Here is a 111190-nt window from a genome sequence, read left to right on the forward strand (position 1 = left end):
CTCGATGTCTCGGTGCAGGCACAAATTCTAAACTTGCTCAAGGGGCTGCAGAACGAACTTGGCCTAGCCTATCTGTTTATCACCCACAATCTGGCAGTGGTCGAATATTTTGCCCACGAGGTGGCTGTGATGTATCTGGGACGGATTGTCGAATGCGGCACGGTGGAAGAAGTGATGCAGGCGCCGCGCCATCCCTATACCCGGGCGCTGCTTTCGGCCGTGCCGGTGGTGGACGCCGCAGCGCACCGGGAAATCATCCGCCTGGCAGGGGATTTGCCTTCGCCGGCGAACCCGCCGTCAGGCTGCCATTTTCACCCGCGCTGCCCGCAGGCCATGGATTCATGCCGGCAAAGCTATCCGGCTGTGGCTGTCTTCAGCGCGACGCATAGCGCCAGTTGTCATTTGTATTCTGAAAAGTAGCAAACCGGCTGGACGCCGGCAGATGAATCAGCCCTTGCCGGGCAGCATCAGGGTGACTTTGTCGCCGGGGGTGAGGCCACGCTTGCCGGAAATATTGTTCCAGCGCTGGATATCGTTGGTCGCGACATTAAATTGCTTGGCGATGCTGGCCATGGTGTCGCCGCGGCGCACGGTGTAATAGCGCTGGCTGCGTTTAGCGCTATTCGCCGCGGCTAGTTTCACAGGCTTAGTCTTGTTAGTCGCAGCGAGTTTCACAGGCTTAGCCTTGCCTGTTGCCGCTTGTTTCACAGGTTTGACCTGGACCGTTGCAAGCTTGTGTTTGGCGAGGGTCTCCTGGCGGATGACCAGTTTCTGGCCGTTGCTGAGGCGGTTGGACCTGAGATTGTTCAGGGACTTGATTTGCATCGCAGAGACCTTGTGGCGTTTGGCGATGCTGGCCAGGGTGTCGCCCTTCTTCACGGCATAAATAAGGCGGGATGCGACCCGCAATGGCGAGGCTTCTTCAGATTCGATGGCCTGTGGAGCTTCGTCGAAGACAGGAATTACTGCTTCGTTGTGGCTGAGCGGCACTAGCAGAGTCTGGCCGGCTGACAGTTTGTTGTGTTTGGTGATGCTGTTGATTTCTTTTAGCCGGGCGACGCTGATGCTGAAGCGGCGTGCAACCTTGTCGATTTTTTCGCCGCGTGCCGGCGTATAGGATTGCCAGGAAACCAGTGGCTTGTCATAGTTTTCGAGGTTGCTGGTAAAGGTGTCGGCCTTGCCCACCGGTAGCAGCAGGGTACGCGAACCTTTGAAGTTGATGACGGGCCGGTTATAGGCGGGATTAAGCGAGACAAAATCGTGCAGCGGCATTCCGGCCAGGCGTGCGGCTACGGCGACGTCGATGCGCTGGGTGGTGGTGACGCTGGCGAAATAGGGGCGGTTGGGGATGGAAGCCAGGTCGAGCCCCGCTGCCTCCGGATTCATGACGATCTGTTTGACCGCCATCAGCTTGGGCACGTAATTACGCGTTTCAGGTGGCATGGTCAGGCTGAGATAGTCGGTGGGCAGGCCCATCTTCCGGTTTTTGGCGATGGCGCGTTGCACTGAACCCTCGCCCCAGTTATAGGCGGCGAATGCCAGTTCCCAGCTGCCGAACATGTCATGGAGCTTTTGCAGGTAGTCCAGCGCCGCATCCGTTGCGGCCGTGACATCGCGGCGACCGTCGTACCACCAGTTTTGTTCCAGGCCGAAGTTCTTGCCGGTGGAAGGGATGAACTGCCAGATGCCGGAGGCGTGGCTGGTGGAATAGGCTTTGGGATTGAAGGCGCTTTCTATCATCGGCAGCAGGGCGACCTCGGTCGGCATTCCCCGCTTTTCGACTTCTTCAACGATGTGGTACAGGTAAAGCTGGCTGCGCTCTACCATGCGTCTTACATAGTCGGGACGGTTGGTATACCAGGCAACGTGGTTTTGCACCAGGGGCGAATCCAGTTCCTCCAGGGTGAAGCCATCACGGATACGGTCCCATAAGTCGACGGGTTCTTCCGATGGACCTGCAAGGAGAGGTTTTTTTGATGGGGAGCCGAGAAGTCCGGTGCTGGGCTGAAGCTGCAGAGGTGTCTCTGCTTCAGTCGTTTCGGCCAGTGCTTGTTTGACAGGTTGTTCGGAGGAATCGGTGCCAAGCAAGTCAGCAGCGCTTGCAGTCGGCAGATGCAGCGCGAAAACGCTTGCCAGTGCCAGAATTAAAATGGGGGTAAGGCGCATGCTTGTTGTTGATTGTTCAGCTTAATTGAAACCTGCCGATAGTAGCCAAGAACCCCTTGTTGCGTCAAGGATTATCTTCGCATGCCGCACTCTGGCGACAGTGGGTAATGCATTGAACTAGAATCTGTTTCTCCACTCCCTGACAGCAGTGAAGACCTTGACGGCATCATCTAGTGGGCTGCCGGAAAAATGGCTGGCTGCTTCGATCACGGCGGGGTGTTCGCAGCGCAGGAAAGGGTTGGTGGCTTTTTCCAGAGCCAGGGTGGACGGCAGGGTTGGGCGGCTTCGTTCTCGGGTTTGGAGATCACGCACCTCACGCTCCAGGAGTTGGCGGTTGGCAGGCTCAACCTTTTTGGCAAAGCGGATGTTCTCCAGGGTGTATTCATGGGCGCAATAGACCTGGGTATCGTCGGGCAGGGCGGCAAATTTTTGTAGCGAGGCATGCATCTGCGCAGGGGTGCCTTCGAACAGCTTGCCGCAACCGCAGGTGAACAGCGTGTCGCCACAAAACAGGGAATTTGCGCCATAATAGGCAATGTGGCCGGCGGTATGGCCAGGGACGTCGAGGACGGCGAATTCCACGCCCAGTTCCGGCAATCGCACCGTATCACCTGTGCCGACCGGGTTGGTGATGCCTGGAATATTTTCCTTTCGGGGGCCATAAACCGGCACGGCGGCGTGTCTTAGAAGCGCTTCAATGCCGCCGGTATGGTCGCCGTGGTGGTGTGTGATCAGGATGGCGGCAAGGCGCAGCCCGTGGCGACTGAGGTGGCCCAATACCGGCTCGGCGTCGCCTGGATCCACGACTGCGGCGTAGCGCCCGTCGCAAATCAACCAGATGTAGTTATCCTCGAAAGCAGGAACGGGAATGATCTTCATGATGATATGTTCGAATTAACCCTGTGCGATGTCAATGGATGAATGGATAGCTACTCCGCTCGGGCGCTACCTGATCGAGCGCGAACAGACCTATTTTGATCAGGTGGTGGCGGATATTTTTGGCTTCAATGCGCTGCAAATCGGTTTTGTCCAATCCGATCTGTTGCGTGCGAATCGCATGCAGATGCGGTTCGCTGCCGCGCCGCAATTTTCGGAATACGGGAAAGTGGAGGTTAAATTACTGACCGAGCCGGGTAGCTTGCCGATAGCCAGCCAGAGCATCGATTTGCTGCTGCTGCCCCACGTGTTGGAATTCAGCGCTCACCCCCACCAGCTTTTGCGCGAGGTGGAGCGGGTGCTGAGGCCGGAGGGGCAGGTGATCATCAGTGGCTTCAACCCATTCAGCCTATGGGGGCTGCCCCGGTTCCTGCCCAGTCGCAAGCAGCATTACCCCTGGAATGGGAGTTTTATTTCTCTGCCGCGCATCAAGGATTGGCTGGCCCTGCTGGGCTTTGATGTGGTGGCTGGCCGAATGTGCTGCTATGAGCCGCCGTTGCGCAACGAACAATGGTTGCAGAGATTTAATTTCATGGAAGCCGCGGGTGACCGCTGGTGGGCGCTGGCGGGAGGTGTATATTTTCTGCAGGCGAAAAAGAAGGTGGTCGGCATGCATTTGATCATGCCGAGCTGGAACAGAAGTTCAGCGGCAAAGAATGGGCTCGCCCCGGCACCGCAGAAAATGATCAACAATAAAATATCTGAACAGTGAAAATGGGTGAAAATAAGGAAATTCCAGAGCTGCGGCGCAACATCGTGGAGATCTATACCGATGGTGCCTGCAAGGGCAATCCTGGCGTGGGCGGCTGGGGCGCATGGCTGCGCTATTCCGGGCACGAAAAGGAGCTCTGCGGCGGCGAGAAGCTCACCACCAACAACCGTATGGAGCTGACCGCGGTGATCCGGGCGCTGGAAGCCTTGTCGCGCCCCTGCATCGTCCGGCTGCATACCGACTCGAAGTACGTGCAGAAAGGTATCAGCGAGTGGATTCACGCCTGGAAGCTGCGCGGCTGGCGCACTGCCGACAAGAAGCCGGTGAAGAACGATGATTTGTGGCGGCAGCTCGACGTGCTGGCCGCGCAGCACGAGATCGAGTGGCTGTGGATCAAGGGTCACGCCGGGCACGAAGGCAACGAACGGGCCGACAGGCTGGCTAACCGGGGTGTCGAGGAATTAAGAGGGTAAATCATGCGGCAAGTCATTCTGGATACCGAAACCACTGGTCTGGACGCAAATCTGGGCCATCGCATCATCGAGGTAGCCGCAGTTGAAATGATAAACCGGCGTTTGACAGGTAATCACTTCCATCATTACCTCAACCCGCAGCGCGAGATCGACCCGGGTGCGCAGCAGGTGCACGGCATCAGCTTGGAGTTTCTGCAGGACAAGCCATTTTTTCGCGATATCGCCCAGGATTTTATCGAGTTCATCAGCGGCGCGGAGCTGGTTATCCACAACGCGCCGTTCGATATCGGATTCCTCAATATGGAGCTGAAACTGGTCGGTCTGGAGCCGGTCGGGAAATATAGCCCGGACGTGATCGATACCCTGAAAATGGCCAAGGATCTGCATCCGGGGCAGAAAAACAATCTGGATGCGCTGTGCCGCCGATATTTTGTGGACAATGCCAGCCGCACCCTGCACGGCGCCCTGCTGGATACCGAGCTGCTTGCCGAGGTTTATCTCGCCATGACGCGCGGGCAGAACAGCCTGATGATCGAATCCGCTGACTCTGGAGACAATCATGCCGATCTGGGGTGGGATTTCGTGCCGCATGACCTGATGGTGCTGGCGGCCACACCGGACGAGATGGAGTCGCACCTTGCCTACCTGGACGAGATCGACAAGGCCAGCAAGGGCGCCTGCCTGTGGCGGGCGCTTGAAAGCGGTGCCTGATATCCGCGTCCATGTTCTATCGCTATATTTAAGCAATGTGGATCGCAAGAAAAGGCGGAACAGGGCATGACTGAATCGGATTGGCGGGATCTGGCTTTGCTGACGCTCTTCTGGCTGGGATATTTCGTCCTGCATTCGGTGCTGGCTTCGCTCCGGATTAAACGCTGGGTCGCCTTGCATCATCCGGAACGGATGCCGCTTTATCGTCTGAGCTACAATATTTTTGCGGTCCTCATGCTGCTGCCGATACTCTGGCTGATGGTTTGTAATCCCGGTCCGACGCTATGGGCCTGGCAGGGGATTGGTGCCTGGTTGGCGAACGGACTGGCCCTGGCGGCGCTGTTTGGTTTCATGAAATCGCTGAATTATTACGATACCCAGGAATTCCTCGGCCTGCGCCAGTGGAAATCACACACCCAGCGGGTGGAGGACCAGGAGGGCTTCCATCTTTCGCCATTCCATCGTTATGTGCGTCATCCGTGGTACTCCTTCGGGCTGGTGCTGATCTGGACACGCGACATGAATGCCGCAATGCTGTTGTCCAGCGTGATGATGACGGTTTATTTCATCATCGGTTCGCGGCTGGAAGAAAAGAAGCTGATGGTCTATCACGGCGATGTCTACCGGCGTTACATGGAACGGGTGCCCGGCCTGTTACCCTTGCCCTGGAAGTCGCTCACAGCGCAGGAAGCCGCCGAGCTGTTGAAGGCGGCACAGCAGACACCGGAAAGCCCCTGAATGAAGCCGGCTTACAAGCCGACCTTGCTCGCCTCGATGCCGTGTTTTCCTACTTGTGCCATTACCTTGCTTGAGCTTATGGCATCGGGGTTGTAGGTGACCGTCATCATATGGGGGTGATTTGGGTTGAAGCATGCCGACACGACGCCCTCCATGTGGCCAATTTCATCTTCCAGCTGAGCCCGCTCATTCATGGGAAGCTCAGGGTGCACGTTGATGAGAAAGTCTGCTAGATCCATGATTGCTCTCCTTAATGTCAGGTTGTGGAGGCTGACCAACCCTTGTGGGTTGCAGGCCGTAGACAATCGCTTTCCAATTAATTCAACCTACGCTCGCGGGCAAAAAACCTCAATGAGGTGAATCCAGTAAAAGGAGGTAGGGTTACTCAGCAATAATAAATTTGGCATGATTCTCATGATGCTACTGAATATGTTTCATGGCTTTGTTCAAAGGGTGAACCATCGCCCTCGGCTGCACCCAGAGGTCGAACTCTTCTTCAGTCACATAGCCTAGAGCCAGCGCCGCCTGCTTTAGCGTGCAGCCATCCCGATGCGCCTGCTTGGCGATTTCGGCGGCCTTGTCGTAGCCGATGTGCGGGGTCAGGGCAGTGACTAGCATCAGGGATCGCTCCAGCAACTCCGCAATTCGTTCGCGATTGGCTTCGATGCCGCGCGCGCAATGCTTTTCGAAGCTCGTCATTCCATCTGAGAGCAAGCGCACGCTTTGCAGGAAATTGTGGGCGATGAGCGGCTTGAACACGTTCAACTCGAAATTTCCCGATGCCCCGCCGATGGTGATGGCAACATCGTTGCCGAAGACCTGGCAGCACAGCATGGCGAGCGCTTCGCACTGGGTCGGATTCACCTTGCCCGGCATGATCGAGCTGCCTAGCTCGTTCTCCGGAATGCTGATTTCCCCAAGTCCGGAACGCGGCCCGGAGGCCAGCCAGCGGATGTCGCTGGCAATTTTCATGAGTGCAGCGGCGAGGGTCTTGAGCGCGCCGTGGGCGGCCACCAGCCCATCGTGGGCAGCCAGCGCGGCAAACTTGTTGGGCGCGCTTCTGAAGGTCAGACCGCTGTCTCGCGCCAGCTCCGCCGCGACGCGGTCGCCGAATTCGGCGTGGGTGTTGAGACCGGTGCCCACCGCAGTGCCGCCAACCGCCAGTTCCTGTAGCGGGGGGAGGGCGGCGGTGATGATCCGCTCCGCCTGATCGAGTTGGGCCGCGTAACCTGAAAATTCCTGCCCCAGCGTCAGGGGGACGGCATCCTGCAAATGGGTGCGGCCGATCTTGACGATATCGACGAATACCATGGATCTGTTTTCCAGCGTTGCTCGCAGCATGTCCAACGCCGGCAGCAACTTCTGCTGAATGCCCAGACTGGCAGCCACATGCATTGCAGTGGGGAAAATGTCGTTGGAGGACTGGCCGAGATTCACGTCGTCGTTGGGATGCACCTTCCGGGCATCGCCACGTCCGCCACCAAGCAATTCCGATGCACGATTCGCGAGCACCTCATTCAGGTTCATGTTGGTCTGGGTGCCGGAGCCTGTCTGCCAGACGGACAAGGGAAACTCTTCTGAGTGGCGTCCTGCCAGCACTTCTTCGGCCGCCTGCACGATGGCTGCCGCCTTGTCCGGATTCAACAGGCCCAGGTCGCCGTTGACGAGCGCGCAGGCTCTCTTGACTGCGGCGAGTGCAAGGATGAGTTCATGCGGCATGTGTTCCGAGGAAATATGAAAATGCTCGAGCGAACGTTGTGTCTGTGCGCCCCAAAGCCGTTCGGCCGGGATCTCGATGGCGCCGAACGAGTCGCGCTCGGTTCTGGTCGTGGTCATGAATTTCTCCCCATTGACCCCCCCCTGAATGCTCCGGGCTGGGAATGCAACCTGATATTACTCTGCAAATTCTGGAAGATGGAGCTTATGCAGTGACTCTACCTATTTTTCCCCACTGAGATACAGCAAAAACCGTATATCGTTCCGCGCTAAAATAGGCAAACATTTGCATGTAATCCCCTGAACAAGGAGGTGAAATCATGGCGCACGAAGGCCTGCATGAAAGTGAAGAAAAACTTGCCCCGGCAACGATGGATGCCCACCGCGCCATACTCTCCCTGATGGAGGAGTTCGAGGCTGTAGACTGGTATCACCAGCGTGCCGATGCCTGCACCGATGCGGAATTGCGTGCCATCCTGCTACACAACATGCATGAGGAAATGGAGCATGCGGCCATGATCCTGGAATGGCTGCGCCGTCGTATACCCAGGCTGGACGAAATTCTGGGCATCTATCTGTTCAGTCAGGGCGACATTACCCAGGCGGAAAAAAAAGCGACTGGCAAGGATGCCGGCGAGATATCAGGGAAGGGCGGGGCGGATGCGCCGCGCCTGACTGTGGGCGCCATGAAAGGAGCATGACATGAACACCAATCTTCCTTTTGACGCTGCCATCCTCGCGCTCATGGAGGAGGTGGCCGTAGCCGAGGCACGCAAGACGCTGACAGCGCGCCGATTTTTGCCGGTGGACGGACCTTTCGGGATGGGATATGTGGCTGCCCCGGCGGGCAATGACGACCAGCGCCAGCATGCTCCTCATGGTGCTACCATTATTATCTCGCGCACGATTCCTGTGCCCATGATATTCCGTCATTTCACCGTTGGCCGCCGCCGCATTGCAGCCTATACGGAGGCAGGGCATCCACTAGATCTGAGCTCTCCCTCGCAGGCCGCCATGGAGGTTGCCGCCCGCGAGGAAGAACTGATTTACCAGGGTAATCCGGAGTTCGGTCTGGCCGGGTTGTGCACCGTCGAGAACCGCAACCATCTGGAAGGAGGTGACTGGATGGACGTGGAGCAGGTGCTGCGCGATGTCCTCGCTGCCGTCACCCTGCTGGATGGCTCCCGCTTCCACGGCCCCTATGCGCTCGCTCTGGAGCCGAGACTTTACAATAATCTGTTCCGGCGATATCCGGAGGGATCGGACATGCTGCAGATCGATCACCTGAAAGGATTGTGCACCAACGGCATCTACAAAACCGATATTCCAGGTGCCGTGCTGGTCGCGCCGGAAGCCGGCACCCTGCTCGTTGGGGATGATTTGACCGTGGACTATACCTTCTCCGATTCGGCCCATTTCAACTTCGCTGTCCGGGAGTCCATCGTGCTGCGCATCGATGCACCGAAGGCGATATGCACGATCAGCCCCAAAGCGACAGGCCCGCGCAGCAGGAAATGATCGCGGTCCGGGGCGGGTGCCGGAAGGGGGATTCCATGAAAAAATTTGATTACGTGATTGTCGGTGGCGGCCTGGCGGGTGCATCAGCCATCCAGGGTATCCGGGAGCGCGACACCCAGGGAAGCATACTGCTGGTCGGCGAGGAAACACACCTGCCCTATGACCGCCCGCCGCTGTCCAAGAAACTATGGTTTGGCAAAGCCAGAGTGGAAGACATTTTCATTCACGATCAGCGTTTTTACGACGAGCATGGTGTATCCATGGTGCTGGGGGCCAGAGTTGAGAAGCTCGATGCGCAGGAGAAATCCATCACCGCCGCGAACGGCGAGAGCTATGGCTTCGGCAAGCTGCTCCTGGCAACGGGCACCCAACCTAGGCGGATCGCCATACCTGGCGGAGAACTCGAAGGCATCTGCTACTACCGTACACTCGACGATTACTTGCGGATGAAGAACGAGGCAAAATCCAGGCAGTCCGTACTGATCGTCGGCGGCGGCTTTATTGGTTCGGAACTCGCCGCCGCACTGAACAGCAGTCTGGAAGTCGCCATGATATTTCCCTCTGCTACTCTCTGTCGCCGGGTGTTCCCGGAAAAACTCGGGCTGGCGGTGCAGCAACATTTTCAGGAGCGGGGAATCAGGGTAATTCCTTCGGACTTTCCGACGGCCATCAGCAAAAGTGGAGACAAATTCCGCACCGAAACCGCCAGCGGAAAAAGCCTGGAGTCAGACCTGGTGATCATCGGCATCGGTGTCGATCCTTCCATCGGCCTGGCCAAGGAGGCCGGGCTGGAAGTGGGCAACGGCATCGTGGTCAACGAATATCTTGAGTCTTCCCATCCGGACATCCATGCGGCTGGCGACAATGCTTTTTTCCCCTACCTGGCGCTTGGCCATGATATGCGCATCGAACACTGGGATAACGCCCTGAGCCAGGGAAAGCTGGCCGGGCACAACATGGCCGGCGCCCACGAAGTCTTCAGCTATCAGCCCTATTTCTTTTCCGATCTATTCGAGTTCGGCTACGAGGCCACAGGTGAAGTGGATGCCAGGCTTGAGACCTTTGCCGACTGGCAGAAGGAAAACCATACCGGCGTGATCTACTACCTGCGCGATGAACGCGTGAGAGGAGTGATGATGTGCAATGTGTGGGACAGGCTCGATGTGGCGAGGGAACTGATCCGCAAGAATGAACGCGTAACCCCCGAAAATCTGCGTGGCGTTATCTGCTGATTTGAGCCTGCAAAAGTTAAAGTCACAGAGAACACAGAGATGTTTTTTATCTGTGAACTCTGTGTTTTCTGCGGCTAACTGCTTTTTCCAGGATAAATCATGCCACCTTGCTGAAGACCTCATCGATCCTGATGCCCAGACCCTCGGCCACGCGACTGCCGTAATCCGGGTAGGCCTTGTGGAAATGACCGATCTGGCGCACTTGGATGAAGTGCGGCACCGGTTTTAATGCGCCCACCAGATTGCCGATGAGCTGTGCCTTCTGATTGGCGTTCATCAGCCGGTACAGGTTACCGGCCTGGCTGTAGTCCTCGTTGCCGTCGCGGTGGTTGTAGCGGTCGGCATCGCCGCTGATTTTCAGCGGCGGTTCCTTGATGCGCGGGTCGTCCACCGGCCCGTCGAAGCTGTTGGGCTGGTAGTTGACCGCGCCGCCGAAATTGCCGTCGAAGCGGGTCTGGCCATCGCGATGGTAGGTGTGGGCCGGGCAGCGCGGCTTGTTCACTTCCAACGCGGCATAATTGATACCGATGCGATAGCGGTGTGCGTCGGGGTAGGATAACAGCCGCGCCTGCAGCATCTTGTCCGGCGAAGCGCCCATGCCGGGAGGCATGTTGCCGGGTTCGAACGCAGCCTGTTCCACTTCCGCGAAGTAGTTCTTCGGGTTGCGGTTCAGTTCCATGATGCCCACATCGATCGGCGGGTAATCCTTGTGCGGCCATACCTTGGTGAGGTCGAAGGGGTGAATGGCATAGATCTCCGCATCCTTCTCAGGCATGATCTGTATCTGCACTTTCCATTTTGGAAACTCGCCGCGCTCGATGGCGGCGTGCAGATCGCGCCGGTGGTAATCCAGATCCTCGCCGGCGATCTTTGCCGCCTCTTCATTGGTCAGGGTCTTGATTCCCTGCATGGTCTTGAAGTGCCATTTCACCCAGTAGCGTTCTCCCTGGTCATTCCACAGGCTGTAGGTATGGCTGGAATAGCCGTTCATGTTGCGGTAAGTGGCGGGAATTCCACGGTCGGAAAACAGCGTCGTGACCTGGTGCAGCGATTCCGGCGACAAACTCCAGAAATCCCACTGCATGGTATTGTCACGCAGACCGGTGGCAGGGTCGCGTTTTTGCGAGTGGATAAAATCGGAAAATTTCAGCGGATCGCGCACGAAGAACACCGGCGTGTTGTTGCCTACCATGTCCCAGTTGCCTTCCTCGGTGTAAAATTTCAGCGCGAAGCCGCGCGGGTCGCGCGCCGTGTCTGCCGACCCCATCTCACCGGCGACGGTGGAGAAGCGGGCGAACATCTCGCACTTGTTCCCCACCTTGGAAAACAGCTTGGCGCGGGTGTAACGGGAGATATCGCCGGTTACCGTGAAGGTGCCGTAGGCGCCTGCGCCCTTGGCATGCACCACCCGCTCCGGCACACGCTCGCGGTTGAAATGCGCCATTTTTTCCATCAGCTGATAATCCTGCATCAGCACTGGGCCGCGCGGTCCGGCGGTCTGGGAATTCTGGTTGTCTGCCACCGGCGTCCCGGCGGCGGTGGTCATGTAGGGGCATTTGCTCATTTCGTTCTCCTCGGTAGAAAAACTGCTATCAAACGCATTCAGCGTTAATGAGCTTTTATTAAAGGCCATCCTGCCTTGTCATGCCAATCGTATATTTCTAACGATGCGATAGCTTTTTTGTATCAACCCGACTCATGCATTTTGTTGAACGGCCCGTGCTGTGGATCATTTAATTTTATTAGTCTGGAGAGTTGGGTTTGCTTGATTCATGAAGTGCGCTCAGGATCAGGAAACCTGTCCCCGTATCAGTGCAGTAGTTATTTTCGCCACGTGGTTACCCTGAAAGCGGGCCATTGCCAGTTCGTTGTCGCTGGGCATGCGGCTGCCATCAGGCCCGGCGATGGTGCTGGCGCCATAGGGTGAGCCCCCGCTGATCTCGCTCATGGTCATCTGCCGCTGCTCGCTGTAGGGCAGGCCGACGATGATCATGCCCTGATGCAGCAGCGTGGTATGGAAGCTGAGGATAGTGCTCTCCTGTCCGCCGTGCTGGTGAAGACGCTGCCCACCTTGCCCACCAGGCTTCCATCCAGCCACAGCTTGCCGGTCTGGTCGAGGAAATTGCGCATCTGGGCGGCCATGTTGCCGAAGCGGGTTGGCGTGCCGAAAATGATGGCATCCGCTTCCGCCAGTTGCTGGGGAGCAATGACCGGCACCTGGGAAAAGGCGGACTGTGCTGCCTTGGCGCCGCTGGCGACGAGCTTATCCTCGGGTACCAGTTCAGGCACACGCCACAGGCTGGCTTCGGCGCCATCCACCATGCTTGCGCCTTCGACGATGGCTTTTGCCATAAGATGAATGTGTCCGTACATGCTGTAAAACACAACCTGGATTTTCATGGTGTGGCTCCTTGAAACAGGATTGAGAATTGCCGTCGCGATCGTGATTGTCGAGCCTCATGAAAACCAGCGTAAAAAGGCCGCCGCCGTCAATGCCGTGGCGCTCAGGCCGGCCAGTATGTGCCAGATTCTCCGGCGCAATGCAGCGGTCCAGCTTGCCGCGCGCAGGAGATATAAAGCCGCCAGTGAAAAGCCGGAAGCGGCACAGGCCACTTTGATCGCCAGAGCGGCAATGGCTAAACTGCCAAGATCAGGAAATTTTCCGAAATAGTAAAAGCTGATGGCTCCAAAGGCAGCGCCGCTCGCTATCTGGGCCGCCCACCCCACACACACCAGCCATGCTAGAGAACGATCCAGTTCCGGGCGCGGCGCCAGCCACAGTGAGGCAACGGCACCGCCAACCACGGCAGAGGCGCCGAAGTTGTGCGCTACCTGGGTCAGCGCATAGCCCAGGTTCTGGATGTCCACGGCTATTCCACATTAACATTTACGCATTGCTCCACACCGATCGGAACATGCGCCTTGTTTACCACCTTGATGCAAAGCGTATGCGGCCCTGGCGTCATGGATTGGAGAGGGTGGCTCCCGGCGAGTTTGCGCACGATGGCGGCTTCCCCGTTGTCCACGTAAAGATGAATGTGATCGCCTCGCGGTCCGGGATCGACCTCGTAATCAATCTGTTTTCTGGACGTGGCGCCCAGTTTTTCCCCATCGTGTGGATAGGTGATCTTGGCGTAAGGCTCGCCTGCTGCAACAAACGGGGAAAATAATGCAAAAGACAGGGTTAACACCATACCTGTAAACAGGGTATGAACATTCATGACCAGACTCCTTTCCTTATGTGGCTATTTTGAAAGGTAAGTCTAGGTAAGCAACCCCCAAAACACATTCAGGCAAACCCTGTATTTCGTTACATTCTGGGCTTTACCTGGAGTGAGGGATTTGCTGTAGTGGAACATGTTTAAGGAAGGCTAATGTTTCCTTTGCCGCCTGCCACTCGAGCAGAAAGGTCAGGAATTTCAGTACCCCATATTAGTGATTTTCCTTATTGCATCCAGTTGATAGTGTTGCCATTATGATATTGAGTTGTTGGGATCAGGAAATGGAGGAGGAGTAATATGAAAATATTGACCAACATGCTTTTGTTTTGTTTGGTGTTTATATCCGCTCCCTCCTATGCTGAGATACAAAAATTTGGCGATCTGGATGTCAACTACAATGTCATTACTACGGATACGCTTGCACCCCAGGTAGCAAAGACATATAGCATCGAGCGTAGCAAGAATCGTTTGCTGCTCACTGTCGCGGTTTCCAGGCCGGATGAAAGGGGGGCTTCCCGGGCGGTTACTGCCGATGTTACGGCCTACGCCGTAAATATGATAGCGCAGCATCGGAAAATCGAAATGAGGCGTATCAGCGAGGGCGAAGCTATTTATTATATTGGTGATTTCCCTTTTGCGGCACCGGATTTTCTGCGGTTTACCATCAATATTGCTGAACCAGGATCGGGCAGGCCCCATAAGATTGAATTTCAGCGAAACTTTGAAAAGTTCTGATAAAAGGCTGGCAAAAGTCGGCAGCGCTTAATCTACATGTACGCATTTGCCTCTTCTCCCGGATTGGGCAGGCCGGCGATGTGCCAGGCTGCCTTCATGCTCTGGAACAGATCGGAAATGCAATGGTGGTCGAAATGGTGGACATGGCAGACATGGCTGACGGCAGGCAGCCCGCCTTCGAGATAATGTTTGCGCAGGAAGCGGATGATCTCCCAGTGCTCCTCGCTCAGCTCGCCCACGCCGTTTTCAGCTGCGATCCGCCGGGCCAACTCTTCGTTCCAGTTCTCCGGGAAAGTCAGGAAACCATCCCTGTCAAACAATATTGTTTCCATGTTTTCACTCCTTGTCCGATGTGATTTTCTTTCCTCTGCGAACTTAAAAAAACTCATTTTGACACCATGGAGAACACGGCGCGCACAGAACAAAGCAACGTCGAGTATTTATGACTTAACCCAATGTTCCGGGCAACTATATCTTAATGTGGATGATATGACTTGCAGCAAATTATCCAATTGGTGGGGCACCCACCATGCATAAAGGGCGCCATTTATTTTGCGGCTGAAAACTATGTAGTATCACTTTGTTTATTTCCCACAGCCTGGTCTGAGCTAGGCTGGGCTTGCAGGATCCCTTATTCATTAGGAGGTGCTATGCATGCGAAATCGACAGGACAGCAGATAGAGCAACCGCGGCAACCCGCAGCCAAAATTCTGCCGGTTGCAGAGGAAGATTACACGTTAGGCAGTGAGCAATGCGGCCGTCATATTGAGTGTTTGAAGACGAAGGTTGCATGGTGCACTTCCCAAAGCGAATTGCAGCTTGTGTCGGCCCGGTTGCTGGAGATTCAGGAGAGCGAGCGGAGGCGGATCGCCACCGATTTGCATGACGTGCTCGGCCAGTCGCTAACCATGATCAAGATTTCACTCGAGGAGTCGTTGCTGTTGCTGGACGGGAATGAATCCGAAGTGGCGGCGGAATCGCTACGGCGGTTGATCCCCAAGGTCAAGGATGCGCTCGGGGAGGTGCGCCGCGTTGCCATGGATCTGCGCCCCTCGATCCTCGACGATCTCGGTATTCTTGCCACGCTGTCATGGTTCTTCCGGGAGTTTGGAGCGGTTTGCCAGGACATGGAAGTGGGAAAGGATTTCAGCATTGAGGAAAAAAACGTGCCAGTCCCACTCAAGATCACGATTTTTCGCATTATCCAGGAAGCAACCAGCAATATCGTCAAGCATGCCAATGCCAGCCGCATCCGGGTGAGCCTGAAGGAAGCCGGCGGCGCGCTCCATCTCTCGATCGAGGATGACGGAGTCGGGTTCGATGTTGCGGAGATGGCAAACTACTGCCCCCTCGACAAAGGTATCGGTCTCCTGAGCATGAAAGAGCGTGCAAAACTTTCCGGCGGCCATTATGAGCTGGCGTCAGCGGTCGGGCAGGGAACACGAATCAGTGTGGTATGGCCGCTAGTCATAGCGTTGAGGGCATAATGAACGAAAAGCGACGTATTCTGATTGTTGAAGACCATACTCTGCTAAGGGCCGGTCTTCGGGCTTTACTGATGCAGGACCCGAATATCGAGATTGTCGGTGAAGCGGACAATGGCCGTGATGCTGTCCAGGCGGTTGGATTGTTGGCGCCGCATCTAGTCCTGATGGATCTGTCCATGCCAGGAATGAATGGCATCGAAGCCATTGCGGATATTAAGCGGCGTTATCCGGGAACTCGCGTTTTGGTGCTCACTATCCACAAGACAGATGAATATATCCACGAGAGCTTGCGAGCTGGCGTCGACGGCTATCTCCTCAAGGATGCGACGCATGACGAATTGCTCGTCGCGGTTCGTAGCGTGCTGAACGGCAAGATCTATTTGAGCCCCGACATTTCGTCGAAAGTGGTTAATGGCTACCTGGGCACGGGCAATGCCCCCGGTGGAGTGAGCCCGTGGGATACCCTGACCCATCGTGAACGGGAGGTGTTGAAGCTGGTGGCCGAAGGGCACCCGAACAAGTACATCGCCGAGTTCTTCTGCCTGAGTGTAAAAACAGTCGAGAAGCACCGTTCCAACCTGATGAAGAAGTTGGATTTACACAATGCATCCACGCTGACCGCTTATGCAATAGAGAAGGGATTGCTCTCTTCCTAGCCGGGTTTTGGCTCAGTCATTGCAGGTCGGGTTTCAGCCCGACCTGCAATTCGCAATTCAACATGAATGGCTGCTGGTATTAATCAAGGCATCCGTAGTAGACAGAGCAACCTACATTTCCATTCCAGCTCTCGGGATGGGTGGTATCGATAATGCTCTTGGCCTGAGAAATCTCATCGGCCGTTCCGTGAAAAAACAGGAGCAGCCTGTCGGCTTTTAATTCGGCTTCGTAATCAGGAATGGTTTCCCTGGAAACGCAGCTATATTGCTCCGCCCCAAGTTCATTCAGGCCGCCGACCACCGTTACCTCTTTCAATATTTTGTTTTCATCCTTGCCGACGATGGACAGCTTGCTCATGTCCAGCCCGGCTTTGTGCAATTTCTTGACGGTGGCCTTGGCCAGGGTGTGATTTGCATAGGTGGCAACAAGAGAATTGTTCTCTGACATGGTATGTATCTCCATAATGGTAAACGCCACTGTCTTGCAGGCTCGGATAGACATGGAAGTCGCAAACTACTGGACCTTATGTCAGCTTGCTGGTCATGTCGTCCAGAACCACGCAGGCTTCCTTGCTTGGATCGTGCGGGTCGCGTAGTGCATTGATCTGGCATAGGTATTCGTTGCCGAGGTTGTCGTGCAGATTGATATACGGGCTGGGGCCATATTGATCAAAGGCGCTGGAATCGGCGAAGATGAATTCGAATTCACCGTTTACGTCTATTTCAAGTTTGCCGCCGTGGCTTGCACCGTAATCGAGCCAGCGCGTATTGATGTTGGCACCTGAGATCACGGGCGACATCCGCGATGTTTTCTTGTCGTGCCAGGCAACCATGACTGGCTCGGTGATGTAAGGATCTTTTTCAGCAAAAGAGGCAGCCAGTCCACTGGCCATTTTGTAGTCCAGATCCATGCCTGAATAGTTGATGTGAGCTTCTTTCATTATTCTCTCCTTAGCAGTTAGAAGGCGTCCCAATATGAAGAGGGCCGCTGGTTCAGTGTGGAGTCTGCGAAAAAGTTTCCGTTTTTCGCAGGTGACGTGCCTGAAATGAATTGCCTCTCAGGAAGCTAAATGAATAGTCATTATTCATTTTATAAATATAGCGTATTAGTTGAGTAAATCAATCGGGTAATATCTGTATTTTTGAACAGTAAAACGGAGTGGGTGAATTTAATGTACCGATGATTTTTCCGGGCCGAGTATTTGGAGAAACTCAAAGTCATACGTCTTTACGATGCAGGAAGGCACCGTATATGCTCCCAACAACAATGCCTTTAGGCATACAATTGGCCTCAGTGAAGTAAATTACCAATTAGAAGGAGGAGCGATGCAGCTAGCAATGGTGGGGTTGGGGAAAATGGGCGGCAACATGGTGCGGCGTCTGCGTCGTGGTGGTATCGAAGTGGTCGGCTACGATCGCTCACCGGACGTGGTGGCCACTCTTGCTGCTGAGGAGGGCATGGCCGCTGCTTCTTCCGTCGCGGACGCGGTAACCAAACTTCAGTCGCCGCGCGTGGTCTGGTTGATGTTGCCGAGCGGCGAGCCGACCGAGAATCAAATCCGTGAACTGGTTCCTCTGCTCGCCAAGGGCGATATCGTCATCGATGGCGGAAACTCCAATTACAAAGACAGCCAGCGCCGCGGCGCCTGGCTGGCGGAGCAGGGTATCGGCTTCATGGACGCCGGCACATCGGGTGGCATATGGGGGCTGGAAAACGGCTATTGCCTGATGGTGGGGGCGACCCCAGAGGTCGCGAAGATCATGGAACCGGTGCTCAAGGCCTTGGCTCCCGCTCCTGATCGCGGCTGGGCGCATGTCGGCCCGGTCGGCTCTGGACACTTCACCAAGATGATCCACAACGGCATCGAATACGGCATGATGCAGGCGATGGCCGAAGGGCTGGAACTGCTACGCGGCAAAAATGAATTTGCGCTCGACCTGGCGGAGATCACAGAATTGTGGCGGCACAGTTCGGTGGTACGAAGCTGGCTGCTGGATCTGACCGCGGAGGCATTAAAAGGCGATCAAGCCCTGGACAATGTGGCGCCTTATGTGGCCGACTCGGGCGAAGGGCGCTGGACCGTCGTGGAGGCCGTGGAGCAGGGTGTGGCTGCGCCTGTTCTGACCCTGGCGCTGCAAATGCGCTTCGCCAGCCAGAATGAGACCGGCTATGGCTACCGCCTGCTCTCCATGATGCGGAACGCGTTTGGGGGCCATGCTGTTAAGCAGACCGGGGTCGGAAAATGAAAATCCTTGAACCCTGTACCCTGATGATTTTCGGCGCCGGGGGAAATTTGGCCCGGATCAAGTTGATCCCCGCGCTGTTCCGTCTTGAAACGGCAGGGCGTTTGCCGGAAAAAATGGTGATACTCTCCTCCAGCCTGGAACCGTGGACTCGCGAGCAGTGGCTGGACGAAGTAGTGACCATGCTGAACAACAAATACCCCAAAGGTTACGATGAGCATGCGTTCAAGCGATTCCGCGCGCGGCTGCATTATCATCCCAATCCGCCAGACGATGCGGATGCATATCGAAAGCTGCATAAACTTCTGGACGAGGATTCCACTTTTCCGCCCAATGTGGTGTTCTACATGTCGGTGCGGCCATCGGAATTTCCCGGCATCATCGAGAAGCTGGGTGGAGTCGACCTGCTCAAGGAGAAACATGGCTGGCGTCGCGTCGTCATCGAAAAACCCTTCGGCCATGATCTGTTGAGCGCGCAAACCTTGCAGAGCAGTCTGTACAAGCATTTAGACGAGCCGCAAATTTTTCGCATCGACCATTACCTTGGCAAAGGCACGGTGCAGAATATCATGGTGTTCCGCTTCGCCAATATTTTGCTGGAACCGCTATGGAACCACCATTACATCGACCATGTGCAAATTACCCATTCCGAAACCCTGGGTGTGGAGTGTCGCGCTGATTATTACGAGAGTGCCGGGGCACTGCGCGACATGATCCAGAGTCATCTATTACAGTTGCTTGCTCTGGTGGCAATGGAGCCGCCCGTGAGCATGACCCCCGAGCATTTGCGCGACGAGAAGGTCAAAGTGCTCAAGGCAATTCGCCCGATTACCCAAAACGCGGTGCATGCCCATGCCTTCCGCGGCCAGTATGCAAGTGGCACTATCGATGGCAAGACGGTTCCGGGCTACATGGAAGCGCCTGGCGTGGCGCCAGACAGCGTTACTGAAACTTATGCCGCGCTGAAGCTGTTTGTCGACAACTGGCGCTGGGCCGGGGTGCCATTTTACTTGCGTACGGGTAAGCGCATGGCGGAAAACAGTTCGGCGATCTGTATCCGCTTCAAAAATCCGCCGCAGAATCTGCTGCGACAGGCCCATCACGAACGCTCGCACCCCAACTGGATTTTGCTCGGCATCCAGCCAAACGATTGCCTGAAAATGGAACTGCAGGTCAAGATTCCGGGGCTGGATCTGAATACGCGCACGATTAGCCTGGATGCGACTTACCACAAGGGGGGGGACGAGGATTACGACGCCTATGAGGGACTGCTGCTGGATGTCATGCTGGGCGATCATTCGTTGTTCCTGCGCATCGACGAGGTGGAGTCGGCGTGGCGTGTCGTGGACCCGGTGCTGAAAGTCTGGTCGATGGAGCGCGACTTCATCAATGCCTACCCTGCCGGCAGTTGGGGGCCGCGCGGCACCTACCGCTTGTTCGACCGTGACGACCAGTTCTGGCGGCATTCTCTCGACATCGGTGGCGGAGATTTGCAGGCGTATTAAGGCGTGCCGGAAATGAAAAAAGCCAGCCGGTTAGGCTGGCTTTTTTAATGCTGGCGGAGTGGACGGGACTCGAACCCGCGACCCCCGGCGTGACAGGCCGGTATTCTAACCAACTGAACTACCACTCCAAACTGCTCGATCAAGCACCAATCAAACTTGGCGCAAAATCAAGGGGCCCGGATTTCTCCAGGCCCCTGATTAGACTGGCGTCCCCAACGAGATTCGAACTCGTGTTATCGCCGTGAAAGGGCGGTGTCCTAGGCCTCTAGACGATGGGGACCTAATAAAACTTGGTGGAGGTAAGCGGGATCGAACCGCTGACCTCTTGCATGCCATGCAAGCGCTCTCCCAGCTGAGCTATACCCCCGAAAGGCCGCCACTATACTTGGCGCTGGGGTTGCTTGTCAACAGGATTGTGCGTCTATGCAAAGCTTTTCATGTGCGCTGAAATCCGTTTCAGGGTTTCCTCGCGACCGATCAATTCTAGCACAGCATCGACCGAAGGTGTTTGCGTTTCTCCGGTGACAAGCAGGCGCAGCGGCATCGCCAGCTTGGGAAATTTCAGGCCGTGTTCGGCCACGACCGATTTCATCAGGCTGTTGATAGATGGCTTGTTCCACTCCACCTGCCCCAGTTTTTCCTGGAATTCACGCACTACCGGAATGATTTCCGGCGTGAGGTGCTCGGCCATCAGTTCAGGCGAGGGCGTCAGCGGCCGGTAGAAATACACGGCGGCGTCGGCAAGCTCTTCGACAGTGTTCACCCGCTCCTTGAGCAGATCGATGACCGCTTCCATGCTCGGCCCGGTTTCGGGATCGCAGCAGTCTGTTTCCAGAAACGGCACTACCAGCTTGGACAGGCGTTTGCTGTCGGTCTTCTTGAGGTATTGCTGGTTGAGCCACAGCAGTTTTTCCGGATTGAACTTGGCTGGCGATTTCGAGATTGAATCGAGATCGAACCATTCGACGAACTGGTCGAGATCGAATACTTCCTCATCGCCGTGCGCCCAGCCCAGGCGCGCCAGGTAATTCAGCAGCGCCTCCGGCAGGTAGCCATCTTCCAGGTACTGCATCACGCTGACCGCGCCGTGCCGTTTCGACAGGCGTTCGCCGTCGTGACCCAGGATCATCGGCACATGAGCGTATTGCGGCAGCGGTGCGTTCAGCGCCTTGAGGATGTTGATCTGGCGCGGGGTGTTGTTGAGATGGTCGTCGCCGCGGATGACATGGGTGATGTTCATGTCCCAGTCGTCCACAACCACGCAGAAATTGTAGGTCGGCGTACCATCGCTACGCGCAATGATCAGGTCGTCGAGCTCGCCATTGCTGACCACGACGCGACCCTTGACCATGTCGTCGATGACCACTGCGCCATCGAGCGGATTTTTGAAGCGAATCACGGGCTGAACGCCGGCAGGCGGAGTGGCTATGGAGTCGCGCCAGCGGCGGTCATAGCGCGGCTTCAGGCCGGCCGCCTGTTGCTCCTCGCGCAGCTTGTCCAGCTCTTCCCGGCTGGCGTAGCAATGATAGGCTTTGCCCTCGTCCAGAAGCTGCTGGAGCACTGCCTTGTAGCGCTCCATGCGCTGCATCTGGTAGAACGGGCCTTCGTCGTACCCGAGGCCGAGCCAGGCCATTCCGTCCAGAATGGCCTGCACCGATTCTTCGGTGGAGCGCTCCAGGTCGGTGTCTTCGACACGCAGTATGAAAGTGCCTTTGTGCTTGCGCGCGTAGGCCCAAGAAAACAGGGCGGTGCGGGCGCCGCCGATATGCAGGTAGCCGGTAGGGCTGGGAGCGAAACGAGTACGGACCATATTCTTTTACGGTGGGAGAAAAGCGCCTATTTTACGACAATCGCGGATAAACCGAGTAGAAATTGAGCGGGCTGATTAATTGACGTTTTCCGGACGATATGATCTAATTGCGCCTCTTTTTGGGCGGTTAGCTCAGTGGTAGAGCACTGCCTTCACACGGCAGGGGTCGCAGGTTCGAACCCCGCACCGCCCACCAAATAAATAATGGCTTAGGTTAAACCCTATGTACCGTTAAGCATAACCTGGCCAGATTGCCAATTTATGCTTTATTTCACGTTCGGCCACATTTTGTTTTATCGGTATTTCGGTTTTAACCTAAACAGTTTTGCGTCATTTCAGTGAAAAATGGCAATAAAAAACGGGACACGAAGTCCCGTTTCTGTTTTGATGCTAGCCCGCTGAGCCGTCAGCCGTCTGAGCCTTCCCGAACCTGCTTTATCAGCACGAAAGTATTACGTACGTTGCCCATCTCAGTGCCGGCCAGATGCTCTCTGATATCTCGCGCACTCAGCCCCTCATAGCCTTGGGCCAGACGCTGGCTCAGTACATCCTCCAATATTCTCCGCAATCCGGTTTCCTGAAGTGCCTTCTTCTGCACCTCGTATTGGCGATAACGAGCCGCTATGGCACGAGCCTCCGGGTTGGCACGCAGGTATACGCTTTTGACGTGAATAGGATGCAGCGCAATTCGCATCGCTCATTGACGCGCCAAGGGGCCTACAGAACCTGCGATGACGCAGCCGGAAGCGCGCTCTTCGCTTCCACCAGCGTCCGCGCCCGCAACTGCCCGCAGCCGCCCTCCACATCCTGCCCCGCGGACTGGCGCAACGTGGTGAGGATGCCGCGCCCGTGCAGGCTGCGCGCCATCTCGGTAGCTCGCTCCCAGCTGGGGCGCCGGTAGTCGAAGCCGTCGACACGGTTGTAGGGGATCAGGTTCATCACTGCGTATTTGCCGGCCAGCAGACGTGCAATACCCTCCAACTCTGTATCCGTGTCATTGATCCCTTCGAGCAGGGTCCACTGGTACTGAATGGGGTAGCTGGTGCTGCGGGCGTAGGCCTCACCCAGTTCGACCAGTTGAGTTGGCGTGATGTCCGGTGCCTTGGGGAGCAGACGCTGGCGCAGGGCGGCGTCGGTGGTGTGCAAGGAGATGGCCAGGGCGGGCTTCACCGTGGCCTGTGACAGCCGCTCGAACACGCGCCGGTCACCAACGGTGGAAAAGACCAGGTTTTTGTGACCGATACCGCCTTCCGTGCCGAGCAGGTCGATGGCCTCCAGCACATTGTCCAGGTTGTGGGCCGGTTCCCCCATACCCATGAACACGACCTTCTTCACTGCCCGAAGGCTGCGGGCCAGGACCACCTGAGCGACGATTTCTGCGCTGCCCAGCTGGCGCAGCAGGCCGTTGCGGCCAGTCATGCAGAATACACAGCCCACGGCACAGCCGACCTGGGTGGAGACGCACAGCCCTTCCCGGGGCAGCAGCACGCTTTCCACCGTCTGGCCATCCGCCAGCTCCACCAGCAGCCGGACCGAGCCATCCTCACCGGGGTGCTCGGAATGCAGACGCGCCAACCCCCGCAACTCGGCGGTGAGGCCGGGCATGGCATCACGCAAGGCCAGGGGCAGAAAGTTCTCGGCGCGCTGCCTTTTGGTGTCCAGGGACAGACCCTGAGCCCAGGCTCGCAGCACGCGCCCCTCATGGCAAGGCGCTGCGCCCAGGTCGCGCAGACGTTGTCGGATATCTTGAATACGCATGGATGGGGGCGGATGATAGCACGGGAGGTGCGGATGCCATTGCCTTGCACCCTGTGTGGAACGTCAGGTCATTGCGCTTGGGCCGAATCGTTCGCACAGGCCGTTCACAGTCTCGCGCTCGCCGCGAATGCGTAAGAACGCGCCTTCGCTGTCGGCGCGCTCCTCCCGCACCTCGCAACTCGCGAAAATTTCGCCGCGCAGTTGTTGTGCCGACCAAGGAATGAAAAGCTCGGCCTCAACGAGACCCTGCTGGAAAAACGCGACGATTGCCTCGCGTAGTTTTGCAACGTCGCCAGTGCGGCGTGCGCTCATCACAATGCAATCGGGGTAATGCGCGCGCAGCGCCGCTTCGCGTTCAGCTTGCGCCTCGGCATCGCCGACGTGGTCGATCTTGTTGAAGATGCGGATTCGCGGCACGTCCTTCGCACCGATTTCGTCAAGCACCTTGTCGGTGACCTCGAGCTGCCGTTCGAAGCCGGGATCGCTTGCATCGATGACGTGGAGCAGCAGCGACGCATCAAGTGCTTCCTCGAGCGTGGACTTGAACGAGGCGACGAGCCCGTGCGGCAGGTTCTTGATGAATCCGACCGTGTCGCTGACCAGCACGCGCGGCCTGCTCTCGGGCTGGAGGGCGCGCACGGTGGTGTCGAGCGTGGCGAAGAGTTTGTTTTCGACCAGCACCTCGCTGCCGGTGAGTGCGCGCATCAGGGTGGACTTTCCCGCGTTCGTGTAGCCGACAAGCGCAACGTTGGTGATTCCCTGGCGCTCCTGCCGCCGCGAGCGTTGCGTCTTGCGCTCGACGTCCATCGCGGCGATCTCAAGCTGCAGTTCGGCGATGCGGTCGCGAATCTTGCGTTTGTCCAACTCGGTGTGCGACTCGCCGGCGCCGCGGCCGCCGGTGCCGCTGCGCTGCCGCCCTTGCGGCCCAGCCAGCTTTGCCGCCTCGCGCAGGCGCGGCGCCATGTAGCCGAGGCGGGCGATTTCCACTTGCGCGCGCGCGGCGCGGGAGCTGGCGTGACGGTGGAAGATTTCGAGGATGACCATGGTGCGGTCCATCACCTCGCAGCCGACCTCGATTTCGAGGTTGCGCGCCTGCGAAGGTGAGATTTCGTGATCGACGAAGACGACGTCGATCTTGCCGGCGTTGGGGTCGGCGGCGGCCTGTGGTGTTCTTTCCAGTTCGACGGGCTCGGGTTCGTTGTCCACGAAGGAGCGTATCTCCTGCCGCTTTCCGGCGCCCAGGTAAGCCGTCGTGTCGAAGCTGGAGCGCTTCTGCGTGAAGGTGGCTGTGATCAAGAAACCCAGTGTCTTTGCCAGATCGCGCAACTCAGCCAGCGAGGCCTCGAACTCGACGTCGCTCACGTTCGGCAGTTGTACGGCCGCCACAACGGCGTATTTCGGCTTCTCTTTGGCTTTTTGTTGCATTCGGTGATTGCTTCTCTTGAGTGGGCGAAGCCCAATAGTATAGTCCCTGACTATGCAACAGTCGCCAGTATTGACCATGCTCAGTCCCCACGCCCAAGCCTCAGCCCGTCTCGAGCTCGGCATTCCAGAACGGCCTATCACCGTTTCGGGTCCGACGCGCGACTACGCAATATTCGATAGTGGACGTTCAAATCGAGTAGCTCTTGGTTACATCGAATGACCGTAAAGGCCGAACAAAAGATAATCGTGCCGCTCAGCCTGAACTTCCGCTTCTGGCACGTAAAAGCCTGTCGCGTCAGTCAGCATTGTGCCAGGAACAGCCGTCACATCAACGGCATCTACCTCATAATAATTCCGGTATATCCTATCTGAACCACTAAATATGGTTTATGATTTTTTCATGTACTCTCGTTTAAGTACCTAAGTCCAGTTGTGAATCTATGTCAACGGTAGCAATCGCTTGTCCGTATGACGTGGATTCTATAGTGGATCCCAATCCGTTGATTCGCACCATTTACGTATGCCAGGCAGCGAAAGGCCTGCGGCAGACAATCAATGTAAATAAAGCGATACCCCTAAGAATATATTCATACTATCAAGGACGAACCTGATGAAATCAAAAGCCGCTGTTGCATGGGAAGCGAAAAAGCCCCTGTCGATTGAGATGATCGACGTGGAAGGCCCGAAGGAAGGCGAGGTGTTACTCAAAGTCATCGCATCGGGTGTCTGTCATACGGATGCGTTTACCCTGTCCGGCGATGACCCCGAAGGCGTTTTTCCTGTCGTGCTGGGCCACGAGGGCGGTTGCGAAGTGGTGGAGTGCGGCCCCGGCGTCAAGGATCTGAAACCGGGTGATCATGTGATACCCCTGTACATTCCCGAATGCGGCGAATGTGAATATTGCCATTCCACCAAAACCAACCTCTGCCAATCCATTGCATCCACCGTGTGGACCGGCTACATGCCCGACGGTACGCGACGTTTTTCCATGAATGGGAAGCCCATTTACCACTACATGGGCTGCTCCACTTTTTCTGAATATACCGTGGTGCCTGAAATTGCCTTGGCAAAAATCAATAAAGCGGCGCCACTGGATAAGGTCTGCCTGTTGGGTTGTGGCGTCACCACCGGCATCGGCGCGGTCATCAACACAGCCAAGGTGGAACCCGGTTCAACGGTAGCGGTCTTCGGCTTGGGCGGTATAGGTCTGTCCTGTATTCAGGGTGCCGTGATGGCCAAGGCGAAACGCATCATTGCCGTGGATATCAACCCGGGCAAATGGACTATGGCCAAGGCACTGGGCGCGACGGATTTTGTCAACCCCAAAGAATTGAGCGGCAGTGTTACCGAAGCCGTTGTTGAAATGACCAATGGCGGCGTCGACTATTCCTTCGAGTGTATCGGCAATGTGCACGTGATGCGTGAAGCACTGGAGTGCACACACATGGGCTGGGGTGTCTCCACTATCATCGGGGTCGCCGGTGCCGGTCAGGAAATCTGCACCCGCCCGTTCCAACTGGTCACAGGCCGTACCTGGAAGGGTAGCGCGTTCGGTGGCGTCAAGGGACGGACGGAGCTGCCCGGCTACGTGGACCGTTACATGAGCGGCGAAATCGAGCTGGACAAGATGGTCACCCACACCATGCCGCTTGAAGATATCAACTGGGCATTTGATTTGATGCACAGCGGGGAAAGCATTCGCTCCGTGATCATCTTCTAGGACGTTTGAATCATGAAAAAAATCGAAAGTGTCAAAGAATTCGGTGGATGGCTGAACCGCTATGAGCATCAGTCCACAAGCTGTCATTGCACCATGACGTTTTCCGTTTATCTGCCGCCACAGGCAGAAACGGAAAAGGTCCCCGCCGTCTATTGGCTGTCGGGCCTGACCTGCACCGATGACAATTTCCGCACCAAGGCCGGCGCGCAACGTTATGCCGCCGAACTTGGGCTGGCGTTGATAATGCCTGACACCAGTCCCCGCGGCGATGACGTGGCCGACGATCCGAATCGCTACGATCTGGGCAAGGGCGCCGGCTTTTATGTCAATGCCACTCAGGCGCCCTGGTCAACGCATTACCAGATGTATGACTACGTCGCTGCAGAGCTGCCGGCATTGATCGAGGCTCATTTACCAGTGCTGCCCGGCATCAAATCAATCAGCGGTCATTCCATGGGTGGCCACGGCGCATTGATCTGCGCATTGAAGGAAAAAGGCGCCTACCGTTCCGTTTCTGCCTTTTCACCCATCTGTCATCCAGTGAAATGTCCATGGGGTGAGGGGTGTTTCGGCGCTTATCTGGGTGATGATAAAGAACAGTGGAAGGCCTACGATGCAACCGAGCTGATCATGGCCGGGCACAGTGCCATACCGGTATTAATCGATCAGGGCACCAATGATGAGTTCCTGGCCGAACAACTGTTCCCACAGGATCTGCAAGCGGCCTATGAAGAACAGGGCGGGTCCGTCACGTTGCGCATGCAGGAAGGCTATGATCACAGCTACCATTTCATTGCCACATTCATTGGCGAACACTTGGCCTATCATGCCAAAGCCCTACGGGGATAAATCCTCTGCTACATGGGCGAAAGAGCAGCCCACGCAGGCATTAACAGCCACAGCCAGTTCAGGGGCTGATCTGGTGCTGATGCGCCGGATGGACGAGCTGCATCTCGAACCTCCATTTGCCCGCGGACGAATGCTGCGGCGGAAAAGACACCAGATCAGGCGCAAGCGTGTCAGCACGCTGATGACGCGATGGGTACGAAGCCCTGTACCGCAAGCCCAACGCTAGCAGGCGCCATCCAGCGCCCCCGGTCTATCCTTACCTACTGCGCAACATGGCCATTGATCGTCCGAATAAGGCATGGGCAGCCGACACCACTAAGCGAACCGACATCATGACATTGAGGCCAGCGGCTTTCGGGAAATGTGATCCGAGGTGCCGATCGCGTTATATACACACGCGCCTTTCCGGATAAGCGGCTTTCCAGACTTCGATACGATTTGGAACTTACGCTGTATCGCTGGGGTGGCTGGCTGCCTTTTATTAAGCTAAGCACCAGTGACAACTAACAACCCAGTCAATCGGACGCGCGAGAGAGCTCCGTGCTTTTTTAGAGACCGGTCTGCGCGCGCCGGTTACTGGGAACGTTGGGCGTCAGGGGCTTCCGCATGAACAAATACCGCTGGATCGGGCCTTTCCAAATGAAGCAGCTCCTTGGCGACGTTGTAGCCAAGGCACTTCCGTGGCCTCCAGAAAACGGGAGCGCTTATGTCGTAACCCGGAGGGAATGGAGTGGGTGCGCAAGCAGGCCTGAGTTGGCTAACCATCCTCAAGAAGCGAGACAACTATCGCAATGCTTTCCACGGATTTGATCCGCATAAGGTGGCTAGCTATTCCGCGGCGGATGTTCAGCGCCTGCTGGCAGATCCCGGCATCGTGCGGAATCGCCTGAAGATTGAATCGACCATTAGAAATGCACGAGGCGTCCTCGCAATCAGAGAAGAGTTCGATTCCTTCGACTCTTTCATTTGGCGTTATGTCGACCATCACCCCAGGCAGAATGCGTGGCGATTGCTGGTCGAGGTGCCTGCCAGAACCGCACTATCTGACACGATAAGCAAAGACCTGAAGAAGCGGGGATTTAACTTCGTTGGATCTACTATTTGTTATGCCTTTATTCAGGCTGTAGGGATGGTGAATGACCACGTCGTTGGCTGTTTTCGCCATGATGAAGTGCAGAAGATCGCCTAACAAGACGCTCCAGCCGACGCCAGAAAGCGGCGCGACGGAGCTTTACCGTTGACATTGTAGAAAACTCTTTATAGCCTTCTTTCTCTGAAGGACCGTTGTTCGCTATATTTCAGACTGTCATTTACGGTAACTTGTCCGACCGCTATTGGCACATTTCAGCCAAAAGTCTTTATTTGATTTTCCGCTAGAAACTCCCACGCAAATGAAAATGCCTATAGGCAAAAATGGCTTACAGAAATGTAAGCTGGTATCATCCTTCACCTTCTGCATGGCAACGCAGGGGGTAGCGGCGGGTTGGGCAAAATGCTCAGAAAATCTTGAGGCAGCCCCTTCGGTATGGAAACCATAACTTGTCTGAACGTGAATTGGTTGTCTCCAACGCCTTGCTTTTAATGAATAATATTTTTGGCCACTATTTGCTTTATTTTGTTCTGTTCGGCCCGCTTATGCTTTATTCGGGACGACGGCTACGGTCTAGTACATAGAAAAGGCGGCCCGGTTAGGCTTAATTTGTTGGCGCGAAATGCTTAACGGCACATCCTCCTCGGATTCCCTGTCCGGCCGATGCTAAATTTCTCTTTACGAGGCATTGTGAAAAAATTTCCCCGTACTTTATTGCTTATTCTTAGTGGCTGTATGGCTATGGCCGGCCTGATTTCCTTGCCGGCGGATGCTTCGTCGCTGGATAGCCTCAAAACCTTTCTTTCCGAAGTCAAATCTGCCAAGGCCCATTTCAAGCAAATTGTCCTGGATAAAAAAATGACCACGGTTCAGGAAACCAGCGGCACCATGCTGTTTTCCCGCCCCGGCAAGTTTCGTTGGGTTTATGAAAAACCCTATGAGCAGCTGATAGTCGGTGATGGCGCCAAGCTGTGGATGTACGACGTCGATCTCAAGCAGGTTACGGTGAAGCAGATGGATAGTGCGCTAGGCTCAAGCCCTGCGGCGCTGCTGGCGGGTAACAACGAGATCGAGAAACATTTCGACCTGAAAGACATGGGCAAGCGTGGCACCATGGAATGGCTGGAAGCGACGCCGAAGGACAAGGAGAGTACGTTCGAGAGCATGCGTATGGGTTTTTCCGAAAAAGGGCTCGAGGTGATGGAATTGCGCGACCATTTCGGCCAGACCACGATGATTCGCTTTTCTGGCCTGGAGCGCAATCCGAAGCTTGCGCCCGAGGTGTTCAAATTCGTGCCGCCCAAGGGCGTGGACGTGATCGGTGACTGATTTGTTTTCTGCTGCCCCGTCCGGCGTCCCCCTGGCCGAGCGGTTGCGCCCCCAGACTTTGGACGAGGTGATCGGCCAGTCTCACTTGCTTGGCCCCGGCAAACCATTGCGTTTGGCTTTCGAGTCGAAGAAACTCCATTCCATGATCCTGTGGGGTCCGCCTGGCGTGGGTAAGACCACCATCGCCCGTCTTACGGCCCAGGCCTTTGATGCCGATTTTATCGCCCTGTCGGCGGTGCTTTCCGGGGTGAAGGATATCCGCGAGGCGATCGACCGGGCGCAGCTCAATCTGCAGCAATACGGTCGTCACACCATCCTGTTCGTGGATGAGGTGCACCGCTTCAACAAGGCGCAGCAGGATGCCTTCCTGCCTTTTGTCGAGCAGGGACTGGTGACCTTCATCGGCGCCACCACCGAAAACCCCTCATTCGAAGTGAACAGCGCGCTGCTGTCGCGCGCGCAGGTCTACGTGTTGCAGTCATTGACCGAGCAGGAGCTGGGGCTGCTGTTCGACCGGGCGACGGGTATCGCCTTGCAAGGCCTGACCTTTGACGATGCGGCTAAATCGCTGCTAATCGGCTATGCGGACGGCGATGCGCGACGCCTGCTGAACTTGCTGGAGCAGATGAAAACGGCGGCAGAAACCAGCCATGTCGAGCTGATTGATGAGACGTTGGTCAGAAACGCCTTGGCCCGGAGTGGCAGGCGTTTCGACAAGGGCGGCGAAGAATTTTACGATCAGATTTCCGCCCTGCATAAATCGGTGCGCGGTTCCAACCCCGATGCCGCGCTGTACTGGCTGGTACGCATGCTGGATGGGGGCGCCGACCCGCTTTACCTCGGTCGCCGCATCATCCGCATGGCGACCGAGGACATCGGCCTGGCCGACCCCAGAGCGCTCAGGCTGGCGCTGGATGCGGTGGAAACTTACGAGCGGCTGGGCAGTCCGGAGGGTGAGCTGACTTTGGCGCAGGCCGTGCTGTATCTGGCCTGTGCGCCCAAGAGTAACGCCGCCTACGTGGCGTATAATAATGCCCGCGCCTTCGTGAAAAACGACAAAAGTCGCGGGGTGCCGTTGCATTTGCGCAATGCGCCGACCAAGTTGATGAAGGAACTGGGCTACGGACACGCTTACCGTTACGCCCACGACGAGCCGGAAGCGTATGCGGCGGGAGAGGATTATTTCCCGGAAGAGATGCCGCGAGTCGAGTTCTACCAGCCCACGCCGCGTGGACTGGAAGGCAAGATCGGCGAACGGCTAGCGCATTTGCGGGAACTGGACGAGAAAACAAAGAACAGGAAATAACAGGGAGTTTTTATGCTGGACATACAATTGCTACGTAACGATCTGGATGGAGTGACGAAAAGTTTGGCGACACGAGGTTTCGTGTTCGATGCAGCCACTTTCCAGACGCTTGAGATGGAACGCAAGACGATCCAGACTCGCACCCAGGAGTTGCAGGCGAAGCGCAATGCCACTTCCAAGCAGATTGGCCAAGCCAAATCCAAGGGCGAGGATGTCAGCGCCATCATGGCGGAAGTAGCCAATCTGGGCGACGAGCTGAAGGCTGCCGAATTGAATCTGGAAGACATCCAGGCGCGGATGAATGAGATTCTTCTCACTATCCCCAATTTGCCCCACGAAACCACGCCTACCGGCAAATCCGAGAGTGACAATGTGGAAGTGCGCAGGGTGGGCACGCTGCGCAGTTTCGATTTCGATGTTAGGGATCACGTGGATGTGGGCGAGGGGCTGAACCAGCTTGATTTTGGTACGGCTGCAAAAATCAGCGGAGCACGTTTCTCGGTAATGCGTGGCCAGCTTGCGCGGATGCATCGAGCACTGGCTCAGTTCATGCTTGATGTGCATACCCAGGAGCACGGCTATACTGAGGTTTACGTTCCTTATCTGGTAAATGCCGATTCCATGCGCGGTACCGGACAGTTGCCGAAATTCGAGGCCGATCTGTTCGCGGTGCAAAAAAACGAAAACGAAAAGCTGTATCTCATTCCCACCGCCGAAGTACCTGTGACCAATATGGTGCGCGACGAGATCGTGGCGCTGGAAAGCCTGCCGCTGAAGTTCGTCGCCCATACCCCGTGCTTTCGCTCCGAGGCTGGCTCCTACGGCCGAGATACGCGCGGCATGATCCGCCAGCACCAGTTCGACAAGGTGGAGCTGGTGCAGATCGCTCATCCCTCAAAATCTTACGAGGTGCTGGAAGAACTGACCGGCCAGGCTGAAGCCATCCTGAAAAGACTGGAACTGCCCTACCGGGTGATGGCGCTGTGCAGTGGGGACATCGGTTTTTCCGCCGCCAAGACCTACGACCTGGAAGTGTGGCTGCCGGCGCAGAACGCTTACCGGGAAATCTCTTCTTGCAGCAATTTTGAGGCTTTCCAGGCGAGGCGCATGCAGGCGCGCTACCGCAATGAAAAAGGCAAGCCAGAGCTGGTGCATACCATCAATGGCTCAGGCCTGGCGGTTGGTCGGACGCTAGTGGCGATCCTTGAAAATTATCAGCGCGCCGATGGCGGAGTAGATATCCCCGCTGCGCTGCAGCCGTATATGGGTGGGCAGAAGGTCATTGAGGTTGTGAGCTGATCATTTCAGTGAAGGCTAACGTTTGCGCAGCCAACGTTATGCCGTAGCTAAAACTACCAGAACGCTGACGGCAGCGTTACCGTTCCTTCTGCGTTGCGTCCTTATCTAGGTAGGCTGGAGAATTTGCAAGCCTGAGCCCCTCCTTTGTATCAGTTAGTGCGGGATAGGGGGATTTGTAGGCTGGTTCGAATTTCATCATGATGTTGTAATAGTTGCGGATGTTTTCCACCAAAATCACTGTTTCTCCACCACGCGCATAGCCGTGCTTGAGGGCAGTGTAGTAAGCGGTCTTGCTCAATAGCGGCAGGGCTTTTTTCAGGTCGGACCATGAGTCCGGGTTCAGCTTCAACTTCTGTGCCAGAACCCGTGCGTCTTCCAGGTGACCCATCCCCGTGTTGTAGGCGGCCAGGGCTATCCATGTCTTATCGGGCTCGGGAATGCGCTCCGGCAGAGCTTCTTTCAGGGTGAGAAGGTAATTGGCGCCCGCCGGAACGTTTTCCTTCGGATTGAGCCGGTCGTTGACTCCTAGGTGGTCGGCCGTGTCCGCGGTCAGCATCATCAGGCCGCGAACGCCAGTCGGCGAGGTGGCCAGGGGATCCCAGTGGGATTCCTGGTAGCCCAGGGCGGCAATCAGCCGCCAATCGATTTCGGTGATTTCCTGCGCTTGCTGGAACAGTTTCCGGTAGCTTGGCAGGGTAGCATTCATTTTTTCCAGAAAGGTGACCACGTCAATGCGGTTCAGTCGCGCGATGTGGCCATAGTAGCGATCGAGCAGGCGCCTCAGCGTGCCATCTTTCTGGATCCGGTCGAAAAATTGCTGGGCCTTGCCGTACAGGTAGGGATCGACGTCTTTCGGAAATGCCCAGGCCAATTGCTCCGGTTCGCCCAGGTTGAAGGCAACGCCAAGATTAGGAAAGAAATTCTGTGTCATGGAAACGAAATGGGAATCGGCGATGGAATAGTCCACCTCGCCATTAGCCACTTTCTCCAGCAATTCTTCGATTTCAGTGGTGGTGATTTCGTGCCACGCCAGCTTGGGAGTTTTTTTCTTGGCTTGCTTGAGTCTTTCCACATAGCTGCTGCCGGCGATGACCTCGATTCTTTTCCCGATCAGATCCCCAATACCATCGGGCTTCAAGGTGAAACTGTTGTAAACGATTTGCTGCTGAACAGTTTGATAGGCAGGGCCAAAGCGGATGATTTTTTCGCGTTCCGGAGTGATGGTCAGTCCTGCGGCAACTAGATGTACTTGTTTTTTGGTCAGTATGGGGATGATTTTGCTGAATTCGGTGGCGACGACGAAACGGACATCGACGCCGAGTTCTTGGGCGAATAGCTTGACCAGGTCGTATTCCAGCCCGGCATAATTGCCTTGTGCATCCTCATAATAGGTGGTGGGGCTGTTGCGGGTCAGGACCACCAATTCGTGGTTTTCCTGCACCGGCGGGATGGGAGCCTCTGGAATGCTGCACGACCCCATTCCCAGCACAAGGATGAGCGGAATAAACAGGCGCATGGCAAAAGTTTGACCTTCTTTGGCGACTTTGTCCATGTTTCAGGTTCAACTATCCTCCCTGAACTGGTAGAATGCACACCTCGCGGAGAGGTGGCAGAGTGGTCGAATGTACCTGACTCGAAATCAGGCGTAGGTTCAAACCTACCGTGGGTTCGAATCCCACCCTCTCCGCCATCTTACATCTCCCTTCTCTTTGCCCATTTGGGCGCCGCCGAACTTTGATTTGGTATGTATATTAGACTGTATCAAAATTCTTATATGCATATAAATAAATGTGAACAAACTGAATGCATAATGTCTGTAAAATCAGTATTGATAGTCACATTAATCGGCACCCTGAGTAAGCTGGGGCTCACTGGCTTAGCGAGAAAATAATCATGCAACAATCAGTCAGTCATACAGAAAATTCAAAGGACTGTGTCGAGGTCAAGAATACGACCTGCTACATGTGCGCCTGCCGCTGTGGCATTCGTGTCACGGTGAAGAACGGCGAAGTGCGATACATCGAGGGCAACCCCGAGCACCCCTTAAACCAGGGCGTGATCTGCGCCAAAGGTTCTTCCGGCATCATGAAGCAGTACTCTCCTGCACGCTTGACCCAACCGTTGCGCCGTAAGCCAGGCTCCGAGAGGGGGGCAGGTGAGTTTGAGCCAATTTCCTGGGAGGAGGCGTTTACCCTGATGGCGGATCGACTTGCCAAGATACGCTCTACCGATCCGAAAAAATTTGCGCTCTTCACCGGTCGAGACCAGATGCAGGCACTGACCGGGCTGTTCGCCAAGCAGTTTGGCACGCCCAATTACGCTGCTCACGGCGGCTTCTGCTCGGTGAACATGGCCGCCGGCATGATCTACACCATCGGCGGCTCGTTCTGGGAATTTGGCGGGCCCGATCTGGATCGTGCCAAGCTGTTCGTGATGATAGGCACCGCCGAAGATCATCACTCCAACCCGATGAAGATCGCGTTGTCCAAGTTCAAGCGCAACGGCGGCCGCTTCGTTTCGATCAATCCGGTGCGCACGGGCTATTCCGCTATCGCCGATGAGTGGGTGCCGATCCGCCCTGGCACGGATGGCGCTCTGCTGTTGGCGCTGATCCACGAAATCATCCGACTCGGACTGTATGACCGGGATTTCCTGGTGCAGTACTCGAACTCCGCCGAACTGGTGAACCTCGACGAAAAGAGCAGCGAGTTTGGCATGTTCGTGCGCACTGAGGTGCCTGAGGAGGAAGGTTGCTTCGACCCGCAGAACAAGCTGTGGTGGGATCGTGTTTCCAACAAGCCTGTGGTTACCCACAGCGAGGGCGCCGATCCCTTCCTCCGCGGCGAATTCAAACTCAAGGATGGTACACCGGTGAAGCCTTCCTTCCAGCTCCTGCAGGAGCGGGTCGAGGACTATACGCCGGAATGGGCGGAAGGGATTACCGGCATTTCGGCCGAGACCATCCGTCGCCTCGCCCACGAGATGGGCGTCACCGCGCGCGACCAGAAGATCGAACTGCCGATCGCCTGGACCGATACCTGGGGCAAGGAGCATGAAACCGTTACCGGCAATCCGGTTGCCTTCCATGCTATGCGCGGCTTGGCAGCCCATTCAAATGGTTTTCATACCATTCGCGCGATGTCCATTTTGATGAGTCTGCTCGGCACTATAGACCGCCCGGGCGGCTTCCGTCACAAGGCGCCGTTTCCGCGTCCGATTCCCCCCTGCGCCAAGACGCCTAAGGGTCCGGAAGGGGTGCAGCCGAATACGCCGCTGGGCGGCATGGCACTGGGTTGGCCTGCCGAGCCGGATGATCTGTTCGTTGACGAAAATGGCGAGCCGGTGCGGCTCGACAAGGCGTTTTCCTGGGAATACCCGCTCGCTGTCCACGGCCTGATGCATAACGCCATTACCAACGCCTGGCGTGGCGATCCCTATTCGATCGACACCATGCTGATTTTCATGGCGAACATGGCGTGGAATTCGTCGATGAACACGGTGCAGGTGCGTGACATGCTGAAGGACAAGCGCGAGGACGGCGAGTACAAGATCCCCTTCCTGATCGTGTGCGACGCCTTCCAGTCTGAAATGACCGCCTTTGCCGACTTGGTGTTGCCGGATACGACTTATCTCGAACGCCATGATGTGATGTCCATGCTCGACCGGCCGATTTCAGAATTCGACGGCCCGGTGGATTCGGTGCGCATTCCGGTGGTGCCGCCTACAGGCGAGTGCAAGCCGTTCCAGGAGGTGCTGATCGAGCTGGGTTCGCGCCTCAAGCTGCCGGTGTTCGTTAATCCGGACGGCTCGCGCAAGTACCGCGATTACCCCGATTTCATCACCAACTATGAAACCGAGCCGGGTTCTGGCATCGGATTCCTCGCCGGTTGGCGCGGCAAGGGCGGGGAAAAATTCATGCGTGGCGAGCCCAATCCGCGCCAGTGGGAGATGTACGCCAAGAATAACTGCGTCTATCAATACCACCTGCCTCGTTCCTACCAGTACATGCGCAACTGGAATCAGGGCTATCTGGAATGGGCTCAGCGCCACCGGCTGACGCGCTATGCCGAGCCGATCAATATCCATATCTATTCCGAAGTGCTGCAGAAGTTCCGTCTCGCCGCTCAAGGCAAGACTGATGGCCGCCAGCCTCCCGAGCGCCTGAGGAAGCGCATCGAGACTTATTTTGACCCGCTGCCGTTCTACTATGAACCGCTGGAGGTACAACTCAGCGACAACGCCAAGTATCCGCTCAATGCGGTGACTCAGCGCCCGATGGCGATGTATCACTCGTGGGATTCGCAGAATGCTTGGCTGCGTCAGATCCATGCCCATAACTACCTGTTCGTGAATCCGGTGACCGCACAGACCCAGGGTATCGCCGACGGCGACTGGATCTGGGTCGAATCAATGCATGGCAAGGTGCGCTGCATGTGCCGTTACACCGAGGCGCTCGAACCGGGTACGGTGTGGACCTGGAATGCCATCGGCAAGGCCAAGGGAGCGTGGAACCTGGCGCTGGAAGCGAATGAATCGGAAAAGGGTTTCCTGCTGAACCACCTGATTTCAGAAGAGTTGCCGGCCAATCGTGATGGCGACCACCTTTCCAACTCCGACCCGGTCACCGGGCAGGCGGCGTGGTACGACGTCAAGGTGAAAATCTACAAGGCGGCCGAGGGCGAGCCTGAACAGACCTCCCCGCAATTCGAGCCAGTGCCTGCTGCGCCCGGCACCAACAAGGTTCGGCGTGCCTGGCAGGCATTTTTTGCTGGAAAAGGAGAGTGGAAATGACCCAGCTTGCCCTGGTCATCGACCTCAATGTCTGTGTCGGCTGCCATGCATGCGTTACCAGTTGCAAGGAATGGAATACCTCCGGCTCGGCGGGTGCCATGTCGGACGACCGTCCCTACGGCGCTGACCCGACCGGCACCTTCTTCAACCGGGTGCAGACTTTCGAGGTCGGCAGTTTCCCCAATACCGAGACGGTGCATTTCCCCAAATCCTGCCTGCATTGCGAGGAGCCGCCTTGTGTGCCGGTGTGCCCGACGGGCGCTTCGTACAAGCGCAAGGAGGACGGGATCGTGCTGGTGGACTACGACAAGTGCATCGGTTGCAAGTATTGCTCCTGGGCCTGCCCCTACGGCGTGCGCGAAATCGACGAGCACCAGAAGGTGATGAAGAAGTGCACCCTGTGCGTCGACCGGATTTACGACCAGTCCTTGCCTGAAGCGGAGCGCAAGCCGGCGTGCGTGCTGGCCTGCCCGACCAGTGCACGCCTGTTCGGCGACGTGCATGATTCGGAGTCGGTGGTTTCGGTGGCGATCCGGGAAAGCGGCGGTTATGCGTTGATGCCGGAGTGGGGCACCAAACCGGCCAACCATTACCTGCCAAGGCGCAAGACTCAGATCAGGATACATGCGGATGAACTGATGCGCGCCGACAACCCGCTCAAGAAAGAGCGTCTGCTACCGCAACCGGACAAGAGCGAGCCGTCTCTGGACGACGTCACTTCTTGGTAATATTGGAGTTAGTATGCATCCCGCGTTTTCAGTGATTTTCCTCACCACCCTGATTGGTGCCGGCCAGGGGTTGTTCCTGGCTCTTTACACCGGCCAGGTCTATGCCTTTTTCCATTTGTTGCCGCAGGCCGATGGCCGTTTTTATGCGATAGGTAGCCTGATCGCGTTGCTGCTCCTGATCGGTGGACTGGTGGCCTCCTTCTTCCATCTCGGCCATCCCGAGCGTGCTTGGCGCTCGGCAGCGAAATGGCGCACGTCCTGGCTGTCGCGTGAGGTGATCGTGCTGCCGGCCTTCATGGGCGTGGTTTTCCTCTTTGGCGTGGCGCATAGTTTAGGCTGGCATGCTGCACTCGTCACTTTCGGTACGCTGACCCTGGATGCGACGATGGTACTCGGTGTGCTCGGCACGGTGTTGTGCTTCGCGCTGTTCATTTGCACGGCGATGATTTATGCCTGTCTGAAATTTCTGCAGGAATGGCACAGCCCGCTGACGGTCGTGAATTACCTGCTTCTCGGCAGTGCTTCAGGCTTTACTCTGGCGACGGCTTATTCGGCTTACGCTGCACCCGATCTGGTGGGTTTCTATGGTGAATGGGCGATGGTGATTACCCTGCTTGCGCTGGTGACACGCGCTGCATCACTAGTGCGTAATGCACGCCTGAAGCCGAAATCCACACTGCAGACGGCTATTGGTGTACGCCACGGTCAGATTGTGCAGAAATCTCAGGGTTTCATGGGAGGGTCATTCAACACCCGCGAGTTCTTCCATGGCAAGGGTGCAGGCCTGCTGCGCTCGGTTAAGTGGGTTTTCCTGGCACTGGTATTCGTGCTTCCGATGCTGCTATTGGCCGGCGGGCTTTCCTTTTCTTATGGTGGATTGCTGTCCGCTGCGGTTTTGGTGCAATATATTGGCCTGCTCGCCGAGCGCTGGTTTTTCTTCGCCCAGGCCAACCATCCGCAGAACCTGTATTACCAGACTATTTCCTGATTCTTGCCGGTACTAAGGAGAAATCATGAGCCGCGTTTGCTGGACCTTACTTATCCTGATTTTTTCTAATGCGGCATATGCCCAGACACAAATTCCCGAGCCCAAGGTCGTGAAGATTAACGAGCGGGTATACGCCTTACTCGGCCCGATGGGTTTGCCGAGCCAGCACAACCAGGGTTACATGGTGAACAGCACTGTGATTGTTGGTGACCAGGGCGTGATTCTGGTGGATAGCGGCGGCACGGACGAGGTCGGCCAACACTTGGCGAAAGCGATTGCCAAAATCACGCCCAAGCCGGTTACCCATATCATTAATACCCATCACCACGGCGATCATGTGCTCGGCAACATCGCCTTCAAGGGCGCAGAAATCCTCAGTTCTGAACAGTGCAGGGCGCTGGTTTCGAAAACCGGCGAGGAATGGGTGCAGATCATGGAAAGCCTGGTTGGCCGGAAGTTTCCCGGCACACGCCCGGTACCGGCTATGGTTACCTTCCAGGAAGATAGCACCAGTGATCGCAACCTTCAAGGCGTGAAAATGCGGTTGTGGGTGCCGCGTGGTTCACATACGCCGGGCGACATGATGGTTTATCTGCCAGACGATAAGGTGCTGATCGGCGGAGATATTCTGGTTAATACCACAACGCCGGTGATGCGCGACGGTCATATTCGCAATTGGATAGCGGCTCTTGCCAAGGCACAGGATTTCAAAGCCGCCACCATCGTGCCAGGCCATGGACCATTGATGACCATGGCAGACGTGGTCAAATTGCACAAGCTCCTGGCCGGTTTCTATGCCGGCGTGGAGGCCGGGTACAAGAAAGGCCTAAGCGATAGCGAAATTCGTAATACGCTAGATCTTTCAGAATGGAAAAAACTCAAGGAATATGAAGTTAACATGGGCGCGAATATCAGCCGCGCTTACCTTGAGGTAGAGGTGGCTAATTTCTAGGGGCGGCTGTTCGCAGCCCCACTATGCGCGGAGAATCCGGAGTTCAGGGGTGGGTCGAGGTTGGGGCGGCAGGAGCGGGATCATCATAATCCTCGAACTTCTCCCGTGGCGGATTGCCGTCATAGACTAAACCACGCCGCCGCTGCAGATAGGCATCTCGCAGGAAAACATAACGGTCGAGAGCTGCTTCGTCCAGAATTTCCTCCGTGTCAAGCAGGCGCGCACGGGTATCCACGGAGTGGATGGCAATTGCCGAATTGCGCTCGGGAATCGGTGAGTGCTGCACCACCGGGTCGAAATGGGCATCTACTGCTGTTCCAACGGCGTCTCGCAGGGTGCTGGGGCCAAGGAGTGGCAGCACCAGATAGGGCCCGTTGCCGACGCCCCAATATCCCAGTGTTTGTCCGAAGTCTTCGTTATGTTTGGCCAGGTCCATCGGAGTAGCGACGTCGATAAGGCCGGCAATACCGACCGTAGTGTTCCAGATCAGACGACTGAAATCAGTGGCGGCACGTTCGAGTTTGAATTGGAGCAGGTCGTTGAGCAGCACCAGTACGTCATCCAGATTGGAAAAGAAATTGCCCACGGCGGTGCGCACCGGTTCAGGCATGGTTTCCTTATACCCTGTGGCAACCGGTTTGAGCACCGCTTTGTCCACCACATCATTGAATTTGTAGATGCCGCGGTTGAGCGGTTCCAGAGGATCGCGCGGGTCACCGTTAGTGGCGCAGCCGAGGAGGGCAAGGCTTAATAGCATCACGGTCGGGAGCTTGAGAAAGTTTGCACGCATTATTACAGTATCCGATGTTATTTTCAGTAACTCATTGTATCAATGATTTACTAGTGTAGGAACTATCCGGGTCATGAAGCGTGCAAGATATGCTGTGCTTGGATGAGTGTCACAGATCTAGCGATGCTTACTTGGGGCTCCTGCCCACTGATCAGGGGGTGCCTGTTCCGTGATTTTTAAGAGCAGCATCAAATCTCCCATAATATCCAGATCGAAGCCCTTACGGTTGCCACGATTGTCGATGATCAGTTCACTGAGGTATGAGAAGCACTCCGGATAGCCCCAAACCAGGGTGAGTTTATTTGCAATATGGGGAAAATCAGCTTCTATGGAGGATAGGCTGGGGTTTGTTTCCGGCAGGGTAGGTATGATTCTGGCAGTTTCTCTCGCCAATCCCGCATTGAGTCGAGGCAGGGGGGCTTTGCTGTTGCCGGGACCGCTGCTATCGATGATCCTTCCCGCCAGCATATCAATGCGGCTTTCCGGTTCGATAGCTATTTCCTGGGGGGTTTCCGGGGTTAATAGCATACGTGCCTCCGTTTTGAATGTTGTTGTTATTTGAAACTTTATTTTAGGGGTGGCCAGTGTTGCCAATATACCCTTTTGGTATGGGTTGAGTCTGGTTGCTGTCAGCTTGGTTTCCGGCCGCACATTTCACGGCTTAACGCTAGTCACCGATTTTTATGGAATCTGCCCATATGTCAGGGTGTTCACGTTCTGTAATATCCAGCAGTAGCATCAGTTCACTCATGACATCCAGGCTGAAGCCCTGGCGGTTGCTGCGATTATTGATCATCAGCTTGTTGAGGTAGTCCTCGCATTCCGGGTTGCCCCAAACCAGAGTAAGATTCTCCGCGATATTAGGAAAGACTGTTTCGAGAGCGGATTCGATGTGGATGATTTCAGGTTGGCTGGGTTTGGTGTCGGCCGCCATTTTTATTTCCACATCCACCTTCGCTAAACCCGCATTGAGTTGAGGGAAGGCTGTCTCGCCATTGCCGGATAGTAAGGTTGAAAGGGTTGGGGTATGCGGGTTGACGGCGGGCTCACTGCTGCCAATGACCATTCTTTCCAGCCTGGCAATGCGGCTTTCCAGCTCGGAGATTTTTTCCAGAGTGTTCTCTAGGGTTGGTAGCATGAGTCTTCACGTTGAATATTGTTGATTTGTTATAACTTTGATGGAGAAATGATAGTGTTGTCAATATATTCCTTTGGAATGGCAGTGAATATGATTGATGCTCATAATATGAGCACGTCATGATCACTCAAAATATCCTGATCACAGGCTGTTCCAGCGGAATTGGACGCTGCGTTGCCGCAGGACTGGCAAAGCGCGGTTACCGTGTCTTTGCCTCGGCCCGCAAGGCGGAGGACGTTCGGTCGCTTGAGGCTGACGGCCTGGAAAGCGTGCAGCTTGATCTGGCAGATTCCGTTTCCATTCATCGTGCGATGGATGAGGTTCTGGCGCGCAGTGGCGGGCAACTTGATGCCCTGTTCAACAATGGCGCTTACGGCCAGCCTGGAGCGGTGGAGGACCTGCGGCGTGAGGTATTGCGCGAACAGTTCGAGGCCAACCTGTTCGGCACGGTTGAGTTGACCAATCTGGTGATACCGGTGATGCGCGCCCAGGGCCACGGACGCATTATTATGAACAGCTCGGTGCTGGGGTTAGTTGCTTTGCCTTACCGGGGCGCCTACATCGCCAGCAAATACGCGCTGGAAGGAATCGCAGATACGCTGCGGCTGGAGCTTCGCGGCAGCGGCATCCATGTTTCCCTGGTTGAACCGGGACCGATCGAGAGTCGTTTTCGGGCGAATTCATTTGAGGTCTACAAGCGCAATATCGATGTGGAACACAGTGTCCACCGCGAGAAGTACCTGGCCATGGAACGCCGTCTGGTCAAGCAGGGTGCAGCCGTGCCGTTTACGCTTCCGCCCGGGGCGGTGCTGGACAAGGTTATTCATGCTTTGGAGAGCAGTCATCCAAAAATTCGCTACCACGTGACCGTTCCTACCCACCTGTTCGCCACACTAAAGCGGATTTTGCCTGATGGCTGGATGGATAAGCTGCTTGCCGCGGTGGGAGGGAATGGCAGTAAATAGCCAGGAATGATTCGATTGGATGGTTTTCCTTGTGGTTCGCAGACTTGAAATCCTGTTTGTTCTCCCCCATCTAGAATCTGGATTTTTCGCTTATCGTGACTACTGAATTGAATTATCGAAAGGAATGAATATGGCAGGATTGGATAGTAAAACGCCGATGCCAACGGAAATCAAGCTTCACCAGAAATCGCGCATGCTGGAGATTGCGTTTTCCGATGGGCAGCGTTTTGAGCTGCCTTGCGAATTCCTGAGGGTTTATTCGCCTTCTGCCGAGGTGCGCGGCCACGGCCCGGGGCAGGAAGTATTGCAGGTGGGCAAGAAGAATGTAGAAATTACCGATGTTCAGCCGGTGGGCAGTTATGCCGTACAGCTGGTTTTTTCGGATGGCCATGATAGCGGCCTGTACTCATGGGATTACCTGCATGACTTGGGCGTCCGCCAGGAAGCGCTTTGGAAGCAATATCTGGATCGCATGAACGAGGCGGGTGCCCGCCGCGAATCGGCTGCCCTATGAGCTTTTAAACTTGTTGCGGGGAAGTTTGATTTTCCCGCAACTTTACTTGTTAAATTCCCAGGGTTTCCACCCAGGCCAAGGCGGAAAGGTGGGCCTGGTTGATCTTGTCCGGCTCCAGTTGCAGGGAAAACGCCAGTTTTTCAATGTGGTCGGTATCCCCTTCCTCGCAGGCTACTGCCAGATCCAGGAAAGGGCCGTAGAGGCCTTGCCGGGTCAGCAGTGCATCGGAAATCGTTTCCGGCAGAGAGAGCTTGTCCAGCACCTCTTCCATGGGCATTTCCAGCATGGCATCGAGCAGAGAGAACACTCCAACGATAAACAGGTTGTCGCGATCGGCTGCTTCCAGCATATCCTTGCCCAATAGCTCAGTCAGGCGGCCGCGGGTGACGGCTGTTTTCATCAGGGCAGGAGAGGTGCTGCCTTCCCCTGCAGTGACAAGCAGCAGGGTCAGCCAGCGGTACAGTTGCTGATAACCGAGAATCGCCAGTGCATGGCGCAATGACTGGATTTCGCAGGACAGGCCAAAGCCGACAGAATTGATGTAGCGCAACAGCTTGAAAGAAAGGGCTACGTCGCGCTTGAATGAAGATTCAATATCCTTGATTTCCGCATTGTTGCGCACCTTGTTGAGCAGTTCAAGTACGACGGCGTAGGCGGGATGGATAACCTTGGCGCTTAGCGTTTCCGGGTGGGCGAAATAATAGCCCTGGTAATAGGCGAAACCCAATTTTTTGCAATTATTGTGTTCGCTTTTGGTTTCGACCTTTTCCGCAATCAGCTGGGCTGGGTGCTTTTCCAAGGCACGAACATGGGCCTCCAGTTGGCCTTTGGAATTCAGCTTCTGGACATCCAGTTTGATGAAGTTCGCGATTGCCAGCAGCGGGGCGCTTTCCGGCGTCAGCTCAAAGTCATCCAGGGCCAGGCGGTATCCCAGTGTACGGAGTTCGTGGCAGCGCGCCAGCAATTCTGGAGTCGCATGAGTGGTTTCCAGAACTTCCAGCACTGCCCGGTTGACCGGTAGCAGTTCGAGGAAATCGCTCATCAGCATGGAGGTGGAGGCATTGACGAAGGCCAGTTTGTCGCCCAGCAGCCATTCCGCCCCCATGTTGCTGAGGATGTTGGCTAGCACCTTGGAAGTGGCCAGATGGTCATCAGTGAAGCTGGCATGGGTGGCTTCCGCGCTACGGCGGAACAGAAGTTCATACCCAACGATCTTTTGTTGGTTGTCAACGATAGGCTGGCGGGCGAGATAGACGTGATCTTGCATTGGAATTCTAGCCCTTACGCGGAAAACATCGATGCATGAGTGACCTCGGTGCTCATTTCCAGCAGCTCCTCGATATCCAGCACCAGCACCACCAAGCCATCACCGGACAGGGTGGCGCCTGCGATGCCCTTGGGTTTGATGTCATGCAGCGGCTTGATGACCACGTCATCCCTGCCGATGAAGCCGTCAATAGCCAGGATAAAGTTGGTGGCGGTGGCCTGCATCAGGACACCGAAGGATGGCATGCCTTCCTGCGGCCAGCCGATCAGGCTGGCCAGGGACCGCACTGGTAAGACCTCGTCGCGCACCACCATGGTTGCTCGGCCTGAAACACGCTGGATTTCTTCGGGGCGGATCGGGATGATTTCACGTACCATGGAAAGTGGTACGGCAAAAGGCTGTTCACCCAGGCGTACCACCAGTACAGGGAGAATGGCCAGGGTCAGCGGCAGGGAGATGGTAATGGTTGTGCCGTGGCCGACGACTGAATTGATGTCAATCCGACCGTTCAGTTTCTGGATGTTGGTGCGCACGACGTCCATCCCGACACCCCGTCCAGAAACGTCTGAAATCTCGTCCTTGGTCGAAAAGCCGGGCAGGAAGATCAGGTGAAGAGACTGTCTGTCATCCAGTGTGTTTGCTGCTTCAGCATCGATCAGCCCTTTTTCGATAGCCTTGCGGCGTATAGTATCGGGCCGCATGCCTTTGCCGTCATCGGCGATCTCGATAACGATGTGATCGCCTGATTGCATGGCGGAAAGCTTCACCAGGCTCTTGGTTGGCTTGCCTGCGGCGACGCGTTCTTGCGTGCTTTCCACACCATGGTCCACCGCGTTGCGCACCAGATGGACGATAGGATCGTTAAGATCCTCGATCATGGTTTTGTCGATTTCGGTTTCTTCACCCACGATCAGCAGTTCGACGTCTTTCCCCAGTTGCCGGGCAAGGTCGCGCGCCAAGCGTGGATATTTCTGGAACAGCCTGCCAATCGGTTGCATCCGAGTTTTCATTACTGCGTTTTGCAGGTCGCCCACCAAAAGGTCCAGGTGGCTGACGGCTTCGTCCAGTGCCTTGAGGGTATCTCCATCGGTCTTTCCCTGGAGGATATTCGCGCGCAGGCAGGTAAGACGGTTTTTGGTGAGACCAATTTCGCCGGAAAGGTTGAGCACCATGTCCAGCCGCGATGTGTCTACGCGGATGGTGGTTTCTTTGGCGGCAGGCTGCTGGGCAGATGGCGCCTTGGCGCGGGGCGCAAGGTTGACCTGGGCTGCGGCATGGATAACCGGTGCAATTTCCATGGGGAGGGTGACTTCATGGGGTGCGGTTATGCTTTCTGCTGGCGTGCCGGTGACAGTGTGGTATAAAGCCTGCCAATCCGGACCGCCGGATTCCTGGATGGCGGCCTGGTCTGCGTTGGCTGGCTCGGCTGTTGTGGCAAGAGCCGCCAGCACCACCTTTTCGCCAGCCAGAACGCAGTCCAGTGCTTTCAGAAGAACGGCCTCCGCCGCATCCGGTAGCTGCGACTGGGCGAGCGAGCCGAACATGGTGCGTACCACGCCGGTTGCGTTCATGATGACATCCATGATCTCGGCGGTCAGGGTCAGTTCGCCGGTGCGCAACTTGTCGAACAGGTTTTCGGTGCGGTGGCACAGCTCGACCAGATCGTTGACGTTGAGGAAGCCGGCGCCACCCTTAATCGTGTGGAAGCCGCGGAAAATATCGTTTAGCAACGCCTTGTCACTGGGGCGTTTTTCCAGTTCGACTAATTTGTTGTCTACATCAGACAGCAGCTCGCCCGCTTCTGTCAGAAAATCCTGTAGTAACTCTTCCATTCCGGCGAAGTGGCTCATGGTTTCTCCAGGCTACTGAGTTTAATTGCGTATTGGATTAAAAGCCCAGGCTTTCGAGCAGATCGTCGACCTGGACTTGGCTGGTCACCACGTCAGCTCTGCCTTTTGCATTGATTACCGGCCCGTTCAGCAAGCCGGCATCCATTTCGGTTTTCTTCTCGGCAGGTGTCGTCGCCAGCAGCAATTGCAGCATGTCCCGTTCCATTTGATGGGCCATATCGATGACCTTTTTGATTACCTGGCCGGTCAGGTCCTGAAAATCCTGCGCCATCATGATTTCCATGAGTTGGGCATTGGTTGCCTTGGTCTGGCTGGGGACTTCTTTCAGGTAGCTGCGGGTTTCTTCCGCCAGTTGTTTGAACTCTTCCAGGCTGAGCTGATTATCGAACAGGCGCTGCCATTTGGAGCTGAGTCCTATCGCACCCGCTTCGAGTTTTTCCTGAATGGGCTGTGCGACTTCGGTGGCGGTTAGTGCACGTTCCGCCGCTTGTTGCGTCATGGTCGCAATATAGGCGAGGCGTTCGCGCGTGTCGGGTATGGCATCTACTGTTTCCGCCAGTTTTTTGTCATACCCCAGTTCACGTAGCGTATCGTGCAGCTTGCGCGTCAAGTGGCCGATTTGCGAGAACAGGCTCTCGTCGTCGGGCTCTGTTGCCAGTTCCGTTGCTGAGTTAGAGGTGTACTGTTTTGTTTCGGATGCGGCTGGTTGTGTGCTGCCAGCCATGACAATGCTATCGAACAGGGCTTCCAGATCGTCGGAATCCCCGCTGCCTGAAGTAACGTTACTCACCGAGCGTCTCCTTAATCATTTACCCATTTTCTCAAAAATTTTATTTAGCTTCTCTTCCAGTACGGCAGCCGTAAAAGGTTTGACGACATAGCCGCTGGCGCCGGCTTGAGCCGCCGCGATGATATTTTCCTTCTTGGCTTCGGCGGTCACCATTAATACTGGCAAGTGCTTCAGCGTGTCATCTGCACGGATAGCCTGGAGTAGTTCGATACCGGTCATGTTGGGCATGTTCCAGTCACTGACCACGAAATCGAAATTGCCGCCGCGCAGCTTGGCGAGTGCGGCTACACCATCTTCGGCTTCGTCAGCGTTGGTGAATTCCAGCTCTTTCAGTAGATTGCGTATGATCCTTCTCATTGTCGAAAAATCATCGACGATCAGGAATTTCATGTTCTTATCGGCCATGGACTACTCCGCGGGGTGTATGTTTTGTGCTCATCTCGCCATTGTACGATGTCATGGTGAAGTTTAGGGCTTTAGCCTGAATTGGTTGTGCTTCATCGGACTGTCTATCTGAGTAACAGGGGACGTAAAGTGTCGGCCAGAACGGCCGGGTCGAACTTGGCGACATAGGCATCTACGCCGACACGTTTGCCCATGTCTCGGTTGGCTTCCGACGAAAGGGAGGAGTGCATGACAACCGGGATGCCTTCGAATCGCCGGTCGGATTTAATGTTTTTCGTCAGGACATAACCATCCATTTCCGGCATTTCCGCATCTACGAGTATGACCTTGATCTGGTCATACACTGTGGAGCCATCATGCTGGGAACGGGCGGCCATATTCTGCAGCCTTTCCCATGCCTCAAGGCCGTTGGTGGCCTGCTGGTATTTAACTCCCAGTTTGTCCAGCACCATGACGATTTCCTTGCGCGCGATTGCGGAGTCATCTGCAAAGAATATCGCTGGTTCTGTGTCTGTTTCGACCGGGGCGAGGTCGGGCACGGGTTCGATTCCAATCGCGTTGGCCAGAATCTGTTCAACGTCGAGAATTGAAACCAGTTTGCCATCTGGCAGTTCAGTGATCGCGGTGATCAGGCCATCGTTGCCGGCCAGCATGGTTTGAGGGGGTTTGACCTTGTCCCAATCGACGCGAATGATGCGGTCGACATCATGCACCAGGAAGCCCTGAGTATGGCGGCTGAATTCTGTGACGATCATGGTGCGCCCGGTGTCTTCCGGTACTTCGTCCAGATGGATGATCTTGGCCAGCGCGATGACCGGGATGATATTGCCGCGCAGGGAGATCACGCCCTCGACGCCATCTGGCATATTGGGGGATTTTGTGACTTTGGGAGTCTGGCAGACCTCACGTACCTTGAATACGTTGATGCCGAAAATTTCTCCGCTGCCCAATGAGAAGAGCAGGATTTCCATCTTGTTGGAGCCGGCCAGTTTGGTTCTGCCGTCCACCGAATCTAGGAGTGGGTTGTTCTTTTCCATACTATTCCCCATTTATTTAAGAGGTGCACTTAACAACTGGGTGAGCGTGGCCGCCAGCTTATGTGGTTCAAATTTCGGAACATAGTCGTCCACGCCGACCGACCGGCCAAGTTGCTGGTTGGCGTCACTGCTCAAGGAGGAATGCATGATGACCGGAATGCCGGCAAAGCGAGAGTCGCTCTTGACGTGTTTAGTGAGTACGTAACCGTCCATTTCCGGCATTTCCACGTCGGTGAGAATCAGCTGGATGAAACTGGTGACCGGTACATGAGCTGCATCAGCCTGAGTGGCGATTTTTTGCAGTTCTTCCCAAGCCTGTTTGCCGTTGTTGGCGCTGATGTATCGGATGTTCATGGCATCCAGGGTGCGCGAGATCTGGTTGCGGGCGACGGATGAGTCGTCCGCAAAAAAGATGGTGCGGTTTTCCACTTCAATGGGTCTGATGTTGTTGAACAGGTATTCGTCATCGTAACGGCTGGTTTCAGAAAGTACTTTTTCCACGTCCATCATCATGACCAGACGGCTGTCCGCCAGTTCGGTGACTGCGGTGACCAGCCCCCCCATCTGCGCGGTGAGCATGTCGGGTGGGACGCGCATGGCCGACCAGTCGAGGCGCAGGATGGTATCTACCGCTTCTACCAGAAAACCCTGAGTGTGGCCGTTGTACTCGGTGACAATCATGATTTCTGGTTTTTGGTCGGTTTCTACCCCGGTGTATTTGACCAGGTCGACAACCGGTACCAAGACGCCGCGCAGGCTGACCATGCCTTCAACCGAGGGCGGCATGTCCGGGGCGTGGGTGATCGCCGGCACGCGCATGACTTCTCGCACCTTAAAAACATTGACGCCAAATGTTTCCTTGCGGCCGGTGCGGCTGTCCGTGCCTAGGGTGAACAGTAGTATCTCCAGCTTGTTGGTTCCGGCCAGCTTGGTGCGGGCGTCAATATTTTTTAAGAGTTGTGACATGTTGTTGCTCTCCGTGAAAAGTCCTGACCCCGAACCTCGGTCGGGCCTCCAGGCAGGATATTTTTCAGTATCATACCTCAATATTGTTAAGTGACATTCTGTAAATCGGCCGGACAGTCGCTGTTTTCAGCGCGTAATTTAAATGGGCTTACGATTATTGATACAAATTTGTCGTCCTATCATCTCCGGCCATTGGGTGCTGAGCCGGGCAGCAAGACGAGATTTTCCGGTGCTAGGTAAATGATCTCGGGAGCTGCTCCAAAGTATAACCGTTCAACAATGACTGGATCAATTACGGTATGATTTCCGCATGAACCTGCCATGGAGCTTAATGCATTGTCGAATACCCCCAAGCAGGTAGACCCGAAGGAGCTGGAGCAGGCATTTTCGTTGTTCAACGAGGCTTCTGCGCAGCTTACCGGCGCTTACCAGGAATTGCAGCAGCAGGTGGAGCGCCTGACCGGTGAGCTCGCAGTCGCCAATGTGGAATTGCGACGGCAGTTGCTGGAAAAGGAGGCGCTGTCGCAGCGTCTGTCCCATCTGCTTTACGCCATGCCGGCAGGCGTAATTGTGCTGGATCAGCAGGGTACTATTATCGAGCTGAACCCAGCCGCCCTGGAACTGCTGGGGGAATCTCTTGTAGGACATGCCTGGGAGGGGGTCGCGGCGCGCGTGCTGGCACAGACCGTGGTGCCGCACGAATGGGATCTGGCACCGGTCAGCGGGGCTGTGCCGCGTCGGATCAGTATGTCCAGCAGTCCTCTGGACGCCGCCGGCGGGCAAGTGCTGCTGATCCATGACATGACTGAAGCCTACGCCATGCAGCGCGAGCTGCAGCGGCATCAGAGGCTGTCCGCGATGGGGGAGATGGCGGCAGGGTTGGCGCATCAGTTGCGCACACCGCTTGCTACCGCTCTGCTCTACGCCTCTCACTTGAAAAAGATTGATTTGCCTGAAAACGAGCGGGTCCGCTTTGCAGATAAAGTGCTGGCGCGTCTTCGTCACCTTGAGCACCTGATCCAGGACATGCTGTCGTTCGTGAAAGGGGAGGGCGGGGGGCAGGATGTGGTTCAGGTGTCTTCCGTGCTGTTTGATCTGCAGCAGGTCATGGAGCCGCAAATGATCGAGCGTGGTCTGAATTTCAGGATTGAGGATGATAGCCAGGGCGCCGCCGTGCTGGGTAGTCGAAAGGCTTTGACTGGTGCCTTGCTTAACCTGCTGGAGAATGCCATGCAGGCTTGCCCGGAAGGCGGGCAGGTCAGCCTGAGGGGTGTAGCGGGGGATGATGGGCAGGTGTCGATTATTGTAACCGATAATGGCAGGGGCATTGACGCGGCAACCCAGGAGCGCCTGTTTGAACCATTCTATACGACCCGCGCTGATGGAACGGGTCTGGGGCTGGCGATTGTGCGGGGTGTGGCCGAGGCGCATCGGGGAGCTATTCATGTCAAGTCGTCGCCAGGTTGCGGCAGCGAATTCATTCTGCGGCTACCCAAGCTATAATCCAGAAAATTTTATATCGCGAAACCATGAAAACATTGCCTATCCTGATCGTTGAGGATGACCGGGACCTGCGTGAAGCCTTGTGCGACACGCTGGGTTTGGCCGGCTACGAAACGCTGGACGCCTCCGATGGGCTGGCGGCGCTTGCGGTGCTGGGAAAGCGAAGGGTCGGCCTGGTCGTGACGGATGTGCAGATGCACCCCATGGATGGCCATACTCTTTTGCGCGAAATCAAGTCAGCCTACCCTTATGTCCCGGTGCTGCTGATGACTGCCTATGGCTTGATCGATAAGGCGGTGGAAGCGATGCGCGCAGGGGCGTGCACTTACCTGACCAAGCCATTCGAGCCGGACAGTCTGTTGGCGGAGGTGGCGCGCTATATGCTTTCTGCGCAACCGGCGAACGGCTCGGAAATGGTGGCTGAGGATCCTCGCATGGTCGAGTTGCTGGGGTTGGCGCGGAAGGTTGCCGCTACCAGTGCGACGATTCTGGTCACAGGCGAGTCAGGTTGCGGCAAGGAGGTGATGGCGCGCTTCATCCACCGTCACAGCCCTCGTGCCGACAAGCCCTTCGTGGCCATAAACTGTGCGGCGATTCCGGAAAATCTGCTCGAATCCACTTTATTCGGTTACGAAAAGGGCGCTTTCACCGGTGCCGCCCAGTCCCATGCGGGCAAGTTCGAGCAGGCGCAGGGCGGCACCCTGTTGCTGGATGAGGTATCCGAAATGCCGATGCTGCTCCAAGCCAAGCTGTTGCGGGTGCTGCAGGAGCGCGAGGTAGAGCGTGTCGGCGGGCATAAGGCGATTCCACTCGATATCAGGATCATTGCCACCTCCAACCGCGACATGGGCGAGGTGGTGGCTCGCGGCAACTTCCGCGAGGATTTGTATTATCGCCTCAACGTATTTCCCCTGGAATTGCCGCCATTGCGAGAGCATCCGCTGGATATCGTGCCATTGGCTCGACATCTTATTGGCCGCTTGGGCGGCGCGCTGGGCCGACCCGGAATCGGCTTGTCTGCTGCAACTGCCGAGCAATTGACGCGATATGCCTGGCCGGGTAACATCAGGGAGCTTGAAAACGTCATACAGCGTGCCATGATTTTGTCTCCGGGCGATATGCTGGAAACAGAGTATTTGCTTCTGCCCAAATCCGAACTGGCTGCGCCGCAACCAGGAAAAGCGGTTGCTGCAGGCGGAGCGGTGGATATGAAAACGCTGGAGCGGACGCATATTCTGGAAACCTTGGCTTCAGTCAGCGGTTCGCGCAAGCGTGCTGCCGAAAAGCTGGGCATGAGCGAGCGCACATTGCGTTACAAGCTGCAGCAGTACCGCGAAGAAAATGAAGAAAATGGTCAATGACAACAAAATTGGGCATGAAATGTGCTTTATTTTTATTCTGCGACGAGCAATAAATGGTCGTCGTAATGGATAAGCAGCTATAATTCGAGCTGGAGGCCTGAAAGCGATGAATACTACACAGGGAATTGACCAGTTACTTGGCCAGCTGCGTGCTGCCTCGTCTCTGGCTGCCGGCCAGGAGCCTGCTTCGGCATCGACAGAAGGACCGGATTTTGCGGCGCTGCTCAAGGCTTCGCTGGAACAGGTGAATGCTACACAGCAGGATACTGCCAATCTGGCTAAAGCATTCGAACTGGGCGATCCCAATGCGAATCTCCAGGAGGTGATGGTTTCTCTGCAGAAAGCCAATATTTCCTTTCAAACCATGGTGCAGGTGCGTAACAAGCTGGTGTCGGCCTACCACGAAGTCATGAGCATGCAAGTTTGATAGGGATGCAAAGCGCTGCACTAGTCATTACTGTATTCCCTCGTTCGGGGGCAAAGATCAAGCGCTCGCAAGTTCGGAGTCAAGGCGTAAAATAATATGGCTGTCGCACCACAGCAATCACTTTTCGCCCGTCTAAGAGAATTCAACCGTTTATCCGGCGGCCAAAAAATTGGGCTGATGCTGGCGCTGGCCGCTGCCATCGCGCTGGTTTCCGGTGCCTGGATGTGGTCGCAAACGCCGGACTACCGCGTCCTCTACAGCAACCTTTCCGACCGGGATGGGGGGGCCATCATCAATTCCCTGCAGCAGATGAACGTACCCTACAAGATGGCGGAGGGGGGTGGCGCCATCCTGGTTGCTTCCAGTCAGGTTTACGACGTGCGTCTGCGCCTGGCATCACAGGGTCTTCCCAAAGGTAGTGTGGTCGGCTTCGAGCTGATGGAAAACCAAAAGCTGGGTACCAGTCAGTTTCTCGAACAGGTGAATTACCAACGTGCTCTGGAAGGGGAATTGACCCGTTCCATCCAGTCTCTTTCTGCCGTGCAGGGCGCGCGCGTGCATCTCGCTATTCCGCGCCCTTCCGTGTTTACCCGCGAGCAGAAAAATCCCAGCGCTTCCGTGCTTGTTGGCCTCCTTCCCGGGCGTTCGCTGGACAAGGCCCAGGTTAATGGCATTGTTCATCTGATTTCAAGCAGTGTGCCGGATTTGCCGGTCAAGAATGTGACTGTGCTTGATCAGAACGGCAACCTGTTGAGCTCTGCGGCTGAGGGTAAGGAGAGCGCGGGCCTCGACCCGAGTCAACTGGAGTTTTTACGTCAGGTTGAACAAAGTTTTATTAAACGTATCGAAAGTATTCTTAGCCCGATTACCGGCATGGAAAATGTGCGGGCACAGGTTGCTGCGGAGCTGGATTTCTCCCAGACCGAGCAGACTGCTGAAACCTTCAGGCCCAATCCTGTACCTGCCGAGGCGGCAATTCGCAGTCAACAAAGCAATGAAAACACCGCTGGATCAGGACAGGTTGCGGGCGGCGTGCCTGGTGCCCTGTCCAACCAGCCTCCCGGCACGGCTGCTGCACCTCTTACGGCGCCTGCAGCCACGGCTGTGGCTGCGGCGCCTGCCCAGCCTTCAGGTGGTGGTGGACATAAGGAGTCGACCGTAAATTACGAGCTGGACAAGACCATCAAGCATGTCAAGTCGCCAGTAGGGAGCATCAAGCGCCTGTCTGTGGCTGTCGTGGTGAATAACAAGAAATCCACGGGCAAAGATGGGAAGATTAGCGCCAAGCCTTTGACTAGCGCAGAAATGACGCAGATCAGCAATCTCGTCAAGGAGGCCATGGGTTACAGACAGGACCGTGGGGACACGCTCAATGTGGTGAATGCTTCATTCAGCAGCGAGATGACGGAGGAAATTCCGGCTGCACCAATCTGGAAAGATCCGTCAACAATTTCTCTGGTCAAGGATATCGCCAAGAATCTGCTAATTGCCGGCATCGTGTTCTTCCTGGTATTCAAGGTGCTGCGCCCCCTGCTGAAGGAACTCTCGACTCCGCCTCCGCCAGTGGTTCATAAGGAAGAGGCCGAAGGATTTGCGATTGCTCCAACCCTGGGGTATGAGGAGCGCTTGCGGTCAGTCAAGGACCTGGCGCGTCAGGAGCCGAAAGTGGTGGCTACTGTAGTCAAGGATTGGATAGGCGGCAATGAGTGAAGATGGGGTCGTGAAAAGCGCCATTTTGTTGATGGCCTTGGGTGAGGAGGAGGCTGCTGAGGTATTTAAACATCTCAGCCCCAAGGAGGTGCAGAAACTCGGGACTGCCATGGCAGCCCTGGATAGCGTCAACCGCGTCCAAGTGGAGCGGGTGATGCATGACTTCATGTTCCAGGCGGGAGAAAAGGCCGGCTTGGCTGATTCCGATGAATATATTCGCAGTGTGCTGACCAAGGCGCTAGGCTCGGATAAAGCGGCCAACCTGATTGAACGTATCTTGCACGGCGACGATTCTAGTGGCATAGAAGGCCTGAAGTGGATGGATGCTGCTTCCGTGGCTGAGTTGATCAAGAATGAGCACCCTCAGATTATTGCCACCATCCTGGTTCATCTTGAGCGGGATCAGGCCAGTGAGATACTGAGTCTTTTTACCGAGCGCCTGCGCAATGATGTGGTGCTGCGTATTGCCACGCTGGACGGAATTCAGCCTTCTGCGCTGAAGGAATTGAACGATGTGCTGACCAAGTTGCTGTCAGGTGCCAGCAATCTCAAGAAAAGCGTGATGGGCGGTGTTAGGGCAGCAGCAGAAATTTTGAACTACGTCGGCACCGCTAATGAAACCTCGATCATAGCCAGTGTGCGCGATTACGATCCCGAGCTGGCGCAGAAAATCCAGGATGAGATGTTCGTCTTCGAGAACTTGCTCGATATCGACGATCGCTCTATCCAGTTGCTGTTGCGAGAGGTGCAGTCCGAATCCCTGATTATCGCGCTCAAGGGCACGAGCGAGGAGCTGCGCGAAAAAATATTCAAGAACATGTCGCAGCGGGCTGCTGAAATGTTGCGCGATGATCTCGAGGCCAAGGGTCCGGTGCGAATCAGTGAAGTGGAGGCGGAGCAGAAGGAAATTCTCAAGATCGTGCGCAAGCTGGCCGACGAAGGTCAGATTGTGATCGGTGGTGCAGGAGAGGAAAGCTTTGTCTAGCAATATCATTCCCAAGGAGCAATTGAGTGCTTATCAGCGCTGGGAGCTGAATTCACTGGATGGGTCGGCAAGAACAACTGTGCCTTTGCCGACGGCCGAAGAGGTCGAGAATACCCATCAGCAGGCTTATCAGGAAGGATTCGCCGCCGGTTACAAAGAGGGTAAGGACAAGGTCAATGAAGAGCTGGCGCGGCTGAATCAGCTGATGTCGGCGCTGGGTGGGGCTCTGAACCAGTTTGATGAAACATTGACACAGAACTTGCTTTCCCTGGCGCTGGATGTCGCCAAGCAAATGTTGCGTGAAGCTTTACGGGTGCGACCGGAGCTGGTTCTGCCGGTGATTCGCGAGGCGGTGAACAGCCTGCCTCAGGCCAGCCAGCATCCGCACCTTAAATTGCATCCGGAAGACGCGGCCCTGGTGCGATCGCTGATGGCGGACGAACTGAATCACTTTCATTGGAAGCTGATTGAAGACAGCCGCGTGGAGCGGGGCGGGTGCCGTGTGGAAACGACGAACAGCGAGATTGACGCAACCATGGAAAATCGCTGGAAAAGAATACTCGTCGCCCTTGGCAGAGAAGGTGCATGGCTTGAATAGTCCCGTTGGGACGTATGGGTCGTCCGGGCGGAAATTATGACATCTCCCTCTGAGCGCTGGAATGGTTTCCTGCAGGAATGCAGTGAGACCGTATCCGCCGTCAGCCCTTGGCTCTTGACTGGTCGTCTGACTAGGGTTGCCGGGCTGGTGATGGAAGCGGTAGGACTGAGGCTTGCGGTAGGCGGTAGCTGTACCGTTCATCTGCCTGAAGGGCATGATGTGGATGCCGAAGTGGTCGGTTTCTCCGGTGAAAAATTGTTTCTCATGCCCTCCACCGATGTGTACGGACTGGTGCCGGGGGCACGGGTGACACCGGTGGATACCCCGGTGCAACGTGTCTCCAGGCAGGGTGGATCGCCTCACACACGGCGTCGTTCCGAAGACCGTGTGCGCCAGGTTCAGGTGGGCAACGAGTTACTGGGGCGCATTCTTGACGGTGCCGGACGCCCGCTGGATCTTCTTGGGCCGCTGAATCTGGCTCACCGGGTGCCGCTGCACAGTCGTCCCTGCAATCCCCTTAGTCGAGCCCCTATACGGCAAGTTCTGGATGTTGGCGTGCGTGCTATCAATGCCTTGCTGACTGTCGGCCGTGGGCAGCGCATGGGTCTTTTTGCCGGTAGCGGTATCGGCAAGAGTATTTTGCTCGGCATGATGGCGCGCTTTACCAGCGCAGATGTGATCGTGGTCGGCCTGATCGGCGAGCGCGGTCGCGAGGTAAAGGAATTCATCGAAAACATCCTGGGTCCCGCCGGGTTGGCGCGTTCTGTAGTGGTAGCCGCGCCGGCTGACACGCCGCCATTGTTGCGGCTGCACGGTGCGGCTTATGCTACGTCCATCGCCGAGTATTTTCGCGATCAGGGCAAGCATGTCCTGTTGATCATGGATTCGCTAACACGCTTTGCCATGGCTCAACGCGAAATTGCCTTGGCCATCGGTGAGCCGCCAGCTACCAAAGGTTACCCACCCTCGGTATTCGCCAAGCTGCCACAACTGGTCGAGCGTGCCGGCAACGGCCAGGCAGGCGGCGGGTCCATTACCGCGTTTTATACCGTACTGGTGGAGGGGGATGACCAGCAGGATCCAATCGCGGACAGTGCACGCGCCATTCTTGACGGTCACGTCGTATTGTCCCGCAGCCTTTCCGATCAAGGGCATTATCCTGCTATCGATATCGAAGCTTCTGTCAGTCGGGCAATTACCGAACTGCTTGCACCGGAAGATTTGGCCCGGGTGCGCCGGTTCAAACTGCTTTATTCCCGTTTTCAGCGCAGCCGGGACCTGATCAGCGTGGGTGCCTATGTCAAGGGCAGTGACCCATTGCTGGACGAAGCAATGGCGCTTTATCCGCAGTTGGAAGCTTTTCTACAGCAGGATATGCATCAGAGCGAGAACTATACGGACAGCCGCAACCAGTTGACCGCAATGTTCAATTCCTAAGCTTGAATAGATATGCCGAGGCGATTTCCTCTCCAGTCCCTTCTTGATCTTGCCCAGAATCATACGGATGCTGCTGCGCGCGATCTGCATACGCTTAAGGTAAAGTGGCAGGAGGCAGAGGAAAAGTTCCGGCAGTTGGCCGCTTATCGTGAAGATTACCGGGCAAAGTTGTTGCAGACCACCAAGCTGGGCATGCAGGTGAGCTCGCTCAGGGACTTTCAACTTTTTTTAGGCAAAATCGAAGTCGCCATTCGCCAGCAGGCAGAAGAAGTGGCGCGCTGCAAAAAACGCTGGGAAGATGGGCGTCATGAATGGCAGGCGAAGCAGCGCAAACTCAAGGCGTTCGATACGTTGTCGCAACGTCATCTGAGCAGTGAGCGGAAGCGTGAGGACAAGCTCGAACAGCGAGAGCAGGACGAGCTTTCGGGCAATAAATTCAAGCAGGAAGAGTCAACTGACCCCCCCGACACCTGATGGTGGTATGCGTCTTGCTTTATATTCGGCTGAACCTAAAGCGATTGCGAAAGGATGGCCGATGCCACAATTACCTATTACTCCTGCTGTATCTCCACAAACCAGTTCTGGCACCAGTCAGACGTCAGCCGCCGCCACTGCCACTGCCACGGAAGGTGGGGATGGACTGGGGGGCTCGCCGGGAATTAATTTCGGGGCGGTTCTCACCAAACAGTTGAAGGGGATTGCTTCACTGCTTGAGCAAAAAGAGGATACGGGGCTTTCCTTGGTCGCGGCTAACGAAACCGCGGAGTCTGTTGTGAATGCAGGGGTGGCGGTGCTTCCCGTTGATTTGTCTGTCTTGACTGCTTCAATGCTTGTACCGGTAACTCCCGCTCGTACAGGGATTGGGGCCGGAAGTCCCGTCGAAGCTGGCGTGGAAAAGCCGTTGATACAGTTGCCCAAGGCTGGCGAAATCCGGTTGGCGGCAGGAATTGCCGCCAACGGCAAAAACTTGCCGCAAGCGATGTCCCCGGAGCCGCGGTTTGCCGACAAGTTGGCGGCCTTGGTGGAGGTACCGGCAGGCAATGTGGGTGGGGAGCTTCATTCGTCTTACTTATCCACTGCGGCGAATCCTGCCATGACGGCCGTTGCTTTCCATAATCCGGAGCCCTTACCAGCTTTGCCGGTCGCGCCTAGGGTCGGTTCAGCCGAATGGGGTGGTGCGGTCGGCGAGAAAGTTGTGTGGATGGCGAACCAGAGTCATCAAGTTGCTGAACTTCATCTTAATCCACCCAATCTCGGGCCGCTCGAGGTACGTTTAACGATCAGCAACGACCAGGCTAGTGCCTTGTTCGTTTCTCAACATTCTGCTGTGCGTGAGGCAATCGAGACGGCATTGCCACGGTTGCGTGAAATGCTGGCTGACAACGGTATTATGCTAGGCAATGTGACGGTTGGCTCGGAATCTTTCAGCCAGCAGCAAGCGTTTGATCAGGGTAATGGCAAAGAGGGAAATCGCGGCGGACTGGGAGCGGAGGATGTTATGGCCCGGATGGGTGCGCCGGTGCGGCCTGCTGGACTGGCACGCGATGGCATGGTTGATATTTTTGCCTGAAATCAATACGCGACCATTCGATTAAAATAAAGCAGCTATCTCAATGGGATAGCTGCTTTCTGTTTTTTCTGGCGATAAAATAGTGGAAAGCAACTGGTTTTGGCTTGCGGTAGTCCTTGCATTATATTTGAGTTGATATTATAAAGAACATAAAATATCATCTGAAACTGGTTGTTTTTAATATTGTTTAGCCGTCTTTTTTGGAATTAACTGGAATGGGCGACTGAAGTGGCAGGGCAAGCAGGGCAAAGGGACACTAGGCATGGCAAGGGACAAGGCGAAAAAAGAAGAGGTCGTGGCGGATGAGCCACCTAAGAAGAAGGGGAAGTTGTTCCCGATTCTCGGTATCCTGTTGGTGCTGGGCGGTGCGGGAGGTGGCGCGGCTTGGTACTTCACCCAGTCAGATGCTAAGCCAGCCGAGCATAAGGAAGAAAAACAACAGCCGCCGGTTTTTGTGACGCTAGAGACCTTTACCGTTAATTTGCAGGCAGATGGGGGTGGTGAACACTATCTCCAGGTCGGGATTGATTTGAAAGTAACTGATCCTGTTGTGGTTGAACTGGTCAAGCTGCACATGCCGGAAGTTCGCAATGGCGTGCTGTTGCTGCTTTCGAGCAAGAGTGCCGAGCAAATCGCCAGCTTGGAGGGCAAGCAGAAGCTTAGTGCTGAAATTCAGGAGCAGGTAAATAAACCACTCAATGCCAAGATTAGTGGCAAGGGCGTGACAGGTGTGTTTTTCACATCCTTTGTCATTCAGTAATGAGGGTGTTAGGTAGTAGTAATTCCTAAAGGGCGCACGTGGCAGACGACATACTGTCTCAGGACGAAGTTGATGCCTTACTCAAGGGTGTAACCGGGGAGGAGGATGCTGTTGTCGCCGAAGAGGGCGGGGGGGATGTTCGCCCCTACAATCTGGCCAAGCAGGAGCGAATCGTCCGGGGTCGCATGCCCACCCTGGAGATTATCAATGAGCGTTTTGCCCGATTGTTCCGAATCGCGCTGTTCAATTTTATGCGCCGCACCGCTGAAATTTCCGTTAGCCCGGTGCGCGTTCTCAAATACAGCGAATTTGTTCGCAACCTGGTTGTGCCGACCAACCTGAACATGGTGCACATCAAGCCGCTACGCGGCACGTCGCTATTCATTTTTGATCCGAATCTGGTGTTTCTGGTAGTGGACAACCTGTTCGGCGGTGACGGGCGCTTTCATATGCGCGTGGAAGGCCGTGATTTCACGCCGACAGAGCAGCGCATCATTCAACGCATGCTGGAAGTGGTTTTTTCCGAATACAAGAAAGCCTGGGAATCTGTCTACCAAGTCGACTTCGAATATATTCGTTCAGAAATGAACACCCAGTTTGCCAATATCGCCACGCCCAGCGAAGTGGTGGTGGTTACCACGTTCAACATCGAGTTGGGATCCGGCGGTGGCGATTTTCACATCTGCATGCCCTATGCTATGATCGAGCCGATTCGCGATATTCTGTATAGCAGCATGCAGGGCGAGCGCATGGAGGTGGACCATCGCTGGGCAAAACTGATGACGAAACAGATGCAGTCAGCAGAGGTGGATCTGGTCGCGAACTTGGGCGAGGCCCCGGTTAATCTTGGACAAATTCTGAACATGAAAGTGGGGGATGTGATTTCCCTGGATATTCCCGAAGCAATTGTCGCTGAAGTAGATGGCGTGCCAATACTGGAATGCAATTATGGCGTTCTCAACGGTCAGTACGCGCTCAAGGTGAACAAAATCATTGCAGGCGCAGATGACGAATCCGGCCGCGGAGGCCAACATGGCTGACGAAAACGTTGGAGATTCAGCCGGTACGGACGATTGGGCGGCTGCGATGGCCGAGCAGGCGACCGTGGATGCAGCGGCCGGCACTCCCGCTGAAGATGATTGGGGTGCGGCACTAGCCGAGCAGGCCTCCTCTGCAACGCAGGATGCCGCAGCGATGTTTGCCGGAAGCAGTCCACCTGCGGCGAAGGCCCAGTTTGATCAGCTTTCCCCATCCGGCATTCCTGCTGGAGCGCCCAACAACATCGACATGATTTTGGATATCCCGGTCAACCTAACGGTCGAATTGGGACGCACCAAGCTGGCAATTCGCAGCCTGTTGCAACTGGCCCAGGGATCAGTGGTGGAGTTGGATGGTCTGGCGGGCGAACCGATGGACGTGCTGGTCAACGGTTGCCTGATTGCCCAGGGTGAGGTGGTGGTGGTGAACGACAAGTTCGGGATTCGCCTGACTGATATTATTTCTCCCTCCGAACGCATACGTAGACTGCATAAATGAGTCCGATGAAAGAGGCAGTGGCGCGTTTCTCCGTTGGGCTTACTCTGTTTTTTCTGTCTTTCGCTGTCCTTGCAGCACCGGCAGCTATTCCAGCACCGATTGTTTCCCCGGTTTCATTAGGTGGTATGTTGCAGGTCCTGTTAGGTCTCGGGCTGGTGCTGGCGGCAGTAGCCGGCTCGGCCTGGCTACTTAGACGTTTTTCCCCTGGACAGATCGGTGCAGGTGGAGCCATTAGGGTGATCGGAGGCGTTGCACTGGGTCCCAAGGAGCGTCTAGTGCTGGTGGAGATCGGCGAAACCTGGCTGGTGCTGGGGGTTGCGCCGGGGCAGGTGAACTCCCTGCATACACTGGCTAAACCGCAAGGTGGGACACAGGCATCCGAGGTGCCGTCTGGAGGAGGAGAGCACGGCTTTTCAACATGGCTCAAACAGGCAATGCAGGGGCGCAAACTTGGGTAATGGAACAAGGCTGCTTCTGCTTGGAGCCAAATCATTGTTTGCTGCAGTGCTGTTGGTGCTGGGCGTACTGGTGCCATTAACGGCCATGGCGGCTGATCCGGGTTTGCCAGCCTTCACCAGCGCGCCAGGACCAGGTGGTGCCCAGACGTATACCCTCAGCATTCAGGCGCTGCTGATGATGACAGCGCTGACATTCCTGCCAGCGGTGTTGCTGATGATGACGGCGTTTACCCGTATCATCATCGTGCTATCGTTGCTGCGCCAGGCAATCGGCACGCTGCAGGCTCCTCCCAACCAGATTCTGATCGGCCTTTCCCTGTTTTTGACTTTCTTTGTTATGGCGCCGGTGTTCGATAAGATTTATGCAGAGGCTTATCAACCTTATTCGGAACAAAAAATCGATTTTAACCAGGCGCTGGAAAAGGGTACTGCCCCTTTGAAAGCCTTTATGTTGCGGCAAACGCGCCAGGATGATCTGGCGCTGTTCGTCAAACTTTCCAACAGTGCCCCCTTGCCTGGCCCGGAAGCGGTGCCGATGAAAATACTGGTTCCGGCCTATGTCATCAGCGAGCTAAAAACCGCATTCCAGATCGGTTTCGTGGTGTTTATTCCATTTCTGATCATTGATATGGTGGTGGCCAGCGTGCTGATGTCGATGGGTATGATGATGCTGTCACCGGTCGTGATCTCATTGCCATTCAAACTGATGCTGTTCGTGCTGGTGGACGGCTGGAATCTGCTCATCGGTTCCCTGGTACAGAGCTTCTACACATGACGCCGGAAAGCGTGATCACGATTGGTCAGCAGGCGGTGGAAATCACCCTGCTGGTGTCGGCACCGCTACTTCTCTCCGCGCTGGCCGTCGGCTTGGTAGTGAGCATCTTTCAGGCCGCCACCCAGATCAATGAAATGACCCTGTCGTTCATCCCCAAGCTGCTGGTGATGTTTGTCATGCTGGTAGTGGCGGGGCCATGGATGTTGACTCTGTTGATGGATTATACCCGCCGCCTGTTTATCAGTATTCCAGGTTTGGTGGGTTAGCTCTACCGCGATGATTAGCGTTACCTCAGCCCAGTTAAGCGCCTGGCTGGGTGCATTCATCTGGCCTTTTTCCCGTATTATTGCCTTGGTTAGTAGCGCGCCTATTCTAGGCAATCCCAGCGTACCTGTGCGATTGAAAGTTGGGCTGTCCGTTGTCCTTACTCTGGTTCTGGCGCCTGTTCTCGGTAGCATGCCAGCGGTGGAACCGGGTTCTGCGATCGGTCTCCTGATTTTGGCGCAACAAATCGTGATTGGCGTGGCGATTGGAACCACCATGCGCATCATCTTCACCGCAGTGGAAATGGCCGGAAATATTGCCGGTATGCAGATGGGTCTAGGTTTCGCCACTTTTTTCGATCCGCAAAATGCTGCCCAATCTCCCGTGGTGGCACAGCTTCTCGGGTTGCTCGCAACATTGTTCTTTCTGGCGTTGAATGGTCATTTGTATATGATCGAGCTATTGGCGCAAAGCTTCAATGCGTTACCGGTATCACCACAACCTTTTTCCGCGGCCGGTTGGCGCGCTCTGGCGGGCTGGGGCGGCGAGATATTTCTTGCCGGGTTGCTGCTTTCCATGCCGATCATGGCAGCCTTGTTGATCACCAACCTTGCGCTGGGCATCATGACTCGTGCCGCGCCTCAGCTCAATGTGTTCTCGGTCGGGTTTCCGATCACGCTGGCAGCTGGATTTGTCGTGCTTGCCATTGCTTTGCCATATTTCGCACCATTGCTTGACCGCATGCTGCATGACGCGCTGCAGATGGCGATGCAAGTCTTGCGTCTGGCTAATCCCGCAACACCTGGATGAATCCTGATCAACTTTTTGTTTCTGCGCCTTCCGAATGGGTGGTACGGTGCGCACCACTTATTCGTAGTGGAGGTCGGGTATTGGATGTTGCTTGCGGAACTGGCAGGCACACTCGCTTTCTGATTCAGGCAGGATTCAAGGTCGAAGCGGTGGATCGTGATGTCTCTGCATTGGCCTTTTTGCCGGGTGTTGTGGCGCGCCAGGCTGACCTTGAAGGCGAACCATGGCCATATTCTGCAGGGGAGTTAGATGGCATTGTAGTAACCAACTATTTGTATCGCCCCTTGTTTTTGCATCTGTTCGAAGCGCTTGCGGTGGGAGGGGTTCTGATTTATGAAACTTTTTCCGAAGGCAATCAACGGTTAGGCAGGCCGCGTAACACGGACTATCTCCTCAAGTCAGGCGAATTGCTTGAACAAGTCAAAGCTCGGCTGGAAGTCAACGATTATGAGGAGTTGTGCGTTTTAGGAAATAACCGTGCCGTGGTGCAGCGGATTTGTGCGGTAAAGGCCGCCAGATAATTTTTCATTTACACCTTTATTTATTCTTGAAATACCCGATATAACAATTACAGATGTCAGGAATCAAATAGGCGGGAAAACGGAGGTGGGTCATGTTAGTGATTATGGATATGTGCTCTGTCAAAGCAGAGAGCGACTATACTTCAGAGGTGATGTGTGCCGGCTGGAACCCTGAAATTGCGTTGTTGCAAGGCAGGGCGGCGGAACTTGCCGCACAACTGATCCATTATCAGTCTCAGCATGCGGGCGGTATGCCGGCGGATGTGACGGCTATGGATGTAAAGACCTTTCTGGAACGGATGTACTCTTCCCAGAGATAGTTTGCGGCCGTTGAGTCCTTTAAAATTGGCGAGAACCGCGGGTGCGGTTCTCGCCTTTATCATTTTTGGGAGTCCTCGATGAGTGATGGGCCCTTCATTTCCGATATCTCTTTCCGCATCTGGGATATTCGCTATCGTTACCGCGAGTCGGGCAAGATCATCGACCTGACAGTTGAAGATACCTGGCGTCGTGTTGCCCGCGCGCTTGCCGGGGTTGAGCAGCAGGATAAGGAAATCTGGGAGCGGCGGTTCTACCGGGTTCTGGAGGGATTCAGCTTTCTGCCAGGTGGGCGGATTCTCGCCGGAGCAGGCACCTCTCACCGGGTCACGCTGTTCAACTGTTTCGTCATGGGCGAAGTCGAGGATGCGCTCGACGGCATTTTCGAGGCGCTCAAGGAAGGCGCGCTGACCATGCAGCAGGGAGGTGGGGTCGGCTATGATTTTTCTACCCTGCGGCCGAGCGGCGAGCCAGCCCGTAGTGTCGGAGTAACCGCTTCCGGGCCGGTCTCGTTCATGCGCATCTGGGATAGCATGTGCGCCACCATTCTTTCCACCGGTGCGCGTCGTGGTGCGATGATGGCAACGCTGCGCTGCGACCACCCGGATATCGAGATTTTCATTGCGGCCAAGCGCGATCCCGGTGCGCTTCGGCACTTCAATTTGTCGGTGCTGGTAACAGACGATTTCATGCGCGCAGTTCGGAAGAATGCCGACTGGCCGCTGGTGTTTCCGCTCTCCGCGAGTGAATCAACCGGGGAGGTGGTGGAACGGGCGTGGTCAGGCAGCAACACGCCGCGCCGTTGCAAAGTGTTGCGTCGTGTCGGAGCACGGGTGCTGTGGGACAAGATCATGCAGGCAACCTATGATTACGCCGAGCCCGGTGTGATATTTATTGATCGTGTCAACCGCATGAACAACCTGTGGTACTGCGAACAGATCAGCGCCACCAACCCCTGCGGCGAAATCCCCCTGCCGCACTATGGTGCCTGCAATCTGGGCGCGATCAACCTGACGCAATTCGTTCGGCGTCCATTTATGGCTGATGGTGATCTGGATCTGGAAGGAATCGCTGCTACTGTGGCAACGGCCGTGCGTCTGCTTGACAATGTGTACGACGTTTCCCATTTCCCGCTGCAAAAGCAGGCGAACACCGCGCGCGCATCGCGGCGGGTCGGGATCGGCCTTACCGGTTTGGCCGATGCCCTGGTGATGCTTGGGATACGCTATGGCAGTCCGGAATCTTTTATGCTGGGCGAGACGGTGATGCAGGCGATCTGCCACAGTGCGTACCGGACATCGATAGAACTGGCGCGCGAAAAAGGGGCGTTTCCGGCATTTCAGGCCGATCAATACCTGGCAGGCGAATTTATTCGCTCCCTGCCCGAGGATATCGTGCAGGGAATCAGGCGTCACGGCCTGCGTAACAGCCATCTGACCGCTATCGCACCGACAGGAACCATCAGCTTGTTGGCGAACAATGTTTCCAGCGGACTCGAACCGATTTTTGATTGGGAATACACGCGGCGCCTCCGCGAGGCCGATGGCGGCTTTAGCGAGGTGCGAGTGGACGACTATGCCTGCCGACTGTTTCACTTGCAACATGGAGAGGATGCTTCGCTACCTGCAGCCTTCGTTCGTGCCGGTGAAATTGCGCCGGAGGCGCATATCCTTATGCAGGCGGCGCTTCAGGCTCATGTCGACAACGCCATTTCGAAAACCATCAATGTGCCGGCTGAATTCGACTTCGATTCATTTCGCTCGATTTATGAAAAAGCCTATGACATGGGCCTGAAGGGCTGTACCGTTTTTCGTCCCAACCCGGTCACCGGGCAGGTTCTGCTTGCCAATGGCGGTGCTGTCGAGAAGCAGTGCTGCTCGATTGAGCGCGAAGCGGATTGAGCATTTCGCGTAACCTGATATTCGGGTAAACTACAGACTTTTGTGGAAAAATTTCATGCTTAAAGGCAGTCTGGTCGCGATCGTTACGCCGATGTACGATGATGGCAGTCTGGATCTGGATCGTTTGCGTGCGCTGGTGGATTTCCACTTGGCAGAAGGGACCGACGGCATCGTCGTCGTTGGCACCACGGGCGAATCCCCGACGGTGAATTTCGATGAGCATTGCCTGCTGATCCGCACCGTGGTGGATCAGGTGGCTGGGCGCATTCCGGTGATTGCCGGAACCGGCGCCAATTCAACCAGCGAAGCGATCGAGCTGACGACATGTGCCAAGGTGGCCGGTGCGGACTACTGTTTGTTGGTTACGCCGTACTATAACAAGCCCACTCAGGAAGGATTGTACCGTCACTTCAAGGCGATTGCTGAGGCGGTGGACATTCCGCAGATCCTTTATAACGTGCCAGGCCGCACCGCGTGCGACTTGCTGAACGACACGGTGTTGCGGTTGGCGCAGATTCCCAATATTGTTGGCATCAAGGATGCAACCGGCAATATCGAGCGCGGCAGCGACCTGTTGATGCGCGCACCGCAGGATTTCGCCATATACAGCGGTGACGATGGCAGTGGCTTGGCATTGATGCTGCTCGGCGGCCATGGCGTAATCTCAGTGACCAGCAACGTGGCGCCCCGTTTGATGCATGAAATGTGCGAGGCGGCATTCAGGGGTGATCTGGCTACGGCGCGCGCCATCAATAACAAATTGTTAGGCTTGCATCAGAAGCTGTTTGTTGAAGCCAATCCGATTCCGGTTAAATGGGTGGTGGCGCAGATGGGATTGATTGGCGAGGGCATTCGCCTGCCGTTGACCCCACTCTCTGCTGTTCATCACGAAGTTTTGAAGCAGACCATGCGCCAAGCCGGCGTGCTGCAATAAATTATTTAAGGTGTCTATGAATAACAGATTCTTGTCTTCATTTGTGGTGATAGCAGTGGTCGCGCTAATGGCGGGTTGCAGCTCGACGTCCTTGCTGGAAAGTAAAAAAATTGATTACAAGTCGGCAGGCAAGCTTCCACCGCTGGAAATTCCTCCCGACCTGACTTCACCGACAGCGGATAACCGTTTTGCCGTGCCCGATGTCAGCCCGCAAGGCAGTGCCACCTTCTCGGTATACAACCAGGAAAGGGCGGGCCATCCACAGACTGCGACGACGACATCCAACCTGCTTCCATCTCAGGACAAGGTCAGGGTAGAACGTGCAGGCTCGCAGCGCTGGCTGGTGGTGAATGCTACACCTGAGCAGATATGGCCAGTGGTCAAGGAGTTCTGGCAGGAAAATGGTTTCCTCATAAAACTGGAAGTGCCTGAATCCGGTGTGATGGAAACTGACTGGGCTGAAAACCGCGCCAAGATTCCTCAGGATGCGATTCGCAGCGTTTTGAGTAAAGTCGTGGATGGACTTTATTCCACCGCCGAACGCGATAAATTTCGCACCCGACTGGAACGCGGAGCAGAGCAAGGTTCTACTGAAATCTATATCAGCCATCGTGGCATGTATGAAGTGATCGAAGGTGGCGATGGCGGTAACCGGACCGTGTGGCAGCCGCGCTCAGCCGACCCGGAGCTCGAGGCCGACATGTTGCGCCGCTTGATGGTGCGCTTCGGAGTCGATGAGGTGCGTTCCCAGTCCATGATGGTGGCGGAGGGCAAGCGCGAGCGAGCCAAGGTAACGCGCAATCAGGAAGGTGCCGGTAGCCTAACGCTATACGATACGTTTGATCGCGCCTGGCGTCGCGTCGGATTGGCTCTTGACCGTGTCGGCTTTACCGTAGTTGACCGCGACCGCTCCAAGGGGCTGTATTTCGTTCGCTATGTCGACCCCGATATCGATGGCAAGAAGGAAGAAAAAGGTTTCATGTCCAAGCTGGCCTTCTGGAAGGGCGATGGCAAAAACCAGGATAAGCTGGAGCAGTACCGTATTCAGGTTATCGCCACGAGCGAGGGTAGTGCGGTCAATATTTTGAATAAGGACGGTACGCTCGAAAACTCCGAGACTGCGGCCAGAATTCTAAACTTGTTGTTAGAACAGTTGAAATAATACGGCAGGGCGCGTCAATGCGTTTCGCTTCTCTGGGTAGTGGCAGCCGGGGCAATGCACTGGTGGTCGAGGTCAAGCAAACCCGCTTGCTTCTCGACTGCGGTTTCGGCATCCGTGAAACGGTTGCCCGGCTGTCGCGCCTCGACTTACAGCCGGAAGACCTGACCGGTCTCCTCATCACTCACGAACATACCGATCATATCGGCGGTGCAGTCAGATTCGCGCGCCGGTATGAGTTGCCGGTATGGCTGACTCACGGCACTTTCACAAACCATACCCTTGCGCAAACATTACCCGATATTCGTCTGATTGATGGCCATAGCGCGTTTCAGGTAGAAGAAATCGAGGTGCAGCCTTTCCCCGTTCCCCATGACGCTCGCGAGCCGGTGCAGTATGCCTTTAGCAGCGGTAGCAAAAGATTGGGCGTGCTGACCGATACTGGCGGATCCACGCCACATATCGAAGCCATTTTGAGTGGCTGTGATGCGCTGGTGCTGGAATGCAATCATGATACTGATATGCTGCGCGAAGGGTTATATCCGCCCATGCTTAAGCAGCGGGTTGCGGGCCGTTTCGGCCATCTGGATAACGGCATGGCGGCCAGGTTGCTGGCGAGCCTGGACAGCAGCAAGTTGCAGCACCTGATTGCGGCGCATCTTAGCGAAAAGAACAATACACCGGAGCTTGCCCGCGCCGCGCTGAGCGGTGTATTAAATTGTGAGCCGGAATGGATCGGGGTGGCCGATCAACTGGATGGGTTTGGTTGGCGCCAGATTCTTTAGCGGCAGAAGCACAAGAAAAAAGCCGGCCCGTAGGCCGGCTTTTTTCGCCGAAGCGTGAAGCTTACTTGGCTGGAGCAGCAGGAGCAGCAGCGTCAGCAGCAGGAGCGGCGGCCGGGGCAGCAGCGTCAGCAGCAGGAGCGGCAGGAGCAGGAGCTTCAACAGCAGGAGCGGCAGGAGCAGGAGCAGGAGCTTCAACAGCAGGAGCGGCAGGAGCAACAGGAGCCTCTTCTTTTTTGCCGCAAGCGGTCAAGGTCAGGGCCAACAGCGCAGCGAGCAGGATGGAGTGTTTCATTTATTATTTCCTTAATAAAAACTTGATTTTAAAATTTGGCTAAATACTACTTATACAATTTAAATACCATTGATGCAAATCGGCTTCCACATCAACGATGTCCAACCGATTTCACGATTTTAGCAGGTTTGTTAAATAATTCTAGTATCTTGTTATGTATTCTTGCTAATAATTAATTTTGCGGGTTATTTGCATCCGATTCGTTGCTCTTGCAAGTCTTGTGTATGGCATCATCTGTGGCTTGAATAAGCTTATAGTCCTAGCGTTGTTGCGGTAATTGACGGTGCCGAAGCTGCCCGGATTTCTTCGAAACGCTTGATCAGCACATGGCTGCCTTCAATATCGTTGAGTGCGAGCAATGCACGCGGGTTGTCATAATGGAAGCGATGCAAGAAGCAGGCTTCGTCGGCGATGGCAAAGGGGTCGTAGATGCCTTTTGCTTGTGGAGTGGTTTTCTGGATCGTGATGGCGTGGCTGAATTGCTTGAGCAGGCTGAGTATGCGCGGGCAGAAGCGGGTCAGATAGTCGATGTCATGCAGTACAATTTCCAGACGATTGCTGCGACTTGATAGCAGAAAGGTGCGCAGTAATTCGTAGCGGCGTAATGTGGTGTAACCGCCATCTTCTAGGTTGTAATCGAAAATGCGCAAGCGGTGACGAGCGATCTCAATCAGGACATCGAGCGCTTCCGTATAGTCTACCGTGCTGTTTAATTGCCTATGCAGCAAGACGGGTTTTTCCGGGTTTTCTGTCATGGTATCCTCCCCAGTAATCTGGGTTTAATTATGGCATGTCTCTTCCAACCCGGGAGAAATCGTTTAAAATGTGGATCTGCCGTGAAGGAGTTTTTATGTTGCAAGTTGGACAGTCTGCCCCCGGATTCAGCTTGCCTGATGCGGATATGGAAATGGTCAAACTCTCCGCGTACAAGGGCAAGAATGCCGTGCTGTATTTTTATCCGAAAGACGATACGCCGGGCTGCACCATCGAGGCCATAGATTTCAGCGATCTGGATAGTGAGTTTGCCCGGCTGGACACTGTTGTACTTGGAGTGAGCCGGGATGACTGTCTCAGCCATGCTGCCTTTCGCGATAAACATGGCCTGTCGGTCCGTCTGCTGGCGGATGAGGAAGGTAAGGTGTGCGAGAAATATGGCGTGTGGCAGGAGAAGGAAAAAGACGGCGTGAAAAAAATGGGGATATTGCGTTCCACGTTCATCATCGACAAGCACGGCATTCTCAGGCACGTGCTCTATGGTGTAAATCCGCGTGGTCACGCAGCCGAGGTAATCAATTTAATCAAAGTGATGGAGTAAGTTTATGCAGGTTTCAAAAAACTCGGTGGTGACTCTCAGTTTCGAATTGAGTGATAGTACCGGCAAGCTTCTGGAAAAAAGCGATCAACCCATCAGCTACCTGCATGGCGGCTATGACGGGATTTTTCCTACAGTAGAGGAAGCGCTGGAAGGTGTCGCCGAGGGCGGCACCGTTGCAGTGACGATGGATCCGGAAAACGCCTTCGGTGAATATGAGGATGAGCTGATGCGGGTCGAGCCACGCGATGCTTTCCCGATGGACGGGATCGAGGTCGGCATGCAGTTTCAGGCCGGCGCAGAAGGTTCGGATGAAGATCTGGTCTTCACGGTGAAAGAGATCACTGCAGAAAGTGTGGTGATCGATGGAAACCATCCCCTGGCCGGGCAGACTCTGCTATTCAAGGGCACCGTTGAGGGCGTCCGCCCCGCCACTTCCGAGGAACTCGCCCATGGTCATGTGCATGGCGAGCACGGCCACCATCATTGAGGCGTGATCGGTAAGGGGTGATGGATTTCATTGCACATCACCCTTTACTCATTACTTGTTGCTTTCCCGGGTCAAAGTATCTTTTTTAGTCGGTAAACCAGTTCCAGTGCTGCTTTCGGGGTTAGCTCGTCGGGCTCAATCTCGAGCAGCGCTTCTTCCAGTGCCGAAGGAGCCGCAACCTGCGGCATCTCAACGAACAAATCCCCCTGAATGCCGTTATTGATGCCTTGCTGCTCTAGCTGCAGCAGGTGTCTTTTCGCCGCCTGGATCACCGGTGCAGGTACGCCCGCCAGCGCCGCCACCTGCAGGCCATAGCTCTGGCTCGCCGGGCCTTCCTGTACGCTATGCAGGAACACGATGTGGTCGCGGTGTTCCAGTGCATCGAGGTGAACGTTGGTGATCTGCCTGAATTCCTGCGTCAGCCGGGTCAGCTCGAAATAATGGGTGGCGAACAGGGTGTGGCAGCGGGTTTTTTCGATCAGATGGCGGGCGATTGCCCAAGCCAGGGCGAGGCCATCGAAGGTGGAAGTGCCGCGCCCGATCTCGTCGAGCAGCACCAGGCTATTTTCGGTGGCATTGTTCAGAATATCGGCCGCTTCAGTCATCTCCACCATGAAGGTGGAACGACCGCCGGCCAAGTCGTCGGAAGCGCCGATGCGGGTGAAGATCTGGTCAACGGGGCCAATTTTTGCGCGGGTTGCCGGTACGAAGCTGCCGCAGTGAGCGAGCAGCACGATCAGTGCGGTCTGGCGCATGTAGGTGGATTTTCCACCCATGTTCGGGCCGGTGATCAGCAGCATCTGGCGAGTGCGGGAAAGCAAGGAATCGTTGGCGATGAAGTTGGCGGTTTGGGCTTCCACCACCGGATGGCGACCGCCCATGATTTCGATCATTGCGTCGTCGGTGAATTCAGGCGCAACCCAGCCCAGAGTTTCGGCCCGCTCGGCAAGCGCAGCCAGCACATCGAGCTCGGCCACTGCTGCGGCGATCTCCTGCAGCGCCGGAATGTGCGGCGCCAAATTGTCCAGTAGCGACTCATACAGCATTTTCTCGCGCGCCAGCGCCCGCTCCGAGGCTGACAGGGCTTTGTCCTCGAAAGTCTTCAGCTCAGGCGTGATAAAGCGTTCCGCGTTCTTCAGCGTCTGGCGCCGGCGGTAGTCGTCCGGCACTGCATCGGCCTGGCTGCGTGTGACCTCGATGTAAAAGCCATGCACCCGATTGTATTCGACTTTCAGATTGGTGATGCCGCTACGTTCGCGCTCCCTAGCTTCAAGGGCCAGCAGGAACGCGCCGCAGTTGCTCTGGATTGCGCGCAGTTCATCAAGTTCGGCATCGTAGCCGGTGGCGATAACGCCGCCTTCGCGTAACACCGCCGCCGGCTCAGGCTGAATCGCCCTAGTTAGCTCAGTAACCAGTGTTTCCGGCGCTTGTAGCTTATTTGCCAGTTGCGTCAGGCGCGGGCTGTCGAGCAGTGCCGTTTCTCCGGCGATTGGTGGCAAGGCCAACAGGCCGTTGCGCAGACCGGCAAGGTCCCTGGGTCGTGCGGATCTGAGCGCGATGCGCGCGGTGATACGCTCGATGTCGGCGATTTGCTTCAGGCCCTGGTGGGCCTGCGCGTAGGCGGGTGCGCCGGATTCGCCGATCAGCCGGGTGATGGCGTCGAGCCGGGCGTGCAGCTCGGCCCGGTCGCGCAGGGGATGGTGCAGCCAGTGGCGCAGCAGGCGGCTGCCCATGCTGCCGGCGGTGGTATCGAGCAGGGAATAGAGCGTCGGTGCGGGTTCGCCGCGCAGGGTTTCGGAAATTTCCAGATTGCGCCGGGCGGCGGCGTCGAGCAATACATAGCCGCTTTCACGTTCGACCTGCAAGCCGCGAATATGCGGCAGCGCACCGCACTGCGTGCTTTTCGCGTATTCCAGCAAGGCACCCGCGGCCTCGATGGCGCAGTGCAGGTCATGGCAACCGAAGCCCTGCAAATCCAGGGTGGCGAATTGCCGACATAGCCTTTGCAACGCCGAGTCGTAATCGAACTGCCATGGGGGCAGGGTTCTGCGCGTACATTTCAGGCTTTCCAGGGTGACATTGGCGTAGCCTTCAGGGAGCAGAATTTCCGCCGGTTTGAGGCGCTCCAGAGTTGCGTCGAGGCGGTTTGGCCGAATTTCTGCGACCCTGAAGCGCCCGCTGGCGAGATTCAGCCAGGCCAGTCCCAGCATATTGTTCCCTGGAGCCAGCGCGAGCAGCAGTTTGTCCTTCTTTTCGTCGAGCAGTGCCGCATCGGTCAATGTGCCGGGCGTGATGATGCGCATCACCTTGCGCTCCACTGGGCCCTTGGAAGTTGCAGGGTCACCGATCTGTTCGCAGATCGCTACCGTCATTCCGAGCTTGACCAGTTTGGCAAGATATTGCTCGGCGGCATGGTAGGGCACACCCGCCATCTTGATCGGTTGTCCTGCGGTTGCGCCGCGGGTGGTGAGGGTGATGTCCAGCAACTGCGCAGCCTTCTCCGCATCCTCGAAGAACAGCTCGTAGAAATCCCCCATGCGGTAGAACAGCAGCATGTCGGGGTGCTCCGACTTGATGCGCAGGTATTGCTGCATCATCGGGGTGTGCCTGGACAGGTCCTCCGGGGAGTTCATAGGGCGTGGCTTTATTTTGCCTTTGCCGCCAGATGGGGTGCGATGGTCTGGAGTAGCTGCACAAACACTTTAGGATTGCCGGCAACGATGTTGCCGCTTTCCAGATAGTTTGCGTCGCCTTTAAAATCGCCCACCAGTCCGCCCGCTTCCTGCACTAGAAGCGCGCCGGCGGCAATGTCCCATGCGTTCAGGTCGAATTCCCAGAAGCCGTCGAAGCGACCTGCGGCGGTATAGGCCAGGTCCAGCGCGGCTGAACCAGGTCGGCGCAGGCCGGCGGTTTTCTGCATCAGTTCACGGAAGATACCAAGATAGGCGTCGAGATGGGTAAAGTTGCGAAACGGGAAGCCGGTGCCGATCAGGGCATCTTTCAGATATTCATAGCGGCTGACGCGGAGACGGCGATCATTGAGAAATGCACCAGCGCCGCGCGTGGCGGTAAACAGGTCGTTGCGGCTGGGGTCGTAGACCACGGCATGGGTCAGGACGCCCTTGTGCTGCATGGCAATTGAAACCGAATACTGCGGAAAGCCATGGAGAAAATTGGTTGTGCCGTCGAGGGGGTCGATGATCCACTGGAACTCCGAGTCGCCCTGCATGCCGCTTTCTTCTGCTAAAATCGCGTGTTTCGGGTAGGCTTCCAGCAGGACTTCCTTGATGGCATCTTCCGCTTTTTGATCCACTTCGCTGACAAAATCATTAAAGCTCTTGTGTTTGACCGTGAGCGAATCCAGGTTTTGGGAGGCTCGGTTGATAATCTGACCGGCGCGGCGCGCGGCCTTGACCGCGGTGTTGAGCATGGGATGCATGGGTTATCCTGGGAAAGTTTAAGGAACAAAACGCTGAGTGCATTGCCGCTATTTTAATGGGAAACCACGGATGAAGAAACCCAATACTCTGAATAACATTCGCATCGTGCTCAGTCACACCAGCCACCCCGGCAATATCGGCGCGGCTGCGCGGGCGATGAAGACGATGGGGTTGGAGAACCTTTATCTGGTCAACCCCAAGGCTTTTCCGGATCCGGTCGCGGATGCGCGCGCTGCCGGGGCGTCGGATGTGCTTGAGAATACGCGGGTTTGCGCTACCCTGGACGAAGCGTTGGCCGGTACGGTGCTTGCCGTCGCAGTAACCGCCCGGCGGCGCGATCTCTCTCACGAAATGCTGTCCGCGCATCAAGCCGCGTCCCGCATGCTGGCCTTGGCTCCCCAAGGAGCTGTGGCGCTGCTGTTCGGCACTGAGATGTCTGGGCTGTCCAACGCCGAGTTGGACAAATGCCAACTGCTCGCCACCATACCTGCCAATCCAGAGTTTACCTCGCTGAACCTGGCCTCTGCGGTGCAAATCCTGGCTTACGAGCTGCGCATGGCGTTTCTTGGTGAGGCTGAAGTGCCTGCTGCAAAGGCGCTGGAGGCCGCCAGTTTTGAAGATGTGGAGCGGTTCTATCAACACCTTGAGCGGACCATGATAGATACCGGTTTTCTCGACCCGGCTTGCCCTGGGCGCTTGATGCAGCGGTTGAGAAGGTTGTTTGCACGGGCGCGCCCGGAAAAGGAAGAGGTCAGCATTCTGCGTGGGGTTTTGACTTCAGTGGAAAAATTCACAAATAAATCAAAAAACCCATAGTTGACTAAAGGAGTCTGGAATATAATATTTTTCTTATATTTCGGAATCGAGTGATGTTCGATCATTTGCGTGAAGATATATCGGTCGTGTTCGAGCGGGACCCGGCCGCTCGTTCTACATGGGAGGTGTTGACCACCTACCCGGGCCTGCACGCGTTGCTGGTGCATCGCTTGGCGCAGCGTCTATGGTGCTGGAACCTGAAGTGGCTGGCGCGCTTCGTTTCGCACCTAGGGCGCTGGTTGACCGGCATTGAAATCCATCCTGGCGCGCAAATTGGGCGTCGGGTGTTCATCGACCACGGCATGGGCGTGGTCATCGGCGAGACCGCCGAGATCGGTGACGATTCGACGCTTTATCATGGTGTTACGCTGGGCGGTACTTCATGGAACAAGGGTAAGCGCCACCCCACCCTTGGCAAGGGGGTAGTGGTCGGCGCCGGCGCCAAAATTCTTGGCCCGATTTTCATCGGCGACGGCGCCAAGGTGGGCTCCAATGCGGTGGTGGTGAAGGATGTTCCGGCGGGCGCCACGGCGGTGGGTATTCCGGCGAGGAATATCGATCCGACGCAAGCGGAAATGCGCGAAAGCAAGGCGCAGAAGATGGGGTTTTCCGCGTATGCCATTAGTGCCGACATGAACGATCCGGTAGTCAAGGCGATCCACGGTCTGCTTGACCACACCGTGGTGCTGGACCAGCGCGTCGAGTTGATTCTGGCGCAGTTGAAGAAGATGGGGATCGAGATGGAACCCCTGGCGCCGGCCCAGGATCAGTTCGATGCGAACTATCTGAATAAAATAGTTGACTAAAATAATAAGGTATTATAAAGTTGCAGCATGACTTTCAAGGGAAGGAAATAATATGCGACTGACAACCAAGGGACGTTTCGCGGTAACCGCAATGCTCGATCTGGCCTTACGCCGGGGCGGCGGGCCTGTGACGCTGGCCGGGATCAGCGAGCGTCAAAAAATTTCCCTGTCTTACCTCGAGCAGCTGTTTGGCAAGCTGCGTCGACATGCACTGGTGGAGAGCGTGCGTGGGCCGGGTGGCGGTTATTATCTGGCCAAGAGTCTTGATGATATCGCGGTCTCGGACATCATCAAGGCGGTGGATGAGCCGATTGATGCCACTCAGTGTGGCGGACTAGGCAACTGCCACGACGAGCAAGAATGCATGACCCATGAATTGTGGACCAATCTGAACGGAAAAATTTACGACTATCTGGCGTCGGTTACGTTGGCACATCTGGTGGCGCAGCAACGCGGGGTCGGCGTGGCAGAGATACATGACCATACCCAGTCCGTGTCGAGGCGTAGAGTTGGGACTAAAACGGATGTTGCCAACATACTTTGACCACAACGCCACTACGCCACTCGACGAGCCCGTGTTGCAGGCGATGCTGCCGTTTTTTCGGGAACGTTACGGTAATGCCTCGAGTCGCCACGAGTACGGGCGAGTAGCACGCAAGGCGGTGGACGATGCGCGTGAGCAGGTGGCAGACATGGTCGGCGCGCATCCTTCTCAGGTGGTTTTCGTTAGCGGTGGCACCGAAGCTAATAACCTGCTGATTAAAGGTGCGGCGGCGCGGTGCCAGCCTTCACAGATCGCGGTGAGTGCGGTGGAACATCCGAGCGTGACCAAGCCGGCGCAGGGGTTGCGCGAGCAGGGTTGGAAGGTGAGGAGGCTGGCGGTTAACGCTGCTGGCCGGCTTGAAATAGATGATGTGGAAATTGCACTGCGTGAGTCAGTCACCGGGCTGGTGTCGGTGATGCTGGCAAACAATGAAACGGGTGTGGTGCAGGATGTGGCGGCGGTGGCGGAACTGGCGCGCGGCGTGGGCGCAATGGTCCATACCGATGCGGTGCAGGCGCTGGGCAAGATGCCGGTCAGCTTTGCTGCATTGAATGTACATGCGATGACGATTTCCGCGCACAAGGTATACGGGCCAAAAGGTATAGGAGCACTGGTTCTGGACAAGCGCCTCGATATCAAGCCGCAAATTACCGGCGGTGAGCATGAGAAGGGGTTGCGTGCCGGTACCGAGAATGTGCCGGCGATCGTCGGTTTCGGTGCGGCTTGTGCGCTGGCGGCGAACCGCCTGACAGAGCTTCCGCTTAAGCTCCAGCAAATGCGGGAGCGGATGGAGCAGGGGCTGCGGACAATGGGTGTGGTGCTGTTCGGTGATGGCGCCGAGCGCTTGGCAAATACCAGCTATTTTGCTATTCCTGGCATAGATGGTGAAACGCTGGTAATGGCGCTGGACCGTGCCGGATTTGCGGTGGCGAGCGGCTCAGCCTGCTCCAGCGGCGGCACTGACCCGAGCCCGGTATTGCTGGCCATGGGTGTTGAGCGTGAATTGGCACGGTGTGCGGTGCGCGTCAGCCTGGGCAGGGATAATGAAATGAGTCAGATCGAGCGCTTTTTGCAGGCACTGCAGGGCGAAATTCTCGGGCTGAAAAGGCTGGTGGCGGTTGAGGTTTGAGTCGTTCCTGGCGAACGGGAACATTGGGAAAGTGGAGAAGTGAAAAATGATTAAGCAACCGATTTATCTGGATTATTCTGCAACTACGCCGGTTGATCCGCGAGTGGCGGAAAAAATGATTCCTTACCTGACCGAAAAATTCGGCAACCCGGCTAGCCGCTCCCATGAATTTGGCTGGGATGCGGAAAGAGCCGTTGAGGAGGCGCGCGAGCAGGTCGCCAAGCTGGTCAATGCCGATCCCAAGGAAATCATCTGGACCTCGGGTGCAACTGAATCGAACAACCTCGCCATCAAGGGTGCCGCACACTTTTACAAGGGTAAGGGCAAGCATCTGGTCACAGTGATGACCGAGCACAAGGCGGTGATCGATACCATGCGTCACCTCGAGAGCGAAGGCTATGAAGTTACCTATCTCATGCCGGAAACAAATGGCCTGGTGGATATGGAGAAATTCACGGCAGCCCTGCGCCCGGACACCATTCTCGCCTCCGTCATGCTGGTCAACAACGAGATCGGGGTGATTCAGGATATCGCTGCACTGGGTGAGGTTTGCCGTGCCAAGGGTGTACTTTTTCACGTTGATGCCGCTCAGGGCACTGGTAAGGTGACGATAGATCTGGCCAAACTTAAAGTCGATCTGATGTCTTTCTCTGCCCACAAGACCTATGGGCCGAAGGGCATTGGTGCTCTGTACGTGCAGAGGAAGCCGCGCGTCCGTCTGGAGGCGCAAATGCACGGCGGCGGCCACGAACGTGGGCTGCGCTCCGGGACTTTGGCACCGCACCAGATCGTCGGCATGGGCGAGGCTTTCCGCATCGCGCGAGAGGAAATGGCCACCGAAAACGAGCGCATTCGCTACCTGCGCGACCGGCTCTACAAAGGGTTGTCGCAAATCGAGGAGGCGCATGTCAATGGCGACATGGAGCAACGGGTGCCGCACAACCTCAATATCAGCTTCAACTTTGTCGAGGGTGAATCGCTGATCATGGCGATCCGCGAACTTGCGGTTTCCAGCGGCTCCGCCTGTACTTCCGCAAGTCTGGAGCCTTCTTATGTGCTGCGTGCTCTGGGCCGCAGCGACGAGCTGGCGCACAGCTCGATCCGTTTCACGATAGGTCGATTTACCACCGAAGAAGAGATCGACTTTGCGATTGATCTGGTGAAGGCGAAGATTGGACGTTTGCGCGAAATGTCTCCACTGTGGGACATGTTCAAGGAAGGCGTCGATTTAAGCACCGTACAGTGGGCTGCTCATTAAGGTTTTTTGAAGGAGAGTTATTATGTCTTACAGCACAAAAGTATTGGATCACTATGAAAATCCCCGTAATGTCGGAACATTCGGCAAGGACGACGAAGGTGTTGCCACCGGCATGGTCGGGGCGCCTGCCTGCGGCGACGTGATGAAGCTGCAGATCAAGGTGAACAAGGACGGTGTGATCGAGGACGCAAAGTTCAAAACCTACGGCTGCGGCTCGGCGATCGCATCCAGTTCGCTGGTGACCGAATGGGTCAAGGGCAAGACCCTGGACGAGGCTCTCACCATCAAAAACACCCAGATTGCGGAAGAACTGGCGTTGCCGCCGGTGAAGATACACTGCTCGGTGCTGGCGGAAGACGCTATCAAGGCGGCTGTGGCCGATTACAAGGCCAAGCATGGCGAGATGGTTGAAACCGCAGCCTGCAAAGGTTAATAGATTGTTCTGGTTTAAGGAGATAGAGCATGGCAGTTACCCTGACTGAGAAGGCCGCCACCCATATCAAGAACTACATCGCAAAGCGCGGCAAGGGCGTGGGTTTGCGACTGGGCGTACGCACCAGCGGTTGTTCCGGCATGGCCTACACGCTGGAATTCGCCGATGAATTCAACGACACTGACAGCCAGTTTGAAAGCTTCGGAGTGAAGGTTCTCGTTGATCCGAAGAGCCTGGTTTATCTTGAAGGCACCGAACTGGATTTCGTGCGCGAAGGACTGAACGAGGGCTTCAAGTTCAACAACCCTAACGTCAAGAGTTCGTGCGGTTGCGGCGAGAGCGTCGGCTTCTAGACGGAACCATGAACGGCACGCAATGAATTTTGATTTCAGCAGGAACCATTTCGAGCTGTTCGGTATTCCGCCGCTCTACCAGATCGACACGATCCAGCTGGAGCAGGCTTATCGTGACATCCAGAGTCAGATCCATCCCGACAAGTTCGCGCACCTTTCCGATGCAGAGCGCAGGCTGTCGATGCAATGGTCGACGCAGGCCAACGAGGCTTATCAGACTCTAAAGCAGCCTCTCGGCAGGGCGTGTTATTTGCTGCATTTGAATGGCGTCGATATCCACGAGGAAACCAATACGGTGATGTCGCCCGCCTTCCTGATGCAGCAGATGGAGTGGCGTGAGGCGATCGGCGAAGCCAGGGCGGCCAAGGATACGTCCGAACTGGAACATTTGACCGGCCAGCTGCGCACCGAGATTCAGGCTCAACAGCACCAGTTGGCTGATTTGCTGGATAAAGAAAAGAATTATCCGAAGGCCGCGGAAATTGTACGCGAGCTTAAATTCATGGAAAAATTGCGCGAGGAAATCAACTACGCGCTGGAGGCTTTGGACGCATAATGGCTTTGTTGCAGATCGCAGAACCCGGCATGAGCACCGCGCCACACCAGCATAGGTTGGCGGTGGGGATAGACTTGGGTACAACCAATTCACTGGTGGCAACGGTCAGGAGCGGCATGAGCGTTGTGCTGCATGACGAGAATGGCCGTGGATTGTTGCCTTCAGTGGTGCGCTATCATGAGGACGGCAGCACCGATGTCGGCTATTCCGCACAGGCGATGCAAAGCCGGGATCCCCACAACACCATCGTTTCGGTGAAGCGCTTCATGGGCAGGGGGCTGCGCGACTTGCCCGATGCCGGCAGCATGCCTTACCAGTTCGTCGATGCGCCCGGCATGGTGCAGCTCAAGACCGTGGCCGGCGTAAAAAGTCCGGTCGAAGTGTCAGCCGATATTCTCAAAGTATTGCGCGATCGTGCCGAGAAGGCGCTGGGTGGCGATCTGGTGGGAGCGGTGATCACGGTGCCAGCCTATTTCGACGATGCCCAGCGCCAAGCCACCAAGGATGCGGCCCGGCTGGCCGGACTCAACGTGCTGCGCCTGCTGAACGAACCTACCGCGGCGGCTGTCGCCTATGGGCTGGATAATGCGGCTGAAGGTGTTTACGCCGTTTACGACCTGGGCGGCGGCACTTTCGATATTTCCATTCTGCGTTTGTCCAAAGGTGTGTTCGAGGTACTTGCGACCAACGGCGACTCCGCACTGGGCGGCGATGATTTCGACCACCGCATCTATTGCTGGATACTTGAGCAGGCCAAATTGTCCGGCGTGAAGCCGCAGGATACTCGTCTGCTCCTGACCCGCGCGCGCGAAGCCAAGGAAGACCTGACCTTTCGTCCCGAAGTACGCATCACCGCGGTACTGGGCGCCGGTGAAATGGTGGATCTCACACTCACCTCCGAAACTTTTACCGATATCACCAGCAGCCTGGTCAACAAGACCCTGGCTCCCACCCGAAAAGCGCTGCGTGATGCGGGTTTGGAGCCTGAAGACGTGAAGGGGGTGGTGATGGTGGGCGGGGCGACGCGCATGCCCCAGATTCAGCACGCGGTTGGGCAGTTTTTTCGCCAGGAGCCACTCAACAATCTCGACCCGGACAAGGTGGTCGCGCTGGGGGCGGCGATTCAGGCCAATGTGCTGGCCGGAAACCGCTCCGATGACGATTGGCTGCTGCTGGATGTGATTCCGCTTTCTCTGGGACTGGAAACCATGGGCGGATTGGTGGAGAAGGTCATTCCGCGCAACTCCACCATCCCCGTGGCACGTGCCCAGGAATTTACCACCTACAAGGACGGCCAGACCGCGATGAGTATTCACGTGGTGCAGGGCGAGCGCGAGCTGGTGAGCGACTGTCGCTCTCTGGCCAAATTCGAACTGCGCGGGATCCCGCCAATGGTGGCGGGTGGGGCGCGCATCCGGGTCACCTTTCAGGTAGATGCCGATGGCCTGCTGAGTGTGTCCGCACGTGAAAAAAGCAGCGGTGTGGAGGCCTCCATCGTGGTGAAGCCATCCTATGGTCTCAGCGACGATGAAATCACCCGCATGCTGCTCACTTCACAGGAAAATGCCAAGGCCGACATGGCGGCGCGTGCATTGCGCGAGCAGCAGGTCGAAGCCGGGCGCCTGATTGAAGCGATCGAGGCGGCGCTCAACGAAAACGGCGACAGTCTGCTCAGCGCTACGGAACGCGCCGAGATCGACGAAGGAATGGCAGTGCTGCGCAGGACCCTGGAAGGGGCCAATCATCAGCTAATCAAAGATCAGATCGAAAAACTGAACCACATTTCCGAGATGTTTGCCGGACGACGCATGGACCAGAGCGTACAAAAAGCACTGACTGGCCATAAACTGGAAGAACTTGAGATTTAAACTATGCCACAACTGATAGTTTTACCTAATGAGCAACTCTGTCCCGATGGCGCATTGATCGAGGCGAAGCCCGGCGTATCCATCTGCGACACCCTGCTTGAGCACGGCATCGAAATCGAGCATGCCTGCGAGAAGGCGTGCGCCTGCACCACCTGCCATGTGGTGGTGCGCGAAGGGTTCGAATCGCTGGATCCCTCCGAAGAACTGGAGGACGACATGCTGGACAAGGCCTGGGGGCTGGAGCCGGCCTCGCGCCTTTCCTGTCAGGCTATCATCAAGGATAGTGACCTGGTGATTGAGATTCCGAAATACACCATCAATCTGGCCAGCGAGTCCCACTGAGGGAGGGCATCATGAAGTGGACCGATACGCTGGATATTGCCATCGAACTTTACGAAAAATTTCCCGAAGTGGACCCCCGCTACGTGCGCTTTACCGATTTGCACCGCTGGGTTACCGAGTTGGAAGATTTTGATGACGACCCAGAAAAATCCAACGAAAAAATCCTCGAAGCGATCCAGATGGCCTGGATAGACGAAGTGGAATAGCTATGTCCCATGGCTTAACCTCGACATAGCAAGTCGGGTTTCTGCCTTCGATAAAACTCCCCTCCGAATGTGGCGAAAAACCAGAGATATGGGTAACCCCTATACATAAATCGGATCCGTGGGTACTAATATCCCTCGTATTCAAGAATAAACGATAACAATAAAATGCAGGGGAACTGCACTGACACCGGGGATTGTCTTTGGCTATTGGGAAGCCTGTGCAGTCTTTACCGGGTGCCGTTCGATGCCGCGCTGGTAGCGAACCAGTTTTCGCCGTCATATACCCTCGCCACACTCCACGAAGCCGCACGGGTGCGCTGCTTCAAAACCGGGTTCAGTCCGCTGACAGACGCGGGTTGAGGCAAACTTCCCTTTCCCTGCATCGCTTGCCTGAAACCTCGGGCTCAGAACGAAACCAGCCACACCGAAACATCCTCCGGCGCCACCGAAAAACTTGAGATCCATTCCCCAACGAGGTATCTGACTATAATGAATTAATCTCCTTTTTTTCAGGCTTCCCGTGAACCGCGCATGAATGACGCCCCCACAACCCTGCAAGCACTCCCAGGAGATGCCCTGCTACTAGTGGACGTGCAGAACGACTTCCTGCCCGGCGGCAGCTTGGCGGTGCTGTCCGGCGACCATATCCTGCCCGCGCTGACCCGCTGCATCAGCCTGTTCAGGAAGGCAGGCCTCCCCATCTATGCCAGCCGCGACTGGCATCCGGCCGATCACTGCTCGTTCCGTGGGCAGGGCGGGCCGTGGCCGCCTCACTGCATTGTCGGCAGCCACGGTGCAGCCTTTTCCGATCAGCTGGCACTGCCGGATGACGCCACCATCATCTCCAAGGCCACCCGCCCCGACGCGGATGCCTATTCCGCCTTTGCCGCCACCAGCCTGGAACGGCGCCTGCGCGACGCGGGCATCAAGAGGCTATTCGTCGGTGGACTGGCCACCGACTACTGCGTGCTCAACACCGTCAGGGATGCGCTGTCTCTGGGCTTTACCGTGATGCTACTGCTCGACGGCATTCGCGCCGTCGACGTCAAGCCCGGCGATGGTCAACACGCACTGGCCGAAATGATCGCGCTCGGCACCCAGCTGATCTACAGCGAAAACATTCGACCATGAATCCGCAATCCAGCCCACTGCTTACTGACCTGTACCAGCTCACCATGCTGCAGGCTTATTACGACGAGGGCATGGATGACACTGCGGTATTCGAGTTTTTCGTGCGCGACCTGCCGCCGCAGCGCAATTTCCTGCTGGCAGCCGGGCTGGAACAGGTGCTGCAGTTCCTGGAAAACCTGCGCTTTACGCCGGAAGAAGTGGACTGGGTGGCAAACTGCGGCCGTTTCAGCCGCGAATTCACCGATTTTCTGGCCAGCCTGTGCTTCACCGGCGATGTCCACGCCATGCCGGAAGGCACTCTGTTCTTCCCGCACCAGCCGATCCTGCGCATCACCGCGCCGATCACCCAGGCGCAACTGGTGGAAAGCCGCGTCATCAACCTGCTTCACCTGCAGACCCTGATCGCATCGAAAGCCGCGCGCAGCGTTCTGGTCGCCCCTGGCAAGTTGCTTGTGGATTTCGGCCTGCGCCGCGCCCACGGCGCCGAAGCTGGCTTGCTTGCGGCGCGCGCCTCCTACCTGGCTGGCTATTCCGGCAGCGCCACGGTGCTGGCTGGAGCACAGTTCAGCATCCCACTCTACGGCACCATGGCACACTCCTACATCCAGGCCCACACCGACGAAATCGTGGCCTTTGAGCGTTTCGCCCACTCCCATCCGACCAATACGGTACTGCTGATCGACACCTACGACACCGAAGCGGCAGCAGAGAAAGTGGTAAAATTGGCGCCCCGGCTCGAACAACAGGGCATTCATATCAAGGCAGTGCGACTGGACAGCGGCAACCTTGCCGAACATGCGCGCAAGGTGCGCCGTATTCTCGACCAGGGTGGATGCCGGAAGATCGGCATTTTCTGCAGCGGCAATCTCGATGAATACGCCATCCACCAAATGCTCGCGGACAATGCACCGGTCGACGGTTTCGGCGTCGGCACCCTGCTTGACACCTCGGCCGATGCCCCATACCTCGATTGCGCCTACAAACTGGTTGAATATGCCGGCAAGCCCAGCCGAAAACGCTCGGAGGGAAAGGCCACCTGGCCAGGGCGCAAGCAGGTTTACCGCAGCTATGGTGCCGACGGCAGCTTGGAGCGGGACACCTTGACGCTGGAACACGATACTCATTCCGGGACGCCGCTGATCGAACCCTGTATGCAGGAGGGAAAACGCCTGTCAGCCCCGGAGCCTCTAGAAAGAGTGCGGCAGCGTGCAGCAAGTGAACTGGAACGCCTTCCCAGGCATTTGAGGCAACTGGAAACCTCATCCCTGCCGTATACGGTCGAAATTGCCCCGGCATTGCGAGAACTGGCGGCAGCGATTGACCGTGCAGCCCATTAATCACTTCGTCCTTACCGAAACAAAAATTGTCATATTCCCCAGAATAAATGGGGTGCGGTGTCAATTGCCGATAACCCGCTGAACCAAGCGGAGAATCGAGAAGTGATTCAGCGAGAGAATTTTCGAAGCGATCCAGATGGCTTGGGTAGACCAGGCCGAATGACCCGCTCTTAGGCATGATTTCGGCATAGCAGTAGAGTTTTTGCTATCTGATAAAAATCCTACTCCCCTACTATATCTGGTGGAAATGATGTAAACTACACACCATATGTGCTACCTGCGCTGCCCTATAGCCGAGGGGGATAAATGGCGGAAGACAGCGATTTAGAACGAACAGAACCTGCGTCATCGCGACGCATAGAGCAGGCCCGTGAGAAGGGGCAGGTCGCCCGTTCCCGCGAATTATCGACATTCACTGTGTTGATCGCTGCCGGCGCTGGCTTGATGGTGATGGGTCCGCAACTGATGGACAACCTGGCCGGGGTGATGCGTGGCGGCCTGATGCTGGACCGGGCTTCGGCATTCGACCCCCTGATGATGCTGGCCCGCCTTCATCAACTGTCATTGAGCGCTCTTGTTACTTTTATTCCTTTCATCCTGTTGATGGTCATTGCTGCGATTTTTGCACCGATGGTGCTGAGCGGCTGGCTGTTCTCTTTCCAGGCATTGCAACCCGACTTCAGCCGCATCGATCCGCTTAAAGGCATCGGCCGCCTGTTTTCCCGGAACAGTCTGGTCGAACTGGCCAAGGCCCTGGGCAAGTCGGCCCTGATCGGAGGCGTCGCATACTGGGTCATCATGCACAATAAGGAAGCGATGTTTGCTCTGGCGGGCGAATCGGTCCATCAAGGCATTGCTCATTTGGGGACTCTGCTGGGCGTTACTTTTCTGACTATCGTCAGTTCGATGATACTGATCGTGGCGATTGATGTGCCCTTCCAGTTGTGGGACCACTCCAGCAAGCTGAAGATGACAAAAGAGGAAGTGCGACAGGAGAACAAGGAGTCGGAAGGCTCGCCCGAAGTCAAGGCGCAGATCCGCCGGGTGCAGCGCGAGATGGCGCGTCGTCGCATGATGGCGGAAGTGCCCAAGGCCGACGTGATCGTGACCAACCCGACCCATTACGCCGTAGCGTTGCGCTACCAGGACAAGCTGATGGGTGCGCCGGTCATCGTTGCCATGGGTTCTGAGCTGATGGCGGTCCGCATCAGGGAGTTGGGCGAGGAGCATCATATCCCGATCCTGGAGGCGCCACCTCTGGCCCGAGCCCTCTTCCGCCATGGCGAGTTGGGCGAGGAAATCCCGGCCGCGCTTTATACGGCGGTAGCCGAAGTGCTGGCCTATGTTTACCAGCTGCGCAGCTATGAATCAGGTGGGGGCATAGCACCTCAGCTGCCACGGAGCCTGCCGGTGCCGCCGGGCTTGGATCCGGAAAGTGAAATAGCATGAACGCCAGGGTTGATGGAATGAATTTGCCGGGCGGCCTGAGCATGACCAAACTGGCCGGCCCGATCCTGATCATCATGATTCTGGGCATGATGATCCTGCCGCTGCCACCTATCCTGCTGGACCTGTTGTTCACTTTCAACATCGCCCTTGCGATGATTGTGCTGCTGGTCAGCCTGTATACGACCAAGCCGCTTGAATTCGCCGTATTTCCCACCGTGTTGCTGGTCACAACGTTGCTGCGGCTGTCGCTCAACGTTGCGTCAGCCCGGATTGTGCTGCTCGAAGGGCACACCGGCCCCGACGCTGCGGGTAAGGTAATCGAGGCCTTCGGTCATTTCCTGGTAGGAGGCAATTACACCGTCGGCATTATTTTGTTCATTATCCTGGTGATCATCAATTTCGTGGTGATCACCAAGGGTGCCGGGCGGATCGCAGAAGTCAGTGCGCGCTTCACTCTGGATGCCATGCCCGGCAAGCAGATGGCGATCGATGCCGACCTCAACGCCGGTTTGATTGGTGAGGATGAGGCCCGAACACGCCGCTCTATCATTTCCCAGGAGGCAGATTTCTTCGGCTCAATGGACGGTGCCAGCAAATTCGTGCGCGGCGACGCCGTCGCCGGCATTCTGATCATGCTGATCATGATCATCGGCGGGTTGGCGGTAGGCGTTATGCAGCACAACCTGGATTTCGCCACTGCTGCCAACAATTATACTTTGCTTACCATCGGCGATGGTCTGGTAGCTCAGATTCCTGCTCTGGTGATTTCGACTGCGGCAGGTATCGTGGTAAGCCGCGTTTCTACCGATGAGGATCTGAGCCAGCAAATGCTCGGCCAGTTGTTCAGCCAGCCCCTCGTGCTCTACATTACCGCCACCATTCTCGGCGTAATGGGCCTGATTCCGGGGATGCCGAATTTCTCCTTCTTGCTGCTGGCGACCATGCTTGCCGGCGCAGCCTACTACATCGAACAGCGCGCGCGGAAACCCGAGGCGCTTGAGATTGCAGCACCGGCACAGGCTCCAACCGAGCCTGTCGATGTGAGCTGGGATGACGTGATGCCGGTAGATATTCTGGGACTGGAGGTCGGCTATCGCCTCATTCCCCTGGTGGATCGGAATCAGGATGGAGAGCTATTACGGCGTATTCGCGGCATTCGCAAGAAGTTTGCTCACGAAATGGGCTTCGTGGTCCCGGCCGTGCATATCCGCGACAATCTGGAACTCAAGCCAAATGGCTACCGTCTTGCCTTGAAGGGCGTCGAGATGGGGCATGGCGAGGCATATGTCGGCATGTTTCTGGCGATCAATCCGGGTCGGGTGCTTGGCAACTTGGCCGGCACGCCCACCCGCGACCCCGCCTTTGGTCTGCCCGCTGTCTGGATTGAGGCCGAGATGCGCGAGCAGGCGCAGACTTTCGGTTACACCGTGGTGGATGCCAGCACAGTGATTGCAACCCATCTGTCCAATATCATCCAGTCGCACAGTGCCGAACTGTTGGGTCGCGAGGAAGTGCAGCAGTTGCTGGATCATCTGGCGAAGGAATCGCCCAAGCTGGTCGAGGAACTGGTGCCGAAACTATTGTCCCTTTCCACGTTGCACCGTGTCTTGCAAAGCCTGTTGGATGAGGGTGTGCATATCCGAGACATGCGTACCGTCATCGAAACCCTCGCTGAGCATGCGCCACGCACGCAAAACGTCGATGAGCTGGCGTCTCTGGTTCGTGTCGCGCTTGGACGTGCTATCATCCAGCAAATTTATCCGGGCACGAATGAACTGCAAGTTATTACGCTGGACCCAGGCCTGGAGGGCATTCTGATGCAGGCGACACAAACGTCGGGCGCTGAAGGTGCCGGACTTGAGCCCGGTCTGGCGGAAAACCTGCTGGCACAGGCGCAGGCCGTGGCGCAGAACCAGGAGCAGATCGGTCTGCCGGCCGTACTGCTGGTGCAGGCCCCGTTGCGCGGTCTGATGTCGCGCTTCCTGCGGCGTGCTGTGCCGCAACTCAAGGTCATTTCTCATGCCGAGGTGCCGGATACCAAAACCATTAGAGTGACCGCCGTATTGGGGGGGAGGGGATGAACGTCCGGAAATTTCATGCCAGCACCACGCGCGAGGCCCTGCGCCAAGTCAGGGACGCACTGGGTGCCGACGCCATCATCCTGTCCAATCGCCAGGTGGCGGGCGGTATCGAGATCATGGCGGTGGCAGACATGGATATGTCATCCCTTGCCGGCAACCCGGTGAGCCCGCCCCCAGCCAAGGAACGACCCGCACCTGCAGAATTTTTCACCCGCGCCGAGCCTGCACCACCCCCACCGCCCACTGTCGCCTCTTCTCCGGTTTCACGATCGCAAATCGCCGAGTTGCAGGAAAAGAGCAAGCCGGCTGTGGAGGAAACGCGGAACAAGGATGCTCCGCCAGATCTGATGGGTCAGGAAATTATCCGCGAAATCAAGTTCCTGCGCGGCATGCTGGAAGGCCAGCTGTCTGGCTTTGCCTGGGGCGAGCTGCAACGGGAGGAACCCGCCAAGGTCGAAGTATTGCGCCACCTGTTGAGCGTGGGGTTCAGTCCGTTGTTATCGCGCCAGCTGCTGGATAAAATGCCGACCGGCTATGACTTGGAAAAAAGTCTGCGTTGGCTGAAGGCGGCACTGATGCACAACCTGCATGTCGTGAAGGCGGGCGACGACATTGTCGAGCGCGGTGGAGTCTATGCGTTGACGGGACCCACCGGAGTCGGCAAGACCACCACCGTGGCGAAGCTGGCGGCGCGCTGCACTTTGAAACATGGTCCGGCCAGTCTGGCCCTGATCACTACCGATACCTACCGGATCGGTGCTCACGAGCAGTTGCGCATTTACGGCAAGATACTCGGCGTACCGGTTTACGTGATCAAGGATGAGGCCGATTTGCAACTCACCCTGTCCGATCTGCAGAACAAGCATCTGATTCTGATCGACACGGTCGGCATGAGCCAGCGCGATCGCCGCCTTTCTGAGCAGGTGGCGCTTCTGTCCGGCGCCGGACGCAGCATCAAGCGCATATTGCTGCTTTCCGCCAACGGGCAGGGCAGCACGCTCGAAGACGTTGTCCGTTCCTACAAGAAGGATGATATGGATGGTTGCATTCTGACAAAAATCGATGAAGCGATCAGTATTGGCCCTGCGCTGGACGTGGTGATCCGCAACAAATTGATGCTCCATTATGTTACCAATGGACAGCGTGTGCCGGAGGATCTGCACCTCCCCAATCCGGTTTATCTGGTGGATCGGGTTTTGAAACCCGTCCAGGGAGATTCACCGTTCACCCCGCTGGAAGCAGAATATCCGCTGGTGATGGCTGCCGCCGGCGGATTGGCCGGTGTGGAATCGACCGGCTACACGGAAGCAAAGCGCGACGTGGGAGCTCTACGTGGCTGATGTCCTGCAAGATCAGGCCGAGGGGCTGCGCCGGCTGCTGGCACGGGATTCGGTGCGGGTGGTGACGCTGACCAGCGGCAGGACCGGGGTCGGGAAAACCAACATTGTCGTCAACCTTGCCACTGCCCTCGCCAAGCGCGGTCGACATGTGCTGGTTCTGGACGAGCAGCAGGGCAAAGTCAGCATGGAAACGCTGCTTGGTCTGACCGCGCGCTATGACTTGATGCACGTGATCCGGCGCGAAAAGACGCTGGATGAGGTGATGCTGCGCGGCCCGGAGGGGGTGGATATCGTTTCCGCCGGCAATGGACTGCGAGTGCTGGGAGAATTGGGGCAGGAAGACCAGGATTGGCTGGTGCAGTCATTCCGCCAGCTGTCGAAAACGGTGGACGTGGTACTGGTGGACGCCGTTGCCGGGGTTGCGAGCAATGTCTTGCCGCTTTCTCTGGCGTCGCAGGAAATCGTGATCGTGGTGTCCCCGCATCCTTCTTCGATCAAAGACGCCTATGCGCTGATCAAGGTGCTCAACCAGAATTTCGCCATTCACCGTTTCCATATCCTGGCCAGCAAGGTCAAGAACGAGCAAGAGGCGCGGGCGCTGTACGATAACATGGCTGAGGTGGCAGTGCGTTTCCTCGATGTAATCCTCGATTTCATGGGTTATGTGCCTTTTGACGAGAAGCTCAGACAGGCCGCCCGGATTTGTCGGCCGGTTGTGGAAGCATTCCCCGTCACCGAATCGGCTAAGGCGCTCAGGGACTTGGCGGAAACCATGGAGCAATGGCCGCAACCCTCGGGCGAGGAAGGCCGCCTGGAAGCATTCATGCAGCGCCTGATTCAGAGCAGCCGTATGGCGGCGGAGGGCTTTCGCCTATAGAATTGTGCTATGTACGCTAAAACCGGGCTGGAGAAAAATCAATACGTCGTCCAATATGCTCCGCTGGTAAAGCGCATTGCCTATCATCTGATGGCGAGGCTGCCTGCCAGCGTGCAGGTCGACGACCTGATTCAAGTGGGCATGATCGGCCTGCTTGATGCGGTGAGCAATTACGACGATACGCAGGGCGCGCAGTTCGAGACCTATGCAGTGCAGCGTATCCGCGGTGCAATGCTGGACGAATTGCGGCAATGCGACTGGTTGCCGCGCTCGGCGCGGAAAACGCTGCGTCAGATCGAAACCGCAATGAATGCTCTGGAGCAGCGCGTGTGTCGCGCTCCGACCGAGCGCGAGGTGGCCGACGAATTGCACGTGAGCCTGGATGACTACCAGCAAATGTTGCTGGACGCGCGTGGTTGCCAGTTGCTGCATTACGAGGACTTGCACAGTAGCGAGGATGAGGACTTTTTCGAGCGCCACTGCGCCGACGATTCTGCAGGACCTTTAGCCAAATTGCAGGACGGAAGATTCCGGGAAAAATTGATCGAGGCAATCGGCATATTGCCAGAACGCGAGAAGCTGATGATGGCGATGTACTATGAGGAAGAGCTGAATCTGCGTGAAATCGGCGAGGTGTTGGGCGTTAGCGAATCGCGCGTGTGTCAGCTGCATAGCCAAGCCATGGCACGCTTGCGCAGCAAGTTGAAGGAATGGCTGTGAAAATGGAAGGCAAGCGGTGCATGGGGTGGATTATTAACTGCGGAGCAGATGCATGGATCTAGTCAGCATATTCGGTATTTTGCTGGCTTTGACCGCAATTATTGGCGGCCAGGTTCTGGAGGGGGGGCATATTGGCTCCCTGATGCAATTGACGGCATTCATCATTGTCCTTGGTGGCACGACGGGCGCCATCATGCTGCAGAGTTCGCCCAAGATTTTTTTTGAGGGCATGAGGCTGGCCAAATGGATAATCTGGCCACCCAAAGCGAACCAGCAGTTTTTGATCGAACAGGTGCTGGTCTGGAGCAACCTTGCGCGCAAGGGTGGATTGCTGGCACTTGAGTCGCAGCTGGATCTGCTGGAGGATACCTTCACCAAAAAAGGGTTGCAAATGCTGGTGGATGGCGCCGAGCCGGAGAAAATTCGTGTTGCACTCGAGGTGGAAATTTCGACTTACGAGAAACATCATCTGGATGCTTCGAAAGTCTGGCAGGCTGCGGGCGGCTATGCACCTACGGTTGGCATTCTGGGTGCGGTGCTCGGCCTGATTCACGTGATGGAGAACTTGAGCGACCCATCCAAATTGGGTGCCGGTATCGCCGTAGCTTTCGTCGCAACCGTTTACGGCGTGGGATCGGCCAACCTGTTTTTTCTGCCGATGTCCGGCAAGCTTAAATACCTTATCGAGCAGGAAGTGGTGATGCGCGAGATGCTGATAGAAGGCTTGGTATCCATTGCCAATGGCGAAAATCCTCGCGTGATCGAGTCAAAATTGCAGGGTTACATTATTTAGTCGAGAGTTACTTCCGGCGGCGGTGTACGATGGCGCGCAGACAGAAGCACGAAGAACATGAGAACCTGGAGCGCTGGTTGGTGTCTTACGCCGACTTCATTACCCTGTTGTTTGCCTTTTTTGTCGTGATGTATTCGATTTCCCAGGTTAATGAGGGAAAATACCGGGTGCTGAGCGATTCCCTTGTTAACGCCTTTAAAACCACACCGACGGCCACTACACCGATTGCACCCGCACTGCGGATCGATGCATCGCGGGGGTCGTCGAGTTCCGCTCAGGCTCTGGCCCTGAAACAAACGATTTTTGTTCGCAAACCTGATCCCGTCATTGAAGCCCGTCAGAAACAGCAAACGGAAAAAATGAAGGGGGTCGCCGAGGATATCCTCAAAGCAATGGAACCTCTGGTAAAAGAAGGGCAGGTTAAAGTCAGTCAGAGTGTTCATGGTATCGCGATCGAGATCAATGCCAGCGTGCTGTTCGCTTCAGGCCAGGCGGCTCTCGAGCCAGGATCGATCAAGGCGCTGCGTGCGGTAGGGGGCGTTTTGGCAAAGGTGCCGAACGATATTCAGGTGGAGGGCTTTACCGATAACACCCCGATTAGCACCATCGCTTTCCCATCCAACTGGGAGCTATCGACAGCCCGTGCCAGCAGTGTGGTACGCCTGCTTGCAGAGAGCGGGGCGCCAGCCGACCGCCTGGTCGCCGTGGGTTATGGGGAATTTCGTCCGGTTGACTCCAATAGCACGCCGGAAGGGCGCGCGCGGAACCGGCGTGTGACTATCATGATTCTGTCGGAACAGCAGGAAAAGATTATCGACATACCGTTGGCCAGTCAGGTGTCCAAAGCCGTGCCGGAAACCATCCGAGCCAAGAGCCCATAATCATTAAACCTTGCCGATTGGTCTCCCCAGACCCAGCGCCTGGGTCTGCCCGTCCGGCCCGTACAGCGCGCTCTGATTGGCGGCCGCCTGAAGGATGGCGAGTGCTTGCTGGTTGTTCCTGAGTTGGGTGTCGATCATGCTGCCGTTGATCTGATTGAGTTGCTGGGCATTTTCCGCAAGTGCCAGAAGCTGCTGCCAGAGTTCGGCAATGTGTGGATTTCCTCCGTCGCGCTGCTGCAGCCATTTCATCATGCCGCCCTGTTCTTGGGGGTAACCCAGCGCGCTGAGGAAGCGGGCACGGTTCTCGGCAAGCTGCGACAATAACACCACTTTTTCGGATTTGATCCGGGCCAGTTCGAGCAGGGGGTCAACGTTGCCCTGAACCAGAGCATCCTGCTCGGTTTGTAATACCTTGATGAAATCCTGGAATGCTCGTAACTCTGCTTCCAGGTTCTTGACTAAATCGGAGGGAGAGGCGATTGCCGGGTTGACTGTCAATATCAGCTCTTCTGGTTCTGCATCAGGTCTTTAACTGTTGCCAGCAGGCTGTCTGCAATGACTTCCGGATTGATTTTGAAGCGCCCTTCGCTAATGGCCAGTTTGATTGCTTCCACGCGTGCGCTATCCACCACCGGCACGTTGTTCATGTTACTTTCCATGGCTTGAAGCTGCGATGAAAGCGCGGTGATCCGAACGTTGTCCTGCGAGCTTGGTTTCCCTTGCGGTGCGGCAGTCGGCGTGCCCGTTCCCGCATTCGAGGCGCGTGGGGCGGTTTCCTTGACGCCGCTACTGGTCGGCGATTTTACGGAGGCATCGATCTTCAAAGTTAATTCCTTCGGGTTGCAGATCGTTTTTCGATAACGTCATTGACGCCTCGCGATCTATTAGCGGTTATCCGATTTATGCTAAGGATAACGGCATGAGCTGGTAGAACTTTAGCGGAGAATGCCTATTTTTTCAAGTTAACCCGGGTGAATCAGGCTGATGGTGCAGCCCAGCGTTGTGCCGCTGTTTCGTCATCTTCACGCGCATCCACCCAATATGCGCCTGCTTCGGTCTCTTCTTTCTTCCAGAATGGTGCACGGGTCTTCAGGTAATCCATGATGAATTCGCAGGAGGCAAAAGCGTCGCCACGATGCGCGCTGCTGACTGCTACCAGTACGATTTGATCCGTGGGTTTGAGCGGGCCAATGCGGTGGATTACCAGCGCATCAATGATATTCCAGCGCCGCTTTGCTTCCTCCACAATTTCGGCCAATGCTTTTTCCGTCATGCCAGGGTAGTGTTCCAGGGTCATTTCAGCAACCGTGTTGCCGTGATTCAGATCGCGCACCAGACCGACGAAGCTGGCGACTGCGCCGATACCGGTATTATCTCGGCGCAGATCGAGGATTTCTGCGCCGAGGTCGAAATCTTCCGTTTGTACGCGCACCGGCATTTCAGCCTCCTGTCACGGGCGGAAAGAAAGCGACTTCATCGCCATCACGCACGGTCGTGTCCGGGTCGGCCATGTCCTGGTTGACGGCCACGCGTACGGGTTTGTCCTGGGCAAGCTCTTCCGGCCATGTGCCACCTCGTTGGCGCAGCCATTCAGTCAGCGACCGGACATCGGCGACGCCGGCAGGCAGGGTTGCCTGCTCCGAGGACAGGCCCAGAGTTTCGCGTAGCCGGGCGAAATATAGCAGGGTGATCATGCGGGCTTCCTCATGTTAGTTGAGCAATCCGGAGAAGGGCAGGAACTTTACGGTCTCACCACGTCGGATCGGCTTTCCTTCCGACACTTCCACCAGGCCATCGGCCCAGACAGTGGATGTAAGGACGCCGGAACCCTGGTTCGGGTAGAGTTGGACTCCGACTTCGCCATTTTCCGCCGTGTGCAGCCGGGCGCGCAGAAATTCGCGGCGCTTGTCGGGTTTCAGCCAGTCGAAATCGGCCTTCAGCGAGTAGGTTTGCGGGGCGGTAGCGGAAATGCCCTGACTGCGCAAAATGAACGGTCTCACGAACAGGCAAAAAGTGACAAAAGCCGAGACCGGATTACCCGGCAGGCCGATGAACGGAACTTCGCCGACATCGCCAAAGGCCAGCGGCTTGCCCGGCTTGATCGCGATTTTCCACAAATTGAGCTTGCCTACCGCTTCCACCGCTGTTTTGACATGGTCTTCCTCGCCCACGGAGACACCGCCGCTGGTGATGATCAGGTCCGCCCCTACGGCTGCTGCTTCGAGTACCTTTACGGTAGCGGCGAAGTCATCCGGCACGATACCCAGATCAACGACTTCGCAGCCCAGCGCATGCAGCAGGCCAGTCAGCACGAAGCGATTAGAGTTGTAGATCTGGCCCGGCTTGAGAGGTTCCCCGGGCATGACGATTTCGTCGCCGGTAAAGAAAGTGGCGACCTTCAGCTTGCGGTAAACAGGTAGGCTTGCAAAACCAACCGATGCCGCCAGCCCCATTTCCTGCGGGCGCAGCCGGATGCCGGCGGGAAGAATTTCGGCTCCGGCAGCGATGTCCTCGCCGGAACGGCGGATATTCTCGCCAATTCTGGGAGGTTTGCTGACAGTTACGGTATCACCTTCGACGCCGCAATATTCTTGCATCACCACCGCGTCGCAGCCGGCTGGCACTGGCGCCCCGGTGAAGATTCTGGCGGCTTGGCCAGCTTCAAGGGGCTGTCCGACTGTGCCCGCCGGGATACGCTGAGTCACCCGTAGTCGCGTCGATGCATTTGTGATATCGGCGATACGCACGGCATAGCCATCCATGGCGCTGTTGTCGAGCGGAGGAACATTGACCGCCGAAGTCAGGCGCTCGGCAAGGACCCGCCCCAGCACATCGGCTGTGGCGATTTGTTCGGTTTTGTTTGCTGGCCGCACTCGTGCCAGCAGAAAGGACAACGCCTCGTCAGCGCTGAGCATGTTCTGTTTCTTGTCCATGGTTTATAAGACCTGTTTGTTGCGAGATAAATGCGGCGATAGTTTTCGGCTGGTCTAGCCTGAACTGCGGCAATGTTGTTTCCATAGCAAGGTCGCTGGCGATGGCGACAATATTCGGGTTCTGGGGAAAAAGCAACGGCTTGCCGATGACTGTGCGGTGCACTTCCAGTTTGGCAATCGCCTCGTTCTTGAAGCTTTCCACCAGCACCAGATCACAGGGCGCCAGCCGCGCCAGCTGTTCCTGCAGCCCCGGTTCCGGCTCGTCACGCAGTTCGTGGACTAACGCCCAGCGGTATTGCGAGGCCACCATTACCTCGCTGCAGCCCGCGGTACGGAGACGGTAGGAGTCCTTGCCCGGCTGGTCGATGGAGAAATCGTGGTGGGTATGCTTGATCAAGGATACCTTCAGCCCTTGCGCCACGAACAGAGGGATCAACTGCTCGATCAACGTGGTTTTGCCGCTGCCGGAGTAGCCGGCGAATCCGAAAACTTTCATTATTTGTTTCGCAACAGGCGATGCTTCTCGCGCTGCCAGTCTTTCTCTTTCTCGGCTTCCCGTTTGTCGTGCTGTTTTTTTCCTTTGGCCAGGCCGATTTCCAGCTTGATCCGACCGCGGACGAAATGCATGTCCAGCGGCACGAGGGTAAAACCGGCACGCTCCACCTTGCCAATCAGCCTGCTGATTTCCTCGGCATGCAGCAGCAGCTTGCGGGTGCGCACCGGGTCGGGGTTGATGTGGGTGGAGGCGGTCGGCAACGGACTGATATGGCAGCCTAGCAGATAGAGTTCGCCGCCGCGGATGATGACGTAGGCTTCCTTGAGTTGCGTACGACCGGCGCGGATGGCCTTGACCTCCCAGCCATCAAGGACCATGCCGGCTTCATACTTTTCTTCGATGAAATAGTCGTGAAAAGCTTTTTTGTTTTGCGCGATGCTCATCGGCAGGTGAGTTTCTCCAGGAAATCGTGTATTTTAACAGTTTTTTACAGCGGTAGACTGAATGGTAGTAGTGGAAAAATCCGTGCTGGTTTTTTACTCGGCACAGCAAATGTTCGTGCTGGTCGACAGGATCGAAGATTATCCGACCTTCCTGCCCTGGTGCGGCGGGACGGAGGTGGTGCGGCACAGCGACGAAGCGCTCGAAGCGACGGTGCATATTGATTATCATCATCTCAAGCAGAGCTTCGCTACCGAAAACGTTCGGCAGGCGCCGCATCTGATCGAAATGAAGTTCCGCCATGGACCTTTCAGCCATCTTGAGGGCAGCTGGCGATTTGTCGAGCTGGACGAGGCTGCGTGCAAGGTCGAGTTTAAGCTCCATTATGAATTCTCAAGCAAGATCATGGAGAAACTGGTCAGCCCGGTTTTCGGGCATATTGCAAACAGCTTTGTCGAAGCATTCGTTCAACGTGCGGCAGAAATCTATGGTGAGCCATGAGTGAAGAGATTTCGGTGGAAGTGGTATATGCCCTGCCGCAGAAACAGGAAATCTTGTCCTTGAAGCTAAGGTCGGGGGCTCTGGTGTCCGAGGCGATAGCACGATCCGGCATCCTGCGGGATTTTCCGGAAATTGACCTGGCCAGCGCCAAGGTGGGGATTTACGGCAAGCAAGTCAAGCTTGACGCCGTGCTCCGGGATAAGGATCGAATCGAGATTTATCGCCCGCTGATAGCGGATCCGAAGGAAGTCCGCAGGAAACGCGCGGCAGAAGGTAAGGAAGTGAGGAATGAGGCTGGGGACGCCGAGGCATCCTCAACCTGACTCCCTTTATTTACACCAGGAATCCACTGACTTCTTCGCTTCCTCGATGGCTGGTGCACGGTCTTTGTCTTCGAGAAAGACGCGCTCGCCTTTTTCATCGAATTTGCTGACCCTTTGCCCCTCCTGCAGGGCTCGCAGCTGGTTGCGTGCTTGCTCGCAGTTCGCCCTCCTGCTTTTTGCTTCTTCCTGATCCTTGGCTTGTTTGGCAGCGGTTTCTTCCGCCTGAACTCTGCGTTTTTTGGATTCCAGATCCTTCTCCGCCAGGCTTTTTTCTCCGCCTTTGCTATCGGGTGCGGCTTGGGGCAAGGTAGGGCTATTCTTCAGGTCCAGGTTTTTTTGCGATTTGGCGGTGGGTGGCGGGTTTTGGTCGGAATAATGCACCTTGCCCTCCGCATCCACCCATCGGGTGACACCGGCTTGTGCGGCAGTCGCCAGCACCAGCATCGAAACGATAGTCAGAAATTGTCGCATGGTTTGCACCTTAGGATCATTTGGTTAGGGGGTAGCTCTTTTGCGTCAACCCCAGGCGTGCGTGCTCGCTCGCGGTTTTCGAAAATTTCAGGGTGGCCACGCTGTCGCCTTTGGCTGCAGCTTCTTGAGCTTTCTTCAAAGCATCTTCCGCCGTGGTCCATAGGGCCTTCTGGGTTTTTGCTTCCTTGACGTCGGCTTCGGCCTTGGTGAGCGCCTGCCTGGCTTCTTCGGAGAGTGCAGGCTTGGCGGCCTCGGCGGCCGGGGTGGCAGCGGCGGACGAGTCGGGTTTTGACGTGCCGCTGCTCTGGCAGCCACCGAGCAGCAAGAAACTGAAAGTGATGATACTAATAAGGGTGTTGCGCATGTTTTGCTCTCCTCAGTTTTATTTTGTGTGCCTAAACATAGCGTTTCACGATACGCCCGTCAATGGTCCAAGCGTACCGGGTCAACTCTGTAAATGTAAAAATTAGAGAAGCCGGTTTACCGGTGATGTCCGAAACTTGTATAATATCGCTTTGGTAACAAGGATAAAAACATGCGTGTTCTGCAGAAAGCGCTGACCTTCGATGATGTTTTGCTGGTCCCTGCGTATTCCAACGTTTTGCCCCGTGACGTAAGCCTCGCCACGCGGCTTACCCGAGAAATTTCACTCAATATTCCCTTGATTTCGGCGGCGATGGATACCGTCACCGAAGCTCGCCTGGCGATCGCTTTGGCGCAGGAAGGGGGGGTCGGCATTGTTCACAAGAATATGACCGCTACCGCGCAAGCCGCTCAGGTGGCCCGCGTGAAACGCTTTGAGAGCGGCGTGGTCAAGGATCCGATCACCATTTCCCCAGAGATGACGGTCCGCGATGTGTTGGTGCTGACTCGCCAGCACAAGATTTCCGGTTTGCCGGTTGTGGATGGCGGGCGCGTGGTCGGTATCATCACTAACCGTGATTTGCGCTTTGAGACCAATCTCGATCAGCCGATCAGGAACATCATGACGCCGCGTGACAAATTGATCACGGTCAAGGAAGGCGCCAGCCGCGAAGAAGCAATGACGCTGATGCATAAATACCGTCTGGAGAGGGTATTGGTGATCAACGATGATTTCGAGCTGCGTGGCCTGATCACCGTCAAAGATATTCAGAAATCCACCGAGCATCCGCTGGCATGCAAGGATAGCCAGGGCAGGCTGAGGGTTGGCGCCGCAGTGGGCGTGGGCGAGGGCACCGAGGAGCGCGTTACCCTGCTGGCTGAAGCGGGTGTGGATGTGATCGTGGTGGATACTGCACACGGCCATTCCCAAGGTGTGCTGAGCCGGGTGAAATGGGTAAAGGACAACTTCCCGCAGGTACAGGTTATCGGCGGTAATATTGCCACCGCTTCGGCGGCTCTGGCTCTGGCTGACCACGGCGCTGATGCAGTCAAGGTCGGCATCGGCCCGGGTTCGATCTGCACTACCCGTATTGTTGCAGGCGTTGGCGTGCCACAGATTACGGCCATCGCCAATGTGGTTCAGGCGCTGAAAGGAAGCGGCGTACCGGTAATAGCCGATGGCGGCATCCGCTATTCAGGCGATGTGGCCAAGGCGCTGGCGGCAGGCGCAGATTGCGTGATGCTGGGCGGGATGTTTGCCGGCACCGAGGAGGCGCCAGGCGAGATTGAGCTGTTTCAGGGGCGTTCCTACAAATCCTACCGCGGCATGGGTTCGCTGGGTGCGATGCAGCAGGGTTCGAAAGACCGCTATTTCCAGGAAGCAGAAGCCAATGCCGACAAACTGGTGCCGGAAGGGATCGAAGGTCGCGTACCCTACAAGGGTAGCGTGCTGTCGGTGATTCACCAGTTGAACGGCGGCGTGCGTTCCAGCATGGGCTATCTGGGTTGTTCGAGCATCGCCGAGGTACACGCCAAGGCCGAGTTCGTCGAAATCAGCTCGGCTGGCATCCGCGAGTCTCACGTCCACGACGTGCAGATCACCAAGGAAGCGCCCAACTACCACGTCGAGTAATGGGTGATGAGAGATGAGCAATGGGTGCATCACCCATTGCTCCGACATTACCCATTCCCCATCACTCATTACCGGCCTCGTCACCATGCACCAGAAAATCCTCATCCTCGATTTCGGTTCCCAATACACCCAGCTGATTGCCAGACGGGTACGTGAATCCAGCGTTTACTGCGAACTGCATCCCTACGATGTGAGCGAACAGTTCATCCGTGATTTCAACCCCCGGGGCATCATCCTCTCCGGTGGACCGTCTTCGGTCTACGAGGAGGAAACGCCGCGTGCGCCGGACATCGTTTTCAGTCTGGGCGTGCCGGTACTCGGCATCTGCTACGGCATGCAGACCATGGCGGCGCAATTGGGCGGCAAGGTGGAAAATGCGCTACATCGCGAGTTCGGCTATGCCGAGGTGCGCGCACAGGGCCATTCCGCGCTGCTGCGCGATATTCAGGATCGGATCAACGAGGAAGGTCATGGCCTGCTCGACGTGTGGATGAGCCACGGCGACAAGGTGACGGAACTGCCGCCGGGCTTCAAGGTGATCAGTTCCAACGCGGCCACGCCGATCGCCGGCATGGCCGACGAAACCCGCCATTTTTACGGCGTGCAGTTTCACCCGGAAGTGACCCATACCCTGCAGGGCAAGGCTTTGTTCGAGCGTTTTGTGCATGGTATCTGCGGTTGCGGCTATGACTGGAACATGCCGGATTATGTCGAGGAAGCGATCGGCAGGATCCGCTCCGAAGTGGGTTCGGATGAAGTCATCCTCGGCTTGTCCGGTGGTGTGGATTCCTCGGTGGTAGCTGCGCTTCTGCATCGCGCCATCGGCACGCAGCTGACTTGCGTGTTCGTGGATAACGGCCTGCTGCGCCTGAACGAAGCCGAACAGGTGATGAAAACTTTTGCCGATAATCTTGGCGTCAAGGTCATCCACGTCGATGCCGGTGCGGAATTCATGAAGCATCTGGCCGGTGTGACCGACCCGGAACAGAAGCGCAAGATCATCGGCCGCGAATTCGTCGAAGTGTTCCAGTGCGAGTCGGCAAAGCTGCCGAACGCCAAGTGGCTGGCGCAGGGGACTATCTACCCGGACGTTATTGAATCGGCCAGTTCCAAGACCAAGAAGGCCCACACCATCAAGTCGCATCACAATGTCGGCGGCTTGCCTGATACCCTGCATCTCAAGCTGCTGGAGCCGTTGCGGGAATTGTTCAAGGATGAGGTGCGCGAGCTTGGCGTTGCGCTCGGCCTGCCCCATGACATGGTATACCGTCATCCCTTCCCGGGCCCCGGCCTGGGAGTGCGCATCCTGGGCGAAGTGAAGCCGGAGTTCGCCGAACTGTTGCGCCGTGCCGATGCCATATTCATCGAGGAGTTGCGTGCCTCAGGCTGGTATGAAAAAACCTCGCAGGCCTTTGCCGTATTCCTGCCCGTGAAAGCAGTGGGCGTGATGGGCGACGGCCGCACCTATGATTACGTAGTCGCCCTGCGCGCGGTGCAGACCCAGGACTTCATGACCGCGCACTGGGCGGAACTGCCCTATACTCTGCTGGGCAAAGTTTCCAACCGCATCATCAACGAAGTGCGCGGCATCAATCGCGTCGTCTACGATATCTGTGGCAAACCGCCCGGAACGATTGAGTGGGAGTGAGAGCGAGCCTGAACCCGTTCTCATTTATTTTATGAGACTGGCTCAGCGGCCCGGCAGCAGGAACCGGGAGCGGGCTTGATTCGGTTTTTCGGCCACTTGCTGGATCAATTCCATGGCCTGACTGCCACTGCCCATAGGCTGGCATCTGTTTTCAGCCGGTCTTTTGCCTGTGCACCGGATGGCTTGTTAACTCGATTCTCGATCAGCGCCTTGTTGTTATTCGAGATTTGAATGGTGACTTCAACCCAATCCAGCTCCTTGCTAACCACAATGACCATCCCCATGGATCTGTGATAGTTTTGCTTACCTATGGAAAACGATACATTTGATGTGCGCTTCATGCGCGAGGCTCTCGTCCTTGCCCGCGATGCCTGGGCTGCGGGGGAGGTGCCCGTGGGTGCGGTGGTGGTGAGGAATGGGGAGATTGTCGGGCGCGGTTTCAATGCGCCGATTTCGCGCCACGACCCCAGCGCCCATGCGGAAATCATGGCCTTGCGCGATGCCGCCGAGAATCTCGGCAATTACCGGCTGGTCGGTTGTTCCCTTTACGTTACCCTGGAACCCTGCGTCATGTGCATGGGAGCGATTTTTCACGCGCGTGTCGAACGGGTTGTGTACGGCGCTTCCGATCCAAAAACCGGCGCTTGCGGCAGCATCATCGATCTTCCTGCCGAGACCCGGCTGAACCACCATGCCGAGGTGGTGGGCGGAATTCTGGCGGATGAGTGTGGCAGCCTGTTGAGTGGTTTTTTTGCGCAGCGGCGCGGAAAGGGTTGTACCGTTGCGAATTAGGATAGTCATTGCCAACCAAACCCTGGAATTGCTCGATGATCAGGATGCACTGATCAGGCGCTATAGCGTTTCCACTGCCCTGAATGGGGTCGGTGAGGAGAGCGGCAGCTACTGCACGCCGCGCGGCTCGCACATTATTCGTGCCAAGATCGGGGCGGGTCAGCCCGTCAACAGCGTGTTCGTCAAACGCCGGCCAACCGGCGAGGTTTATACGCCGGAGCTGGGCGCTCAGTCTCCCGGTCGCGACTGGATTCTTACCCGTATTCTCTGGCTTTCAGGCTGCGAGCCTGGCAGGAACCGGCTTGGCAGTGTCGATACCATGCGCCGGTACATTTACATCCACGGCTCGCCGGAGGGGGCGGAGATGGGCGTGCCCGCCTCGAAGGGCTGCATCCGGATGCAAAATGAGGATATCCTGGACCTGTTTGACCGGGTAGCTGCCGGCATCCCTGTTGAAATAGTGGAAGCTGCATAAAGACTGGAAGCGCAATTCATAACAAGTGCTTTTTACGTTTGCTTCCTCTCCCGCCTGCGGGAGAGGATTGAGGAGAGGGCTTCATGGCGTGGGACAATCCTGGTTAATCGGGCAGTTGGGACTGGAAGGCTCTGACCCGCTTCCCGAACTGTCGCAAGTCAGAGGCGTTTGGGTGCGGCGCATAACGCAGTGCGATATAAAGCTCGCTGATCGATGTCGAGCTTAATGCCAGATCAGGCCGTAACATTGCCGTACGTTGAGCGAAATCTGCCGGGCCTTCGTTGGGCAGGCGCACAATCCCGGCGCGTGCCAGCTTGCGGCAAAAGCGCTGATAGATCACAGAGGCCGGGTCAGCACCAACCGGGACACGTCGCCACAGCATGAAGCCGGAAAACGCCAGCAGCAACGCCCCAACACCAGCTGTCAGGCTGACCGCCAGTTCCTTCCATGAAGCCATCTCGAACCCCAGGCGTGACAGCAAGTCATACTGCCGTTCCTGCCCGTAGCCCAGTACCCATTGGTTCCAGTCGTTATTCAGCGTATCCCAGCTCATCCGCAATTGCATCAGCCAGGCATTATCCATCCGTGCCAGCAGGGGGAGCGGTTCTCCTGCCGGAAGTGCAGCAGCCAGGCCGGATTCTATGCGTCGCGGGGCAACCGCCGCAGTCGGGTCGACGCGCACCCAGCCCCGGTCCTTGAGCCAGACTTCGGCCCAGGCATGGGCATCGGACTGGCGCACAATCAGGTAATTGCCAAACGGGTTGGTTTCTCCTCCCTGATAGCCTGTCACCACCCGGGCTGGCACACCCGCCGCACGCATCAGGAAGACGAAGCTGCCGGCATAGTGCTCGCAGAAACCGCGCCGGGTATCGAACAGAAATTCGTCCACCGAATTGATCCCGAGTAGCGGTGGGGTGAGGCTATAGAAGAAAGCCTCGTTTCGAAACAGTTCCAGGGCGCGCTGCACTATTTCTCCATCGTCCTTCGCGGCACGCTTCCAGGCACCCGCCATCTCCCGTGTCTTGAGGTTGCCCAATGCAGGCAGCCGCAGCGAGCGGTTTAGTTCTGTCGCGCCTGGATAGAGGCCGGCCCGGTAATTGGGATAGGATACTGCGCGATACCGCAGGCGCTGCCTTACCGGCTGGTCGGCGAGGAGTTCATAATGGGGGCCAAGGCGGCTGGCTGGCGGTAGTTTGGCGGGCAGATCCAGCGCGAGCAGCCAGCGCTTGTTGTGCGGTTCTAGCGTCAGCGTGTAGCTGACCGGGTCACCTGTTACGGTGATGTCGGCTGGTTTGGGGTCAGGCGCTGCCGTGGCCGACCAGCTCCGCCCATCGAAGAAATCCAGCACCGGGCCGCGCCAGTAGCGCTGCTCCGGCTTGGGTGGCGAGCCATCGAAGGCCACGCGGAAAGCCACCGCGCCGGATTGACTCAACTTGCTGATGCTGCCGGGCGCCATGCTGTCGCTCAGTCCCGTCATTCCCTCGTAGGCATCGGTTGGCATGCCCCACAACGGGCCCGGTACGCGCGGAAAAAACAGGAACAGCACCAGCATGACCGGTACGGCTTGGCCCAGAAGTACGGCGGCCAGGCGCAGCTGCTTGCGCGGTTCGATTTGTCTGCCTGGATGGTTAATCCCGATCAGGGTGGCGGTGATGATCAGCACCACCAACAGCAGGTACAGGCCGGTAGGGATGGTCTGGGAATAGAGGAAGTGGGTGATGACCAGAAAATAGCTGATGAAGATGGCCACCATGCTGTCGCGCAGCGTTCTGGATTCCAGCAGCTTGAGGGTCAGCATCGCGACCAGCAGGGCGACCCCCGCGTCGCGCCCGAGCAGCGTATGGTAGCTGGCGTAAATGCCCGCTGCGGTGGCAGCGGCAAGCGTGATCAACAGCCAGCGGGCAGGCAGGCGGACTTCGATCAGGCGCATCGCGCCAACCGCTAGGCAGAGCAAGCTGATCCAGATTGGCAGGCGTGGCGTGTGCGGGGCAATGGCAAGCGCCATCGCGGCCAGCAGCCAGGTGTTGTTATCAAGCCGTAACGTGAACATCGCGAAGCGATACCTCATCACTCTCCCCCTCCGGGGGAGAGGTAGGAGAGAGGGAACTGACACGGCGAGAAGCGATGTCCATCATTCGGGGCGACACTTCTCGCCATGTCAGTTAGTCGGGTGCGCATTTTTGTGAGGGGCTATGCCAAACAGCGCCAGCGCTTCCAGGCAGGTGCGCTGGTGCACCTCGCTGTTGCCAGGTGCCAGGGTGGAGCCGGGAATTCGCAGACCGTAGCTCAGACCAGTATTCTGCGCATCCAGCACCCAGCAGCACAGGCGGGAAAGGCGTGCCTCGGTGGTCATGCCGGCGAGGTCGTCCCAATTCAGCCAGAGCTCGGGCAGAGCCTGGCCGGAAAACTGCTTGGCCAGCATCCCTCGCCCCTGTGCCAAGGCCTTCCAGGCGACGTGACGCAGCGAATCGCCGAGGTGGTAGGGGCGCATACCGCGAAAATCGTCGCTGCCTTCGGCGGTGATCGCCCTGTCGCCAAGCCCCTGGACGCCGGCAAGCTGGGGTAGCCTGGCGGTATCCGGCTGCGGGTAAACGATGCAGGCCATGTCCAGGTCGAGTACCGACCAGGCGCGGAACAGGCCCAGCGGGAATCGGGTGAACAGGGTGAAGCGGCCAAGCCGGAGGATGCCGCGTTGCGGGGCATCCAGCGCGAGTGTGGCGGTCATTGTTTCTCTGGCAGGGACGTCTATGAACTGTGGGTGCTGTTTTTCAAGCATCACGCCGACGGCGTATCGCTCCGTGGTGCTGGAACTGTTCAGACAGAGGGTGAAACTCGCCTGCTGTCCGGCGAAGACCGGCATCGTTTTGCCGGCGCTTATCCTGAGCTGGGCCAAGTTGCGGTAGGTGTGCAGGATAGAGACCAGTGCCATGCCGCCGAGCAGGAAGGTGAGAACGAAACCGAGGCTCAGGGCGTAGTTGATCGAACCGACCAGCATCAGCAGCAGCACCATGGCGAACATCAGGCCGTGGCGCGTGGGCAGGATGAAAATCCGCTGGCGGTCGAGGGTAATCGGACCGTGCTCCACGTCGATCCGGTTGAAAACCCGCCGCCACACCGGGCGGTTAATGAGTCGGAACATCATAAGCCCGACAGGCTCCTAGGGAATGGCGACGGCGTCGAGTAGTCGTCGGGCGGGGCTGGATGACTCGGCGCCCGTTTCGCCGTGAGCGAAGCGCAGGCGATGGCCGACCACACCCGGTAGCACTACCTGGAGGTCTTCCGGCATGGCGTAGTCGCGGCCTTCCATCAAGGCCCAGGCCTGTGCGCTGTGCAGCAGTGCCAGACCGGCACGCGGCGACAGTCCGCAGTCATAGAGCGGAGATACTCGGGTAAATTCGAGCAGGGCCTGGAGGTAGTCGAGCAGGGCCGCGGAAACATGTACAGTGCGGACGTTCTCCTGCAGGGCCGCCAGTTGTTCGCCCTCCATGCAGGGTTTAAGCTGCGAGATCATGCGGCGGCGGTCGCTTCCCTGAAGCAGGGCGCGTTCCGACCGGGCGTCTGGGTAGCCCAGGTCGATCCTCATCAGGAATCGGTCGAGCTGCGATTCCGGCAGGGGGAAGGTGCCAATCTGGTGCATCGGGTTTTGCGTGGCGATGACGAAAAACGGCTCGGGCAGAGGGCGGGTTTCGCCCTCAATCGTGACCTGGTGCTCCTCCATCGCCTCGAGCAGGGCACTCTGGGTTTTCGGGGTGGCGCGGTTGACTTCGTCGGCCAGGATGAGCTGAGCGAAAATCGGCCCGGGGTGGAACTTGAAGCAGGCGCTTTCTCGATCGTAGACCGAAACGCCGAGGACGTCCGCGGGCAGCAGGTCGCTGGTGAACTGGATGCGCTGGAAGCCGAGCCCCAGGATCTGCGCCAGCACGTGCGCCAGAGTGGTTTTGCCGACGCCCGGTATGTCCTCGATCAAAAGGTGGCCGCGTGCCAGCAGACAGGCGAAGGCGAGCCGGATCTGCCGCTCCTTGCCAAGGATGATCTGGCCGGCCTGGGAAACCGCTTGGTCAATTGCCGGGTGCATGTGGCCTCGCTTCGATGTGTTGTGATCACGGTATTATCTTGCAGAGTAGTTTATCATTCTGATCATGAATACACCCATCAAGAAAATCTTGCTCGCCGGTGATATCGGGGGCACCAAGACGTTGCTCAGGCTTTGCGAAGCCGGCGGCGGCGTGCTCGCCGAGCGGCGCTTCGACAGTGCCGTATTCGCCAGCCTGAACCAGGTCGTCGCTGAGTTCCTGAGTGATTTCCCTTCTCGCGCCCTTGCCGCCTCCTGTTTTGGCGTGGCCGGCCCGGTGGAAGGCGGACGGGCGAACATTACCAACCTGCCATGGCAGATCGATGAGGCATCGATTGCCGCGGAATTCCACATCCCGAGGGTTCGATTGATCAACGATTTTCAGGCCGTGGCTTACGGTATCGAGGCCCTGGAAGATCAGGATCTGGCGACCCTGCAAGCCGGTGCGCCGCAGCAAGGCGGGGTGCGTGCGGTCATCGGCGCCGGCACTGGCTTGGGCGAAGGCTACATGGTCTGGCAGGGGGGGCATTACGCTGCCTTTCCGTCTGAGGGTAGCCATGCCGATTTCGCACCGGTCGATGCGCTTCAAATCGAGTTGCTGCGCTATCTTGCCGCGCGATACGGCCATGTTTCCTATGAACGGGTGGTGTCAGGCCCTGGTCTGGTGAATATCTTCGAGTTCTTGCGCGACAGCCGGGGACAGCAGGCCACGGTGGAACTGCAGGCGGCGATGAAGGCCAGCGATCCGGCGGCGGCGATTTCGGACTGCGCCATGGGCGGCAAGGATGACTTGGCCGCAGATGCGCTTGACCTGTTTGCGCGCATCTACGGCGCGGAAGCCGGCAACCTGGCGCTCAAAGTTCTGGCGCGCGGCGGCGTGTACATCGCAGGCGGCATTGCACCGCAGATCATGGGCAAGCTGAAGGACGGCACATTTCTGCGCGCATTTGCCGCCAAGGGGCGCTTCGCCGGACTGCTGAAGGATATTCCCGTCCATGTCGTGCTCAACCCCAAGGTGGGCCTGATGGGCGCGGCGCGGGTGGCAGAGAGGATTATGGGGTAACGGCGGCTGCCCAGTGTGTGAACGCTGTGCCGGGAATGCCGCAGTCCGGTTCGGTTTGTTTTAATGATATCAGTATGTCGTAAAGCATCCGCGCTTCATGCTCCATTGCCAGCGTGTTCAGAGATTTGAGTATCCGGGTAATGCGCAGGTGGTTGTGGCTGGGGTGGGTGAACCAGAGGGACTTGCGTTGTTCCCAGTTGGGCGCCTTGTTGATGCTGTCCGGGGTTCTGGTCAGCCCGTAAAAACCCAGCATGCGGTCGAAAGAGCGCAACAGCTGTTTTCGTAGCGCTGGGTTGTTGCGGAATTCGGTGATCTGTGCGGAATCCAGCGTGGGTGCGGTGGGGTTGGCGCCGCTGATGCTGGTCAGCGGGAACAGCCACTGGATGAAGTTGTGAGTGTATTCCAGCCATTCGTCGTCGTGCGCCAGGATGGCGTCGAATGTCCTGCCGTGATCGTCCGGCGCGGTGCCGAGATGGAAGTCGATCAGTGCAGACATCAGCCGCCGGTCAGCGACATGAAGCGAACTACCTGACCCGGTTTTTCGCGGAATTCGTGGCGCTGGGGTTTGAGTTCGATAGCTGCGCGGATTGCGGCCGCCAAGTCATCGTCCGTAGCGCCGGCACGCAGCAGGGGGCGCAGCGCCAGGCTTTCGTCCTGGCCCAGGCACATGTACAACGTGCCATCAACCGATAACCGGACACGGTTGCAGGTATCGCAGAAATGCTGCGACATCGGGGTGATGAAGCCGACGGTGAAGGCGCCATCCGGGGATTTCAGGTAGCGTGCCGGGCCGCCGCCGGCCATCACGCCGTCGATCAGTCCGAAGCGCTGCTGCAAGCGCGCCTTGACGGGCTGAAGGTCAAGATATTGCGCGTTCCTGCCGGTTTCGCCCATCGGCATGGTTTCGATCATGCGCAGGGTGAAGTCGTGCTGGATGCAGAACGCCACCATGTCGTCGATTTCGTCGTCGTTCACGCCGGCCATGACGACCATGTTGATCTTGATCGGGGCAAAGCCGGCTTCCTTTGCGGCCATCAATCCTGCCAGGACCTGATCGAGGCAATCTCGCCGCACGATCTGGCTGAAGCGTTCCGGATTGAGGGAATCCAGGCTGACATTGAGGCGGGATATTTTCGCTTTTTTGAGTTCTACAGCATGCTTGGCAAGCTGGGTGGCGTTGGTGCTGAGAGAGAGATCCTTGACGCCATCGATGGCGCTCAGGCGGCGCGCCAGATCAGGCAGGTTGCGGCGCGTCAAGGGCTCTCCGCCGGTCAGCCTGATCTTGCTGACCCCGAGGCGGGCAAATGCACTAATCACACGTTCGATTTCGTCAAAGCTGAGCCATAGTTCGGGCTCCTCGAAACCCTTGAAGCCTTCCGGGATACAATAGGTGCAGCGCAGGTCGCAGCGGTCGGTGACCGACAGGCGCAGATACTCGACGCGTCTGCCGAAACGATCTTGCAAGATGGGTTCGTTGGCCATGATGGTTTTTTGAAGATTACAAACACTATTCGAAACGATATCCTTATCCTATTTTTAACGCGAAGCAATAGGTGAATCGTGGTATTTCCTAGAAACCAGGATAAATTAAGTGAAGGCGGGATATGGAAATAACAAATAATTCAGTATTTTCAACTGATTGCATGAAATGCTCGAGATTGGCAGGATTTCTGGAGCAGGTGCGCAGCGATTATCCCGAATACCACGCCAGGCCAGTGCCGCCGTTTGGTGTCGAGGATCCGAATTTGCTGATCGTCGGCCTGGCACCGGGTATGCACGGGGCCAACCGCACCGGCAGGCCGTTTACCGGGGATTTCGCGGGCATATTGCTGTATCGGACGCTGCATAAGTATGGTTTCGCCAGCGCACCGGATTCGGTCAGCGTGGAGGATGGAC

Annotated in this window: 122 protein-coding genes, 5 tRNA genes and 2 pseudogenes (1 of these 129 only partly in view); 81 read left to right on the forward strand and 48 right to left on the reverse strand. The window is 56.6% G+C overall.

From position 1 onward, the window contains the following. Positions 1-420: ABC transporter ATP-binding protein (locus SCT_RS17720; RefSeq protein WP_237759706.1), on the forward strand; the 420-nt coding region annotated here is incomplete at its 5' end. Positions 421-447: 27 nt separating this feature from the next. On the opposite strand, the gene SCT_RS14370 is transcribed toward SCT_RS17720, so the two are convergent. Both SCT_RS14370 and gloB read right to left on the reverse strand, forming a co-directional pair. Further along, a complete protein-coding gene (locus SCT_RS14370; RefSeq protein WP_059424325.1) occupies positions 448-2166 on the reverse strand; it encodes a LysM peptidoglycan-binding domain-containing protein in 1719 nt (572 codons plus the stop codon). 117 nt (positions 2167-2283) lie between these two features. Continuing rightward, entirely contained in the window at positions 2284-3045 is a 762-nt protein-coding gene (gloB, locus tag SCT_RS14375; RefSeq protein ID WP_059424327.1) for a hydroxyacylglutathione hydrolase, read from the reverse strand. Between the two features lie 34 nt (positions 3046-3079). On the opposite strand from gloB, the gene SCT_RS14380 reads away from it, so the two are divergent. The 4 genes from SCT_RS14380 (at position 3080) to SCT_RS14395 (ending at position 5736) form a co-directional block, all read left to right on the forward strand. Further along, positions 3080-3814, forward strand: coding sequence for a class I SAM-dependent methyltransferase (locus SCT_RS14380; RefSeq protein ID WP_371257748.1), 735 nt, complete (start codon positions 3080-3082; stop codon positions 3812-3814). A gap of 2 nt (positions 3815-3816) precedes the next feature. Continuing rightward, complete coding sequence (gene rnhA, locus SCT_RS14385; protein ID WP_059424330.1) at positions 3817-4287, forward strand: ribonuclease HI; 471 nt, start codon at positions 3817-3819, stop codon at positions 4285-4287. Between the two features lie 3 nt (positions 4288-4290). Beyond that, entirely contained in the window at positions 4291-4998 is a 708-nt protein-coding gene (gene dnaQ, locus SCT_RS14390; protein WP_059424332.1) for a DNA polymerase III subunit epsilon, read from the forward strand. Positions 4999-5064: 66 nt separating this feature from the next. Then, positions 5065-5736, forward strand: a complete 672-nt coding sequence (locus SCT_RS14395; RefSeq protein WP_059424334.1) for an isoprenylcysteine carboxylmethyltransferase family protein — start codon at positions 5065-5067, stop codon at positions 5734-5736. Between the two features lie 11 nt (positions 5737-5747). Here SCT_RS14395 and SCT_RS14400 read toward each other — a convergent pair whose 3' ends face one another. Both SCT_RS14400 and fumC read right to left on the reverse strand, forming a co-directional pair. Beyond that, on the reverse strand, positions 5748-5975 hold the full coding sequence (locus SCT_RS14400) for a hypothetical protein (RefSeq protein WP_059424335.1): 228 nt from the start codon (positions 5973-5975) through the stop codon (positions 5748-5750). 181 nt (positions 5976-6156) lie between these two features. After that, entirely contained in the window at positions 6157-7572 is a 1416-nt protein-coding gene (fumC, locus tag SCT_RS14405; protein WP_059424337.1) for a class II fumarate hydratase, read from the reverse strand. 200 nt (positions 7573-7772) lie between these two features. On the opposite strand from fumC, the gene SCT_RS14410 reads away from it, so the two are divergent. The 3 genes from SCT_RS14410 to SCT_RS14420 are packed head-to-tail and all read left to right on the forward strand — an operon-like array spanning position 7773 to position 10202. Further along, positions 7773-8153 (forward strand): ferritin-like domain-containing protein, encoded by a 381-nt coding sequence (locus SCT_RS14410; RefSeq protein WP_059424339.1) that lies wholly within the window; start codon positions 7773-7775, stop codon positions 8151-8153. Between the two features lies 1 nt (position 8154). Then, positions 8155-8970 (forward strand): family 1 encapsulin nanocompartment shell protein, encoded by an 816-nt coding sequence (locus SCT_RS14415; protein ID WP_059424343.1) that lies wholly within the window; start codon positions 8155-8157, stop codon positions 8968-8970. Between the two features lie 35 nt (positions 8971-9005). After that, a complete protein-coding gene (locus SCT_RS14420; RefSeq protein WP_059424346.1) occupies positions 9006-10202 on the forward strand; it encodes an NAD(P)/FAD-dependent oxidoreductase in 1197 nt (398 codons plus the stop codon). A gap of 97 nt (positions 10203-10299) precedes the next feature. On the opposite strand, the gene SCT_RS14425 is transcribed toward SCT_RS14420, so the two are convergent. The 5 genes from SCT_RS14425 to SCT_RS14440 all read right to left on the reverse strand — a co-directional run bounded on the left by SCT_RS14425 (position 10300) and on the right by SCT_RS14440 (position 13423). Then, complete coding sequence (locus SCT_RS14425; protein ID WP_059424353.1) at positions 10300-11766, reverse strand: catalase; 1467 nt, start codon at positions 11764-11766, stop codon at positions 10300-10302. 225 nt (positions 11767-11991) lie between these two features. Beyond that, entirely contained in the window at positions 11992-12195 is a 204-nt protein-coding gene (locus SCT_RS17960; protein WP_371257749.1) for a hypothetical protein, read from the reverse strand. Then, on the reverse strand, positions 12192-12602 hold the full coding sequence (wrbA, locus tag SCT_RS14430) for an NAD(P)H:quinone oxidoreductase (RefSeq protein WP_371257750.1): 411 nt from the start codon (positions 12600-12602) through the stop codon (positions 12192-12194). Before wrbA ends, SCT_RS17960 begins: the two co-directional genes overlap by 4 nt. Positions 12603-12659: 57 nt before the next feature. Beyond that, the gene (locus tag SCT_RS14435) at positions 12660-13070 is read right to left on the reverse strand and encodes a hypothetical protein (RefSeq protein WP_059424358.1); all 411 of its coding nucleotides are present in this window, start codon (positions 13068-13070) and stop codon (positions 12660-12662) included. A gap of 2 nt (positions 13071-13072) precedes the next feature. Next, positions 13073-13423 (reverse strand): hypothetical protein, encoded by a 351-nt coding sequence (locus SCT_RS14440; RefSeq protein ID WP_059424361.1) that lies wholly within the window; start codon positions 13421-13423, stop codon positions 13073-13075. A 297-nt stretch (positions 13424-13720) separates the two neighbouring features. Here SCT_RS14440 and SCT_RS14445 point away from each other — a divergent pair, with 297 nt between their 5' ends. Beyond that, complete coding sequence (locus tag SCT_RS14445; protein WP_059424364.1) at positions 13721-14158, forward strand: DUF4426 domain-containing protein; 438 nt, start codon at positions 13721-13723, stop codon at positions 14156-14158. Between the two features lie 32 nt (positions 14159-14190). Here SCT_RS14445 and SCT_RS14450 read toward each other — a convergent pair whose 3' ends face one another. Then, positions 14191-14490, reverse strand: a complete 300-nt coding sequence (locus SCT_RS14450) for a TusE/DsrC/DsvC family sulfur relay protein (RefSeq protein ID WP_059424367.1) — start codon at positions 14488-14490, stop codon at positions 14191-14193. 318 nt (positions 14491-14808) lie between these two features. On the opposite strand from SCT_RS14450, the gene SCT_RS14455 reads away from it, so the two are divergent. Both SCT_RS14455 and SCT_RS14460 read left to right on the forward strand, forming a co-directional pair. Next, complete coding sequence (locus SCT_RS14455; RefSeq protein WP_059424368.1) at positions 14809-15645, forward strand: sensor histidine kinase; 837 nt, start codon at positions 14809-14811, stop codon at positions 15643-15645. Beyond that, positions 15645-16301, forward strand: a complete 657-nt coding sequence (locus SCT_RS14460; RefSeq protein ID WP_059424373.1) for a response regulator transcription factor — start codon at positions 15645-15647, stop codon at positions 16299-16301. The genes SCT_RS14455 and SCT_RS14460 overlap by 1 nt, the downstream gene beginning before the upstream one ends. 79 nt (positions 16302-16380) lie before the next feature. Here the strand turns inward: SCT_RS14460 and SCT_RS14465 are convergent, their stop codons facing one another. Next, positions 16381-16749: a hypothetical protein gene (locus SCT_RS14465; protein WP_059424376.1), complete on the reverse strand. Its 369-nt coding sequence runs from the start codon at positions 16747-16749 to the stop codon at positions 16381-16383. A 76-nt stretch (positions 16750-16825) separates the two neighbouring features. Next, positions 16826-17242, reverse strand: coding sequence for an AF1514 family protein (locus SCT_RS14470; RefSeq protein ID WP_059424378.1), 417 nt, complete (start codon positions 17240-17242; stop codon positions 16826-16828). Positions 17243-17627: 385 nt separating this feature from the next. Between SCT_RS14470 and gnd the strand changes: the two genes are divergently transcribed. Then, complete coding sequence (gnd, locus tag SCT_RS14475) at positions 17628-18548, forward strand: phosphogluconate dehydrogenase (NAD(+)-dependent, decarboxylating) (RefSeq protein ID WP_059424609.1); 921 nt, start codon at positions 17628-17630, stop codon at positions 18546-18548. Then, the gene (gene zwf, locus SCT_RS14480) at positions 18545-20050 is read left to right on the forward strand and encodes a glucose-6-phosphate dehydrogenase (protein ID WP_189799677.1); all 1506 of its coding nucleotides are present in this window, start codon (positions 18545-18547) and stop codon (positions 20048-20050) included. The genes gnd and zwf overlap by 4 nt, the downstream gene beginning before the upstream one ends. 51 nt (positions 20051-20101) lie before the next feature. Here the strand turns inward: zwf and SCT_RS14485 are convergent. From SCT_RS14485 to gltX, 4 genes are all read right to left on the reverse strand, one after another. Next, positions 20102-20178: transfer RNA gene (locus SCT_RS14485), tRNA-Asp, on the reverse strand. Between the two features lie 76 nt (positions 20179-20254). After that, positions 20255-20330, reverse strand: a tRNA-Glu gene (locus SCT_RS14490). 11 nt (positions 20331-20341) lie between these two features. After that, positions 20342-20417 (reverse strand) — tRNA-Ala (locus SCT_RS14495). 54 nt (positions 20418-20471) lie between these two features. Further along, the gene (gene gltX / locus SCT_RS14500; protein ID WP_059424380.1) at positions 20472-21860 is read right to left on the reverse strand and encodes a glutamate--tRNA ligase; all 1389 of its coding nucleotides are present in this window, start codon (positions 21858-21860) and stop codon (positions 20472-20474) included. A gap of 121 nt (positions 21861-21981) precedes the next feature. Between gltX and SCT_RS14505 the strand changes: the two genes are divergently transcribed. Then, positions 21982-22056: transfer RNA gene (locus SCT_RS14505), tRNA-Val, on the forward strand. A gap of 210 nt (positions 22057-22266) precedes the next feature. Here SCT_RS14505 and SCT_RS14510 read toward each other — a convergent pair. From SCT_RS14510 to hflX, 3 genes are all read right to left on the reverse strand, one after another. Then, positions 22267-22554: a hypothetical protein gene (locus SCT_RS14510; protein WP_059424382.1), complete on the reverse strand. Its 288-nt coding sequence runs from the start codon at positions 22552-22554 to the stop codon at positions 22267-22269. A 23-nt stretch (positions 22555-22577) separates the two neighbouring features. Next, on the reverse strand, positions 22578-23618 hold the full coding sequence (locus SCT_RS14515; RefSeq protein ID WP_059424385.1) for an RNA methyltransferase: 1041 nt from the start codon (positions 23616-23618) through the stop codon (positions 22578-22580). Between the two features lie 63 nt (positions 23619-23681). Further along, a complete protein-coding gene (gene hflX / locus SCT_RS14520; protein ID WP_059424387.1) occupies positions 23682-25043 on the reverse strand; it encodes a GTPase HflX in 1362 nt (453 codons plus the stop codon). A gap of 610 nt (positions 25044-25653) precedes the next feature. On the opposite strand from hflX, the gene SCT_RS14525 reads away from it, so the two are divergent. From SCT_RS14525 to serS, 7 genes and pseudogenes are all read left to right on the forward strand, one after another. After that, a complete protein-coding gene (locus SCT_RS14525; RefSeq protein ID WP_059424389.1) occupies positions 25654-26763 on the forward strand; it encodes an S-(hydroxymethyl)glutathione dehydrogenase/class III alcohol dehydrogenase in 1110 nt (369 codons plus the stop codon). Positions 26764-26775: 12 nt separating this feature from the next. Further along, complete coding sequence (gene fghA, locus SCT_RS14530) at positions 26776-27612, forward strand: S-formylglutathione hydrolase (RefSeq protein WP_189799678.1); 837 nt, start codon at positions 26776-26778, stop codon at positions 27610-27612. A 58-nt stretch (positions 27613-27670) separates the two neighbouring features. Then, positions 27671-27929, forward strand: a pseudogene (locus tag SCT_RS17725) (IS3 family transposase); the annotation flags it as partial. 413 nt (positions 27930-28342) lie between these two features. Further along, positions 28343-28801, forward strand: a complete 459-nt coding sequence (locus SCT_RS14535; RefSeq protein WP_082098377.1) for a DNA-3-methyladenine glycosylase I — start codon at positions 28343-28345, stop codon at positions 28799-28801. 591 nt (positions 28802-29392) lie between these two features. Next, positions 29393-30031 carry an outer membrane lipoprotein chaperone LolA gene (gene lolA, locus SCT_RS14540; RefSeq protein ID WP_082098386.1) on the forward strand — a complete coding sequence of 213 codons (639 nt, stop codon included), beginning with the start codon at positions 29393-29395 and terminating at the stop codon, positions 30029-30031. Continuing rightward, the gene (locus SCT_RS14545) at positions 30024-31337 is read left to right on the forward strand and encodes a replication-associated recombination protein A (RefSeq protein WP_059424394.1); all 1314 of its coding nucleotides are present in this window, start codon (positions 30024-30026) and stop codon (positions 31335-31337) included. Before lolA ends, SCT_RS14545 begins: the two co-directional genes overlap by 8 nt. Before the next feature lie 12 nt (positions 31338-31349). Continuing rightward, positions 31350-32636 (forward strand): serine--tRNA ligase, encoded by a 1287-nt coding sequence (gene serS / locus SCT_RS14550; RefSeq protein ID WP_059424396.1) that lies wholly within the window; start codon positions 31350-31352, stop codon positions 32634-32636. Positions 32637-32712: 76 nt separating this feature from the next. Here serS and mltF read toward each other — a convergent pair whose 3' ends face one another. After that, positions 32713-34188 carry a membrane-bound lytic murein transglycosylase MltF gene (gene mltF, locus SCT_RS14555; protein ID WP_237759707.1) on the reverse strand — a complete coding sequence of 492 codons (1476 nt, stop codon included), beginning with the start codon at positions 34186-34188 and terminating at the stop codon, positions 32713-32715. Between the two features lie 48 nt (positions 34189-34236). Here mltF and SCT_RS14560 point away from each other — a divergent pair. The 5 genes from SCT_RS14560 to SCT_RS14580 all read left to right on the forward strand — a co-directional run bounded on the left by SCT_RS14560 (position 34237) and on the right by SCT_RS14580 (position 40095). Beyond that, a tRNA-Ser gene (locus SCT_RS14560) sits at positions 34237-34326 on the forward strand. Positions 34327-34529: 203 nt separating this feature from the next. Beyond that, positions 34530-37427, forward strand: a complete 2898-nt coding sequence (locus SCT_RS14565; RefSeq protein WP_059424398.1) for a molybdopterin oxidoreductase family protein — start codon at positions 34530-34532, stop codon at positions 37425-37427. Beyond that, on the forward strand, positions 37424-38155 hold the full coding sequence (locus tag SCT_RS14570; RefSeq protein WP_059424400.1) for a 4Fe-4S dicluster domain-containing protein: 732 nt from the start codon (positions 37424-37426) through the stop codon (positions 38153-38155). Before SCT_RS14565 ends, SCT_RS14570 begins: the two co-directional genes overlap by 4 nt. 13 nt (positions 38156-38168) lie before the next feature. Further along, the gene (locus tag SCT_RS14575; protein WP_059424402.1) at positions 38169-39143 is read left to right on the forward strand and encodes a DmsC/YnfH family molybdoenzyme membrane anchor subunit; all 975 of its coding nucleotides are present in this window, start codon (positions 38169-38171) and stop codon (positions 39141-39143) included. 25 nt (positions 39144-39168) lie between these two features. Next, the gene (locus SCT_RS14580; protein ID WP_059424404.1) at positions 39169-40095 is read left to right on the forward strand and encodes an MBL fold metallo-hydrolase; all 927 of its coding nucleotides are present in this window, start codon (positions 39169-39171) and stop codon (positions 40093-40095) included. A 43-nt stretch (positions 40096-40138) separates the two neighbouring features. Here SCT_RS14580 and SCT_RS14585 read toward each other — a convergent pair whose 3' ends face one another. From SCT_RS14585 to SCT_RS14595, 3 genes are all read right to left on the reverse strand, one after another. Next, a complete protein-coding gene (locus SCT_RS14585; protein ID WP_059424405.1) occupies positions 40139-40885 on the reverse strand; it encodes a VacJ family lipoprotein in 747 nt (248 codons plus the stop codon). A gap of 117 nt (positions 40886-41002) precedes the next feature. Next, positions 41003-41536 (reverse strand): hypothetical protein, encoded by a 534-nt coding sequence (locus SCT_RS14590; protein ID WP_159107917.1) that lies wholly within the window; start codon positions 41534-41536, stop codon positions 41003-41005. Positions 41537-41552: 16 nt separating this feature from the next. Continuing rightward, positions 41553-42023 carry a hypothetical protein gene (locus SCT_RS14595; protein ID WP_059424408.1) on the reverse strand — a complete coding sequence of 157 codons (471 nt, stop codon included), beginning with the start codon at positions 42021-42023 and terminating at the stop codon, positions 41553-41555. 119 nt (positions 42024-42142) lie between these two features. Here SCT_RS14595 and SCT_RS14600 point away from each other — a divergent pair, with 119 nt between their 5' ends. Together SCT_RS14600 and SCT_RS14605 are read left to right on the forward strand one after the other, a co-directional pair. Further along, entirely contained in the window at positions 42143-42988 is an 846-nt protein-coding gene (locus SCT_RS14600; protein ID WP_059424409.1) for an SDR family oxidoreductase, read from the forward strand. Between the two features lie 130 nt (positions 42989-43118). Continuing rightward, a complete protein-coding gene (locus SCT_RS14605) occupies positions 43119-43502 on the forward strand; it encodes a gamma-butyrobetaine hydroxylase-like domain-containing protein (RefSeq protein WP_059424411.1) in 384 nt (127 codons plus the stop codon). Positions 43503-43551: 49 nt separating this feature from the next. On the opposite strand, the gene SCT_RS14610 is transcribed toward SCT_RS14605, so the two are convergent. The 6 genes from SCT_RS14610 to SCT_RS14635 form a co-directional block, all read right to left on the reverse strand. Further along, positions 43552-44769, reverse strand: a complete 1218-nt coding sequence (locus SCT_RS14610; protein ID WP_059424413.1) for an EAL and HDOD domain-containing protein — start codon at positions 44767-44769, stop codon at positions 43552-43554. A gap of 14 nt (positions 44770-44783) precedes the next feature. After that, positions 44784-46619: a chemotaxis protein CheA gene (locus SCT_RS14615; protein ID WP_059424415.1), complete on the reverse strand. Its 1836-nt coding sequence runs from the start codon at positions 46617-46619 to the stop codon at positions 44784-44786. A 37-nt stretch (positions 46620-46656) separates the two neighbouring features. Next, complete coding sequence (cheZ, locus tag SCT_RS14620) at positions 46657-47409, reverse strand: protein phosphatase CheZ (protein ID WP_059424417.1); 753 nt, start codon at positions 47407-47409, stop codon at positions 46657-46659. A gap of 15 nt (positions 47410-47424) precedes the next feature. Continuing rightward, the gene (gene cheY, locus SCT_RS14625) at positions 47425-47814 is read right to left on the reverse strand and encodes a chemotaxis response regulator CheY (protein WP_059424421.1); all 390 of its coding nucleotides are present in this window, start codon (positions 47812-47814) and stop codon (positions 47425-47427) included. 104 nt (positions 47815-47918) lie between these two features. Then, positions 47919-48851 (reverse strand): chemotaxis protein, encoded by a 933-nt coding sequence (locus SCT_RS14630; protein ID WP_059424423.1) that lies wholly within the window; start codon positions 48849-48851, stop codon positions 47919-47921. 12 nt (positions 48852-48863) lie between these two features. Continuing rightward, positions 48864-49817, reverse strand: coding sequence for a chemotaxis protein (locus SCT_RS14635; protein WP_059424425.1), 954 nt, complete (start codon positions 49815-49817; stop codon positions 48864-48866). A gap of 321 nt (positions 49818-50138) precedes the next feature. On the opposite strand from SCT_RS14635, the gene SCT_RS14640 reads away from it, so the two are divergent. The 22 genes from SCT_RS14640 (at position 50139) to SCT_RS14745 (ending at position 69629) form a co-directional block, all read left to right on the forward strand. Beyond that, positions 50139-51320 carry a PAS domain-containing sensor histidine kinase gene (locus SCT_RS14640; protein ID WP_059424427.1) on the forward strand — a complete coding sequence of 394 codons (1182 nt, stop codon included), beginning with the start codon at positions 50139-50141 and terminating at the stop codon, positions 51318-51320. 26 nt (positions 51321-51346) lie between these two features. After that, complete coding sequence (locus tag SCT_RS14645; RefSeq protein WP_059424429.1) at positions 51347-52681, forward strand: sigma-54 dependent transcriptional regulator; 1335 nt, start codon at positions 51347-51349, stop codon at positions 52679-52681. 106 nt (positions 52682-52787) lie between these two features. Beyond that, positions 52788-53108 carry a flagellar hook-basal body complex protein FliE gene (fliE, locus tag SCT_RS14650; protein WP_059424432.1) on the forward strand — a complete coding sequence of 107 codons (321 nt, stop codon included), beginning with the start codon at positions 52788-52790 and terminating at the stop codon, positions 53106-53108. 96 nt (positions 53109-53204) lie between these two features. Then, on the forward strand, positions 53205-54818 hold the full coding sequence (fliF, locus tag SCT_RS14655) for a flagellar basal-body MS-ring/collar protein FliF (protein WP_059424435.1): 1614 nt from the start codon (positions 53205-53207) through the stop codon (positions 54816-54818). Next, positions 54811-55803, forward strand: a complete 993-nt coding sequence (gene fliG, locus SCT_RS14660) for a flagellar motor switch protein FliG (RefSeq protein WP_059424437.1) — start codon at positions 54811-54813, stop codon at positions 55801-55803. The genes fliF and fliG overlap by 8 nt, the downstream gene beginning before the upstream one ends. Continuing rightward, on the forward strand, positions 55796-56401 hold the full coding sequence (locus tag SCT_RS14665) for a flagellar assembly protein FliH (RefSeq protein WP_059424439.1): 606 nt from the start codon (positions 55796-55798) through the stop codon (positions 56399-56401). The genes fliG and SCT_RS14665 overlap by 8 nt, the downstream gene beginning before the upstream one ends. 36 nt (positions 56402-56437) lie before the next feature. Beyond that, on the forward strand, positions 56438-57838 hold the full coding sequence (fliI, locus tag SCT_RS14670) for a flagellar protein export ATPase FliI (protein ID WP_059424441.1): 1401 nt from the start codon (positions 56438-56440) through the stop codon (positions 57836-57838). Between the two features lie 12 nt (positions 57839-57850). Continuing rightward, complete coding sequence (fliJ, locus tag SCT_RS14675) at positions 57851-58312, forward strand: flagellar export protein FliJ (protein ID WP_059424442.1); 462 nt, start codon at positions 57851-57853, stop codon at positions 58310-58312. A gap of 7 nt (positions 58313-58319) precedes the next feature. Then, positions 58320-59408, forward strand: a complete 1089-nt coding sequence (locus SCT_RS14680; protein WP_059424444.1) for a flagellar hook-length control protein FliK — start codon at positions 58320-58322, stop codon at positions 59406-59408. 262 nt (positions 59409-59670) lie between these two features. Further along, a complete protein-coding gene (fliL, locus tag SCT_RS14685) occupies positions 59671-60168 on the forward strand; it encodes a flagellar basal body-associated protein FliL (RefSeq protein WP_059424446.1) in 498 nt (165 codons plus the stop codon). A 38-nt stretch (positions 60169-60206) separates the two neighbouring features. Then, complete coding sequence (fliM, locus tag SCT_RS14690; RefSeq protein WP_059424448.1) at positions 60207-61208, forward strand: flagellar motor switch protein FliM; 1002 nt, start codon at positions 60207-60209, stop codon at positions 61206-61208. Beyond that, positions 61201-61704, forward strand: a complete 504-nt coding sequence (fliN, locus tag SCT_RS14695; RefSeq protein ID WP_059424450.1) for a flagellar motor switch protein FliN — start codon at positions 61201-61203, stop codon at positions 61702-61704. Before fliM ends, fliN begins: the two co-directional genes overlap by 8 nt. After that, on the forward strand, positions 61701-62162 hold the full coding sequence (gene fliO, locus SCT_RS14700) for a flagellar biosynthetic protein FliO (RefSeq protein ID WP_059424452.1): 462 nt from the start codon (positions 61701-61703) through the stop codon (positions 62160-62162). The genes fliN and fliO overlap by 4 nt, the downstream gene beginning before the upstream one ends. Before the next feature lie 85 nt (positions 62163-62247). Next, on the forward strand, positions 62248-62937 hold the full coding sequence (gene fliP / locus SCT_RS14705) for a flagellar type III secretion system pore protein FliP (protein ID WP_237759709.1): 690 nt from the start codon (positions 62248-62250) through the stop codon (positions 62935-62937). Continuing rightward, positions 62934-63203 (forward strand): flagellar biosynthesis protein FliQ, encoded by a 270-nt coding sequence (fliQ, locus tag SCT_RS14710; RefSeq protein WP_059424454.1) that lies wholly within the window; start codon positions 62934-62936, stop codon positions 63201-63203. The genes fliP and fliQ overlap by 4 nt, the downstream gene beginning before the upstream one ends. 10 nt (positions 63204-63213) lie before the next feature. Then, positions 63214-64011: a flagellar biosynthetic protein FliR gene (gene fliR / locus SCT_RS14715; protein WP_059424457.1), complete on the forward strand. Its 798-nt coding sequence runs from the start codon at positions 63214-63216 to the stop codon at positions 64009-64011. After that, positions 64008-64532 (forward strand): bifunctional 2-polyprenyl-6-hydroxyphenol methylase/3-demethylubiquinol 3-O-methyltransferase UbiG, encoded by a 525-nt coding sequence (locus SCT_RS14720; RefSeq protein ID WP_059424459.1) that lies wholly within the window; start codon positions 64008-64010, stop codon positions 64530-64532. Before fliR ends, SCT_RS14720 begins: the two co-directional genes overlap by 4 nt. Positions 64533-64624: 92 nt before the next feature. Continuing rightward, on the forward strand, positions 64625-64852 hold the full coding sequence (locus tag SCT_RS14725; protein ID WP_059424461.1) for a hypothetical protein: 228 nt from the start codon (positions 64625-64627) through the stop codon (positions 64850-64852). Positions 64853-64930: 78 nt separating this feature from the next. Further along, positions 64931-66751, forward strand: coding sequence for an adenosylcobalamin-dependent ribonucleoside-diphosphate reductase (locus SCT_RS14730; RefSeq protein WP_059424462.1), 1821 nt, complete (start codon positions 64931-64933; stop codon positions 66749-66751). Positions 66752-66806: 55 nt separating this feature from the next. Further along, positions 66807-67685 carry a 4-hydroxy-tetrahydrodipicolinate synthase gene (gene dapA / locus SCT_RS14735; protein WP_059424464.1) on the forward strand — a complete coding sequence of 293 codons (879 nt, stop codon included), beginning with the start codon at positions 66807-66809 and terminating at the stop codon, positions 67683-67685. Positions 67686-67701: 16 nt separating this feature from the next. Beyond that, the gene (gene bamC, locus SCT_RS14740) at positions 67702-68847 is read left to right on the forward strand and encodes an outer membrane protein assembly factor BamC (protein WP_059424467.1); all 1146 of its coding nucleotides are present in this window, start codon (positions 67702-67704) and stop codon (positions 68845-68847) included. 17 nt (positions 68848-68864) lie between these two features. Next, positions 68865-69629, forward strand: coding sequence for an MBL fold metallo-hydrolase (locus SCT_RS14745; RefSeq protein WP_059424469.1), 765 nt, complete (start codon positions 68865-68867; stop codon positions 69627-69629). A 61-nt stretch (positions 69630-69690) separates the two neighbouring features. On the opposite strand, the gene SCT_RS16870 is transcribed toward SCT_RS14745, so the two are convergent. Both SCT_RS16870 and SCT_RS14755 read right to left on the reverse strand, forming a co-directional pair. Next, positions 69691-69921, reverse strand: coding sequence for a hypothetical protein (locus tag SCT_RS16870; protein WP_082098379.1), 231 nt, complete (start codon positions 69919-69921; stop codon positions 69691-69693). Between the two features lie 251 nt (positions 69922-70172). Continuing rightward, a complete protein-coding gene (locus tag SCT_RS14755; protein ID WP_059424472.1) occupies positions 70173-70676 on the reverse strand; it encodes a hypothetical protein in 504 nt (167 codons plus the stop codon). Positions 70677-70771: 95 nt separating this feature from the next. Between SCT_RS14755 and SCT_RS14760 the strand changes: the two genes are divergently transcribed. Further along, on the forward strand, positions 70772-71236 hold the full coding sequence (locus SCT_RS14760; protein WP_059424616.1) for a peroxiredoxin: 465 nt from the start codon (positions 70772-70774) through the stop codon (positions 71234-71236). A gap of 4 nt (positions 71237-71240) precedes the next feature. Further along, positions 71241-71723, forward strand: coding sequence for a peptidylprolyl isomerase (locus tag SCT_RS14765; protein WP_059424474.1), 483 nt, complete (start codon positions 71241-71243; stop codon positions 71721-71723). A gap of 71 nt (positions 71724-71794) precedes the next feature. On the opposite strand, the gene mutS is transcribed toward SCT_RS14765, so the two are convergent. After that, the gene (mutS, locus tag SCT_RS14770) at positions 71795-74356 is read right to left on the reverse strand and encodes a DNA mismatch repair protein MutS (protein WP_059424476.1); all 2562 of its coding nucleotides are present in this window, start codon (positions 74354-74356) and stop codon (positions 71795-71797) included. Between the two features lie 11 nt (positions 74357-74367). Then, positions 74368-75162 (reverse strand): inositol monophosphatase family protein, encoded by a 795-nt coding sequence (locus SCT_RS14775; RefSeq protein ID WP_059424478.1) that lies wholly within the window; start codon positions 75160-75162, stop codon positions 74368-74370. A gap of 70 nt (positions 75163-75232) precedes the next feature. On the opposite strand from SCT_RS14775, the gene trmJ reads away from it, so the two are divergent. The 21 genes from trmJ (at position 75233) to motD (ending at position 94083) form a co-directional block, all read left to right on the forward strand. Next, positions 75233-75979: a tRNA (cytosine(32)/uridine(32)-2'-O)-methyltransferase TrmJ gene (gene trmJ, locus SCT_RS14780; protein WP_059424480.1), complete on the forward strand. Its 747-nt coding sequence runs from the start codon at positions 75233-75235 to the stop codon at positions 75977-75979. A 53-nt stretch (positions 75980-76032) separates the two neighbouring features. Beyond that, a complete protein-coding gene (gene cysE, locus SCT_RS14785; protein ID WP_059424482.1) occupies positions 76033-76785 on the forward strand; it encodes a serine O-acetyltransferase in 753 nt (250 codons plus the stop codon). A gap of 52 nt (positions 76786-76837) precedes the next feature. Further along, a complete protein-coding gene (gene iscR, locus SCT_RS14790; protein WP_059424483.1) occupies positions 76838-77329 on the forward strand; it encodes a Fe-S cluster assembly transcriptional regulator IscR in 492 nt (163 codons plus the stop codon). After that, positions 77310-78458 carry a cysteine desulfurase family protein gene (locus SCT_RS14795; RefSeq protein ID WP_059424485.1) on the forward strand — a complete coding sequence of 383 codons (1149 nt, stop codon included), beginning with the start codon at positions 77310-77312 and terminating at the stop codon, positions 78456-78458. Before iscR ends, SCT_RS14795 begins: the two co-directional genes overlap by 20 nt. A gap of 46 nt (positions 78459-78504) precedes the next feature. Beyond that, positions 78505-79716, forward strand: coding sequence for an IscS subfamily cysteine desulfurase (locus SCT_RS14800; RefSeq protein WP_059424488.1), 1212 nt, complete (start codon positions 78505-78507; stop codon positions 79714-79716). 22 nt (positions 79717-79738) lie between these two features. Beyond that, positions 79739-80149, forward strand: a complete 411-nt coding sequence (gene iscU / locus SCT_RS14805; protein WP_059424490.1) for a Fe-S cluster assembly scaffold IscU — start codon at positions 79739-79741, stop codon at positions 80147-80149. Positions 80150-80178: 29 nt separating this feature from the next. Beyond that, positions 80179-80502, forward strand: coding sequence for an iron-sulfur cluster assembly protein IscA (iscA, locus tag SCT_RS14810; RefSeq protein ID WP_059424493.1), 324 nt, complete (start codon positions 80179-80181; stop codon positions 80500-80502). A 22-nt stretch (positions 80503-80524) separates the two neighbouring features. Continuing rightward, on the forward strand, positions 80525-81058 hold the full coding sequence (hscB, locus tag SCT_RS14815; protein ID WP_059424494.1) for a Fe-S protein assembly co-chaperone HscB: 534 nt from the start codon (positions 80525-80527) through the stop codon (positions 81056-81058). Continuing rightward, entirely contained in the window at positions 81058-82926 is a 1869-nt protein-coding gene (gene hscA, locus SCT_RS14820) for a Fe-S protein assembly chaperone HscA (protein ID WP_059424497.1), read from the forward strand. The genes hscB and hscA overlap by 1 nt, the downstream gene beginning before the upstream one ends. A gap of 3 nt (positions 82927-82929) precedes the next feature. After that, entirely contained in the window at positions 82930-83268 is a 339-nt protein-coding gene (gene fdx, locus SCT_RS14825) for an ISC system 2Fe-2S type ferredoxin (RefSeq protein ID WP_059424500.1), read from the forward strand. 11 nt (positions 83269-83279) lie between these two features. Beyond that, entirely contained in the window at positions 83280-83474 is a 195-nt protein-coding gene (iscX, locus tag SCT_RS14830; protein ID WP_059424502.1) for a Fe-S cluster assembly protein IscX, read from the forward strand. A 165-nt stretch (positions 83475-83639) separates the two neighbouring features. Further along, positions 83640-83834, forward strand: a complete 195-nt coding sequence (locus tag SCT_RS16960; protein WP_088178674.1) for a hypothetical protein — start codon at positions 83640-83642, stop codon at positions 83832-83834. 171 nt (positions 83835-84005) lie between these two features. Next, positions 84006-84605, forward strand: coding sequence for an isochorismatase family protein (locus tag SCT_RS14840; protein WP_059424506.1), 600 nt, complete (start codon positions 84006-84008; stop codon positions 84603-84605). After that, positions 84602-85942: a nicotinate phosphoribosyltransferase gene (locus SCT_RS14845; RefSeq protein ID WP_059424508.1), complete on the forward strand. Its 1341-nt coding sequence runs from the start codon at positions 84602-84604 to the stop codon at positions 85940-85942. The genes SCT_RS14840 and SCT_RS14845 overlap by 4 nt, the downstream gene beginning before the upstream one ends. A 306-nt stretch (positions 85943-86248) precedes the next feature. Then, positions 86249-87391, forward strand: a complete 1143-nt coding sequence (flhB, locus tag SCT_RS14850; RefSeq protein WP_059424510.1) for a flagellar biosynthesis protein FlhB — start codon at positions 86249-86251, stop codon at positions 87389-87391. Beyond that, a complete protein-coding gene (gene flhA / locus SCT_RS14855) occupies positions 87388-89472 on the forward strand; it encodes a flagellar biosynthesis protein FlhA (protein ID WP_059424512.1) in 2085 nt (694 codons plus the stop codon). The genes flhB and flhA overlap by 4 nt, the downstream gene beginning before the upstream one ends. Continuing rightward, positions 89469-90812 carry a flagellar biosynthesis protein FlhF gene (gene flhF / locus SCT_RS14860; protein ID WP_059424515.1) on the forward strand — a complete coding sequence of 448 codons (1344 nt, stop codon included), beginning with the start codon at positions 89469-89471 and terminating at the stop codon, positions 90810-90812. The genes flhA and flhF overlap by 4 nt, the downstream gene beginning before the upstream one ends. After that, positions 90805-91689: an AAA family ATPase gene (locus SCT_RS14865; protein ID WP_059424517.1), complete on the forward strand. Its 885-nt coding sequence runs from the start codon at positions 90805-90807 to the stop codon at positions 91687-91689. Before flhF ends, SCT_RS14865 begins: the two co-directional genes overlap by 8 nt. A 9-nt stretch (positions 91690-91698) precedes the next feature. Continuing rightward, complete coding sequence (locus tag SCT_RS14870) at positions 91699-92409, forward strand: RNA polymerase sigma factor FliA (RefSeq protein WP_059424519.1); 711 nt, start codon at positions 91699-91701, stop codon at positions 92407-92409. A 52-nt stretch (positions 92410-92461) separates the two neighbouring features. After that, on the forward strand, positions 92462-93202 hold the full coding sequence (locus SCT_RS14875) for a flagellar motor protein (protein ID WP_059424521.1): 741 nt from the start codon (positions 92462-92464) through the stop codon (positions 93200-93202). A gap of 29 nt (positions 93203-93231) precedes the next feature. After that, entirely contained in the window at positions 93232-94083 is an 852-nt protein-coding gene (gene motD, locus SCT_RS14880) for a flagellar motor protein MotD (RefSeq protein WP_059424523.1), read from the forward strand. A gap of 3 nt (positions 94084-94086) precedes the next feature. Here the strand turns inward: motD and SCT_RS14885 are convergent, their stop codons facing one another. The 7 genes from SCT_RS14885 to smpB all read right to left on the reverse strand — a co-directional run bounded on the left by SCT_RS14885 (position 94087) and on the right by smpB (position 97955). Continuing rightward, a complete protein-coding gene (locus SCT_RS14885) occupies positions 94087-94581 on the reverse strand; it encodes a flagella synthesis protein FlgN (protein ID WP_059424525.1) in 495 nt (164 codons plus the stop codon). A 2-nt stretch (positions 94582-94583) separates the two neighbouring features. Next, positions 94584-94907 (reverse strand): flagellar biosynthesis anti-sigma factor FlgM, encoded by a 324-nt coding sequence (gene flgM / locus SCT_RS14890; protein WP_059424528.1) that lies wholly within the window; start codon positions 94905-94907, stop codon positions 94584-94586. Between the two features lie 152 nt (positions 94908-95059). Then, complete coding sequence (gene moaE / locus SCT_RS14895) at positions 95060-95521, reverse strand: molybdopterin synthase catalytic subunit MoaE (RefSeq protein ID WP_059424529.1); 462 nt, start codon at positions 95519-95521, stop codon at positions 95060-95062. 1 nt (position 95522) lies between these two features. Next, on the reverse strand, positions 95523-95777 hold the full coding sequence (gene moaD / locus SCT_RS14900; protein WP_059424532.1) for a molybdopterin converting factor subunit 1: 255 nt from the start codon (positions 95775-95777) through the stop codon (positions 95523-95525). A 15-nt stretch (positions 95778-95792) separates the two neighbouring features. Then, entirely contained in the window at positions 95793-96998 is a 1206-nt protein-coding gene (glp, locus tag SCT_RS14905; protein ID WP_059424534.1) for a gephyrin-like molybdotransferase Glp, read from the reverse strand. Next, positions 96985-97512, reverse strand: coding sequence for a molybdopterin-guanine dinucleotide biosynthesis protein B (gene mobB, locus SCT_RS14910; RefSeq protein ID WP_059424536.1), 528 nt, complete (start codon positions 97510-97512; stop codon positions 96985-96987). The genes glp and mobB overlap by 14 nt, the downstream gene beginning before the upstream one ends. Further along, on the reverse strand, positions 97512-97955 hold the full coding sequence (gene smpB, locus SCT_RS14915; RefSeq protein WP_059424538.1) for an SsrA-binding protein SmpB: 444 nt from the start codon (positions 97953-97955) through the stop codon (positions 97512-97514). Before smpB ends, mobB begins: the two co-directional genes overlap by 1 nt. 61 nt (positions 97956-98016) lie before the next feature. Here smpB and SCT_RS14920 point away from each other — a divergent pair, with 61 nt between their 5' ends. Both SCT_RS14920 and SCT_RS14925 read left to right on the forward strand, forming a co-directional pair. Further along, on the forward strand, positions 98017-98454 hold the full coding sequence (locus SCT_RS14920; RefSeq protein ID WP_059424540.1) for a type II toxin-antitoxin system RatA family toxin: 438 nt from the start codon (positions 98017-98019) through the stop codon (positions 98452-98454). After that, positions 98451-98777, forward strand: a complete 327-nt coding sequence (locus SCT_RS14925; protein ID WP_059424541.1) for an RnfH family protein — start codon at positions 98451-98453, stop codon at positions 98775-98777. Before SCT_RS14920 ends, SCT_RS14925 begins: the two co-directional genes overlap by 4 nt. Before the next feature lie 6 nt (positions 98778-98783). Here the strand turns inward: SCT_RS14925 and SCT_RS14930 are convergent, their stop codons facing one another. Both SCT_RS14930 and SCT_RS14935 read right to left on the reverse strand, forming a co-directional pair. After that, a complete protein-coding gene (locus SCT_RS14930; RefSeq protein ID WP_059424543.1) occupies positions 98784-99248 on the reverse strand; it encodes a DUF4124 domain-containing protein in 465 nt (154 codons plus the stop codon). Between the two features lie 16 nt (positions 99249-99264). Next, the gene (locus SCT_RS14935; RefSeq protein ID WP_082098383.1) at positions 99265-99612 is read right to left on the reverse strand and encodes a hypothetical protein; all 348 of its coding nucleotides are present in this window, start codon (positions 99610-99612) and stop codon (positions 99265-99267) included. 171 nt (positions 99613-99783) lie between these two features. On the opposite strand from SCT_RS14935, the gene guaB reads away from it, so the two are divergent. Both guaB and guaA read left to right on the forward strand, forming a co-directional pair. Continuing rightward, entirely contained in the window at positions 99784-101244 is a 1461-nt protein-coding gene (gene guaB, locus SCT_RS14940; protein ID WP_059424545.1) for an IMP dehydrogenase, read from the forward strand. Between the two features lie 85 nt (positions 101245-101329). Continuing rightward, a complete protein-coding gene (gene guaA, locus SCT_RS14945; protein WP_059424618.1) occupies positions 101330-102892 on the forward strand; it encodes a glutamine-hydrolyzing GMP synthase in 1563 nt (520 codons plus the stop codon). Positions 102893-102996: 104 nt separating this feature from the next. On the opposite strand, the gene SCT_RS17185 is transcribed toward guaA, so the two are convergent. Beyond that, entirely contained in the window at positions 102997-103176 is a 180-nt protein-coding gene (locus SCT_RS17185) for a DUF2288 family protein (RefSeq protein ID WP_159107918.1), read from the reverse strand. 25 nt (positions 103177-103201) lie between these two features. Between SCT_RS17185 and tadA the strand changes: the two genes are divergently transcribed. Further along, positions 103202-103684 (forward strand): tRNA adenosine(34) deaminase TadA, encoded by a 483-nt coding sequence (tadA, locus tag SCT_RS14950; protein ID WP_059424547.1) that lies wholly within the window; start codon positions 103202-103204, stop codon positions 103682-103684. Next, positions 103674-104159 carry a L,D-transpeptidase gene (locus SCT_RS14955; RefSeq protein ID WP_059424550.1) on the forward strand — a complete coding sequence of 162 codons (486 nt, stop codon included), beginning with the start codon at positions 103674-103676 and terminating at the stop codon, positions 104157-104159. Before tadA ends, SCT_RS14955 begins: the two co-directional genes overlap by 11 nt. Before the next feature lie 103 nt (positions 104160-104262). Here SCT_RS14955 and SCT_RS14960 read toward each other — a convergent pair whose 3' ends face one another. From SCT_RS14960 to SCT_RS14970, 3 genes are all read right to left on the reverse strand, one after another. Next, positions 104263-106227, reverse strand: a complete 1965-nt coding sequence (locus SCT_RS14960) for a DUF3488 and transglutaminase-like domain-containing protein (protein ID WP_059424552.1) — start codon at positions 106225-106227, stop codon at positions 104263-104265. Positions 106228-106317: 90 nt separating this feature from the next. After that, on the reverse strand, positions 106318-107301 hold the full coding sequence (locus tag SCT_RS14965) for a DUF58 domain-containing protein (RefSeq protein ID WP_059424554.1): 984 nt from the start codon (positions 107299-107301) through the stop codon (positions 106318-106320). A gap of 15 nt (positions 107302-107316) precedes the next feature. Further along, positions 107317-108234, reverse strand: coding sequence for a MoxR family ATPase (locus SCT_RS14970; RefSeq protein WP_059424557.1), 918 nt, complete (start codon positions 108232-108234; stop codon positions 107317-107319). 64 nt (positions 108235-108298) lie between these two features. Between SCT_RS14970 and SCT_RS14975 the strand changes: the two genes are divergently transcribed. Continuing rightward, positions 108299-109294: a glucokinase gene (locus tag SCT_RS14975; protein WP_059424559.1), complete on the forward strand. Its 996-nt coding sequence runs from the start codon at positions 108299-108301 to the stop codon at positions 109292-109294. On the opposite strand, the gene SCT_RS14980 is transcribed toward SCT_RS14975, so the two are convergent. Together SCT_RS14980 and moaA are read right to left on the reverse strand one after the other, a co-directional pair. Then, a complete protein-coding gene (locus tag SCT_RS14980; protein ID WP_059424560.1) occupies positions 109284-109790 on the reverse strand; it encodes an opioid growth factor receptor-related protein in 507 nt (168 codons plus the stop codon). The genes SCT_RS14975 and SCT_RS14980 overlap by 11 nt on opposite strands. After that, positions 109790-110776: a GTP 3',8-cyclase MoaA gene (gene moaA, locus SCT_RS14985; RefSeq protein WP_059424562.1), complete on the reverse strand. Its 987-nt coding sequence runs from the start codon at positions 110774-110776 to the stop codon at positions 109790-109792. The genes SCT_RS14980 and moaA overlap by 1 nt, the downstream gene beginning before the upstream one ends. A 188-nt stretch (positions 110777-110964) precedes the next feature. Here moaA and SCT_RS14990 point away from each other — a divergent pair. Further along, positions 110965-111190, forward strand: a pseudogene (locus tag SCT_RS14990) (uracil-DNA glycosylase); its annotated part runs 359 nt beyond the window's last position; the annotation flags it as partial.

The organism is Sulfuricella sp. T08 (genome assembly GCF_000971475.1).
GTDB lineage: Bacteria > Pseudomonadota > Gammaproteobacteria > Burkholderiales > Sulfuricellaceae > Sulfuricella.

What these genes read in the sequence shown, in the direction of transcription:
- SCT_RS14370 (WP_059424325.1), bottom strand. Translation starts at nt 2,166, where the DNA reads ATGCGCCTTACCCCCATTTTAATTCTGGCACTGGCAAGCGTTTTCGCG.
- gloB (WP_059424327.1), bottom strand. Translation starts at nt 3,045, where the DNA reads ATGAAGATCATTCCCGTTCCTGCTTTCGAGGATAACTACATCTGGTTG.
- SCT_RS14380 (WP_371257748.1), top strand. Translation starts at nt 3,080, where the DNA reads ATGGATGAATGGATAGCTACTCCGCTCGGGCGCTACCTGATCGAGCGC.
- rnhA (WP_059424330.1), top strand. Translation starts at nt 3,817, where the DNA reads ATGGGTGAAAATAAGGAAATTCCAGAGCTGCGGCGCAACATCGTGGAG.
- dnaQ (WP_059424332.1), top strand. Translation starts at nt 4,291, where the DNA reads ATGCGGCAAGTCATTCTGGATACCGAAACCACTGGTCTGGACGCAAAT.
- SCT_RS14395 (WP_059424334.1), top strand. Translation starts at nt 5,065, where the DNA reads ATGACTGAATCGGATTGGCGGGATCTGGCTTTGCTGACGCTCTTCTGG.
- SCT_RS14400 (WP_059424335.1), bottom strand. Translation starts at nt 5,975, where the DNA reads ATGGATCTAGCAGACTTTCTCATCAACGTGCACCCTGAGCTTCCCATG.
- fumC (WP_059424337.1), bottom strand. Translation starts at nt 7,572, where the DNA reads ATGACCACGACCAGAACCGAGCGCGACTCGTTCGGCGCCATCGAGATC.
- SCT_RS14410 (WP_059424339.1), top strand. Translation starts at nt 7,773, where the DNA reads ATGGCGCACGAAGGCCTGCATGAAAGTGAAGAAAAACTTGCCCCGGCA.
- SCT_RS14415 (WP_059424343.1), top strand. Translation starts at nt 8,155, where the DNA reads ATGAACACCAATCTTCCTTTTGACGCTGCCATCCTCGCGCTCATGGAG.
- SCT_RS14420 (WP_059424346.1), top strand. Translation starts at nt 9,006, where the DNA reads ATGAAAAAATTTGATTACGTGATTGTCGGTGGCGGCCTGGCGGGTGCA.
- SCT_RS14425 (WP_059424353.1), bottom strand. Translation starts at nt 11,766, where the DNA reads ATGAGCAAATGCCCCTACATGACCACCGCCGCCGGGACGCCGGTGGCA.
- SCT_RS17960 (WP_371257749.1), bottom strand. Translation starts at nt 12,195, where the DNA reads ATGATCATCGTCGGCCTGCCCTACAGCGAGCAGCGGCAGATGACCATG.
- wrbA (WP_371257750.1), bottom strand. Translation starts at nt 12,602, where the DNA reads ATGAAAATCCAGGTTGTGTTTTACAGCATGTACGGACACATTCATCTT.
- SCT_RS14440 (WP_059424361.1), bottom strand. Translation starts at nt 13,423, where the DNA reads ATGAATGTTCATACCCTGTTTACAGGTATGGTGTTAACCCTGTCTTTT.
- SCT_RS14445 (WP_059424364.1), top strand. Translation starts at nt 13,721, where the DNA reads ATGAAAATATTGACCAACATGCTTTTGTTTTGTTTGGTGTTTATATCC.
- SCT_RS14450 (WP_059424367.1), bottom strand. Translation starts at nt 14,490, where the DNA reads ATGGAAACAATATTGTTTGACAGGGATGGTTTCCTGACTTTCCCGGAG.
- SCT_RS14455 (WP_059424368.1), top strand. Translation starts at nt 14,809, where the DNA reads ATGCATGCGAAATCGACAGGACAGCAGATAGAGCAACCGCGGCAACCC.
- SCT_RS14460 (WP_059424373.1), top strand. Translation starts at nt 15,645, where the DNA reads ATGAACGAAAAGCGACGTATTCTGATTGTTGAAGACCATACTCTGCTA.
- SCT_RS14465 (WP_059424376.1), bottom strand. Translation starts at nt 16,749, where the DNA reads ATGTCAGAGAACAATTCTCTTGTTGCCACCTATGCAAATCACACCCTG.
- SCT_RS14470 (WP_059424378.1), bottom strand. Translation starts at nt 17,242, where the DNA reads ATGAAAGAAGCTCACATCAACTATTCAGGCATGGATCTGGACTACAAA.
- gnd (WP_059424609.1), top strand. Translation starts at nt 17,628, where the DNA reads ATGCAGCTAGCAATGGTGGGGTTGGGGAAAATGGGCGGCAACATGGTG.
- zwf (WP_189799677.1), top strand. Translation starts at nt 18,545, where the DNA reads ATGAAAATCCTTGAACCCTGTACCCTGATGATTTTCGGCGCCGGGGGA.
- gltX (WP_059424380.1), bottom strand. Translation starts at nt 21,860, where the DNA reads ATGGTCCGTACTCGTTTCGCTCCCAGCCCTACCGGCTACCTGCATATC.
- SCT_RS14510 (WP_059424382.1), bottom strand. Translation starts at nt 22,554, where the DNA reads ATGCGAATTGCGCTGCATCCTATTCACGTCAAAAGCGTATACCTGCGT.
- SCT_RS14515 (WP_059424385.1), bottom strand. Translation starts at nt 23,618, where the DNA reads ATGCGTATTCAAGATATCCGACAACGTCTGCGCGACCTGGGCGCAGCG.
- hflX (WP_059424387.1), bottom strand. Translation starts at nt 25,043, where the DNA reads ATGCAACAAAAAGCCAAAGAGAAGCCGAAATACGCCGTTGTGGCGGCC.
- SCT_RS14525 (WP_059424389.1), top strand. Translation starts at nt 25,654, where the DNA reads ATGAAATCAAAAGCCGCTGTTGCATGGGAAGCGAAAAAGCCCCTGTCG.
- fghA (WP_189799678.1), top strand. Translation starts at nt 26,776, where the DNA reads ATGAAAAAAATCGAAAGTGTCAAAGAATTCGGTGGATGGCTGAACCGC.
- serS (WP_059424396.1), top strand. Translation starts at nt 31,350, where the DNA reads ATGCTGGACATACAATTGCTACGTAACGATCTGGATGGAGTGACGAAA.
- mltF (WP_237759707.1), bottom strand. Translation starts at nt 34,188, where the DNA reads ATGGACAAAGTCGCCAAAGAAGGTCAAACTTTTGCCATGCGCCTGTTT.
- SCT_RS14565 (WP_059424398.1), top strand. Translation starts at nt 34,530, where the DNA reads ATGCAACAATCAGTCAGTCATACAGAAAATTCAAAGGACTGTGTCGAG.
- SCT_RS14570 (WP_059424400.1), top strand. Translation starts at nt 37,424, where the DNA reads ATGACCCAGCTTGCCCTGGTCATCGACCTCAATGTCTGTGTCGGCTGC.
- SCT_RS14575 (WP_059424402.1), top strand. Translation starts at nt 38,169, where the DNA reads ATGCATCCCGCGTTTTCAGTGATTTTCCTCACCACCCTGATTGGTGCC.
- SCT_RS14580 (WP_059424404.1), top strand. Translation starts at nt 39,169, where the DNA reads ATGAGCCGCGTTTGCTGGACCTTACTTATCCTGATTTTTTCTAATGCG.
- SCT_RS14585 (WP_059424405.1), bottom strand. Translation starts at nt 40,885, where the DNA reads ATGCGTGCAAACTTTCTCAAGCTCCCGACCGTGATGCTATTAAGCCTT.
- SCT_RS14595 (WP_059424408.1), bottom strand. Translation starts at nt 42,023, where the DNA reads ATGCTACCAACCCTAGAGAACACTCTGGAAAAAATCTCCGAGCTGGAA.
- SCT_RS14600 (WP_059424409.1), top strand. Translation starts at nt 42,143, where the DNA reads ATGATCACTCAAAATATCCTGATCACAGGCTGTTCCAGCGGAATTGGA.
- SCT_RS14605 (WP_059424411.1), top strand. Translation starts at nt 43,119, where the DNA reads ATGGCAGGATTGGATAGTAAAACGCCGATGCCAACGGAAATCAAGCTT.
- SCT_RS14610 (WP_059424413.1), bottom strand. Translation starts at nt 44,769, where the DNA reads ATGCAAGATCACGTCTATCTCGCCCGCCAGCCTATCGTTGACAACCAA.
- SCT_RS14615 (WP_059424415.1), bottom strand. Translation starts at nt 46,619, where the DNA reads ATGAGCCACTTCGCCGGAATGGAAGAGTTACTACAGGATTTTCTGACA.
- cheY (WP_059424421.1), bottom strand. Translation starts at nt 47,814, where the DNA reads ATGGCCGATAAGAACATGAAATTCCTGATCGTCGATGATTTTTCGACA.
- SCT_RS14630 (WP_059424423.1), bottom strand. Translation starts at nt 48,851, where the DNA reads ATGGAAAAGAACAACCCACTCCTAGATTCGGTGGACGGCAGAACCAAA.
- SCT_RS14635 (WP_059424425.1), bottom strand. Translation starts at nt 49,817, where the DNA reads ATGTCACAACTCTTAAAAAATATTGACGCCCGCACCAAGCTGGCCGGA.
- SCT_RS14640 (WP_059424427.1), top strand. Translation starts at nt 50,139, where the DNA reads ATGGAGCTTAATGCATTGTCGAATACCCCCAAGCAGGTAGACCCGAAG.
- SCT_RS14645 (WP_059424429.1), top strand. Translation starts at nt 51,347, where the DNA reads ATGAAAACATTGCCTATCCTGATCGTTGAGGATGACCGGGACCTGCGT.
- fliE (WP_059424432.1), top strand. Translation starts at nt 52,788, where the DNA reads ATGAATACTACACAGGGAATTGACCAGTTACTTGGCCAGCTGCGTGCT.
- fliF (WP_059424435.1), top strand. Translation starts at nt 53,205, where the DNA reads ATGGCTGTCGCACCACAGCAATCACTTTTCGCCCGTCTAAGAGAATTC.
- fliG (WP_059424437.1), top strand. Translation starts at nt 54,811, where the DNA reads ATGAGTGAAGATGGGGTCGTGAAAAGCGCCATTTTGTTGATGGCCTTG.
- fliI (WP_059424441.1), top strand. Translation starts at nt 56,438, where the DNA reads ATGACATCTCCCTCTGAGCGCTGGAATGGTTTCCTGCAGGAATGCAGT.
- fliJ (WP_059424442.1), top strand. Translation starts at nt 57,851, where the DNA reads ATGCCGAGGCGATTTCCTCTCCAGTCCCTTCTTGATCTTGCCCAGAAT.
- SCT_RS14680 (WP_059424444.1), top strand. Translation starts at nt 58,320, where the DNA reads ATGCGTCTTGCTTTATATTCGGCTGAACCTAAAGCGATTGCGAAAGGA.
- fliL (WP_059424446.1), top strand. Translation starts at nt 59,671, where the DNA reads ATGGCAAGGGACAAGGCGAAAAAAGAAGAGGTCGTGGCGGATGAGCCA.
- fliN (WP_059424450.1), top strand. Translation starts at nt 61,201, where the DNA reads ATGGCTGACGAAAACGTTGGAGATTCAGCCGGTACGGACGATTGGGCG.
- fliO (WP_059424452.1), top strand. Translation starts at nt 61,701, where the DNA reads ATGAGTCCGATGAAAGAGGCAGTGGCGCGTTTCTCCGTTGGGCTTACT.
- fliP (WP_237759709.1), top strand. Translation starts at nt 62,248, where the DNA reads ATGGCGGCTGATCCGGGTTTGCCAGCCTTCACCAGCGCGCCAGGACCA.
- fliQ (WP_059424454.1), top strand. Translation starts at nt 62,934, where the DNA reads ATGACGCCGGAAAGCGTGATCACGATTGGTCAGCAGGCGGTGGAAATC.
- fliR (WP_059424457.1), top strand. Translation starts at nt 63,214, where the DNA reads ATGATTAGCGTTACCTCAGCCCAGTTAAGCGCCTGGCTGGGTGCATTC.
- SCT_RS14720 (WP_059424459.1), top strand. Translation starts at nt 64,008, where the DNA reads ATGAATCCTGATCAACTTTTTGTTTCTGCGCCTTCCGAATGGGTGGTA.
- SCT_RS14725 (WP_059424461.1), top strand. Translation starts at nt 64,625, where the DNA reads ATGTTAGTGATTATGGATATGTGCTCTGTCAAAGCAGAGAGCGACTAT.
- SCT_RS14730 (WP_059424462.1), top strand. Translation starts at nt 64,931, where the DNA reads ATGAGTGATGGGCCCTTCATTTCCGATATCTCTTTCCGCATCTGGGAT.
- dapA (WP_059424464.1), top strand. Translation starts at nt 66,807, where the DNA reads ATGCTTAAAGGCAGTCTGGTCGCGATCGTTACGCCGATGTACGATGAT.
- bamC (WP_059424467.1), top strand. Translation starts at nt 67,702, where the DNA reads ATGAATAACAGATTCTTGTCTTCATTTGTGGTGATAGCAGTGGTCGCG.
- SCT_RS14745 (WP_059424469.1), top strand. Translation starts at nt 68,865, where the DNA reads ATGCGTTTCGCTTCTCTGGGTAGTGGCAGCCGGGGCAATGCACTGGTG.
- SCT_RS16870 (WP_082098379.1), bottom strand. Translation starts at nt 69,921, where the DNA reads ATGAAACACTCCATCCTGCTCGCTGCGCTGTTGGCCCTGACCTTGACC.
- SCT_RS14755 (WP_059424472.1), bottom strand. Translation starts at nt 70,676, where the DNA reads ATGACAGAAAACCCGGAAAAACCCGTCTTGCTGCATAGGCAATTAAAC.
- SCT_RS14760 (WP_059424616.1), top strand. Translation starts at nt 70,772, where the DNA reads ATGTTGCAAGTTGGACAGTCTGCCCCCGGATTCAGCTTGCCTGATGCG.
- SCT_RS14765 (WP_059424474.1), top strand. Translation starts at nt 71,241, where the DNA reads ATGCAGGTTTCAAAAAACTCGGTGGTGACTCTCAGTTTCGAATTGAGT.
- mutS (WP_059424476.1), bottom strand. Translation starts at nt 74,356, where the DNA reads ATGAACTCCCCGGAGGACCTGTCCAGGCACACCCCGATGATGCAGCAA.
- SCT_RS14775 (WP_059424478.1), bottom strand. Translation starts at nt 75,162, where the DNA reads ATGCATCCCATGCTCAACACCGCGGTCAAGGCCGCGCGCCGCGCCGGT.
- trmJ (WP_059424480.1), top strand. Translation starts at nt 75,233, where the DNA reads ATGAAGAAACCCAATACTCTGAATAACATTCGCATCGTGCTCAGTCAC.
- cysE (WP_059424482.1), top strand. Translation starts at nt 76,033, where the DNA reads ATGTTCGATCATTTGCGTGAAGATATATCGGTCGTGTTCGAGCGGGAC.
- iscR (WP_059424483.1), top strand. Translation starts at nt 76,838, where the DNA reads ATGCGACTGACAACCAAGGGACGTTTCGCGGTAACCGCAATGCTCGAT.
- SCT_RS14795 (WP_059424485.1), top strand. Translation starts at nt 77,310, where the DNA reads ATGTTGCCAACATACTTTGACCACAACGCCACTACGCCACTCGACGAG.
- SCT_RS14800 (WP_059424488.1), top strand. Translation starts at nt 78,505, where the DNA reads ATGATTAAGCAACCGATTTATCTGGATTATTCTGCAACTACGCCGGTT.
- iscU (WP_059424490.1), top strand. Translation starts at nt 79,739, where the DNA reads ATGTCTTACAGCACAAAAGTATTGGATCACTATGAAAATCCCCGTAAT.
- iscA (WP_059424493.1), top strand. Translation starts at nt 80,179, where the DNA reads ATGGCAGTTACCCTGACTGAGAAGGCCGCCACCCATATCAAGAACTAC.
- hscB (WP_059424494.1), top strand. Translation starts at nt 80,525, where the DNA reads ATGAATTTTGATTTCAGCAGGAACCATTTCGAGCTGTTCGGTATTCCG.
- hscA (WP_059424497.1), top strand. Translation starts at nt 81,058, where the DNA reads ATGGCTTTGTTGCAGATCGCAGAACCCGGCATGAGCACCGCGCCACAC.
- fdx (WP_059424500.1), top strand. Translation starts at nt 82,930, where the DNA reads ATGCCACAACTGATAGTTTTACCTAATGAGCAACTCTGTCCCGATGGC.
- iscX (WP_059424502.1), top strand. Translation starts at nt 83,280, where the DNA reads ATGAAGTGGACCGATACGCTGGATATTGCCATCGAACTTTACGAAAAA.
- SCT_RS16960 (WP_088178674.1), top strand. Translation starts at nt 83,640, where the DNA reads ATGCAGGGGAACTGCACTGACACCGGGGATTGTCTTTGGCTATTGGGA.
- SCT_RS14840 (WP_059424506.1), top strand. Translation starts at nt 84,006, where the DNA reads ATGAATGACGCCCCCACAACCCTGCAAGCACTCCCAGGAGATGCCCTG.
- SCT_RS14845 (WP_059424508.1), top strand. Translation starts at nt 84,602, where the DNA reads ATGAATCCGCAATCCAGCCCACTGCTTACTGACCTGTACCAGCTCACC.
- flhB (WP_059424510.1), top strand. Translation starts at nt 86,249, where the DNA reads ATGGCGGAAGACAGCGATTTAGAACGAACAGAACCTGCGTCATCGCGA.
- flhA (WP_059424512.1), top strand. Translation starts at nt 87,388, where the DNA reads ATGAACGCCAGGGTTGATGGAATGAATTTGCCGGGCGGCCTGAGCATG.
- flhF (WP_059424515.1), top strand. Translation starts at nt 89,469, where the DNA reads ATGAACGTCCGGAAATTTCATGCCAGCACCACGCGCGAGGCCCTGCGC.
- SCT_RS14870 (WP_059424519.1), top strand. Translation starts at nt 91,699, where the DNA reads ATGTACGCTAAAACCGGGCTGGAGAAAAATCAATACGTCGTCCAATAT.
- SCT_RS14875 (WP_059424521.1), top strand. Translation starts at nt 92,462, where the DNA reads ATGGATCTAGTCAGCATATTCGGTATTTTGCTGGCTTTGACCGCAATT.
- motD (WP_059424523.1), top strand. Translation starts at nt 93,232, where the DNA reads ATGGCGCGCAGACAGAAGCACGAAGAACATGAGAACCTGGAGCGCTGG.
- moaE (WP_059424529.1), bottom strand. Translation starts at nt 95,521, where the DNA reads ATGCCGGTGCGCGTACAAACGGAAGATTTCGACCTCGGCGCAGAAATC.
- moaD (WP_059424532.1), bottom strand. Translation starts at nt 95,777, where the DNA reads ATGATCACCCTGCTATATTTCGCCCGGCTACGCGAAACTCTGGGCCTG.
- glp (WP_059424534.1), bottom strand. Translation starts at nt 96,998, where the DNA reads ATGCTCAGCGCTGACGAGGCGTTGTCCTTTCTGCTGGCACGAGTGCGG.
- mobB (WP_059424536.1), bottom strand. Translation starts at nt 97,512, where the DNA reads ATGAAAGTTTTCGGATTCGCCGGCTACTCCGGCAGCGGCAAAACCACG.
- smpB (WP_059424538.1), bottom strand. Translation starts at nt 97,955, where the DNA reads ATGAGCATCGCGCAAAACAAAAAAGCTTTTCACGACTATTTCATCGAA.
- SCT_RS14920 (WP_059424540.1), top strand. Translation starts at nt 98,017, where the DNA reads ATGGTAGTAGTGGAAAAATCCGTGCTGGTTTTTTACTCGGCACAGCAA.
- SCT_RS14925 (WP_059424541.1), top strand. Translation starts at nt 98,451, where the DNA reads ATGAGTGAAGAGATTTCGGTGGAAGTGGTATATGCCCTGCCGCAGAAA.
- SCT_RS14930 (WP_059424543.1), bottom strand. Translation starts at nt 99,248, where the DNA reads ATGCGACAATTTCTGACTATCGTTTCGATGCTGGTGCTGGCGACTGCC.
- SCT_RS14935 (WP_082098383.1), bottom strand. Translation starts at nt 99,612, where the DNA reads ATGCGCAACACCCTTATTAGTATCATCACTTTCAGTTTCTTGCTGCTC.
- guaB (WP_059424545.1), top strand. Translation starts at nt 99,784, where the DNA reads ATGCGTGTTCTGCAGAAAGCGCTGACCTTCGATGATGTTTTGCTGGTC.
- guaA (WP_059424618.1), top strand. Translation starts at nt 101,330, where the DNA reads ATGCACCAGAAAATCCTCATCCTCGATTTCGGTTCCCAATACACCCAG.
- SCT_RS17185 (WP_159107918.1), bottom strand. Translation starts at nt 103,176, where the DNA reads ATGGGGATGGTCATTGTGGTTAGCAAGGAGCTGGATTGGGTTGAAGTC.
- tadA (WP_059424547.1), top strand. Translation starts at nt 103,202, where the DNA reads ATGGAAAACGATACATTTGATGTGCGCTTCATGCGCGAGGCTCTCGTC.
- SCT_RS14960 (WP_059424552.1), bottom strand. Translation starts at nt 106,227, where the DNA reads ATGAGGTATCGCTTCGCGATGTTCACGTTACGGCTTGATAACAACACC.
- SCT_RS14965 (WP_059424554.1), bottom strand. Translation starts at nt 107,301, where the DNA reads ATGATGTTCCGACTCATTAACCGCCCGGTGTGGCGGCGGGTTTTCAAC.
- SCT_RS14970 (WP_059424557.1), bottom strand. Translation starts at nt 108,234, where the DNA reads ATGCACCCGGCAATTGACCAAGCGGTTTCCCAGGCCGGCCAGATCATC.
- SCT_RS14975 (WP_059424559.1), top strand. Translation starts at nt 108,299, where the DNA reads ATGAATACACCCATCAAGAAAATCTTGCTCGCCGGTGATATCGGGGGC.
- SCT_RS14980 (WP_059424560.1), bottom strand. Translation starts at nt 109,790, where the DNA reads ATGTCTGCACTGATCGACTTCCATCTCGGCACCGCGCCGGACGATCAC.
- moaA (WP_059424562.1), bottom strand. Translation starts at nt 110,776, where the DNA reads ATGGCCAACGAACCCATCTTGCAAGATCGTTTCGGCAGACGCGTCGAG.